Origin of the sequence: Rhizobium aethiopicum (assembly GCF_900094625.1) — a bacterium.
GTDB classification, from domain to species: Bacteria; Pseudomonadota; Alphaproteobacteria; order Rhizobiales; family Rhizobiaceae; genus Rhizobium; species Rhizobium aethiopicum.
The window spans coordinates 449,700-560,285 of the sequence record NZ_FMAJ01000002.1; the positions used below are offsets into that span (position 1 = coordinate 449,700).

Below are 110,586 nucleotides of genomic sequence, written 5' to 3' on the forward strand. Positions count from 1 at the left end.
CACAATGTCCACGTTATGCGTGAACGATCTTTTTTTGAAGTCCTAAAAATAATCTCTTTTAAATGGGATAGCAACGCGACGGCATCAATTGCAGGCTGTTGGGGTGTGCTGCAGCAAAACAAATCCGCTGCCATGCCGCATCGGCACGGCGACCTTCAAGGGCGATGAGAATTGCTGTTGTCGGCGCGGCGGGGCAGCAAATCTCGACCGCACGGTAATCCCATCAGCAACCGGTATCGGATCCATTTGCGAATCTCGTTGGCCATTGCCGGGCACTTGGCTTAAAAGCGGAGCCTCCGTTTCAGCGCCGATGGATATCAGACATGCCCGCCAAGCTCTCCGTGAACCTTAACGCCATCGCCATGCTGCGTAACCGGCGTGATCTGCCCTGGCCGAGCGTCGAAGCCCTCGGGCGCATAGCGCTTGCATCGGGAGCCAGCGGTCTGACGGTGCATCCGCGCCCCGACCAGCGCCATATCAGATTTTCCGACCTGCCCGTCATCCGCAACCTGATCGACGATGAATTCCCCAAGGCCGAGTTCAACATTGAGGGCTACCCGACTGAGGAGTTCCTCGATCTCTGTGCCGGCGCTGCACCCGAGCAGGTGACGCTGGTGCCCGACGACCCCTCTCAGGCGACCTCCGATCACGGCTGGGATTTCCGCAAACATCAGGCTTTCCTCACCGATGTCGTCGCACGGCTGAAGATGATGGGGTGCCGTGTCTCGCTCTTTGCCGATGGCGACGGCGACACAGAAGCGGTCGAGATCGCCAAGGGGGTGGGTGCTGACCGGATCGAGCTTTACACCGGCCCCTATGGCGGTTGCTACGACGCACCGGAGCGGGCAGCGCCGATCCTCGAGGCGCTAAGCCGCACGGCGGACGCGGCGCTGGCGATCGGCCTTGCCGTCAATGCCGGGCATGATCTGACGGTCGCAAACCTGCCCGACCTGGTGAAGCGCATTCCTGATCTCGCCGAAGTTTCCATCGGCCATGGATTGACTGCCGACGCGCTGGAATACGGCATGGCGGAAACGGTGCGGCGGTTCCGCAGGGCTTGCGGGCAGAAGGTCTGAGGAAGGCCGCTGCCCTTAGCGCTTCGAGTGGGATCGAGTCACGACGTTTCTGGCGGTGAGACGGACGGGGCATATCGCGTCTCCCTCGCCAAGGAGTTGGGCGCGCTGGATTCCTGTGCTTGTCACAGGAATCCAGCCACGGCGCGTCTGCGCCGTGAGTGACTCATTTGCGGTAATGAGATTTTCCCGTCAAAGTCTGGTCGCTTATCCCTACCTCAAGAGCAGGAATAAGCGACAGATTCAATGGCCTCCGGCGCTGCCAGCCGCCGTCAGCGCTGCCTTATGCGCCACAAAAAAATCCTTCAGCGGCTGCGGGTGCTTGCCGGTCAATTTGGTGAAGTCTTCGGTGACGATCGCGAATTTGCCGGCGCGGGTGTTGGCGTCGGCGGAGACCAGCATGTCGGCGATGAAGTCGGGGAGGCCGGCGCCGCGGATGCCTTGGCCGAGCTGTTCGTCATTGACGTCGACCACTTCGAGCGGTTTGCCGGCGGCCTCGGAGACGGTGGCGGCGACCTGCCGGTTGGTCAGCAGTTCAGCGCCCGTCAGCGTGTAGGTGGCGTTTTCGGAAGTCCCCGAGGCAAGGGCTGCGGCAATCGCGAGGGCGCAGTCGTCCCGCGAGATGGTCGAGATCTTGCCGTCGCCCGTGGCGCTGTACCATTTGCCGCCCTGCAGGTTGTGCGGCATGCCGTGCAGGTAATTGTCGTGATACCAGGCATTGCGGAAGATCGTATAGTCGACGCCGCTCGCCTTGACGGCGTTCTCGCTGCCGAGGTGATCGGGCGCGAAGACGACGAGCGAATCGTCGGGCGCCGGCATCGAGGTGTAGGCGATGTGCTTGACGCCCGCCTTGGCGGCGGCAGCGACGGCAGCCTTGTGCTGGGTGAGGCGCTTGCCGGGGGTGTCGAGCGCATCGGTGCTGATGATCAGCAGGCGGTCGATGCCGGCGAAAGCCTTTTCCAGCCCTGCCGCGTCATCGAAATCGGCCTTGCGCGTGACGACGCCCTTCGCTGCGAGAGCGGAAAGCTTCTCGGGGTTGCGTGTCGCCGCGACGATCTTGCCGGGGGCGACCTTGTAGGTTTCGATGAGGTGATGGATGACACGCTGGCCGAGCTGTCCGGCGGCGCCGGTGACCAGGATGGTTTCGCTCATACGTCATTTCCTTCTGCGTTTGATAGGTGGTCTCAAAAAGAGACTAGCACTAGAATAGGAATTGACTTCGCGGTGTAAAGGAGGCAGTTTTTCGGCTGTACGTTACCAAAAAGGAACCATCCAATGAGCGGCGAGGTCCTAAGTCTGAAGAACAGGATGCCGGGGATGCGGCGCGAGATCGATCTTGCCGGCCTCGATTTTTCCAATTGCCCGGTGCGGGACATGATGCAGCAGATCGGCGGCAAATGGTCGACACTGCTGCTCGAGGTGCTGGCGGCCGAGCCCCGCCGCTTCGGCGAGTTGCGGCGGATGCTGCCCGATATCTCGCAGCGCATGCTGACACAGACGCTGCGCGACCTGCAGAGGGACGGTTATGTCAATCGCGAGGTCTTCCCGACCAAGCCGCCGAGCGTTGAATATTCGATGACCGATCTCGGCCGTTCGCTCTACCAGCCGCTGTCGCAGCTTCTCAACTGGGCGGAAGCGAACCACGAGGCGGTTCGTGATGCTCGCTTGCGCTTCGATTCTGCCGAGAGCTAGGCTTTATTGCTGCGCCCTTCCGTCAGGAACAGCAGGAAGGCCAGTGCCGGGAAGGCGAAGCCGATCCAGGCCGTCATCGTCCAGCCGCCGGTCGCATAGGCCCAGCCGCCGAGCGCCGAGCCGAGCGCGCCGCCGGCAAAGAAGGTCGCCATGAAGAGGCCGTTCAGCCGGCTGCGATGTTCCGGATTCAAATCGTAAATGGCGCGCTGGCCGCAGACGAGATTGGTGGTGACGCCGAAATCGAGCGTGATCGCGGCCAAGGTCAGAAGAATCAGGGCGGTGAGCGAGCCGTCGCTTGCGAAATGGCTGATCAGGAAGGAAGCCATGCCGAGCAGCATGGCGATGGTTGAGGCGATCTTGGTCATGCCGCGATCGGCGAGCCGGCCGGCAATCGGCGAGGCAATGGCGCCGGCGGCACCGGCGAGCGCGAAGAGCGCGATGCCGTTCTGCGTCAGGCCGAAGGCCGGACTTGCGAGCAGCAGCGGCGTCGTCGTCCAGAACAGGCTGAAGGCGCCGAACATGCCGGCCTGATAGAGGGCGCGGCGTTGCAGCACGCGTGAGGTCAGCGCCAGATGGGCCATGGAGGCAAGCAGCTCGCCATAGCCGAGCTTGGTTTTCGGCACGCGGACCGGCAGGTTGGCGCGGAGCACGATGGCGAGCACGAGCATCAATGCGGCCGTGACGTAATAGACCATGTGCCAGGAGGAGGCCTCGGCGACGAAGCTCGCGAAAGGCCGCGCCAGCATGATGCCGCAGAGCAGGCCGCTCATGACATTGCCGACGACCTGGCCGCGCGTCGCATCTGGCGCCATGTTCGCGGCAAAGGGCACGAGCACCTGGACGGCGACCGAGGCGAGGCCGATGGAGAGCGAGGCGATGAGGAACATGGCAGGCGTCGTCGAGAGCGCGGCGCCGATCAGCGCCACGGCGGAGACGGCGATCAGCAGCAGGACCAGGCGGCGGTTTTCCGTAAGGTCGCCGAGCGGCACGATCAGCAGCAGGCCGAGACCGTAGCCGATCTGCGTCAGCGTGACGATCAGACCGGTCGCGGCAGGGGAAAAGCCGAGATCGGCGCTGATCGGCCCGGCAAGCGGCTGGCCGTAATAAAGATTGGCGGCCACCAGCCCGCAGGCGGCGGCGAAAAGAAAGGTGAGCCAGGGGGATAGCGCTCGTGGAATGGCTTTATCCGGCGTGGTGGCTGAAACGCTCATCAGAAACTCCGGTATTCAAGGATCGTGAGAATTGACTGCAAGAATGCTGGCTGCGGCCGCCCGATTTTGACCGGATGCCGCATTTCGATCGTTTATGCGCGTGGCCTGAAGCGCGTTTTTCAGGTCACGAGCTTCATCGCCGCTTCGGCTGCGGCGACCATCTCCTGCCTGCTGCGTCCTGTCTTGCCGATGACGCGCAAACCCTTGGTAAGGCAGAGAAAGGCGAGGGCGGCGGCATCAGGGTCCACCGTCTTCGGGATGGTCCGGTCGGCCTGGCCGATGCGGATCAGATCGGCCATCAGCTTCTCGTCGGCGGCAAAAGCAGTGGCGACATGAGCGGCCGTTTCATCGTCGAGCAGCGCGAAGTCATTGGCGCCGCCGACGACGAGGCAGCCTTTGCGGCCGGCCTCGCCATGGGAGAGCTCCGTATAATACATCACCATTTGAAAGACCTTTTCGCGGCCCGTTTCGGCCGACGCGATCATCGCTTCCAGGCGACGCCGCCCGAGCTGGCGATAACGGGCAAAGGCGGCGATGAAAACGCCGCGCTTGTCTTTGAACGCCTTATAGATGCTGCCTGAGGCAAGGCCCATCGCCTCGGTCAACTCGCTGATGGAGGTGGCGTGATAGCCGCGTTCGGAAAAGACCCGCAGGGCAGCATCCAGGGCCGCGTCCTTATCGAACTCGCGCGGGCGGCCGCGGCTGCGGGTTTTTTGATCTGATGTGAGGTCGGCAACGGTCATGTACCCTAATTAGGAAATGATCGTTTCCAAATCAAGTCGAATTTCTGCGATGCAGCAAATTCAGAGATCCAGCACCCAGGTCTGGCCGTTCGCCTCGGGGCCGAACATCCGATGTCTCTCCTCGGAGACAAGCCGGAAGCCTGATTTGACGTAAATGGCGCGGGCGGTGTCCAGCATGTCGTTGGTCCAGAGCGAAAGCTCGCGATAGCCCTTCTGCCTGGCAAAGCGGATGCATTCGTCGACCAGCAGCTTGCCGAGTCCGAGACCGCGGGCTGCTTTGTCGACATAGAGCAGGCGCAGCTTGGCGATGCCGTCGCCGCCATTGGTAACGAGGATCGAGCCGACATTGACGCCGCCGCGTTCGGCGATCCAGCAATATTCGCGCGCCGGATCGAAATTGGCGAGGAATTTTGCGGCGACGTCTGCGACGAGCGCCTCGAAGCGCAGGTCCCAGCCATATTCTTCGGTATAGAAGCGGCTCTGGCTCTGGACGATCCAGCCAATATCGCCGGCGCGATGGGCGCGGATGACCGAAGGCGCCGGTTTTGCCGTGGGGTCGAGCAGGGCGCGGATCGTGCCCATGGCACGCACCGCCGCTTCCCGTTCGCCGGCCGCAAGCATATCGAAACGGGCGGCGATCTGCGCATTGGCGCGCCGGCCGAGTTCTTCGAATTGTTCTCGTCCCCGGTCGGTGACAGTAATGATCTGGCTGCGGAGATCGGCCGGAGCGGCATTGGTTTCGATCAGACCCTCGATGCGGAAACGCTTGAGAATGCGGCTGAGATAGGCGGGGTCAAGATGCAGATCGCGAGCAAGTGCTGTGGCGCTGACGCCATCATGCGAGCCGATCTCGAAGAGGATGCGGGCATCCGTCAGCGTATAGGGCGAGTCGAGATAGGCCTTGTTCAGGAGGCCGAGGAAGTTCGTATAGAAGCGGTTGAAATCGCGGGCGGTTTCGATGAGGGCGATGTCGGACATGGTGATCTCCAAAGGGAGATCTCATCAGGTTGGTGACAAGGCCGACCACCCACGCCTCCGTCATGCTCGGGCTTGTGCCCCAAGCATCTGCCTCCGGTCGATAGGGCATTAGATCCTCGGCACAAGGCCGAGGATGACGTCGCGTAAGGGTGAGGCGTGTCAACAAACTGACAAAAGTCTCCGTGTGAAGACCTTTGTCATGTATTTAGTTGACTGAGTCAACTAAATTGTCAGCCCGCCTTAGGCGGCTTCCTCTTCCGCTTCTTCCTCGGCGCCTAGAGCGAATTCCACCGCTGCCCGGGCATGGATCGTCGTGGTGTCGAAGCCCGGCAGCGGCAGGCGGTTAGGATCGAGGATCAGGCAGATCTCGGTGCAGCCGAGGATGATGCTGTCGGCGCCATGTTCCTTGGCGCGATCGATGATATCGATCAGCTTTTCCCGCGAGCTGTCGTGCACCCTGCCGGCGCAGAGCTCGTTGAAGATGATATCGTGCACGGTGGTCCGGTCGGCGGCGTCGGGCACCATGATGTCGACGCCGAGGGCCTTCATGCGCTCGGCGTAGAAGCCGTGCTCCATCGTGTAGCGGGTGGCAAGCAGCAGCGGGCGCTTGCGGCCGGCCGCATGCAGCGATTTCGCGGTCTCGTCGATGATGTGGATCAGCGGCACGGAAATCTTCGCCGCAACTTCCTCGGCGATCAGGTGCATGGTGTTGGTGCAGATGAGAACACAGCCGGCGCCGGCGATCTGCAGGCGCAGGGCCACGTCAGCGAGGCGGCGGGCGGCGCCTGCCCAGTCTCCGGCCTTCTGAAGAGCGACGATCTCCTCGAAATTGACCGAATGCAGGATAAGCTCGGCCGAGGCGAGGCCGCCTTTGCGGGCGCGCACCATTTCGTTGACCAGGCGGTAATAGACCGCCGAACTTTCGAAACTCATGCCGCCGATCAGGCCGATCGTTTCCATCTCTTCATGCTCCCATGTTTCAACTTTCGAAAATGATGCCGCAATGCCGGCGCGCTGTGTTTGCGTTGTTTGTCTGTTGGATAGCATCTGTGCTACGATTTTGCGCAACTTGACGAAAGCGCGCAAATGTAGCGCGCATGATAGGCTCGACACGATGCTTGACGATCGCGACCGACGGATTCTCGACACACTGCAACGGGATGCTGGGATATCCGTGACAGATCTTGCCGAGCGCGTGGCGCTTTCGGTCTCGGCCTGCTCGCGGCGGATCCAGCGGCTGGAGGAGAGCGGTCATATAGCCCGGCGCATTGTCGTGCTCAACCGCGAGAGGATGGGTGTGCCGACGACGGTCTTCGCCCTCGTCAAGACGGCGCATCATTCCGACGAATGGACCGAGAGCTTCCGCAGGGTCATCGCCGACATTCCTGAAATCGTCGAGGCGCACCGGCTGACCGGCAATCACGATTACATCCTGAAGATCGTCCTGCCGCGCGTCGAGCATTATGACGTGATCTATAAGCAGATCGTGCGAAAGCTGGAGCTCTTCGACGTCTCGGCGTCGATTTCGATGGAGGAATTGAAAAATGGCATGGCGATACCCGTGGGTTACGCCGCAGGGCATGGGTAGCGATTAATCGGTCTCAATATGGAACGATTTCAGACATATTACGTTCACCTTTGGTTCAGGAGGAGGGGAGGATATTTCCTTCACTTGGAGGAGTAGAGGAGAACAATCATGAGAAAGCTAACCGTCGCCGCGTTATGCTTGATCATCGGTGCCTCCGGCATCACGCCGGCTCAGGCGTTTCCGGCAATCAACCCACCCAGAATCGAGGCGCAACAGCAGCAGCAAATAGAGCATGTGCGATGGCGTGGCCGAGGTGGACGTCACCGGGGAGCTGAGTGGGGCTGGGCCCTGGGTGGTCTAGCCGTCGGCACCATAATTGGCGGCGCGTTGGCGCAGCCCTATTATGGCTCCCCTTACCGCTACTACGGTTCGCCATACCGCTACTACGGTTCGCCCTACCGCTATTACGGGTCGCCTTACCGCTATTATGGCTCGCCCTACCGCTACTATGGTCCGCCCTACCGCGAGTATGGCAGGTATTATGCCCCGCCTTATCGGAACTACGCATCATCCGCCTATTATAGAGGCGGCCGCAGCCACGTGAGCTGGTGCTATGCCCGGTATCGTTCCTACAGGGCTTTCGATAATACCTTCCAGCCTTATTATGGACCCCGTCGCCAGTGCATCAGTCCCTACTGATTGACACTTGCGCATTGGCGCTGTGAACTGGTTCCAGGTCGACCGACGTTATGATCCGTTCGGTCGGCCTGTCTTTATCGAACGTCCACAGAGGCCCGGTCTTGGCAGCTATAGCTGTCACTCCGCCTGACTCCCGCTCTCAAGCTCTGCCGGGGCGGATCGCAGACGCACATATAATCTAACGTGCATCGCGATCGTCTGGCTGCGCTCTAACCGCCACATGTTGCGCTCACCAAAACGACTGTGCATCTGCACGGCATGCTGTGTCGACTGCGATCGCTGCACGGGAGCCATTCCGAAACGGCGGTTGCAACATTTGCTGCGAAAGCCACATTGGTTCCGAGCGAAATGGCGCAAAAAGGGTAGGTCATGAGCGAGCATCATGTCGTCGTTGTCGGCGGTGGTTTCGGCGGGCTGCAGCTCGTCAACGGGTTGAAGGGCGCAGGCGTGAAGATCACGCTCATCGACCGGCGCAACCATCATCTCTTCCAGCCGCTGCTCTATCAGGTGGCGACGACCATCCTCTCCACCTCCGAAATCGCCTGGCCAATCCGCCGCCTCTATGCCGACCGGCCTGACGTGACGGTGCTGCTGGGCGAGGTCACCGATGTCGACAGCGGCGCGAAGACCGTGTCGTTACGCAACGGCATGACTCTGGGTTACGACACGCTGGTGCTGGCGACCGGCGCGACGCATGCCTATTTCGGCCATGACGAATGGGAGCCGGTGGCGCCCGGCCTGAAGACGCTGGAGGATGCGACGACGATCCGCAGACGCGTGCTGCTCGCCTTCGAGAAGGCGGAGATGGAGGCCGATCCCGTCGTGCGCGACGCGCTGCTGACCTTCACCATCGTCGGCGCCGGGCCGACCGGCGTCGAGCTTGCCGGCATCATCGCCGAGCTCGCGCATTTCACGCTGCCGAAGGAATTCCGCAATATCGACACGCGCAAGACCCGTGTCGTGCTCGTCGAGGCCGGCCCGCGGGTGCTGCCGACATTTGCCGAAGAGCTTTCGGCCTATGCGCAGAAGGCGCTGGAGAAACTCGGCGTCGAGGTCCTCCTCGGCAAGCCGGTGACCGAATGCCGCGCCGATGGTGTACAGATCGGCGAAACCTTCGTCCCAAGCCGGACGATCGTCTGGGCGGCCGGCGTCACCGCTTCGCCGGCGGCCCGCTGGCTTGACGTGGCGGCCGACCGGGCAGGGCGCGTCGTCGTCGGGAAGGATCTGAGCGCGCCCGGCCTGTCCGATGTTTTCGTCATCGGCGACACCGCCTCGGTGATGCGCGAGGACGGCAAGCCGGTGCCGGGCATTGCGCCCGCCGCCAAGCAGCAGGGCGGCTATGTCGCCAAGGTCATCCGCGCGCGTCTCTCGGGCAAGCCGACCCCGGCGCCCTTCCGCTACCGACATCAGGGAAGTCTCGCGACGATCGGCCAGAGTGCGGCGATCATCGATTTTGGCCGGATCAAGCTGAAAGGCTGGATCGCCTGGTGGATCTGGGGTCTCGCCCACATCTACTTCCTGATCGGCACCCGCTCCCGCTTCTCCGTCGCCTGGAGCTGGCTGTGGATCTATCTCAGCGGCCAGCACAGCGCCCGGCTGATCACGCAGCGGGAGACGATGCGGGAGGAGGGGTAGGCTGCTGACGAATGGTGTCAAATTATAGGGGGGCCACACGGTACATCTCCTCCTCCGTCACTCCTGTGCTCGTTACAGGAATCCAGCGAGGGCGCGTCTGCGCCGTGGATGAGTTGCCGTTACGAACGGAGTCTCCTGCGCCCAGAGACTTGGGCGCGCTGGATCCCTGAAACGAGCACAGGGACGAGGGTGGGTGGATGCCTGCGCTGGATTCCTGCTGCACAGGATGGGGTACTTGATCTTGACACATCTCCCCACGCGCCCTTAGCATCCCGCCCGCGTCTTCCCACCACCGGGGCCGCATCCAGCCGTACCAACGGACAGAGGTTCCAAATGCGCCGAGTCACTTCTCACGAAAATCGCATCCGAATTTCTGAGAAGTTGGTGGTTCATGCGCACTTTGAATCTGGGCATCCTCGCCCATGTGGATGCAGGCAAGACTAGCCTTACCGAAAGACTGCTTTTCAACGCCGGCGTCATCGACAAGCTCGGAAGCGTCGATACCGGCGATACACAGACGGACAATCTCGAACTCGAGCGGCAACGCGGCATCACAATCCGGGCCGCGGTCGTGTCGTTTGCGATCGGCGACCGGACCGTCAATCTGATCGACACACCCGGCCACCCGGATTTTATTGCCGAGGTCGAGCGGGTGCTGGGATTGCTGGATGCCGCGGTCGTTGTCGTCTCGGCGGTCGAAGGCGTGCAGGCTCAGACGCGCGTGCTGGTGCGTGCGTTGCGCCGGATGGGCGTTCCCTTCGTCTTCTTCGTCAACAAGGTCGATCGGCTCGGCGCGCGCTATCAAGAGGTATTGGCAGCACTTGCCGCGCACCTTTCAGTCCGGCCGATCGCCATGTCCACGGTTATCGATGCCGGCAGTAAACTTGCGCGGGTGGAGGCGCTCGCTCCCAAAGACGAACCGCTCTTTTCCGCGCTCTGCGAGGCGCTCGGCGAAAACGACGAGGCGTTGCTCGATGACTATGTGCTCGCTCCCGACCGCCTGACCGGTGAAAGGCTCGGGCGTTCTCTGGCCGATCAGGTGGCGAGGGGCCAGGTGCATCCGGTCTTGGCGGGGGCCGCGATGACCGGCGCCGGCATATCAGCCCTGGCATCGGCCATTGGGACGATCCTGCCCGAGCGGCGCCCCGATCCGGATGGTCCGGTCGCCGGCAAGATCTTCAAGATCGAGCGCGGCTGGGGCGGGGAAAAACTGTGTTATCTCTCCCTGACTTCGGGCACTGTCCGGCTCCGGCAATTTCTGGACCTGCCCAAGGGGCCGGAACGGGTAACCGCGATCCAGGTGTTCGAGGAGGGCCGGGTCCATGGCGCCGATGGCCTCCGCGCCGGGCAGATCGCACGCGTCAGCGGTCTCGCCGGCGCGCGGATCGGCGATGCGGTGGGTGGCGATCCCGTTGGTCCGCAGGCTCACTTTGCGCCGCCGACGCTCGAAACCCGCGTTCTTGCCCGCCGCCCTTCCGACAAGGCGGCGCTCTGGCTGGCGCTGAACCGGATGGCCGAACAGGACCCGTTGATCAATCTGCGCCGGAACGAGGAGACGGACGAGGTCTTCGTATCGCTTTATGGCGAGGTGCAGAAGGAGGTTATCCAGTCGACCCTGCTGACGGATTTCGGCCTCGAAGCAAGCTTCGAGGAAAGCACGGTCATTCTGGCCGAGCGGCCTGTGGGGATCGGAGCCGGCCTGCAGATCCTCTTCAAGGAACCCAATCCGTTCCTGGCGACGGTCGGGCTGCGGGTCGAGCCGCGGCCTGCCGGAGCCGGCAACAGCTTCGCGCTCGAGGTGGATGTCGGCCAGATGCCAGTCGCCTTCTATCGGGCGGTCGAGGAAACAGTATTCGAAACGCTGAAGCAGGGGATTTCAGGCTGGCAGGTCATCGATTGCCACGTGGCGATGACGGCGGCCCGGCACAGTTCGCCGGCAAGCACCGCCGCCGATTTCCGGCAGCTGACGCCCTGGGTGCTGGCCACGGCGCTCTCGGCCGCACAAACCGTGCTCTGCGAGCCGGTCGATCGCTTTTATCTCGAGGCGCCGGCTGAGAGCTTGAGCGGTGTGCTCACTTTGCTTGCGAAATCCGGTGCCACGACGATGGATTCGGTGATCGTCGATGGCGTCGCCCGGCTGGACGGCACGATGGCCTCTCAGATGGTGCGGAACGTCCAGCAGCAATTGCCTGGGCTGACGAGCGGGGCAGGGACGATGGAGACCGCTTTCGATCATTATGCTCCGGCAGCGGGTCCGCCGCGCTTGCGCCGGCGTTCGGGGACAAATCCGTTCAACCCCGTCGAATATCTGCTGCGTTTGCGCGGGAGTGTTTAAAGTCGCGCTCGGTCGGGGAACATAGGCCTTCCCCGGCTGTTGTCATCTCAAAGTTTGGAAGCTTCCATGCCCGACATCGATACGTTTCTCACCTTTTATGTTGCCGTTCTGGCCATTCAGCTATCGCCGGGGCCGGACATGATGCTTGTCATCGGGCGAGGTGTCGGGCAGGGCCGGCGCACCGCTCTTCTGAATGCAATCGGCATCACTCTCCTTGCCGGGGTAATCCAGATCTCGTTGCTGATCCTGGGCGTTGCATCGCTGCTCCAAGCCTCGCCGGTCGCTTTCGACATTCTGCGCTGGGCGGGAGCCGCCTATCTGGTCTGGCTAGGCGCCAAGCTGATTTGCGGGGCAGGCCGGAATGGCTGCGGCGCACGGGCGGCGGCGCAGTCTGTTACGACTGCGAGAGCGCTTCGCGAGGGTGCGATCAACAATCTCACCAATCCGAAAGCGCTCGTCTTTCTCTTCGCCTTCCTTCCGCAATTCGTGAACCCCGAGAGCTCCTGGCCGGTCGCGGTGCAGCTTCTTCTTCTTGGGGCGGTGACGAAGCTTTCGAATTTCGTCATCCTCAGCTCCATCGCATTCGGCGCGGGCACGTTCGGCGGCTGGCTTTCACGCCGCCCGATGCTGATCGCATGGCAGGAGAGGTTCGCCGGTATCGTGATGATCCTCCTTGGCCTCCGGCTCGCCCTTTCGGGGGATGCTCGAGCTGCCCGATAGCCCTCATCTTCCTACGACACGAAGACAGCCGCCGAAGTCGAGCTTTCCACGACTTCGGCGGCTACTGGCATTTCACATCAGGGCGGCCGCCGAAGCGGCCGGCCTTCCATTTCCTCAGGCCGCCAGCGAGGCGATGTCGATGACGAAGCGGTAGCGGACGTCGCTCTTCAGGACGCGCTCATAGGCTTCGTTGACCTGCTGGATGTTGATCTTCTCGATCTCGGAGACGATGTTGTGCTCGCCGCAGAAATCGAGCATTTCCTGGGTTTCCTTGATCGAGCCGATCATCGAGCCGGAGATGCTCTTGCGGCCGGGAATGATCGAGAAGGCATGCACCGGGATCGGATTCTCCGGCGCGCCGACGACCACGAACGAGCCATCAACCTTCAGCAGGCCGAGGTACGCGTTCCAATCGATCTCGGCGCTGACGGTGCAGATGATCAGGTCGAACGTGCCGGCAAGCTTCTTGAAGGTTTCCGGGTCATTGGTGGCGTAATATTCCTTGGCGCCGAGCTTTAGCCCGTCTTCCTTCTTAGAAAGGCTCTGGGAGAGAACGGTGATATCGGCGCCCATGGCCGAACCCAGCTTGACGCCCATATGTCCGAGGCCGCCCATGCCGACGATCGCGACCTTCTTGCCGGGGCCGGCATTCCAGTGGCGCAGCGGCGAATAAAGCGTGATGCCGGCGCAAAGCAGCGGCGCGGAGGCGTCGAGCGGCAGATTGTCAGGAATGGACATGACATAGCCCTCCTTGACGACGATCGAGTCGGAATAGCCGCCCTGGGTGCGCGTCTTGCCGTCGGCTTCGAAATCATTGTAGGTGCCGCTGAAACCCGGCATATACTGTTCGCGGTCGAGGTCGCGCTCGGCGCAGCCGATGCAGGAATCGACGAAGCAGCCGACGCCGACGCGGTCGCCGACCTTGAACTTGGTCACGGCGGAGCCGACGGCCGAGACGATACCGGCGATCTCATGGCCGGGCACGATCGGATAAACGGCGTTCTTCCATTCGTTGCGGACGGTGTGGATGTCCGAATGGCAGATGCCGGCAAACTTGATGTCGATGACGACGTCATCCGGGTTGGGATTGCGGCGCTCGAAGGTGAAAGGGGTCAACGGCTTGGAAGCGTCGGTTGCGGCGTAGCCTCTTGCAATAGGCATGGGAACCTTCCTTTTCGTTTTGGGAGGGGGTTGAGCGGGATGGCGGACTATTGCCCGGAACGGCGGGAGAGGGTTAGAGCGATCCTCTCAGCTTTTTGCACGATCCTGCAAAAGTGAGGAGCCCGCCTGTTTGCGAAATGGCTGAAGCACTCTAGATAGAGGCGGTATCGACGGCGTCAGAGATTGACAGAAAGAGTTGCCGCATGACTTTGCCCTTCAGCCCCTATCAGGAAATCGTCGAGATCGCGATGCGCTTTGCGCCTAATGACGGTGAGTTCTCGACCGCTATTGGCAATCTTCATGTCAGCCGCCGGTCCAAGCCCAGCGATCCCTTGCACAGCAGCTACCGGCCCTGTTTCGCCTTCGTGCTGCAGGGGGCCAAGAGCCTGCAGCTCGGTACGGAGCAGATCAGCTACGGGACCGGCGATTATCTCCTGACCTCGCTCGACCTGCCGGTTGCCTGGCGGGTCACGGAGGCGAGCCCCGAGGTGCCGCATCTCTGTCTCGGGCTGGCGATCGATTCCGAGAAACTGCTGGAGCTGCTGAGCCGCATCGATGTTCCTCGCCCAGCCGCCCATACCGACGGACAGCGCGGCATGGTGGTGAACGTCGCGCCGCCGGAACTGATGGACGCCGCCGTCCGTCTGCTGCGCTTGCTCGATCGTCCATGCGATATTCCCGCCATGGCGCCGCTGATCGAGCAGGAAATCCTTTACAGGGTGCTGACCGGGCCGCACGGTGCGCGGCTGATCAACATCGCCACGGCAGACAGCCACAGCAACCGGATCGCGCGTGCCGTCGCCTGGCTGAAGGAGAATTTCGCGCGCCCGCTGCGCATCGAAGACCTTGCCGAGCGCGTCAATATGAGCGTGTCGTCCTTCCATCATCATTTCAAGTCGGTGACGGCGATGACGCCCGTCCAGTATCAGAAGCAGCTTCGCCTGCACGAGGCGCGCCGGCTGATGCTCATCGAGCGGCTGGACGCGGGCACTGCCGGCCACCGAGTCGGTTATCAGAGCCCGTCGCAATTCAGCCGCGAATATAGCCGCCTCTACGGCGCGTCGCCGGCCCGCGATGTCGACGGCGTGCGCGAGATGATGGCGGCGGAATAGCGCCGAGGGCGCCGGCGTCGGCGCGGCTGCCGGCCAGCCATTAAAGGATGTTTGACCTTTCCCGGCTAGGCTGGCGCCATCAAACAAGCAGGCACCGCCGTCCGCATGACGCAAGCACCGTTACTTTCGATCGTCGCGCCTTGTCATAACGAGGAAGAGGGCCTGCGCGAATTCTGCCGCCGAGCCGCCGCCGCCGCGCAGAGCGTCGTCGGCGACACCTTCGAGCTCATCCTCGTCGATGACGGCTCATCGGATGGCACTTGGGAGATCATTTCGGATCTGGCGGCAAAAGTGCCGCAGGTGCTCGGGGTCCGTCTCCTGCGCAATCACGGCCACCAGCTGGCATCGACGGCCGGTCTTTCGGCGTCGCGGGGCGAGTGCGTGCTCCTGATCGACGCCGATCTTCAGGACCCGCCCGAACTGCTGTTGATGATGATGCCGATCATGGAGCGCGGCGCCGATGTCGTTTACGGCCAGCGCACGCGCCGCGAGGGCGAAACCTGGTTCAAGCTCGCCTCCGCGTCGCTCTTCTATCGTACGCTCTCCAGGCTCGCTTCCGTGACCATTCCGCGTGACACCGGCGATTTCCGGCTGATGCGCCGGCGCGTCGTCGATATCCTGCTTGCGATGCCGGAGCGCGATCGTTTCATCCGCGGCATGGTCAGCTGGATCGGCGGCCGGCAGGTGGCTCTGCCTTACGAGCGGGACGCGCGTTTTGCCGGCGCGACGAAATATCCGCTGCGCAAGATGATCAATTTCGCGCTCGATGCGATCACCAGCTTTTCGACGACGCCGCTGCGGATCGCCACATGGCTCGGCATGATCAGCGCCGGTGTGGCGGTGACGATGCTGGTCTATACCTTCGTTCGCTGGCTGCAGGGCGAGACGGTCACCGGCTGGTCGTCCATCATGGCCGCCGTCAGCGCCTTCAGCGCCATCCAACTGATCTGCATCGGCATCATCGGGGAGTATCTTGGCCGTCTGGTCCAGGAGAGCAAAAGGCGGCCGATGTTCATGATCGAAACGATACTGCGGGGCAGCGAACACGCCGAGCTGCCAATCGCCTTTTCGGAGATGGGTGCCGGCGAAAAGCGCGCCGCGCTGGATTCGGCCTTCGGATTCGAAGAGTCGCAAAAGAGTAATCGGATCGGATAATGGACCAGATTTCCACGCCTGGTGTAGCCGCAGCCGGCTTTGATGAATTGGCAGCCCGGCAGGATTCCACCATTGCGATCGCCGTTTTCGTGGCATTTGTCGCCATCCTAGTAGTGTTATTCCGCTTTCCGCCAATTCTTGATTACGCTAATCACTATGCTCGTATCTGGCTTCTATCCGGAGGCATCGGCGAGCAGCCGTTTCCCCAGATCTATGGCGTGGATTGGAACCGCACCTTCACCAACGTCGGCATGGATCTCCTGGCGATCTGGATAGGGCCGCTTGTCGGCGCAGACAGGCTGGCGCGCGCCTTGCTTTTTCTGGCGATCGTGCTGCCGCCGCTTGGCGCGATCGCGCTGCACCGGACGCTTTTCGGCAGCCGGTCCTATTGGCAGATCGCCATGTTGTCGCTTGGTTGGTGCGCCACCATGATCGGCGGCTTCATCAATTTCCAGATCGGTCTCGGCATGGCCTTGTTCTTCGCCTGCGCCGATCTTCGGCTGCAGCGCCGCAACTTCGCCCTGCTGTTTGCCTGGCGGCTTGCCGCCGCGCTGCTGCTGACGGTGATGCACATCTTCTCGCTCGGCTTCTATATGGCGATCATCTACGGGCTCGAATTTTCCTGGCGTTTCGACATCTTGCGATCGAAGTCCTGCCTGGTGAGGCTCGCCAGTCGGTTAACGCTGGCGCTGGGTGCCTGCGTTCTGCCGCCGTTCGCACTCTATCTCCGTTCGCCAGCTTTGCCCGGCGCGGGTGATAATGGCCTTGCTCTTGCCTGGAATGACAGCGTCGTCCTGATTGTCATGAATTTGCTCTCCCCGATCACCACATACATTCCGCTGGTAGACGTGGTGATGGTTCTGCCGTTGATTCTCATCTGCACACGTGCTTCGCGCGCGGGCGATATCCGCGTCCATGCGGGGCTTGCCGTGACCGCCAGCGGACTGCTGCTGCTCTCTTGTGTTTCGCCTCGCCATATGCTCGGAACCGGATGGATCAGTTGGCGCTTTCCGATCATGACGGCGTTCGTCGCCATGGCGATGGTGTGTCCTTTCGCCAGTCTAACGCGCCGCCAGGCGCTGTTGCTGGGGCTTGTCGTCAATCTCGCGGTTTTCGGCCGGACGGGCTGGGTCGGTTGGAACTGGTGGCTTGCACAAAGGGACGTCGCTGCCGTTGAGACCGTACTAAAGAAGGTGCCGGCCGGCGCGGCCGTTCTGCCCCTGGGGCATGACCCCAGGATGGTGAGCGGCCTTGCGCACTCCAGCCGGTATTTTTTCTTCAGAGAGGAGACTTTCTGGCACCTGCCGACGCTTGCCACGCCTTTCGCGCATGCGTTTGTGCCGACGCTCTTCACCGCGAAAGGCAAGCAGCCGCTGTCGGTTCTGACACCATGGTCTGAGATCGCGGTCCCCGAAGGCAATCTGCTGTCGATCGGCGTGCTTTTGTGCCCGGAAATGATGCAGGTCTATGAACACTTTACACCCTATCTGTCGGACTGGCGCGGACGTTTCGATTTCATCCTCGTCGCGAACGCCGATATTCCCGACCGCTATGTCGGCACCCTGATGCCGGCTGGTTTGACGCTGATCGAGGATGCCGGTTTCGCCAAGCTCTACGCGATCGACAAGGCGGCGCCGGCGGAATCTCTTTCGGTTCCTGCCGGTTGCGCGGCGGCTCTATGAACCGCCGCCTGCCCTGAGATCGAGCGCAAGCTGTCGCGCTTGCCGTGCAGTGTCTTCATCGCAAATCAACACGTTGCCCAGGCCTGACAGCAGCACGGCTGCGATCGCCTGCGCCTTGTTCAGGCCGCCTGACGCGAAGACGACATTGGGAATGGCGCGCAGAGCTTTCAGCTCGGGAGCGATCGCGCACCTGTTTATCGCATGGTCGATCGGCTGCCCGATCTTATCGACGAACTGGCCGAGCACGTCACCACAGGCGCCGGCTGCGAGCAATTCCTCTATGTTGATGTTGCGCGGCAAGCCGTAGCGCATCAGCAGCGAACGCTCGGTCATGTCGCCGATGCTGAGCACGATGACGTCATTGGTCTCGATCTGTCGAAAGGCCGATTCAAAAACATCCTGTTGGACAATTGCCGTCCGCGATTCCGGGCTGCCGGCATAGATCGGCGCAGCAAGATAGGAGCATTCGGCATTGAGCTGGCGGGCAAGGTCGCTCGCAATGTCAAAGGTATTGATTTCAATGCCGTGCGTCAGCCCGCCCATGACAGAATTGACGCAGATATCAGGCCGTTTGAGGGAAGGCATATGCCGCACCATCTCGCGGAGTGTCGCTCCCCACCCGACGCCAACGCCGCGGATACCGCCGCCGTTCAGCAGCTGGACGAGATAATCGGCTGCCGCCTGGCCGAGCAGGACGGGGATCAGTTCCGCATCCTCCGGCGTCGGTACGATAATCGCCCGATTGAGGTTGAATTCTGCCGCCAGCTGCTGCTCCAGGGCGACACAAGAGGTCAGCCGGGAGTTGAGGGTGATCGTCACAAGGCCGGATCGGCGCGCCTCGGCGATGATCTTGTTGACGCGGAGCCTGTTGGTCGAAAGCGCGTCCGCGATTTCACCCTGGGTGCGTCCCTCCATGTAATAGAGCCATACGACGCGCACCTGCATCTGCTCGTCCGGCAGTGCTACGGGCGCGGAAGAAGCACTTCTGTTCTGTGACATGCAACTGCGCCTCCGTTTCGACGCCATGGATCTCAAATCCCCGGCGCTTGTCAATCGCAGGGGCCTGTCGTCAGCCGCTTCACCGCGGTCAGTCGGTTCGCCGGCCGGTCGACTTGTTGAAGGGATGCAAAGCTTCCATGCGCAGATGACACGAAATGCGGTCGTTTTCCCGCAGACGTCGATCGCTATGCACGCTCGCGACGATGCGCTTCCGGCTGTCATCGATGCGCAGATGCACGTTATTCTCATCGCCAACGGTTTCGATCAATTCGACATGGGCTTCGAACCGGAGATCATGCGCCGATCCGACGCCGAGGTTGATCGAACCGGGTCTGATGCCGACGAGATCCGTGTTTCTCGGAAGCGCGAGGTCGCTGGGGCCGAGTTCATCCAGATCGATCAGGTTCATCGGCGGAGAACCGATGAAGCCGGCAACGAAGACGGTTTCAGGACGGCGATACACCTCGATCGGTGTCCCGATCTGCTCAATTCGGCCGCCGTTCATGACGACAAGCCTGTCGGCCAGGGTCATCGCCTCGAGCTGGTCGTGGGTCACATAGAGGCTGGTCGTCTTGAGCTGCCGCTGCAACCTGCGGATTTCGACTCGCATTTGCACGCGAAGCTTCGCATCCAGATTGGACAACGGTTCGTCGAAGAGGAAGGCGGCCGGATCGCGGACGATGGCGCGGCCCATGGCAACGCGTTGGCGCTGTCCGCCCGAGAGCTGACGGGGGCGTCTCTCGAGGAATTCGCCGATTTCGAGAATGTCGGCGGCGTCAGCGATCCGCCGGTCGATCTCGTGGCGAGGAACGCGGCGGTTCTTGAGGCCATATTCGAGATTCTGCCGAACGGTCATATGAGGGTAGAGCGCGTAGTTCTGGAAGACCATCGCAATGTTGCGGTCGGCCGGATCGACATGGCCAACGTCCTTGCCTGATATCCTGAGGTGCCCGGAGCTTATGGCTTCGAGCCCCGCGATCATCCGCAGCAAGGTCGATTTTCCGCATCCTGATGGCCCGACCAATACGATCATTTCGCCGTCCGCGACGGTCAGATTGATCCCTTTCACCGCGGGAACCGGTCCGTAGTTCTTCTTCAAGTCGATCAGTTCGATAGCCGCCATGGCATCCTTCCTCCGGGGTCGTCATACATTTGTAACATGCTATTGACATTTGTAACAAGTAACCCCAACCTTGTTTTATCGCCACTCTGGGAGGGGTTGACCGGCGCTCGACGCGCCGGTCGGCGAACAAGGCAATGGAGAGGAAAACGAAATGACGGCAATGTCTTCGATAGGGTCCCTTATGAGGCGGACGATCCGGTCATTCGCGGCGGGCGCTGCACTGGTGACGCTCGGATTGGCAAATACGGGCGACGCCAGCGCAGCCGATCGCGTCAAGATCGAATGGTGGAATGCGGCAGGCGGCCGCCTGGCTGAAATCACCAACCAGCTGATTAAGGACTTCAACGCCTCGCAGGACAAATACGAGGTCGTCGGCATCGGCAAAGGCAATTATGAGGAGACGATGGCGGCAATGGTGGCCGCCTATCGCGTCCGCCAGCAGCCGGTGCTGATCCAGGCGGCCGAGCGTGGCTTCCTGACCATGTCTAATTCCGGCGCCATTATTCCGGTGCCAGAGCTGATGGAGAAGGAAGGCTACAAGATCGATTGGAACGATTTCGTCGCTCCTGTCGCCGGTTTCTATCTCGTCGATGGGAAGCCGGCGGCAATGCCCTTCAACAGCTCGACGCCGATCTTCTGGTACAATGCCGATCACTTCAAGGCAGCTGGGTTCGACAAGCCGGGCGAGACCTGGCAGGAGCTCGACAAGCAGCTGCGGGCTATCAGGGAGAAGGGCGTTTCGAAGTGCCAGATGGCGCTTGCGAACGACTTCTACTGGAGCCTGATCGAAAACTATGCGGCGATCCAGGATCAGCCTTACGGCACAAAGGCGAATGGCTTCGGCGGCCTCGATACCGAATTCATCTTCAACAAGAGCCCGCTGATCGTCGGTCAGGTAACGCGCCTCAAGACGTGGCTCGACGCCGGCATCCTGCAGATTGCCGGGCAGGGCCTCTCGCCCGACCAGCTGTTCACCTCGGGCACCTGCTCGACCTATGTGGCCTCCACCGCGGCGCATGCTGCTGTCGAGAGCGGTGCGAAATTCAAATGGAGTGCAACCTTCCTGCCGCATGAGGAAGGCATCGAGCCGAAGAACAGCACGATCGGCGGGGGTGCACTCTGGGTCTTGAAAGGCAAGTCGGAGGAAGAATACGCAGGCGCGGCCGCCTTCCTGGACTTCGTCGCTTCACCTAAGACGCAGGTCTGGTGGAGCAAGCAGACAGGCTATGTTCCAGTTACGAACGCTGCCTATCAACAAGCCAAGGCCGAGGGCTACTACAAGGAGCACCCGACCCGCGAGATCGCCATTCTCCAGCTCACGCGCGGCACGCCGACCGACAATTCACGCGGCTTCCGCTTCGGCAATCATAACCAGTCCATGGCGCTTTTGGTGGAAGAGATCCAGGGCGTGTGGACCGGCCAGAAGACACCGCAGCAGGCGCTGGATGCCGCAGTGGCTCGCGGAAACCAGATCCTTCGGCAGTACGAGCAGCTTCATGCAGCAAAGTAGGACCTTCGGAACGATCGGAGGCGCCGCTCGGCGCCTTCGCATCTCGGATATTCTTTCGACGGGTCGTTCGATCGCGCGGCCGTCGGAGGCCGGGTTGAAGTCGGCCCACTTCAACAAGCCATGGCTTGCGTTCGGCCTGGTTGCGCCGCAGCTGCTGATCCTCCTATTCTTCTTTTTCATACCGTCTTACAAGGCGCTGTCGCTGGCCTTCGTTCAGGTCGATCCGTTCGGCGGTACACAGATTTTCGTCGGCTTGGAGAATTTCTACAATCTCTTTTCAAGTCCGGAATATCGCGCCAGCGCGCTATTCACGCTGTGGTTCACCGTCGCGCAGAACGCTGCAACGCTGCTGATTGCCGGCCTCTTTGCCTTCGCGACCGATTTTGTGATCAGGGGCAGGGGAATTTATAAGAGCATCATCCTGCTGCCCTATGCAATTGCCCCGGTCATATCAGGCGTCATCTGGGCTTTCCTATTCAATCCGGCGGTGGGACCGATCGCACAGTTTCTGCATGGGCTCGGCTTCGAATGGGATCCGAACCGGCGTCCCTTCGACGCGCAGCTTCTGGTGACGATCGCCTCGGTCTGGAAGAATGTCTGCTACGACTACATCTTTCTCGTCGCCGCATTGCTGGCCGTGCCTGCTTCGCTTCTCGAGGCGGCAAAGCTGGATGGCGCAAGACCTGTCCGGCGCTTCTTCACGATTTCGCTTCCGCTGATCTCACCGACGATCTTCTTCCTCGTGGTGATGAACTTCGTCTACGGGCTGTTTGAAACCTTCGGCATCATCGACGCCGTCACCCGCGGCGGCCCGGCGGGAGCGACGAACAGCCTGGTCTACAAGGTCTATCAGGACGGCTTCGTGCAACTGGATCTCGGCTCGTCGGCCGCCCAGTCGGTGCTTTTGATGCTGATCGCCATCCTGTTCACCATCGTTCAATTCCGCGCTCTCGAGCGCAAGGTCAATTACCAGGTGTAGTCATGCCCGAACGTCATCTCGGTCTATCGATCTTCTGCCACGCGATCTTGCTCGCCGGTGCGGTTTTCGTCTGCCTGCCTCTCTATTTCGCCTTCGTCGCCGGCTCGCTCACCTTGCAGGAGGTTCAGCAGGCGCCTTTCCCGGTGGTGCCGGGCAGGCATTTCTTTGAAAACCTGGCGGCGGCCTGGCAGCAGGGTGAATTCTCCCGGCTGTTCCTGAATTCGATCATCGTCACCGCCGGCATCGTCATCGGCAAGCTGGCGATCTCGCTGATTGCTGCATTCGGCGTGACCTATTTCCGCTTCCCGTTTCGCATGACGGCGTTCTGGCTCATCTTCGTGTCGCTGATGCTTCCGGTCGAGGTCCGCATAATCCCGACCTATGAAGCGGTCGCCGATGCCGCCGGGCCGGTCCGCTGGCTAGCCGGGACGATTGGTCTTTCCGGGGTCGTCGAACAGCTGACGGGATACAGCATCGAGGCCTCGTTGAAATGGAACATGGTCAACAGCTATGGCGGGTTGATCCTGCCGCTGATTGCCTCTGCCTCGGCCACCTTCCTGTTCCGGCAGTTCTTCCTGACGGTTCCCGATGAGCTTTGCGAGGCAGCCAAGCTCGACGGCGCCGGTCCCTTGAAATTCTTCAAGGATATCCTTCTTCCGCTGTCGAGCGCCAACATCGCGGCCCTGTCGATCATCCTCTTCCTCTATGGCTGGAACCAGTATTTGTGGCCGCTGCTCTTCACCACCGGCAAGGAAATGGGAACGGCGGTGCTCGGGCTGAAGCAACTCGTTCCCGTCTCGGACTCCGCGCCCGCCTGGAACATTGCGATGAGCGCGGCGCTCCTCGTCATGCTTCCGCCTGCTGCTGTCATTCTTTTCATGCAACGCTGGTTCACCAAGGGGCTGGTGGACTCCGGAAAGTAACGCGAAATCCCAAGGATATTCAGACGATGGTGCATATCATCGGCCACCGCGGTGGCCGCAATCTATGGCCCGAGAACAGTCTCTCGGGCTTCCGCAAACTTGCGCAAATGCCGGTCGATGGCGTGGAATTCGACGTCCACCTGACACGAGCGGGAGAGATGCTCGTCATCCATGACCCGACGCTCGAGCGCACGACCGACGCGCAGGGCCCGGTCGCGGACCTCAACCCCGGAAAACGCCGAGAAGTCCGCCTCAAAGAGAGCGACGGGGAGACCATCCTGACGCTGGAAGAGGTGCTCACCGTCTTCAAGTATACCGCGCTCGAGCTTCATATCGAACTGAAGACCCAAGCCGACGGAACGCCTTATGAAGGGCTTGCCGCCAAAGCCTTTGCCGCCGTCAACCGGCTTGACCTGCGACAGCGCTCGATCCTGACGAGCTTTCATCCCGAGGTGCTTGCCGACATTCGCAAGGTCGCTCCTGGAATTCGAACCTTGTCGTCCTTCGACACCAAGTCGGTCGAACGCCTCGGCCTGGCGAGCGGCCTCAGCCTGATGTTGCAGCGCTCGGATATCATCGCCGTGGAAAAGTCGTTGCTTCAGGCGAAGTGGGACGAGATCACCCAGCTCGTGCCGCTCGACCGCCTCGGCGCCTGGGTTCCGAACGAAATCAGTGATCTCGAATATTGGCTTGCCAAACCGATCCGGCAGATCACCACGGACCGGCCGGATCTCGCCTTGCGGGCGCGGAGGTGAGGCATGCTTAATAATCGTTTCGATTATCCCGGAATTCCGGGGGGCATGGACAGCATCGATTTGGTGATCTTCGATTGCGACGGCGTGCTGATCGACAGCGAGCCGATCGCCAGCCGTACGCTCGCCGAAACGCTGCAAGGCGCCGGCATTGCCATCAGCGCGGCGGAGGCTCATGTCAAATTCACCGGCAATTCGGAAAGCATCATTGCAGAAATGTGCCGTCGCGAATACGGGATCGGCGACGTCGCCGCGCTGTTCGAGAGGTGGCATCTTCATCTGTTTGAGGAATTCGCGCGCTCGCTGATGCCGATTGCAGGCATTGCCGAGGTCGTCAACAGCCTCGACCGCCCGAAATGCGTCGCCTCGAACAGCACGATGCAGCGGCTGCGCAACAGCCTGGGCAAGCTCGATCTCTGGAGCGCCTTCGGCGAGGGCGTGTTCAGCGCGGAACTCGTCCCGCGGCCGAAGCCGGCGCCCGATCTGCTGCTGCATTGCGCCGATCGCTTCAAGGCCCGTCCAAGCAAATGCGTCATGATTGACGACAGCGTCCACGGCGTGGCGGCAGCAATTGACGCAGGCATGACGGCCATCGGCTTCGTCGACCCGGCCGATCCGAGGCCCGGCCGCCGCGCGGCCCTGGACGCTGCCGGAGCGGCCGCCGTCGCGACAGGGGCAGCGGAGCTCACCGCTATTCTCAAAACTGTTGGAGGGAGGCTGTGACGGCATCTGCCCAGCGTGTTGGCCTCCTTGCCAAGTGGCCGCGACTGCGTAATGTCAGCCTCCCTGGAAACGGCGATCACTCCAGAGACAGAGATTGAAATCAGGCCGCAGCTGCCAACCAACCCGATCCCAGGCGAATTGAAGCGAGAGACCATGAGCGACACATCCCACACCCCGGAAGCCAGCGCCAAATATGTCATCGGCGTCGATGTCGGCACCGGCAGCGCCCGGGCCGGCCTGTTCGATATGGCTGGTAGCATGCTTGCCTCCGCCAAGCGGAATATCAGCCTGTTTCATGAACCAGGTTCCATCGTCGAGCAATCGAGCACCGAGATCTGGGGTGCCGTTTGCGCGGCAGTACGAGAGGTGGTTGCAGCAGCCGGCGTCGATCCGGCTTGCTTGGTCGGACTCGGATTCGACGCCACTTGTTCGCTCGTCGTCCTCGGCGAAGGCGGCAAGCCGCTTCCCGTCGGGCCTTCGGAAGATCCGCACCGGGACATCATTGTATGGATGGACCACCGCGCCGTCCCGCAGGCGGAGCGCATCAATGCGTTCGGGCACGATGTGCTTCGCTACGTCGGCGGTCGCATCTCTCCCGAGATGGAAACGCCCAAGCTTCTGTGGCTGAAGGAAAACCGCCGTGACATCTTCGATGCCGCCTGGCAGTTCTTCGATCTTGCGGATTTCCTCACTTGGCGGGCGACCGGCGATCTGTCGCGCTCGACCTGCACGGTCACCTGCAAGTGGACCTATCTCGCACATGAAAAGCGGTGGGAGAGCGGCTATTTCCATCAGATCGGCCTCGGCGGACTGGCGGAGGAAGGTTTTGCACGCATCGGCAAGGTGATCGTCGAGCCCGGTTCTGCGCTCGGCCAGGGACTGACTGTGGCTGCCGCCGACGAGCTCGGCCTGACGCCGGGAACGGCCGTGGCAGCCGGGCTGATCGATGCCCATGCCGGCGGTGTCGGAACCGTCGGCGCCGATCCGCGAGCCAATCTTGCCTATGTTTTCGGTACATCTTCCTGCACGATGACATCCACGGCAGAACCGGCTTTCGTGCCCGGTGTCTGGGGGCCTTATTACTCGGCGATGGTGCCGGGCCTATGGCTGAACGAGGGCGGCCAGAGTGCCGCCGGCGCCGCGATCGACCATCTCCTCTCCTTCCATCCGGCGGCCGGCGAGGCGAGGGAGCTTTCCAAGAATGAGAGGGTTCCGTTGCCGGCCTTGCTCGCCGACATGGCGGCCCGCATGGCGGGCCGTCCTTCCGATGCCGTCAAGCTGGTGGCGGGGCTGCACGTCGTTCCCGAATTCCTCGGCAACCGTGCGCCCTTTGCCGATCCGCATGCCCGCGCGGTCATTGCCGGTCTCGGCATGGAGCGGGATGTCGACAGCTTAGTCTCGCTCTATATCGCGGGGCTTTGCGGCATCGGCTACGGCCTCAGGCAGATCATCGAAACGCAGGCCGAGGCGGGCGTGACCATCGAGAACATCGTCATCAGCGGCGGGGCCGGCCAGCACGATTTCGTCCGCCAGCTGCTCGCCGATGCGAGCGGCAAGCCGGTGGTGGCGACAAAGGCCGAGGAGCCGGTATTGCTGGGAGCGGCCATTCTCGGCGCTGTCGCCGGCCGGCAATTTGCGGATGTCCGAGCGGCGATGAGCGAGCTCACCAAGGTGGAAAAGCGTTTTCAGCCGTCAGAGGGCGAGATTTCAGATCTCCACCGCAAGCGTTACGAAGCGTTCAAGGAGCTTCAGACGTTGGCGCGCAAGCTTCGCAGCGATGGCTGACAGCGCTGCGCGACAAATGCCGCGGACTAATTGTTGATGGCGATGATCGCCCAGTGGCTTTCCTCGCAGGCATTGTCGTCGCAGACTGCACCCATCCAGACGGCGCCATTTGCGAGCATCACTCCTTCGCTGCTGACGAAGAGATCCTCATATTGCTGGCGGCCGGCAGCGCGGCGGGTCTCCGGCGTCACCAGATCGTCGAAATTCTCGATGAAGTCCTCGGCGTTTTCGACATCATAGGTTTCGCCATCTGCCTTTACGCTCAAGGGATATTCGGCAAGGTCTGCGATGGTTTCTGCATCGCCGGCGCGCATCGCCTGCACGAGTTGGCGCAGCGGCCTGTCGAAGCCGGCGGCATCGCCGTGCAATTCCTCGATCCGGTTATAGACCTCACTATCCGACTGCGCGGCGGCGCGGCGGGTGAAGGGCGTCGTTGCCAGGAGCATCGCTCCGGTCACCAGAAGGGCAGCTGATAGAGGCGACATGGAAGTCTCCGGTAAATGACATTTCGCGGCATTATGCAATCTGCATCCGGTGTCCGCCTATCCAATTCTGGTGCAGCACCGGCCTTTCCCGTATAAAATCTCCAGGGCCCGCTTGACGGTCCGATCGGATTGCCGCATAAAGCTCGCGAACCGTACCGTACGGTACGTAAATGGGAGCCATAATCGTGTCCGTCGATACTGCAGAGCCGAGCGAATTTTCGTCGCGCCAGAACGCCGTTCTGGAGCAGGCGCTGCGGCTGCTCGTTGATGGTGGCGAGAAGGCGCTGACGACCTCGGGTGTTGCGCGCGCCGCCAATTGCTCGAAGGAAAGTCTCTACAAGTGGTTCGGCGATCGCGACGGCCTCTTATCGGCGATGATCGCCTATCAGGCGAGCAAGGTGCGCACATTCGAGCGCAACGGCGAACGGCTGACGGCGACGAGCCTGCACGATCATGTCGTCATCTTCGCGCGGGACCTGCTTGAGGTGCTCGCAGGCGACGTCTCGCTGGCGCTGAACCGGCTCGCCATAGGCCAGTCACATCGCGACGGCTCGAAGCTCGGCAAGCTCCTGCTCGAGCGCGGCCGCCGCCAGATCGACCGGCGCGCGATGGCGCTGATCGATGCCGGAAAGAGGGCGGGGCTGCTGCGTTTTTCTGATGCCGACGAGGCTTACCACACGCTTTACGGCCTTGTTGTCTCCGACCTGCATGTGCGCATGCTGCTCGGAGAACCGGGCCTCAAGGATACTGCGCGCCAGGCGGAGAGGGCGGTGACCTCCTTCCTCCGGCTCTACGGCACGGAGAAGGTTCTGGCGGAGATGCCGGCTCTCGGCTGATTTCGCCTTAATGACAATCAACAGGACAAGCACAAGGGAAGGAACTTCAAATGCGCGTCTATTACGATCGTGATGCCGATCTCAACCTCATCAAGGCCAAGAAGGTCGCCGTCATCGGCTATGGTTCGCAGGGCCGAGCCCATGCGCTGAACCTGAAGGACAGCGGTGCCCAGAACCTCGCCATCGCGCTGAAGGCCGGTTCGCCGACGGTCAAGAAGGCCGAAGCCGACGGCTTCAAGGTCATGACGGTTGCCGAAGCCGCTGGCTGGGCCGACCTGATGATGATGGCGACGCCGGACGAGCTGCAGGCCGACATCTACAAGTCGGACATCGCTCCGAATATCCGCGACGGCGCTGCGATCGCTTTCGCCCACGGCCTCAACGTGCATTTCGGCCTGATCGAGCCGAAGGCTTCGGTCGACGTCGTCATGATCGCTCCGAAGGGCCCAGGCCATACGGTTCGCGGCGAATACCAGAAGGGCGGCGGCGTTCCCTGCCTCGTTGCCGTTCATCAGAACGCTTCCGGCAACGCGCTTGAACTCGCTCTCTCCTACGCCTGCGGCGTGGGCGGCGGTCGTTCGGGCATCATCGAAACCAACTTCCGCGAAGAGTGCGAAACCGACCTCTTCGGCGAACAAGTCGTTCTCTGCGGCGGCCTTGTCGAGCTCATCCGCGCCGGTTTCGAAACTTTGACCGAGGCCGGCTACGCTCCCGAAATGGCCTATTTCGAGTGCCTGCATGAAGTGAAGCTGATCGTCGACCTGATCTATGAAGGCGGCATCGCCAACATGAACTACTCGATTTCCAACACGGCCGAGTGGGGCGAATACGTCACCGGCCCGCGCATCATCACGGAAGAAACCAAGGCCGAGATGAAGCGCGTGCTCAAGGACATCCAGACCGGCAAGTTCACCTCCGAGTGGATGCAGGAATACCGGTCGGGCGCTGCCCGCTTCAAGGGCATCCGCCGCAACAACGACAGCCACCAGATCGAGGAAGTCGGCGCCAAGCTGCGCGGCATGATGCCCTGGATCGGCAAGAACAAGCTGGTCGACAAGAGCGTGAACTAAGCTGCTCTCAGCGCGCGCCGCATCGAACCCCGTTCATGCGGCGCGCTATTTGCATAAACGCCGCCGTCAAGGCCGCTGTCAGGCCTTGCCGATGGAGACGGCCTCCTCGACCGCAAGCTCGGCCATGGCAGGCGCCGCCTCGCGGGTCTTGACTGCTCGTTGCGCTGGAGCAGGGACCTGCGCGCCTTACGGAATTGTATAATTCGCGCGAAGTCCCGGTGAGTTTTCGGGCGCAGGCCTGGTGTCGTCATAGCTACCAAGTCGAGGCCAGCTCTCATGAACATGCGCGCCACAGCTGCCGCTATCGTTTCGGCAGTTCATCCGGTCAGCCTGCGGATCAACACCTACCTCATCAATCTTGACCGGGCAGAGCTCCGCAGGTTTCGCATGGAGCGCCTGCTTGCAGAGAGCGGCATCGCCTTCGAGCGGGTCCCCGCCGTCGATGGCGCCGGTATCGCCCTGCCGCGCCGCGATTTCGACGGGCAGTCCTATCTGCGCAGGCATGGGCGCAGACCCAATCCCTTCGAGATCAGCTGCTATCTCAGCCATGTCGAGTGTGCGAGGAGGTTCCTTGCCGGCAGCGGCGAGTTCGCTCTCATTCTCGAAGACGATCTCGACTTCGACGACGACTTCGCCGAGGTGCTCGCCGCAGCCATTGAGCACAACGGTTCCTGGGACATTTTGCGTCTTTCCACAGTGAATACCGGGCGCAAGCATAGGGTGGAGCCGCTCACCGCATCGCGCTCGCTGGCGATCGCGCTTACCCGTGAGAAAGGGTCTGGCGCCTATCTCATCAATCGCAAGGCCGCCGGCTGGATTGCCGATGCGCTCGTTCCCATGCGGCTGCCCTATGACCTCGCACTCGACCTCGAATTCGACGAGGGGCTGCAAGCCTGTTTCGTCGATCCGGTTCCGGTGAGCCAGCGGGCCGATCCCCATTCCCAGATACAGGCAGGGCTCTCGACCTACCGCCTTGGCCGCCGCCGGCCGTGGAGCGTCCTGCCGTATCGCGCGGCGGCTGAAGTGCGCCGCTTCGCGGCCCGCTTCATCAGGCTGGCGGCGTCGAGGATGCGAGGCTGGAAAGATGGGCCGGCAGCAGCGGAAAGCGTATCGAAACAGTGAGGCCGGGACGGTTGTCGCCCATAGCGATCTCCGCCGCGTGCAGGTCGGCAACCGCCTTGACCAGGCTGAGGCCAAGGCCGCTTCCGCTCGTCGTCCGGCTTTTGTCGAGGCGATAGAGACGCCGGAAGACCTTGTCCTGTTCTTCGGCAGGAATGCCCGGGCCGCTATCGGCAACCGACAATATGGCGCGATTGTCCCGGCGCTGAAGGGAGAGCGTAATGACCGTTCCGGCGGGACAGTGATTGATGGCGTTCTCCACCAGATTGGCGATCATCTGCGTCAGCAGATCGCGGTCGCCCCAGACGAGCGCGGAGCAGCGCTCCGCGATCGCCAGAGACTGGCCGGCATCTTCGGCGACATCGGAATAGACCTCGGAAATGACAGCAAGCACATCGTCGATGTCGGTCGCCTGGAAACGCTCCTTGCGGGCGCCGGCCTCGATTTGGGAAATGCGCAGAAGCGCTGCGAAGGTAGCGTTGATCCGGTCGCTCTCGCTTCTCGCTTCGTCGAGAAGAGCTGAGACGTCGAGTTGCTGGTCGTTTCTCGCCACGGCGGCATCGAGTGTCAGGCGCAGCCTGTTGAGTGGTGTCTTGAGATCGTGAGCGATGTCGGCACTTACCTGCCGCATGCTCTCGACCAATGTCTGGAGCCGCTCCAGAGCCGTGTTGATCTGGATTGCAACAGTATCGAGATCGTCGCCGTTTCCGCTGATTGGTATGCGGGCCTGGAGCGCGCCGTGGGCGACGTCGTTCATGACGTTGGCCACCCTGTCCAGCCTCGTCTGGGCACGAAATGCCAGAAAGACGCCGCCACCTATGGCGGTCGCGACGGCTATCGCGGCAGCCCATTCGAAGCTCACCAGAACGATCCTCAACATCTCGTCGACATCGTTGAAGTTTTCGGCGACCACAAGCGTATAGGGGCCGATCGTCGAGACCTGCATGCGGTAACGTTCATGCCCCTTCAACCCAACTTTCCGTGAGGTGACGGTATAGACGCCGTTCGGGATGCGGGGCGCGGCGAAGTTTCCGGCAAGCTTGCGCCCGCCCGCATCCATCAGCGAATAGAGCCCGTCGGAGGTCGATTGGAAGCTTGCATAATTGTTCAGTGTATTGATGAGATCCTCGGTGTCCTGCGGCTGATAGGCGGAGGCGATCAGCGAATTCATCTCGTGAAGCGATTGTTCCAGGTCGCGCTCGAGGCCGACGCGCAGCATGTGGTACATGATCGCGCCGCTGAAAATAAAGGTGACGACGAAGAGCACGCCGAAGGTTACGGCAAGCCGGAACGGTGTGCTCCTGCGTAGCTTAGCGAGGCGCATGCAGGCTGTATCCGGTATTGCGGACCGTGTGGAGAAGCGGTGTCCCGAACGGCTTGTCGATCTTCGCCCGCAGCCGGCTGACATGGGTCTCGACGACGCTGGTCTTCGGATCGAAGTGAAAGTCCCAGACCCGCTCCAGCAGCATGGTCTTGGTGATCACCCGCCCTTCGGCGCGCATCAGCACCTCGAGCAGGGTAAATTCGCGCGGCTGCAGCTCGATGATTTGTCCGGCGCGGCGGGCTTCCCGCCGGATGAGATCGAGTTCGAGATCTGCAACCTTCAGCACGGTCCTCTGTTCCTGTACCGGCGACCGGCGACCAAGCGCGTTGACGCGGGCCAGAAGCTCGGAGAAAGCGAAGGGTTTGGTGAGATAATCGTCTCCGCCCGCTTCCAGTCCCTCGACGCGGTCGTCCACCCCGCCGATCGACGTCAGAAACAGGGCCGGCGTGCCGATCCTGGCGGCACGAAGCGAGCGGACGATGGCAAGGCCATCGAGGCCCGGAAGCATGCGGTCGACGACGATGACATCATAGGCTTCCCGCTGTGCCTGAAACAGACTGTCGCGACCGTCGGCGAACACGTCGCAGACATGGCCTGCCTCAGAAAAACCCTTGGAGACATAGTCCGACGTCTTCGCGTCGTCTTCGATAAGCAGGATTTTCATCAGCCTGATCGTTCCCGCATGCGTGGAGGCGAAAACTAGCCGAGGGGATGCCCCTGCCACAACATACCGATTGGTAAGGTTGGGCCGTATCGGCGCACGGCTGCGAATGTCGATGGCCGTCCTTGGCGGGCCGGGCTGGTGCACTACCTCCCGGCAGGACAAGGAGGTAGACGATGAAAACGCGGAAATTTACAATCGCCGATGCAAGACGCAGACATTTCCGTGGGCAATCTGGTCGACGAGCGGGACGGAGGGCCAATCACCATCGGCTACGGACGCTATGCCCCTGGCCAGAGTCTCAGCGAGACAATTAAAGTCGATGACGTCATGATCGTTCTGGAAGGACGGCTTTCGGTCTCCACGGAGGCTGGCACTGTCACAGCAGGACCGGGTGAGATCGTCTACATGCCGAAGGGAGAGACGGTGACCATCCGCTCGCACGAGGAAGGCGCTTTGACCGCCTATGTCACCTATCCGCATTGGCGGCCGGCGCACGCTTAGGTGGACGGCTGGTCGTCATCTAAGCGTCTTATTTGAGCAAAGATGTTGTTGCAACCAAAACTTGTCCGACGTCATCGTGTCGGACGACCCGCCTTTCGCCGGAGGCATGACGAAGTGGTGCTCGCAGGAAAACATCTGATCGCGAACCAGGAGGCGAGCTTCGGTTTATTGGGAACGTAACTGGAGTTGCTCGGTTAGTGGAATATATTCGATCTGCTTCAGGGACCAAATGCCTAAGGCTGGAATTCTTACCTTTCACCGCTGCATAAATTACGGCTCCTATTGGCAGGCACGCTGTCTGGCCGAAGGCCTCGCATCCATGGGAGTGGAAGCGGTTCTTCTCGAACACATGTCGGATCGCGTGAACCGTGCGGAATGGCGATGCGCGCTGCAACCGCTGCTTCCTGCCGCAACGCCGAAGGAAGACTACCCACTTTACGAATGCAAGATCCGGAAATTTTTTCACTCGTTTGCGGGCTTGCCTCTTTCATCGCCTTTTCCCTTGGAGAATCCTGACGCAATGGACGAGTATCCGCTTATCGTCGTCGGCAGCGACGAGGTATGGAACCTCCGCCATCCCTGGTATGGCGGGTGTCCGGTGTTTTATGGAGAGGGCCTGCGATGCGAGCGTATTGTCTCCTATGCCGCGACGTTTGGAAGCCTGACATCGTCGGAGCGGCTGGAGGGTTGGGCCGAAAAGCTGCGAAGGTTTTCTCATATTTCGGTGCGGGACCTCCATTCGGAGCGGATCATCCGCGAGACATTGGGTATAGCGCCTGAACTCGTTCTCGACCCGTGCCTGCAATTTCCGCAGACGATGAACGCGAGCAGAGATGAAGGCGAGGCGGCATCCTATATAGCCGTCTACGGACACAGTTTTCCCACGTGGTTCCAGAATGCAGCGCGCCGATGGGCAGGTGAGATGGGCTATCCGCTTGTCAGCATCGGCTATCGGAACGATTGGGCCGACGAGCAATGGATCGATGCCGGGCCGGAGGAATTCGCCAGATTCATTTCCGACGCGACGGCTGTTGTTACGAACTTCTTTCATGGGTGTGTGTTCGCGCTCATCAACGAGAAGCCGTTTGCTTGTGTCCTCTCTGATTACCGTTCCAACAAGATTCGCGATCTAATGCAGCTCGTCCGAGCCGAACATCATGTGCTGAGCGAAGACACGATCCCGTCGCTGGACGTCATCCTTGGCAACCCGCTTCCCACGAGCATTTCGCAGCGCATATCGTCCCTGCGTGATACATCTAACGCCTATCTCAGCCATGCCTTGCAATAGCTCCCGTCAACAGAATCGGCTCGCGCCCGGCATTGCGCCCAAGGATATTGCGGGCGCCGGCCTCTGCATCGGCTGCGGTTCCTGTGTCGCAAGGTCATCGCGACCTGATGTGCGCATGGAACTCGACCGGTACGGGCAGATGAAGCCGGGAGGCCCGAGGACTTGGTTGCGCGGCCGCGATGAAGAGTTTGCCCGAATTTGCCCGTTTTCCCCGGTTGCCCGGGACGAGGACGAATTAGCGGCCGAATATTTCTCCCGCGCGAAAAAACAAGACCCTCTGCTGGGTCGATTCGAGGCTGCCTTCGTCGGCCACGTCGAGGAAGGGGAATACCGTTCCAACGGCAGCTCCGGAGGCATGGTCACCTGGGTGGCGGCGGAATTGCTGCGCCTGGGGCTTGTCGATTGTGTTGCCCACGTCAAGGAGAGCGATGACCCGCAATTGGAAGGGCGCCTGTTTCATTATTCGCTCTCACGTAATCTGCAGGAACTTCAGGCCGGCGCCAAATCTCGATACTATCCCGTCGAGCTTTCCGGAGTGCTTCAGTCCATCCGCGAGACGCCCGGCCGATATGCCGTGGTTGGTATTCCCTGTTTCATCAAGGCTGTGCGACTGGCCTGTGCCGATGACCCAATATTGAACGAGCGAATTGCCGTCACCCTTGGGCTGTTTTGCGGCCATATGAAGAGCGCGCGCATGGCCGAGAGCTTCGCGTGGCAGATGGGTCAGGACATCAGGCAGGTTAAACGGCTCGACTACAGGAAGAAGGCCCAGGATCGACCTGCAAATTGGTATCGGGCTCAACTGACCCTCACAAACGGAGAGACATGTGCGCAAGACTGGTGGCATCTGGTCGACGGCGACTGGGGTGCGGGCTTCTTTCAGAACCCCGCCTGCAATTTCTGTGACGACGTCGTCGCAGAAACCGCCGATATCGCTTTCGGGGATGCCTGGAAGGAGCCCTACTCCTCTGATGGAAGAGGAACGAACGTGGTGATCGTCCGCTCAAAAGCGCTGCTCGATGCGATCCAAGCGGGGATCGAGGAGAAGAGGATCGCACTGTCTTACGTCGATTCCGACTTTGTTGTAGCCACCCAAGCCGCTGGATTCCGCCAGCGTCGCGAAGGCCTCTCATTTCGATTGACTTGGCCCCATATGGGTATGCGCCCGCGCAAACGCGTCAGTGCTGGCAGCCATCGCTTGTCTCGGCAGCGCATGGCGGTCTATGTCATGCGCTATTGGATCAGCTTTTGGAGTCATCGCGTCTTTTCGCTCGCCGATATCCTGCATTGCCCCCAGCTTTACATACTGTGGGCTCGTGCTGCCTTGGCATGCTATCAAGGAGTGGCTTATTCCCGGGGGCCGATTGGCAGGATAGTCCAGAGCCTGGGTTTAGCCGGCTCCGAGGGACGTACGTGATTCAAGCCCAAGCGATTGGGCAGCTGACCTGGCGACGCGTGACACATATCCGCTATCCTGTCGGGGTGCATAACGCTCTACCATTTCCTCGCAGAATCCGGCGAATTCTTCGGGCACTAACGGCGGGCTGGTATGGTGGGGCGCGATACCGCGATGCTCCGGTGTGAAGCAGAATGTCACCGTTACGTCGAAGTCTTCGAGGGCCCGCATCTGTCGGTCGAACCAATCCAGGGCGTTGGGCCTGAACCGGTCCGCCCAGGAAAGCCCGGTGCGCACGGATTTTACGCCCAACCGTCTCATCCAGGCAGCGGCGTCATCCAGCCTCGGATCTTCGAAGTGGAACCATTGCACCAGCCCGAATTCCGGCGTGTGTTTAGCAAACTCCTCAAACGCTGGTTTGGGCGTTCCGTCTTCGCGTAGAATGCCCATATAGTAGTGCCGATAATAGGAGGAGCCTTCGGCTTCGCGATGACGCGTGGTCGCCTCCCATGACCGGGGGAGGTCGTAGAGGCTGTACCACTGGCAGCGCTCGACCTTCCCCTTGAGCAATTCCGCAGTTCGTTGCAGGCCCCACAACTGCACCTCCTCCGCGCCGAAGGTAGAGACACCCACTTCGCTGACCCAGATCGGCAAATCGGTGACAGCGCGAATTTCGTTGATTTTCTCCGGCCACTCATGAATCTGCCAGAGGTTCCAGTCGAGGGGGAAACCATGCAGCGCGACGGCGTCGAGGTGATCGAGCACGCCGTAGTTCTTCATTCGGCCGATGAAGAAGGGATCGATCGGCGATATTCCGCCGAGCACCTTTGTTAGGTCGGGATTCTTGGCTGCGATGGCATCGGCCGCGAGGATTGCCATTTGCGCAAACAGGCTCCATTCAGGATCGATTTCAGGATCCCAGTGCGATTTGTTGTTCGGCTCGTTCCAGATCATGGCAGCTTCGATCATTTGACTTCCCCGTGGCAGGATTAATCGGACGGGTTACAAGGTCGCTTCATTGAGCGTCATCACTTTTGCACCCCAGTCGCCGATCACGATCGTCGTGACGGAGGCGGGAGCAATATCAAATCTGGGCCAAGCGTCGATCGGCAGTCCCAGAACATGACTCACAGCCGCCTTGATGACATCGGCATGAGACACCAGAGCTATTCGCCTGTCGTTGCCGACGGTGGCCAAAGTCTCTATGAGGCCAAGAATCCGAGTTTGGACGTCCAGCATTGTCTCGCCTCCGGGCGTGCGGGTGAGGCTGCGTGTGGTGTTCCAGCGGCGCCACAGGGGATCGTCATTGAGAATGTCGAAGGTCTTTCCGGACCAGTTGCCGAAATTCACTTCGTCCAAAGCATCGTCTGTTTGCGGCAGAGACAGGCCACAGGCTGATGCTATGCCTACTGCCGTCTCGCGTGTTCGTTCGCGCGGGCTGGTGTAGATCTCATTGATGTCCTCGCGGCGCAGCCTCTGTCCGAGCCGCTGAACTTGCGAGCGGCCGGCTTCGCCCAGCGAAATTCCAGCTGCACGGCCCGCCAGGAAATTCCCGACATTGTCGTGCGCGGCGTGACGTATCAGGAAGAACGTTGCCGTCATTCCGCGGCTCCACGCAGAACATCCTCCTGGTCATCGATGAAGTTCTGCGTTTGGCGACGGGCCTCGTAGTCCGTGAATTGTTGCGGCGGCGATTTCATGAAATAGCTCGACGGCCCTGTCAGGGCTCCGCCTATGCCTCGGTCGAGGGCCAGTTTCGCGCAGCGGATTGCATCGATGACCACGCCGGCGGAATTGGGGGAGTCCCACACCTCGAGCTTGAGCTCTGCATTGAGTGGCACGCCTCCGAAAGTGGTGCCCTCGAGACGGATATAAGCCCATTTTCGATCGGTGAGCCACGGGACATGGTCGCTTGGTCCGACATGTACGTCGTCGGCAGGAAGCGGAATGTCCAATTGGCTGGTGACCGACTGGGTCTTGGAGATTTTCTTTGATTCCAGCCGCTCCCGCTCGAGCATATTGAGGAAATCGGTGTTTCCGCCGAAATTGAGCTGATAGGTGCGATCGACACGGACGCCCCGTTCGCGGAAGAGATTGACGAGCATTCTGTGGACGATCGTTGCGCCCACCTGGCTTTTGATGTCGTCGCCGATGATCGGCAGCTTTCGGGCGGCGAACTTCTGCTGCCATTCCGGTTTGGAGGCAATGAATACAGGGATGCAATTGATGAAGGCGCAACCTGCCGCGAGCGCCTGTTCAGCGTACCACTTCGTTGCTTCTTCCGAGCCAACGGGAAGATAGGAAACCAGTACGTCGGTGCGGGTTTGTCTGAGGATTTCCGCCACGTCCGCCGGCGGCTCCGTTGATTCCTCGATCCAATCCTTAAGGTACTTCCCTATCCCGTCCATCGTCCTGCCGCGTTTTACCTCGACCCCCATCGGGGCGACATCTGCGAAACGTTGCGTGTTGTTTGGCTCGGCGTAGATCGCTTCCGCGACATCACGCCCTACCTTTGAAGCTGCGACATCGAAGGCGGCGGATATTTCTATATCGCACACATGATATCCACCGAGATCAATGTGCATGAGGCCTGGAACCGGCTCGTTTTCCCGGGCGTTATCATAGTAGGTAAGTCCTTGAACCAATGACGAGGCGCAATTGCCAACTCCCACCAATCCAACGCGAATGGATTTCGAACGCATGGTTCCCTCCAAGGGCTGCTTGCCGAGGCATCTACAAAGCTAACAAGCGGGAGCTGTCACGGTTCCCGACCCTCCCGATTATTTCAATCGCGTCTAACGATCATCCAACGAGTTCGGGCAGGCATTGCTACAAAGGAGAGGACCGGATGCTGGTCTATGGCGATGTCGAGCGCATCGAGAGCGCAGCGGCAGTACGCGCATCGATTTCAACAATGATGTTGGCGTGCATCGGAATGCAGCCAAGCCGACAGCGCCACGAAACCCTGGTTCGAGCGTTCATCCTCACTGGAGAGCTGCTTCAGGGACTGGCTGATCAGGAATTCGGGAGAAGAGGCGCGGATGATCTGTCCGAACTTCAGGACGCAGGCGCGAAACTTCTGCACATGCAGGCACGGGCGATCATGCAGTCGTGGCGAAACGGGTTTGCCGGCAGTCTTTCCTTTCCGGAGGATTGGACAGCCGAACTGGATTTTCTTGCCAGTGCCGATCCGGTGCGGATGAAGCGCGCAGAGGGATACGCCTTTTACGCTTTGTATCCCGAGAGCTATATCGAGGCGGCTTCGATCTCGAATCTGACGCCCAAAACAGTCGTCATCGGCATACGAAGCATCGGGATCGGCCTCGCGGCTATGGTCTCGGCAGCCTTGGGTGCCGAGCCGGCCTATTCGCTGCGGCCAACTGGCCATCCCTTCGAGCGGCACGTGAGCGTCACACCGGCTTTGTCCAGGCGCATTCTTGCCGACCCCGAAGCCGATTTTGCCATCGTCGATGAAGGGCCGGGTCTATCCGGGAGTTCGTTCGGCTGCGTAGGTGACTGGTTGCAGGCCAACGGTGTGGCGCCTGATCGGCTTCATTTTTTCCCGAGCCATACAGGTGAACCGGGCCGGCATGCAAGCGAGACGCATCGCACCCGTTGGCGAGATCGGCCACGCCATGTCGTCAGCTTCGACGATCTTATCCTGAAGGCGCAAGATCCAAAACATCGTCTGCAGACATGGGCGGCCGATGTTGTCGGAGTTGCGCGTTCGTCGTGGCGGGACCTCTCCGGTGGCGCATGGCGGGCTGTTCGGTATCGCGATCCCTCGCATTGGCCGCCGAGCTATATGCAGATGGAAAAACGCAAATTCCTGATGGAAGCCGAAGGAGGTGCCTGGCATGTCAAGTTTGCCGGGCTTTGCGGGGGCGCAGTCGACAAGGCCAAGACAGGCTCTTTGCTGAGCGAAGCCGGCTTTATTCCTAGGATTGTCGGCACCTGTCACGGATTTATTATCGACGAATGGCTAGGAGGAACGCCCCTCGAAGAAAGCGGTGTAGGCAGGCGCCACATCGTGGATCACCTCGGACGTTATCTCGGTTTTCGTGCCCGTCACCTTTCGGCACGAAACAGCGGCGCCTCGATCCAGGAGCTTGGCGAAATGGCTATGTTCAACATTGCGGAAGCGGCAGGATCAGACATAGCAAAAAAATTGCCGCGTGTGATAGGCACGCCCGAGCGCCTATCCGGACGATTGCGACGGGTCGATACGGACAACCGGCTTCACCTATGGGAATGGCTGACCACCCCTACAGGGCGAATCATCAAGACGGATGCGCTCGATCATAATGCAGCCCATGATCTGATTGGATGCCAGGACATTGCCTGGGACGTCGCGGGTGCCGGCGTGGAATTCGAACTCTCGAGCAAGGAGCGCCATCGTGTTGTCGAGCTCGTCGGCCGGGAAGCGGACTGCGATTTGCGCGACGACGTACTCGAGTTTTTTGAGGGATGTTATCTCGGTTTTCAAATAGGGCTATGGTCGCAGGCTAGGGCGAGCGTCGATTGCGGCGAGACCGAGCGTATTGAGTGCACCATCAAACGTTACCTGGACCGCCTGCTGAAATTGATTGGATCCTGACCGCGGCGGTCTGGATCGGAGGTTTATCAGCAAAGTGACGGAGGGGGTTCCGCCATCGGATGGCGGGTTCCATGTTCCACCAGATAGACTTCCCGTTCCGGATTAGCACGAATGACAAAGCCAGCGCTTCTCAGCATTGCTTCGACAGCCGCCTTGTTCGGAATGAACCAATTGGTGGGGTCGCCGGCGTAGCGTTCCTCCACGAAATATAGTTTTGGAAAGCCGCGCTGCTCAAATATTGCCGCGTTGAAGAAGTCATAATTCTGGCTGAGTGCCGCGACTTCCTCTTCACCGCGCTGCATGCATTGAAACAGCATCTTTCCGCCGACGACATGCTCATGCAGAAGATCGAGTGCCAACAGCGGATGCCGCAGGTGATAAAGGACACCCATGAAAAGAACCAGGTCAAATCTCTCCCTGAGTTTTTCCACCTCGTACACCGACATCAGCTTGAACTCGATATCCGCACCTGTCTGTCTGGCGGCGAATTCGGCTTGCCTGAGATAATGCGGGTCGGAATCGATTCCGACGACCCGTCCTGCATTTCTTCTCTTCATCTCAAGCGAGTAGAACCCGGCGTTGCAGCCGATGTCGAGAACACTGCACCCGCGGAGATCTTCAGGCACAACCTGCTGAAAATGGGCCCATTTGAAGGACGGGTAGTCACCGAGGAAATGATCCGGTGCGGTCTGGACGCCGTTAATCCGCAGATTGTGAAACCATGGCCCCAGGGCTGCGATGTCGCTTTCCAGTCGAGCCTTCTCGTTCATTCCTCACTCCAATCATCAACGCCGATCATTCCTTCGAATGCGCCGCCGAGATGTGTGTTCGGTTACGTTTGAACTTTCTGATCGCCGAGCGTATGTGTTCGACGGACCGCGGGCCAATCCCATCGAGCTGAAGAAGTTCAGCGTTCTTCTTGTCTGCCAATTGGCTCATTCGGTGAATTCCACTTCTGGCGAGAGATCGGGCTATCCATCCAGGCAGACAGGTGGTCAATAAGAGATCTTCGGTATCTCCCCGTCCAATCTTCGTCCGCTTTCGAGATACCTGCGGCATGTTCAGCTTTAGCCGGGTTCGTCAGATTGTGGTCGAACCCTCTCGATGGTTTTCGGTTCCCGCTGAAAAAGAAAAATCCGGCAATATCGTGCGAAATTCTACAGGGCTCGGCCCACGCGAAGAGCCCGGGAGCCAACGGCGCCAAGACTGTCGCTGGACACGCGGCGAAGCTGCGACCTTTATCGTTGCGCACTCACGATGAGCCACCGGGTCGGCTTGCCGTCATATCCGCCGCCATCGCTTTCCTCGATCGCGAGGTTGCGCCAGCCGCCTGCCGTCAGAAGCTTCGATAGCCAACCGGCGGATGGATAGTTGTAATAGCGCCCTAAGTTGTCATGCCCTTCGGCTTCTCCCGACTTGAAGCTTGCGTGGAGGATGCCGCCGGTTCTGAGCGCGCGGTGAATACGGGTGAAAACATCAGGCAGGTTCGGCCTTGGGACATGAAGGAGGCTCGCCTCGGCCCAGACGCCGTCGAAAGCGGCCTCGGCGTTCAGATCCTCAAAGAGCATGATCTTAACCGTCCTGCCGATTCGTGCCTCGGCCTGTCTTGCGAGTTGAGGCGAGCCGTCAGTTGCGGTCACGTCGAAGCCTTGAGAGAGCATGTAGGCGCTGTCCTGGCCGCCGCCGCAGCCAAGTTCGAGGATCGCGGCCCCTGGCGCAAGTCGGGCAAGAAAAGCGTCGAGCTTCAGTTTCGGCAGGCTTCGCGCTCGGTTGGCGTATATCTCGGCGTTGTTGTCGTAGAAGGCGGAGGTGCGGTCATGGGGCATGGGGAGCGGCCGGTCCGGATCGTCGGTTGGATTGGAGATGTCTTTCGGCAAGCCGGTCGGCGCCGATGATGTCGATGACGAGGATGCCGTCCGGTATTTGCCGGTAGAACGCAACATGACGCATGTGGAGGAGGCGGCGCAGGCCAGCGCCGAGCTCGCCACATTCATCTCCCATGGAGGGCACGCGCGAAAGAAGGATGAAAATCCGGTCCCAGTCGAGAAGATAGGCATCGGCTTGGGCTTCGCCGAAATGCAGACTGGCATATTCGTCGATGCCTGCCAGCACGGCGTCCGCCATTCGGGTCAGCCTATAGGTAGGTGTCACGCAGCTTCGCCTTCGTGTCCAACAGGATATCGGGAATGCGCCGTTCGCCGACGCCGCTCTCCTCGGCCTTTCTCAGAATGTCGCGCAGTTCTTCGTCGTCGAGTTTTCGATCGTCCTGGTCCTTGACGATCAGCTCAGTCAGGAATGCGTCGGCACTGTCGTATCTGCCGCTTGCGACACGGCGCGCAACATAATCCGCCAGATCATCCGGTAGCGAGATCGTCATTTTCGCCATTGAATTCGCTGCCGTCCGTGCGTGCCGGTTCAGCTGTCCCTGATGCCAGTTGCCATTCCCACTGTGTGATAGAAGCGTTGCGGGCCGCCGTCGAGCTCTTGGGTCACATAATAGGCAGTCTTTTCTATCGATGTGAACGGCGTGCTCGATATCCCTGAATGGGCAGCGCACGTCAGGATATCGGCATCATGACACTCGGCCGTGGTGAAAATGTACGCATCGCGGTTGCGAGTTTGAGAACTGCCGCTAGCCCGACCGCTTTGCGGGCGAGGCCGAGAGCGGCGCCCACCGTGTCGGTGTTGACGCCGCCGTTCGCGTGGAACGTTTGGAAGTTCAGGCGGTGATGAGGCGTGTCCAGCCGTGCTCATCGTTCGTTACGCCCTTCTGCAGGCTGACGAGCTGCTGGCGCAGTTCGCTGGTCAGCTTGCCGGTCTGTCCGTCTCCGACCAGAAACTCGCCGCCGGCATGTCGAACCAGACCGATGCCCGCGAGGACCGCGGCGGTGCCGCAAGCGAAGGCTTCGACGAGCCGGCCGCTGGCGGCATCCTCCTGCCATTCCGCGAAGGAGTAGGGACGCTGCTCCACGCGCAAGCCCCTTTCCTCGGCGAGCACGATGACGGAAGCCCGAGTGATGCCCGGCAGGATGGTGCCGCCGAGGGGCGGGGTTACGATCGATCCATCTTTCATCACAAAGAAGACGTTCATTCCGCCGAGTTCTTCGACCCAGCGATGCTCCGCGGCATCGAGAAAGACGACCTGGTCACAACCCCTCTTCGACGCCTCGGCTTGCGCCACGAGGCTGGCTGCGTAGTTTCCGCCGCATTTTGCAGCGCCGGTGCCGCCGCTGGCTGCACGGGTGTATTCGGTCTCGACCCAAAGGGAGACGGCCTTCGCGCCGCCCTTGAAATAGGCGCCGACCGGAGAGGCGATGATGCAGAAGACATATTCCTGAGCCGGGCGAACGCCGAGAAACGCCTCGTTGGCGAACATGAAGGGGCGGAGGTAAAGGCTGGCGTCGCCGGACGGAATCCAGGCCTTGTCAACGCGAACCAGTGCTTCGACCGCCTTCAGGAAGAGTTCTTCGGGCACAGGAGGCATCGCCATGCGGGTCGCCGACTGCGCGAAGCGGCGCGCATTCTCTTCAGGCCGGAAGAGCAGAATCCGGCCATCATCTGCCTTGTAGGCTTTCATGCCCTCGAAGATTTCCTGAGCGTAGTGCAGCACGGCGCTTGCAGGATCGAGCTCCAAGGGCCGCCTGGGCGTAACCTTCGCGTCGTGCCAGCCCTTGTCGGCAGTCCATCGGGCCAGGACCATGTGATCCGTGAAGATCTTGCCGAAGCCGGGTGCCTCCAGTGCCTGGATGCGGTTGGCGTCCGAGACCGGGGACTTGTGGAGTTCGATTTTGATTTCAGGAGAGGCCGACGTCACGGTCATTGCTGGCACCTTGATAGTAAAATGAATAGTGGCGGCGACACTACCGCCGCCGAGCCGGTTTTGGAAAGGTCTGAAGCAGCCGGTTTCGGCTTGATCAGAGGAATAATCGCTTGATGTGGCTGACGTCGAGCAACAAATTCCGAATCGAGCGCCTTCGATCATGGATGGCGTCACCATCAAGTGAATCCGAGACATCAGCAGCATCCGAAAGGATTCGGTTGTCACCATGACAAGAAAATAGGTCAGTATTATTGACATAATTTCCCGCGCATGTTTTGTCGGAAGCATAGAAAATACGAGGAAACTCCATGCTGAACTGGGACACCATGTTTGCGTCGCGCTCGTCGCGCATGCGCGCATCCGAAATCCGCGAACTCCTGAAGCTTCTCGACCAGCCCGACATCATTTCCTTTGCCGGCGGCATACCGGATCCGGCGCTGTTTCCGGCCGAGGAATTCCAGCGGGCCTATGCAGATATTTTCTCGGGTGCTGCGGTCAACTCGGCGCTGCAATATTCGCTGAGCGAAGGTTACAAGCCTTTGCGCGAATGGCTGGCCAGGCAGATGGCGGCGCTCGGTATTCCCTGCGAACTCGACAATGTCTTCATCGTCTCCGGCTCGCAGCAGGGGCTCGATTATCTCGGCAAGCTCTTCCTGTCGCCCAATGATACCGCGCTCGTGACCTGGCCGACCTATCTTGGCGCCCTGCAGGCCTTCAACGCCTATGAACCGGCCTACGACCAGTTGACGCCGAACGGCAACCGGACACCCGAATCCTATCGCGTCGCCGCGGCCGCTGCTGGCGGCAAAGTGAAGTTTGCCTATCTCTCCGCCGATTTCTCCAATCCCACAGGCGAAACCGTCGATCTCGCCGGCCGCCAGCGGGTGCTAGCGCTTGCCGAAGAGCTCGATGTCGCCGTCATCGAGGATGGAGCCTATCAGTCGCTGCGTTACGACGGCGATCCGATCCCGCCGATCCTGGCGCTCGAAATCGCCGAGAAGGGCCATATCAACGATACGCGCACGATCTATTGCGGCAGCTTCTCCAAGACTCTCGCGCCCGGCCTGCGCGTCGGCTTCATCGTCGCCAATGCGCCTGTCATCCGCAAGCTGGTGCTGATGAAGCAGGCGGCCGACCTGCATTCCTCGACGATCAACCAGATCGCCATCACACAGGTCGCCGAGCGCGGTTTCGATGCGCAGGTCGCAAAGATCAAGGCCGCCTATATCGGGCGCCGCGACTGCATGCTGGCGGCGCTTCAGAAATATATGCCGAAGGGCATCAGTTGGACGAAGCCGGAGGGCGGCATGTTCATCTGGATCACGCTGCCGGAGAGCATGGACGGCGCCAAGCTGCTGGCGAAATCGCTCGAGAGCGCCAAGGTCGCCTTTGTGCCCGGCAAGGCCTTCTTCGCCGACGGCTCCGGCGCCAATACCTTCCGCGTCAGCTTCTCCTGCGCGAATGAGCAGATGATCGAGGACGGGATTGGTCGGTTGGGTCGGTTGATTGCTGAGGAGATGGGTGAGTGAGTGTTGGGAGTGGGTGCAACGATAACCGTTGTGCCGTGCAGCCCCCTCATCCGACCCTTCGGGCCACCTTCTCCCCGCTGGGGAGAAGAGGGGAGCAAGCCGCTTGCTTCTCTTTCCACCGCAGACGTTTCTAGGAAATGAGACGTTGCCACGATTCTGCTTCTCCCCAGCGGGGAGAAGATGCCGGCAGGCAGATGAGGGGGCTGCACGGCGCGCCCTCTCTTCCGTCATTCCTGTGCTCGTCACAGGAATCCAGCCACGGCGCGTTGCCACGCTTGGCAAACCAGCCAGCCGGAACGCCAATCAAAAAATCGTCGTCCAGCCCTCGTTGGCCGTTTCGCTCTTGCCGTAGCCGACGCGGTCGGCGACTGCTCCGTCGGTGTTGAGCAGGATGATGTCGCCGCCGCGGTTGGCGAGCTGCGGGCCGCCGGCTTCGGCGTCGAGCGCAAAGGTGCGGATCTCGCCTGCGGCAAGCCTTCCAGACAGCGTCTGCGTCCGGCCGTTTTCGTCCTTCAACTTCCAGCCGTCGAGCGATACAGATATATCGGAGCGGTTGATGATCGTCACCGTCTCATTCTCGATGCCGCCTTCGCCGTTCACCGGGTTGATCAGCGCGGCGATGATGCGCAGCGACGAGGCGACGATCGGCTGCGGCCGGCGCGTGCCTTCGCCGCGACCCTGGCCGCCGCGGTTTTCCGAAACCGGATGACCGGTCTCCGCATCGGTGTTCCAGTTCTGCGACTGGAAGCAGAGGAAGATCGCCGCCCATTCGTCGGTATCGGTAAAGTGGACGAGCAGCGCCCCGTCCTGGTTCGGGCCATTGGTGGCCTTGAAGCTGCCGCCGTCACCCTGGTTCATGTGGATGTCGTGGATACCGTTGCCCGGCTCGAAATCGAAATATTGGTCGGGCTTGTTGTGCTCCGGTCCCCAGGCTTCGCCGAAGGCGTAGAAATGGATATCGGGATTGGCAATGCCTTCCTCGACGATCGGCTCGATGAATTCGCGCAGGTCGTTCTTCGGGCCGGAGAGCTGGAAGGGCGCGACGTCCATATCCTCGCGCTCGATCATCCCGCCGCGGACATAATCGATCGCGAGCTCAGGCCGGTCTCTGCGGATGTCGGTCAGGCCCATCGGCAGGGCTTCGAGCGCCTCCGTCAGCGTCGCATGCGTGAAATCGACGATATTGGCGTAAAGCAGGTCGTGCGGCGACATTTTGGAGCGGACGTTCAGCGCGATGCGATAGCTGACGCCGTTCGCCTCGATGCGGATCTCGATATGGGGATCGTTGTCGTCGTCAAGGGCGAGCGCGCTTGCGGTGCCTTTCAAGACCTTGTAATTCTTCAGCATGGAGAGCCTCGCGGGAGTGGCGGGCCCGCAGACTAACACGGTGAAAGCGCATCTTTTGTGACGCTGTCTTTCACCGCGTCGTGCTTGATCTTCTATCCTATTGCTGGAGATGCGGGCCGAAAAGCTCGAGGTCGGCTTCGCCGAGCCTGTCGCTCGCCGTGTTCAACTGGTGCCAGTAGGGATAGATTACCGGCGGCAGGCTGACGGCGTCGAGGCGTTTGCGCTCTTCATCGGTGAGCTTCAGTTCGGCGGCGGCGATGTTGTCGCGGAACTGGGCTTCGGTGCGCCCGCCGATGATGACCGAGGTGACCGCCTTGCGGCCGATCAGCCAGGCAAGCGCCACTTGAGCGGCGGAAACGCCGCGCTCCTCGCCGATCGCCACCAGCGTCTCGACGATGTTCCAGAGGCGGTTCTCGTCGCGGATCGGAGGCTCGGTCCAGCCGGCGAACTGGCGCGTACCTTCGGGCGCGGCCTGGTTGCGGCGGTGTTTGCCGGAAAGCAGGCCGCCGGCGAGCGGGCTCCAGACCAGCACGCCGAGGCCCTGGTCGATCGAGATCGGCAGCAGCTCGTATTCGGCGTCGCGGGCTTCCAGCGTGTAATGGATCTGCTGGCTGACGAAGCGCTGGTAGCGGTGCTCGTTGGCAATGCCGAGCGCCTTCATGATGTGCCAGCCGGAATAGTTCGAGCAGCCGACATAACGCACCTTGCCCTGGCGGATCAGGGTATCAAGCGCCTCCATCGTCTCTTCGAGAGGCGTCTGGCCGTCCCATTCATGCACCTGGTAGAGGTCGATGACATCGGTCTTCAGGCGCTCCAGGCTCGCCTCGCATTCGCGGATCAGGTGGTAGCGCGACAGGCCGCGGTCGTTCGGGCCGTCGCCCATGCCGAAGCGGGCCTTGGTGGCGAGCAGCACGCCCTGCGGCCGCTTTCCCGCGAGCGCCTCGCCGATGATTTTTTCGCATTCGCCTGAGGAATAGACGTTGGCGGTGTCGATCAGGTTGACGCCGGCATCAATGCAGATGTCGATCATCTTCTTCGCCTCGCCGACGCCGAGATCGCCGACCATCTTCGCCCAGCCGACGCCGCCGAAAGTCATCGTGCCCATGGTCACAGTCGAAATCTTCAGGCCGGAACGGCCGAGCAGACGATATTCCATTGAAACTCCTCCTTCATCGAAACCGGATCGACGTACCTCAACGCGGTAGAATGACAATGGCGGCGTGTTCACGCCCGCGTGAGGGGTCGGCGAGATTGCGAGCGCCCTAGGCTAAATTCAATTTCGCGGGGCTGGGGCGCAGCAGATCGTACAATATGTGATCGGCTTGTCGACGGAAATCGTTCCGGCGTGGCGCGGCGGGTGGAGCCTCGCGTCAGCTCTCGTCCTTGTTCTTCTTGTGAATGTTGTCGCGGAGCGACGCTATCGTATCGCGGATCTTGCTCACGGTCTCGGCGTCGAGTCCGACGGCCTTGCCGATGCAGTCGAACACATGGCCGGCACGGCTCTTGAGCGCCTGTCCCTTCTTCGTCAGGCGCAGAAGCACCTGGCGCTCATCGGCAGGGTTTCGGTTGCGGGTGACGAGGCCGACATTTTCCAGCCGCTTCAAGAGCGGGGTGAGGGTACTGGAATCGAGGAAAAGCGTCTCGCCGAGATCCTTCACCGTGCGATCGTCACGCGCCCACAGAGCTGTCATGACGAGGAATTGCGGATAGGTGAGATCCAATTCGTCGAGCAGGGGACGGTAAAGCTGGTTGAAGGCGTGGCCGGCCGAATAGATTGAAAAGCAAAGCATTTCATCGATCTGTGGCACGGCGGCGAGATCATTCGATATGGTGTCTTTCATCACGCTCTCCTTTGGCTTCAATATAATTTGTGCGCGATCTGTTTGCAAGCTATTGACGCGTCGGAAGGGATGGCCTAGATAGATCGTGTACAAAGAAATTGCTTACAAATTAAATGACAAACTTGAGAGCCGAAAAGCACGTCAACCCCGCTTCGGCTCCTCTGACACTCAACCGACGAAAGGAAATGACCAATGTTCAAGTTTGCTGCTGCCGTCGCCCTGGCGGGCGCTCTGTTCTCCGGTGCTGCCGTTGCCCAGCCGGCCAAGCCGACCGTCGTCCTCGTCCATGGCGCCTTTGCCGATTCGTCCAGCTGGAACGGCGTCGTCGAAATCCTGCGCAAGGACGGCTTCCCGGTCGTGGCCGCCGCCAATCCGCTGCGCAGCGTTGCCAATGACGCTGCCTATGTCTCCGACGTCGTCGGCAGCATTGCCGGCCCCGTGGTCCTCGTCGGCCATTCCTATGGAGGCCAGGTGATCTCGACCGCCGCCAACGGCCATGACAATGTCAAGTCGCTCGTCTATGTCGCGGCCTTCGCGCCGGAGGCCGGGGAATCGGTTGCCGATCTCGCCGGCAAGTTTCCGGGCGGTACGCTGAGCGGAGCGCTGGCAGCCCCGGTAAAGCTTAGCACCGGCGGCGTTGATCTCTATATCGACCAGGCAAAGTTCCATGATCAGTTCGCCAGCGACGTGCCGGCCGAACAGGCGGCGCTGATGGCGGCCGGCCAGCGCCCGGTCACCGAGGCCGCGCTGACCGACAAATCCGGCGAGCCGGCCTGGAAGAAGCTGCCGTCGTGGTTCGTCTACGGCACCGGCGACAAGAACATCCCGGCCGCAGCTCTTGGCTTCATGGCCGAGCGGGCAGGGTCCAAGCGGACCGTCGTCGTCGATGGCGCCTCCCACGTCGTGATGGTGTCGCATCCTAACAAGGTCGCCGAACTGATCGAAGAGGCTGCGAAGTAACATTCGTTCCAGGGGCCACGGCGCGAGAGCGCCGTGGTCCGAATGCGCAAGCCCCATCATCGGCTTGAAAAAACCGCAGCCGTTCTCGCAGAATGCGCGGATGCTCAGAACCTCCGCCGATAAGCTCAAAGACCACATCCATGGCCGTCTTCTCTCACGAAGCGAGGGACCTGCCTGGAAGAACGTGTTCGTGCATCTCTTGTCGCATAGCGGACGGGAGGAGGGCCTGATCGTTCCGGCCGTCGCCGAGCCGCTGCTGGTCTCAATCCTTTCCGGCTCGGCCGTCATAGAAGAGCGCGAATTCTCCGGCGAATGGCAGGCCGCCCGCGCCGATGTCGGCGACTTCTACCTGACCAATTCGGCGACGCCCTACGAGATGCGCTGGACTTCCACCTCGGCCGAACCGTTCCGCGTGATGCATGTCTATCTTGGTCTGCCGCTGATCGAGGCGGCGGCCGGGGAAGTCTTGTCCGTCAGCCACGACCGGCTTTGCCTGCGCGACGTATCGGCCGGGCGCGACCCTTTGATCAACCATCTGCTTCAGCTGATCCTCAGCGAATTGACCGAGGCGAGCGAGCCGAGCGAGATTTTCGTGCAGGGGGTTGCCCAGGCGCTGGCTGTCCATCTCGTGCGCTCCTACGCGGATGCGGATCAGCCGCCGCGGCGCCGGGTTGCCCTTCCGGCGCTCAAGCTTCGCCGGGTGACGGATCTGATGGCAGGCGGGATTGCCCAGGCCTTCAGCCTGGGGGCGCTCGCGGCCGAAGCCGGACTCAGCCCATTCCATTTCAGCCGGGTCTTCAAACAGACGACCGGGTTTTCGCCGTCGGAATATTTCATCCGGATGCGAATGGCCGAGGCGCGCAGGCTGCTTCGCGAAACCAACCGGAGCATCATCGAGATCGGCCTCGACGTCGGCTACTCCAGCCCCAGTCATTTCGCCACCGTCTTCCGCAAGGCCGTTGGCGTCACGCCCTCGCAATATCGCGACGGCTGACGATTGCCGCAAGATCGCGACATCGGCCGCAAAGGCCCAAGCGCGAAGGTCGGTCGGCTCTCCTAGATTGTCTTCCGTCAACAGCGGACGGCTCCGCATTCGGGGCCGCCAGATGAAAGGAAGTAGACATGTCTATTGATGGTAAGGTTGCCCTCGTCACCGGTGCGTCGAGCGGTATCGGCGCTGCCACCGCGCTTAAACTTGCAAAGGCAGGCACCAAGATCGGGCTCGCCGCCCGCCGGCTCGACCGGCTCTCCGAGCTTCAGCAGCAGATCACTGCAAATGGCGGCCAGGCCGTCGCTCTCGAAATGGACGTTGTCGATCAGGCCTCCGTCACGGCGGGCGCTGAAAAGCTCGCCGAAGCCTTCGGCTCGATCGACATTCTCTTCAACAATGCCGGCCTGATGCCGATCTCGGATCTGGAGGCGCTGAAGACCGATGAGTGGCATCGCATGGTCGATGTCAACATCAAGGGGCTGTTGAACACGACTGCCGCGGTTCTCCCCTATATGATCAAGCAAAACTCTGGGCATATCGTCAACACCTCGTCGATCGCCGGAAGGAAGGTCTTCCCCGGTCTTGCAGTCTATTGCGCGACCAAACATGCGGTGACGGCGATCTCGGAAGGCATGCGTCTCGAGCTTTCCAAGAAGCATAATATCCGCGTGACCTGCATCCAGCCGGGCGCGGTGGAATCCGAGCTCTTTGAGCATATTTCCGACGGCAATTATCGGGGCCAGATGGAAGCGCTCAAGGAGCAGATGGAATTCCTGAAGGCCGACGACATCGCCGAGACGGTGCTCTTCGCACTGCAGGCCCCGGGCCGGATGGATATCGCCGAGCTCTTCGTGATGCCCACGCAGCAGCCCTGGTGACATAGGCCGCGGTGCCTGCTGCCGCCTGTCACATCTCTGTCAACGACCCCTAATAAGGGAGGGGTGACGCAATTCCCGAGGACCCCTCCCATGAAGACGATCGTTTCCGCCGCTGCCCTTCTCGCCGCGAGCCTCCTTGCCGTTCCGGCTTCGGCCGCAAACCTCGTTCTCTACACCAGCCAGCCGAACGAAGACGCGCAGGCGACGGTCGACGGCTTCATGGCCGCCAATCCCGATGTCAAGGTCGACTGGGTGCGTGACGGCACGCCAAAGATCATCGCCAAGCTGCAGGCCGAGATCCAGGCCGGCAACCCGGTCGCCGACATCCTCCTCATCGCCGACATGGTGACGCTGGAGCGCTTGAAGGAAGACGGCAAGCTGCTCGCCTACAAGTCGCCGGAGGCCGCAGGATACGATGCCAGCCTCTATGATGCCGACGGCTACTATTATTCGACCAAGCTGATCACGACCGGCATCATGTACAACACCTCGGCCGCGATGAAGCCTGCGAGCTGGAAAGACCTGACGAAGCCGGAGGCCAAGGGTCTCGTCACCATGCCGAGCCCGCTCGCTTCGGGTGCCGCGCTCATCCACGCCCAGACGCTTGCCGCCGTTCCCGGCCTCGGCTGGGACTTCTACAAGTCGCTTGCCGAAAACGGCGCGATCGCCGCCGGCGGCAACGGCGCCGTGCTGAAGTCGGTCGCCTCGGGCGAAAAGGCTTACGGCATGGTCGTCGACTACTTGCCGATACGCGAGAAGGCCAAGGGCGCGCCCGTCGAGTTCGTCTTCCCGAGTGAAGGCGTTTCGGCCGTCACCGAACCGGTAGGCATCCTCGCCAGCACCACGAATGCCGAGGCCGCCAAGAAGTTCGTCGATTACGTGCTCTCGGAAAAGGGCCAGGAAGGCTTCCTCAAGCTCGGCTATATCCCGGCTCGAAACGGCATGAAGCTGCCGGAAGGCTTCCCTGCGCGCGATGCCATCAAGGTCTTGCCGATCAAGGCGGCCGAGGCGCTCAAGAATACGGATCAAGATCTGAAGACCTTCTCGGGCATTTACGGCTCGAACTGATCCTTTCATGCATGGTTATGTGAGACCGGGAAACAGCCAGCCCGCCTGGCTGTTTCCTTTTATCATCATTGTTGTCCTGATCCTCAGCGTGCTGCCGCTCGCCCGTCTCGCTATGGTCGGGATCGCGGCCTTCGCCGGCGGCGGCGTCATCGATGTGCTGAGCGAACCGTCGCTCTGGCAGGCCACCTATTACACCATCGTCACCGCGGTTTTGGGCACCATCATCTCGCTTCTTGTCGGCTGCCTCTTCGCCTTCCTGCTGACGCTGACGGACATCCGCTGCAAGAGCCTACTGAGTTTCTTCTTCGTGCTGCCAATGATGATCCCGCCGCAGGTGACGGCGCTTGCCTGGGTGCAGATGTCGGGTCCATCAAGCCCGTTGTTGAAAGCGCTCTCGCTTGCGCCGCCGCTGGGCTCGCCGCAGCCGCTCTATTCCGTGGGCGGGATCGCGCTGCTTTATGGCGTCCAGCATGCGCCGCTCGTCTATCTCGCGCTACGCGCCGGGCTGATGACGCTGCCGCGCGACGGTGTCGAGGCCGCGCGGCTTTCCGGCGCCTCCAGTCTCAGGGCGTTCCGCGATATCATCCTGCCTCTGTCGCTGCCCGGCATCATCGCCGGGGCGGCGATCTCCTTCGTCTCCTGCACTGGCAATTTCGGCATCCCCGCCATTCTCGGCATCCCGGCCTCGATCTACACGCTGCCGACCTTGATCTTCACCAAATTCTCGGCCTTCACCAGCCGCACCTTCGGCGATGTCGCCGTGCTCTCATCAATCATCGCGGTGATTTCGGTCGCCGGGCTGATGATCCAGGACCGGGCGCTCAGAGGCCGCGACTATCGCGTCATCGGCCTGTCGGGCGCCAATGCGGCCTTCGGGCTCGGCGCCTGGCGGTTCCTTGCCACGCCGCTCCTTTGGGCGATCCTTTTCTTCATGCTGGTCGCCCCTTTCTTCGCGCTCGTCGCCGGCGCGCTAGTGCCGGCCTATGGCGTGCCGCTCACCTTCAAGACCATGTCGCTGCATGCTTTCGAGGAAATCCTGTTCCGGCAGGCGGTGACGCGCACCGCCTTCGTCAATTCGCTGTCGCTTGCCGGCGCCACCGCGCTCGGTCTCCTTGTCGTGACGGTGCTTGCGGCCTATGCGCTGACGCGGCGGAGAGATACCGTCTCCCGCATCGTCGCCAGCCTCATCGAGATTCCCTATTCTCTGCCCGGGATCGTCATGGCGGTTGCCTTCATCCTGGTCTTCGCAGCGCCGATCCCCGTCCTCAACATCTCGCTCTACGGCACGATCTGGATCATCCTGATCGCCTATTTCTCCTCCTTCTTCGCCGCGAGCCTGAAACCTGTCGTCAGCGCCTTCCATCAGCTCGATCCGGCGCTGGAGGAGGCAGCACGGCTTTCCGGCGCCGGCTTCTTCCGCCGGCTTTTCGATATCATCGTGCCGCTGATCGCGCCCGCCGCCGGAGCTTCCGTCATTCTCGTCTTCCTGATCGCCTGCAACGAGCTGACGATCTCGGCGCTGCTATGGTCGGCGGGCACCCAGACGCTCGGCGTCGCCATCTACAATCTGGACGACAGCGGCAGCTCGGACCTTGCCTCGGCGCTCTCGGTGCTCGTCGTCCTCATGGTCGTCATCATGATGCTGCTCTTGGAACTCCTGGCGAAACGCCTGCCGAAAGGGGTGGTCCCATGGCGAAGCTGATCCTCAACCGGATCGCCAAGGATTTCGGCACCGGGCGCGCTGCCGTCAGCGGCTTTTCGCTCGATGTGCGCGAGGGCGGTTTCCTGGCGCTGCTCGGGCCTTCCGGCTGCGGCAAGACGACGGTGCTGCGGATGATCGCCGGTTTCGAGACGCCCTCGGACGGCTCGATCCATCTCGGTGAGCGCCTGCTTGCCGATGCCGCGCAGTCGCTGCCGCCGGAGAAGCGCAACATGGCGATGGTCTTTCAGTCCTATGCGCTCTGGCCGCATATGAGTGTCGCCGACAATGTCGGCTATCCCCTCAAGGTGCGCGGTATCTCGGGCGAGGCCTACCGGCGGAAGGTCGGCGAGGCGCTCTCCACCGTCCGGCTCGCCGACTACGCAGGGCGGAGGCCGGCCGATCTCTCCGGCGGCCAGCGCCAGCGCGTGGCGCTCGCCCGTTGCCTGGTGACATCGCCCGATGTCGTGCTGCTCGACGAGCCGCTCGCCAACCTCGACCGGCACCTGAAACAGGAGATGGAGGAGACCTTCCGCGAGTTCCACCAGCGCTCGGGCGCGACGATGATCTACGTGACCCACGACCAGAGCGAGGCGATGGCGCTCGCGACCGACGTCGCCGTCATGTCCGAAGGACGCCTGCTACAGGTGGCGCCGCCGGCCGAAATCTATGCCCGGCCGGAAGGGCGCATTGTCGGCGGGCTGATCGGGCGCGGCGCGATCCTGACGCTGCCTGTCATGGGCGGCGAACGGCATCTGGAATGGGACGAACTGCAGGATGCGCTGCAGGCGGCCAATACCGATGGCGCTGATATCCTCGTGCGGCCGGAGGATGTGATCATCGGCGGCGAGGGGGCTCCCGCGACCGTCGAATCCGTGCTTTTCGAGGGCGAGCGTTACGCCGTCAAGCTGACACTCGGCAACGGCCAGACGCTGCGCGCCTACAGCCGCGTCGTTGTGGAAACCGGGGAAGCCGTGCGCGTCGTCATCCGCGTCGCGTGGCGGCTTTGAGGGAGGCGATTTGCGAACCCGATGGCGACGCGGCTTGTTTCGGGCTTGGAAGCCACGTTTGTCCGCAATTTTCTTGGCCCCGCCATCTTTTCCTGCGGTGATTGACGGATAAGGTACTGCCCGCAACCGGACTCCTGCCATGTCGCTTCGCCTCGCCACCTTCAACGTCGAAAATCTGCTCACCCGTTTCGATTTCACCGGCTTCCGCAACCAGCTGCGCCAGGACCGCGTCATCAAGCTTTTCGAGGTGAACAGCGAGGGCGTCTATCAGCACCTCGAGCAGGCGCGGGTGATCGCGGCGACCGACGACACCAGGCAGATGACGGCGCTGGCAATTGCCGATGCCGATGCCGATATCCTCTGCCTGCAGGAAATCGACAACATGGCCGCGCTTCAGGCGTTCGAATATGGCTATCTCTTCCGCATGGTTGGAAACGGCTATCGGCAGAAATTCCTGGTCGAGGGCAATGACAGCCGTGGCATCGATGTCGCCGTCCTGATGCGCGAGGAAACGCGTGATGGCCAGAAGATCGAGCTCAAGGATATCAGAAGCCACGCGATGACGACCTATCGCGATTTCGATCTGTTCGACGAGGAACTGGCGCTTACCAACCGCATCGACGACAAGATCTTCAAGCGCGACTGCCTGGAGCTCGACCTCCTGATCGGTGGCAGGCCGTTCTCGCTCTACGTCGTGCATTTCAAGTCAATGGGAAACCCTCGCGACGGGCTGGACGGACGGCAATCGACGCTGCCGATCCGCCGCGCTGAAGCGCGCGCCGTGCGCCGCATCATCGAGGACCGCTTCGGCGCCGGACATACAGCGTCGAAGAGCTTCGCCATCTGCGGCGACATGAACGATTACCAGGAACGGGTCGATGTCATCGGCCGCCGCGGCACCGACTACCGCTTCGAGCATCAAGACGAGACCGAAAGCGCGCTCGACGTTTTCAGTCATGACGGCTTTGCCGAAAATGTCGTCCGCCGTCGTCAGCCCCTCGACCGCTGGACGCTCTATCACGCGCGCGGGCCGCAGGAACAGCACCTTTGCCAGCTCGATTATATCTGGCTTTCGCCGCGACTTACCGCTCATAATGCCGGCCGCCTGCCCGAGATCATCCGCAGCGGCCAGCCCTACCGCACCATCTTCCCACCGGGGCAGGAGGTGGAGCGTTATCCCCGTACCGGTTGGGACCGGCCGAAAGCCTCCGACCATTGCCCCGTCGTCATGTCACTGGATCTCCCATGAAAACGAATTTGAGCAGAAATTTTCCCGCCACCGATTTTTCCGATGATTTCGCCGGCTGGCCGCCGGAAGCCACGGTCTTCCCGATCGCCGGTGTCGATCTCCGCGTCCTGCCCGGCACTCATCCTTTCGTCGCCGCCGAGGAAACGGCGATCCGCGAAAACTGGGTGAAGGAGACTGCCGCCAATCCGGCGCTCTTCGACGGGCGCCTGATCTTCCAGCAGCGGCTGTGGCTCGGCCAGGAGGGGATTTCGGGCGAGGGCTACGTCACGCCGTTTTCCGCCTTCATGTACTGGCGCCGCCAGCCCCACCGCGAGGGCGGGCTGCACATCTTCGCCTACCCCATGCTCGAAAGCGTCGATGGTGCGCTGGTGGCGATCCGCATGGGTGCGCACACCGCCAATCCCGGCCAGGTCTATTTCGCCGCCGGCTCGCTGGAGCCCGAGGATATTGTCGACGGGCGCTGCGACATCGAGGCCAACATGCGCCGCGAGGTGCATGAGGAGACCGGACTTGACCTCGCCCAATCGGCGGCCGGGCAGGGCCTCTACGCCAGCCACGCCAAGCGTACGGTGACGCTGTTCCGGCTCTTTCGCTTCGATCTGACGGCCGACGAGATGGTCGAGCGGATTGAGGCCCACATGCTGGTCGCCGAAGACAAGGAGATCGCGGGTGCGGTGGCGATCCGTTCGGCTGATCGTGACGCGCATCCGTATAACATCTTCATGCTGCCGGTGATTGACTGGTATTTCGGGAAGAGCGGCGCATAGGGCGCAGCAATCTGAGGCCCTCGTCCTTCGAGGCCCTGCGAGGTTCCTCAGGATGGGATCGGAGAGAGGTCGGGGCTTGGCCGCATACGCTTTACCGGTGTGCCGTGTGGTATCCCCTCTGCCGTGCCGGGCATCTCCCCCGGGGGCACCACCCGGCATGACCTCTCCTCCGTTCCTCTGACACGCTCGGCAAGCGCTATCGAGAAAAACGAATTTCATTAAGCATCGCGCGCAAATTGCCGAGTGTCGACGTCTCCGGCCGGCGATGGCTTGTTCTTACCCGAGTTAGCGCCTTGCACTCGGTCGCTTGGTCGGGCAGGTTGGCGGCGCGATGATCGATTCAGGGAGGCCGATGTGGCGCGAAGCTACAGCGTCTATGACGTGTTCACCGATCGAAAGCTTGCGGGCAATCCGCTGGCGGTGATCTTCGACGGCGACAATCTTAGCGACGAGGCAATGCAGGCGATCACCCGGGAGATCAATCTCTCCGAGACGGTTTTCGTGCAGCCTTCGACCAATCCCGCCTATGCGGCGAAGCTCCGAATTTTCACACCGGGCCGCGAGCTGCCTTTTGCCGGCCATCCCACAGTCGGCACCGCCGTGGCGCTGGCCGAGCGCGCCCATGGCGCAGCGGCTCTCGATCTCGTCACGGTGCTCGAGGAAAATGTCGGGCCGGTACGTTGTGCGGTGCGGCTGCGGGAGGGCGAGGCGAGCTTTGCCGAATTCGACCTGCCGCGCAAATCGCAGCAGGCGGTGATGCCGCTCGATAAGCTCGGCATCGCCGATGCGCTTTCGTTGAAGGTCACCGAAGTCGGCTTCGAGAATCACGTCCCCTCGGTCTGGAGCGCCGGCGTTCCGTTTCTGCTCATTCCGGTCCACGATGTCGGCACGGCGCAGCGGGTGGAATTCGATCCGCAGCTTTGGGAAAAGATCGTGCCTTTCGTCGATGGCGCCCTTGCCTCGGCCTATGTCTATTGCCGCGGCGGCGTCAACCACGTGGCGAAGTTCCATGCGCGCATGTTCGCCAGCGGCATGGGCATCGTCGAGGATCCGGCCACAGGCTCGGCGGCGGCCGCCCTCTCCGGCGCGATCCGCCATTTTGACCGGCTGACGGACGGGCACCACCCGATCATGATCGAGCAGGGTGTCGAGATGGGCCGTCCGTCTTTTATCCACCTCCATATCGATGTCGAGGGTGGGGCGATTTCCAACGCCCGGATCGGCGGCCAGGCGGTTCGGTTGGCGAGCGGCACGCTCGACCTGTGATTTCTGAGGGCGCCGCGCAGCCGGTAGGGCGCGCTATCGCTTTGAATCAGCGCATAATCCCTTCCGAAAACCGATTCCGATTTTCAGGATTATGTGCTGCATTTCAGCTGGGCGGAAAAATCTTTGAGATTAACCAAAGAATTTTCGCTGATGCGCTGGACAAGGCTGCCGATCCTGTTTATACGCCCCGTCACACCGCGCAGCCAAGCGCGAACGGGTGATTAGCTCAGTTGGTAGAGCAGCTGACTCTTAATCAGCGGGTCGTAGGTTCGAGCCCTACATCACCCACCAAATCTCTTGATAACATTGATTTAGTTGCATCCTTCCGGGCCTGCCGGTTTGTTTCGAGGCGGGCTGCATGCTTCCGCTCGGCCGCGGGAATAGCTGTTCGATCTGTGTGCCCGATCTCTCTCACAAATCAGAGGGCCTATGAAAACCGTCATTTTCGTCTTGGTTTTATCCTTGCCACTGCCGGTCTTCGCCGCAGGCGCAGTGGAGATCAGAGCGGGTGAGCACAGGTGCGGTGAGCTTGCTCAGATCATCCGGCAGAACAAGAAAGTCTTTGTCCGTGTCGGCCTCGGCGGCCACAGCTTCCGCTATCCGCCGGCGCAGTGCGGCATGGGAGATAAGCGCACCTCCACAAGCGTTCGCGATGCCGAGGGGAGGGCTTGCGTTCTGGACTATGCCTGTGTGTTCGACCCGGCGTCGCCCTATAATTTTCCCTGAAATCAGAACCCATTCGCAATCGCGCAGGATGTCATCCGAAAACCGCTTCCCATTCATCACGCTCTCACATTCAGGAGTTTCCATGAAAAGCGTCGCCTTGGCCTTCGCCCTGTTGTTTCCGTCCGCAGCCCTTGCCGCCGAGGCCGTCGAGGTCAATGCCAGGGATCACAGCTGCAAGGAGCTTGCGCAGATCATCCGCAAGGACAAGGCCGTTTTCGTGCGCATGGGTATCGGCGGTCGCAGCTTCCGTTATCCGCCGGCCCGATGCAATCTGGGGGACAAGTACGATACTGCAACGGTGAGGGATGCGGACGGGAAGATGTGCGTTCTCGACTACGAGTGCGTGTACGATCCTCAGTCCTTTTACAACCGGATTCCAAATTGATATCGCTGCAGCTGACGCTTTACGCGACGACCGTAAGGTCGCTCGGTCTTCCCCAACAGGCCAAGAAAAAAGGCCGGGCGAAACTCGCACCGACCTTCCTCGATCTGTCTCAATGACGGCTGCCAGTACATCCGTGGTCAGCCGTCAGAGACAAATTTTATAATCTCTAGATAAGTGCCGTTTGCGGTTATTCAAGGGTCTACCGCCGAAAAGCTGGTGGCGGTCGCGTGACGCTGAGATCGCCTGGTATGAGGATCATACGCCATCAATGCATAGATCCTCCTTGGCGTGTCCTGCCGGATACGCCAAGGAGGCATCTAGCGCGGCTTCTCAAGACCGGGTAGCGGTTACTGCTGGGCAGGAGCGGCCGGCGGAGTGGCCGGTGCAGGTGCCGGAGCAGGCGTTGCACTGTTATCGGTCGGAGCGATCGGCTTGGCCGGCGCCGGCTCGGATTGAGTCGTGGAGGCTGTCGTATCCGGCGAAGTGCCGGGAGGTGTGCTGCTCCACTGCGAATAGGCGAATGCAGCAACAGCGATCACGGCCAATGCAGCAACCCAAACAACCCACGTATTGCTGTTGCGCGCCGTCGGCGTGGTGCGCAGATCCAGGTTCGGGTTCAGCGGGCGGTTCGGATCGTTGGCATTATTGGGGTCGTACGTCATGGTACTTTCTCCTCTTTCGGTGACAGGGAAATGGACGAGTGGGGTTTTTGTTCCATTCTGGGGCCGAAGTGCCGGTGTTATCAGGCTTTTGGGCGGGAGCAGCGCCAGCGACGAGCGCCTTGAGCGGCAAGCAAAGGCAATTGCGGGGGATGGCACCTGAAGAGATCGTCGGCTGTCATATGGATAGCACAGCCGCCGTGTAAACGGGCATGACCGCAGCGGAAGCGTCGTCCTTGACAGGACGTGGTCTCTTTGCCAATGCTTTGGGTCTGGGGTCGCGATCACCCCACGAGGCGACATGCTGAAGAATCGCGTCCGGTAAAACCGATCAACGGAGGGACGCGTCATGCCGTCATTTCTCGAAATATCTCCCGAAAAGCTCAGCCGCCTCATTGGAACTCCCGGGGCGCCCTGCATCATCGACGTCCGCACCGACGAGGATTTTGCGCTCGATCCGCGCCTGGTGCCTGGCTCGATCCGGTACGGCCATGCCGACGTTGGTTCCTGGGCGGGTAGCATCGATGCCGATGCCGTCGTCTTGGTCTGCCAGAGGGGCGCCAAGCTCAGCCATGGTGTCGCCGCCCATCTCCGCCATGCCGGGATCGAGGCCGAAAGCCTCGAAGGCGGCTTCGAAGCCTGGGCCGCGGCTGGGCCTGTGGTACCCGAGGTGAAGCTGCCGCGCCGCGACGGGCAGGGGCGCACCGTCTGGGTGACGCGGGCGCGGCCGAAGATCGACCGCATCGCGTGTCCGTGGCTGATCCGGCGCTTCCTTGATCCCCACTCCGTTTTCCTGTTCGTGCCGGCGCCTGAAGTCATCGCCGTCGGCGAGCGCTTCGGCGCGGTGCCCTTCGATATCGAGGACGCGTTCTGGAGCCATCGCGGTGAGCTCTGCACCTTCGACGTGATGGTCGAGGAGTTCGGCCTGGCGTCAGAACCGCTGCTGCGCCTGGCGCGGATCGTCAGGGCGGCCGATACCGCAAGGCTCGATCTTGCGCCCGAGGCATCCGGCCTGCTTGCCGCCTCGCTCGGCCTCTCCAGGATGTATTCCGACGATCTCGAGCAGCTCGAGGCTGGAATGCTTCTCTACGACGCCTTCTTCCGCTGGTGCCGCGATGCGACCGAGGAAACCCACAATTGGCCCACGCCGAAGAAGAGAGCATGAGATGGTCGAGATGACAGAAAATGCGCCCCCCGGGCAAGCGGGGAAGAAGGATGCTGGCGAGCGGCATCAGCACGGCATCTCGTTCGGTGAGGCCTTCCGGGTATGGCTGCGCGTCGCGGCCTTGAGCTTCGGCGGCCCGGCCGGCCAGATCGCCGTCATGCACAGGATCATCGTCGACGAGAAGCGATGGATCGGCGAGCACCGCTTCCTGCATGCGCTGAATTATTGCATGCTGCTTCCCGGACCAGAGGCGCAGCAGCTCGCCGTCTATATCGGCTGGCTGATGCACCGCACATTGGGGGGGCTCGTCGCCGGTGTGCTCTTCGTGCTGCCGGGTTTCTTGTCGATCCTCGCCCTCAGCTATATCTACGCCGCCTATGGCAGTGTCGGCATAGTCGCCGGCCTGTTCTTCGGGCTGAAGGCGGCGGTGCTTGCCGTCGTCGTGCAGGCCGTCATCCGCATCGGCGGCCGAGCGCTGAGGAATCGCGTCATGCTGGCGATTGCGGCCGCGGCCTTTGTCGCCATCTTCTTCTTCCACGTGCCGTTCCCGCTGATCGTGCTTGCTGCCGCCATTGCCGGTTTCCTCGGCGGCCGCTTCGGGCTCGACGCCTTCAGCCCCGGCGGAGGCCACAAGGCCGCAAGCGGCGCGGTGCTGTCCGACGCCGAGTCGGCGCTCGGGGAGGGTATACCCGAGCATGCGCGCCCCAATCTCGCCTGGTCGCTGCGCATCTCGGGGGTGCTGCTCGCCCTCTGGCTCCTCCCCGTCGCAGCGCTTTACGCGTTCTTCGGGCCGGGCGACGTCTTCAGCCAGATCGGCCTGTTCTTCAGCAAGATGGCGGTCGTCACCTTCGGCGGAGCCTATGCCGCGCTTGCCTACGTCGCGCAGGAGGCCGTGCAGCATTTCGGCTGGCTGAAACCGGGCGAGATGCTCGATGGCCTCGGCATGGCCGAGACGACGCCGGGGCCGCTGATCATGGTGCTCCAGTTCGTCGGCTTCATGGGCGCCTTTCGCAATCCCGGCTCGCTCGATCCGATGCTGGCGGCCACGCTCGCGTCCATCCTGACGACATGGGTGACCTTCGTGCCCTGTTTCCTCTGGATCTTCCTCGGCGCGCCCTTCATCGAGAAGCTGCGCGGCAATCTGGCGCTCGCCGGCGCCATGCAGGCGATCACGGCAGCGGTGGTCGGCGTTATTCTCAACCTTGCCATCTGGTTCGGCCTGCATACGCTGTTTGCCGAGGTCGCCTCCGTCAGCTTCGGCAGCCTGCGGCTCGATGTTCCCGTGCTGCAATCGGCCGTGCCGGCGGCAATTGCGCTCTCGGCGGCGGCCGCCATCGCGATCTTCCGGTTCAAGACCTCCGTTATCACGACGCTTTTTGCCTGCGCGATCGCAGGCATGCTCTGGACGCTGGCGGTGAGCTAGCCCTCTACTCGGTCCGTTGGGACGCGCGTCGCCAGCATCTTGTCGATGCGCATGCCGTCCATGTCGATCACCTCGAAGCGCCAGTCTTCGAAGAGGAAGGTTTCGCCAGCTTCTGGGATATGCTGCAGCTGATGCAGCGCAAAGCCCGCAAGCGTATGGAAATCGGCGTCGGGACGATCCTTGAGGCCCAGCCGCTCGAAGGCGTCGAAGGCGGGCATCATCGCGTCGATCAGCAGCGAGCCGTCGTCGCGCACGACGATATCGGGCTCCTCGTCGGCGCCCGGCAGATCGCCGGCGATGGCTTCCAGGAGATCGGTCTGGGTGACGATGCCTTCGAGGCTGCCATATTCGTCGATGACGATCGCGAGGCGCACGGGCGAGGCCTTGAAGCTGTCGATCACCCGCACGACCTTGGTGCCCTCGTGCAGCACCAGCGGCTGCCTGATCACATCCATCGGTCGCACCTTGCCGCCATCGAGCACCTGATCGAGAAGATCCTTCTTCAACACCATGCCGATCGGCTCGTCGATCGAGCCGCGGGCGACCAGCAGCTGTTCATGACTGCATTCGCGGATCGTCTTCAGGATCTCGGCTTCGCTGTCGTCGGCGTCGAACCATTCGATATCCAGGCGCGGCGTCATGATGTCGGAGATCGGTCGTTCGCCGATGTTGAACACCCGCTCGACGAGCTGCTGCTGCACCGGGTTCAAGAGGCCGGCCTCCTGGCTTTCGGCGACGAGTAGCTTCAGCTCCTGCGGCGAGTGGAAAGAGGATTCTCCGGTTCCGGCTCGAAGGCCGACGGCCTTGAGCACGAGATTGCCCATGCCGTTCAAGGTGAAGATCGCCGGCTTGAACAGCACCAGGAAGAGGCCGAGCGGACGCACCACGGCAAGCGAGGTTGCTTCGCTGCGCTGGAGCGCCAGGCTCTTCGGCGCGAGTTCGCCAAGCACGATATGCAGCGCGGTGATGATGACGAAGGCGATGACGATGGCGACGGTATGGGCGCCCGTCGTCGCCCATTGCCCGGGCAGCCAGGAGAGCAGGGGTTCGATCAGATGGGCAAGCGCCGGCTCGCCGACCCAGCCGAGCGCCAGTGAGGAGATGGTGATGCCGAGCTGGGTCGCTGCGAGATTGGCGTCGAGATTGTCGATGGCGCGCTGAAGGGCCGTGGCATTCATCCGGCCCGCGGCGACGAGCTCGGCGACACGGCTGCGCCTGACGGACACGATCGCAAATTCGGCGGCGACGAAAAAGCCATTGGCGGCCACGAGAAAAAACACGGCGAATATCCCGACATAGTCGAGGAGCCCACCCGCGGATTCGGACATGTTTTCCTTACCTCTGAATTGACGCGAGTCAGAAACTACACGCTCGCACACAAGTGGCAAGGCGCCGCCGCCATTGTTACCCTGAGCAACCATGCCAGGTGATCATCATCGGGACCCAGAACGAGATAGATCTGCTACCAGGAAGGTGATGCCACCGCACTCACTTTTTCAGCGCTTCAAAGAGCTCTATCGGGTTTCCCGCCGGATCTTCGAGCAGGATCTGCTTGCCGCCCATGCCCTGCACGATCTCATTGCGAAACCGTGCGCCCGCCTGGCGCAGCCTGCCGACTTCCGCCTCCAGGTCCGCGACTTCGATCTGGATGCGATTCCATCCGCCGGGTTCCGGTTTCCGTCCATCGGGCATGGCCTGGGGCGCTCCGCCGGGTCCCGTCACGCCACTGACGAGCAGACGAAAACCATCCCTGGTCAGGATGGCGAAAGCCGGGGCAGGGCGAAACGCGACGGAGAAACCGAGATGCTGCGTATAGAAGTCCACGGCAGCGCCGACGTCGTCGACGATATAGCGCATGCTGATGCCAGGCATGGTTTCCTCCATTAATGCCATCGTTGTCTCGAACGGTCGCAAGGACGTGTGCACGACGCTCCGTTTTCGAGTCTGCGCTTAATCCAATCGATAATCGAACCCGTTTTCCGGGCACCGTCGATCGCGTCCGATGCCTCGACCACGATTTGACTGGCCGGCATCTCGGAGAGCGGCCACATGGAAGGCTTATGAGGTCAGTCTAAAATATTAAATCCTCGCTGCATGTCACTGTGTCCATTACGAAATCTTAATTTAGCCTTCAGTTTCGGTTCATCTTTTTGGTCCTAGGTTTGGCCAGCGCCACACACAAGGAAACCCCAGATGAAAAAAATCTTTGCAGCTCTTCTTTCCGCCTCCTTCCTTCTTTCGCCGATCGTCGCCTCGCAGGCAAGCGCGGATGATTTTCGCCGTCCGCCGGTCATCGAGAAAAAGGTGATCGTGAAGAAAACGGTCGTCCGGCCGCACTGGAAGAAGGGCTATCGCGTCAACGCCGGCGAGCCCCGCCGGTTTCACAACGTCAACGACTACCGCCGCTACCGGCTGGCGCCTCCGCCGCGCGGCTATCAGTGGGTCCGCGCCGACAACGACTTTCTACTGATCGGCATCACCAGCGGGGTGATCTCCAGCATTATTGCTGGGCGTTGATTGGCAGAATGGATGAGGGCGGCGGAGGGCGCCCTTCGTTCGTTGACGAGCTTCGCTCTTGGCTGGTCTCGACCGGTGTCTCACCGATTGTCATCCTCCGGTAAGCATCTCCTCCTCACCCCTGCCTGCGTGGGATCACCCGCTCCGCAATAATGCCGAGCAATCCCCTGGCTTTGCGCGCTGGCTCATCCACGGACTCATGTGTCAGCGGATGCAGGCCCTCGATCGGCGGCAGGGGATCGCATTCCTCGCAGATGCAGCGGTAGCGTTTGATCGCCGTCGCATTCATGCCGCCTGCCTGTTCCAGCTTGCGAAAGGATCGGGGAGGTTGCGCCAGCGTTCGGGCGTGAAGGCATTGCTTTCCACCAGACAGGCGTCGAGTTCCTTTCTGATCCAGGCCTCGTCCATCGGATCGGCGCCGATGAAGACGATTTCCTGGCGGCGGTCGCCCCAGACGGGATCGAGATACGGGCCGATAGCGCGGAGAAAACCGGGTCCCTCAGGCCATTGTTCGCGCGGCACGGAAGCCCACCACAGGCCCATCTTGCCGGTGCGGACGATCGCGCCGGCCTGGCTGAGCTCGCCGACATGGTGCGGCCGGGTCGCCAGCCAGAAGAAGCCCTTGGCGCGCACCACGCCCGGCCATGTCTTATCGAGAAAGGCCTGCAGTTTCGCCGGATGGAACGGGCGTTTCTCGCGGTAGACGAAGGAGCGGATGCCGTATTCCTCGGTCTCCGGCACGTGATCCTTGAAGCCGTGCAACTCCTTGTACCAGAGCGGGTGGGTCTCGGCCTTGTCGATATCGAAACGGCCGGTGCCGAGTACCTCCTTCAGCGCCACCTCGCCGAAATCTGCCTCGATCAGCTTCGCATCCGGATTGAGGCCGATGATGATCTTGCGCGCGGCGTCGCGCTGTTCTTCGCTTGCCGTGCCGATCTTGTTCAGCACCACAACGTCGGCGAACTCGATCTGCTCGACCAGCAAGTCGACAATGGTCCTGTTGTCGCCGTCGCCTGTGGTTTCGCCGCGGTCGGCGAGGAAATCGGCCGAGGCATAGTCGGCCAGCAGATTGGCGGCATCGACGACGGTCACCATCGTGTCGAGCCTTGCGACGTCGGAAAGGCTCTGGCCGTTCTCGTCGCGGAATTCGAAGGTGGTGGCGACGGGCAGGGGCTCGGCGATGCCTGTGGATTCAATCAGCAGGTATTCGAAGCGCCCCTGATCGGCGAGATCGCGCACCTCTTTCAGCAAGTCGTCGCGCAGCGTGCAGCAGATGCAGCCATTGGTCATCTCGACCAGCTGTTCCTCGGTGCGCGAAAGATTGGCGCCGCCATCTCGCACCAGACTGGCGTCGATGTTCACTTCGCTCATGTCGTTGACGATGACGGCAACGCGCAGGCCCTCGCGATTGGCGAGCACATGGTTGAGAAGGGTGGTCTTGCCGGCGCCGAGAAAGCCGGAGAGCACCGTGACCGGAAGTTTGTTGTCCATGGGAACCTCACTCATATTAATGTTATATCATTACATTTGCGGCGCCGAAAAAAGGCGGAACGGGTCATCCGCCTCTTTCCGCATCAGCTCTCCCCGGAGCGCCGGGGGCGAGGGCGCTCTACATGTCTGGAGTGGTGTGTAACCTTTCCGAAATCAAACCGATTTCGGGTCAAGCGCCGGAGAGGCAGGCCTTCATGCTGTCGGCGATGCTTCGCATGAGGGTGAAGTAGAGATCGGGGCCGGCCTTGAGCGTCGCGGCCTCCGGGTCGAGCACGCCTGACTTGGCGCTCGTGCCTTCGATGACGACCTTGACGAGGCGTGGCTCGAACTGCGGTTCGGCAAAGACGCAGGTTGCGCCGAGTTCGCCGACCTTGCGGTGGATTTCCGAAACGCGCTCGGCGCCGGGAATGGTTTCCGGACTGACGGTGATCGAGCCGGCGACGCGGATGCCATAGCGGTTCTCGAAATATTGGTAGGCATCGTGGAAGACGACGAAGGGCTTGTCCTTGACGGGCGCGACTGTGGCGGCAAGCTCCTTGTCCAGCGCCGTCAGCTTGTCATCCAGCGCCTTGGCATTGGCCTGATAGGTCAGCGCATTGGCGGGATCGGCGGCGACCAGTGTCGTGGTGATGACGGTCGCCATCGCCTTGGCATTCATCGGGTCGAGCCAGAGGTGCGTGTCGAAGGCGCCGTGGCCATGCTCATGCTCTTCATGATCACCATGATGCGCGTGGCCATTGTCATGTCCCGGCTCAGCCGCATGATCGTGGCCATGGTCATCTCCGGCATCCGCATGCTCGGGAGCGCTTTCATGGTCAGCGTCGTCATGCGCCTCGAAAGCGCCGCCTTCGCGGAAGGGCAGCTTGATCAGGCCTGGCGCATTGTCGAGCTCGACGACACTGGCGTTCGAGCCCAGCGCCTCGAGCGGCTTTTCGAGGAAAGCCTCCAGGTTCGGGCCGACCCAAAAGACGACCTTGGCCTCTTGCAGCGTCCGCGCATTCGAGGGCTTCATGCTGTAGGTGTGCGGGGAGGCGCTGCCATCGACGATCAATTCCGGCTCGCCCACGCCCTGCATGATCGCCGCAACCAGCGAATGGATCGGCTTGATCGAGGTCACGACGACGGGCGCATCGGCTGCCCGCATTGTGCCGGCAAAGAGCATGGCAGGGATCGCAAGGGCCGGGATGGCGAGGGCAGCCGGAATTTTGAGGGTCAGGCTGTTCAGGGCAGGCCCCAAGGCGCGTTTCATCATATGCTCCGCTTGAATTGCAAATGTTATGTTATTACATCAATTGCGTTATGCTATAACGTGTGCAATAGCAGGATGCAACAGCGCTGTCGGAAAATTTGATGCTCTCTCCCGCAAATACCAAGGGCGAACGGCTGGTTTCGCTTGAGAATGTCGGCGTCCTGCGCGGCGGCCGCTGGCTGGTGCGCGGCGTCGAATTTTCGGTCTCGCGCGGCGAGATTGTCACGCTGATCGGGCCGAACGGCTCGGGCAAATCGACGAGCGCCAAGGCCGCGATCGGCGTGTTGAAGCCCGACGAGGGCAGGGTCGAGCGTCTCTCCGGCCTCAAGGTCGGCTATGTCCCGCAAAAGCTTTCGATCGACTGGACGCTGCCGCTGACGGTGCGCCGGCTGATGACGCTGACCGGCCCGCTGCCGGAGCGCGACATGCAGGCAGCGCTCGAAGCCGCCGGCATCGCACATATGATCGGCGCCGAGGTGCAGCACCTTTCGGGCGGCGAGTTCCAGCGTGCGCTGATGGCCCGGGCGATTGCCCGCAAGCCCGACCTCTTGGTGCTTGACGAGCCGGTGCAGGGGGTGGATTTCTCCGGCGAGATTGCGCTCTACGACCTCATCAAATCGATCCGCAACGCCAGCGGCTGTGGCATCCTGCTGATCTCGCACGATCTGCACGTCGTCATGGCCGAGACCGATACGGTGATCTGCCTCAACGGCCATGTCTGCTGCCGCGGAACGCCCGAGGCCGTCAGTCGCAGCCCGGAATATGTGCGGCTATTCGGCAGCCGGGCGGCCCAGACGCTCGCCGTCTACAGCCATCACCACGATCATACGCACTTGCCGGATGGGCGCGTGCTGCATGAGGACGGCTCCGTCACCGATCATTGCCATCCCGAAGACGGGCATCACGCTCATGCCCCGCATGAGCACGCGCATGGCTCTCATGAGCATGATCATGGGCACGGGTATGCGCATGCGCACGCTCATGACGATGATCATGGACACGATCATGCTCATGAACACGCCCATTCCCGCAGCGGGGAGGGCCGCCATGCTTGACGATTTCTTCGTGCGCGCCATCCTTGCCGGCGTCGGACTGGCGCTGACGACAGGGCCGCTCGGCTGCTTCATCATCTGGCGGCGCATGGCCTATTTCGGCGATACGATTGCCCATTCGGCGCTGCTCGGCGTGGCGCTGTCGCTGCTCTTCGAACTCAATCTGACGCTGGCCGTCTTCGCCGTCGCCGCGCTCGTCTCGGTGCTGCTGCTCTTCCTGCAGAAGCGCCAGGCGCTGTCGGCCGATGCGCTGCTCGGCATCCTCTCGCATGCGACACTGGCGATCGGCCTCGTCATGGTCGCCTTCATGAGCTGGGTCCGGATCGATCTCATCGCCTTCCTATTCGGGGATATCCTTGCCGTTTCCACCACCGATATCGCCCTGATCTGGGGCGGCGGGCTCTTCGTGCTCGCGGCGATCGCCTGGCTCTGGCGGCCGCTCTTGGCCGCCACCGTCAATGCCGAACTGGCCGAGGCCGAGGGCCTGAGGCCGGAGCGGGCGCGACTGTTCTTCATGCTGCTGATGGCCGTCGTTATCGCCATTGCCATGAAGATCGTCGGCATCATGCTGATCACCTCGCTGCTGATCATACCGGCCGCCGCCGCACGGCGCTTCTCGGTCACGCCGGAGATCATGGCGGTGCTCGCCTCGCTGATCGGGGCGGCCGCCGTCGTCGGCGGGCTGTTCGGCTCGCTCACCTACGACACGCCGTCCGGCCCCTCGATCGTGGTCGCGGCGCTGATCCTCTTCATTCTCAGCCTGCTTCCCGTCAGGCGCCGCGCGCTCGCGCAAGGACAAGGCTCATGACAACACCGCAGCTCACCAAGAACCAGTCTCTGGTTTTCGAGGTGCTTGAGAAGGCCGAGGGGCCGCTCAGCGCCTATACCATCCTCGACAAGCTGCGCGACCATGGTTTTCGCGCGCCGCTGCAGGTTTACCGGGCACTGGAGAAGCTGCTCGAATACGGCGTCGTGCACCGGCTCGAAAGCATCAATTCCTTCGTCGCCTGCGCTCATCCCGGCGACAATTGCCACAGCCATGGCATCGTCGCATTCGCCATCTGCGAAAGCTGCGGCCAGGTGATGGAATTCCACGACCATGAGGTCGACCACCGCCTGATGGGCTGGGTGCGCGGGCAGAAGTTCAAACCGGAGAAGACGACGATCGAGATCCGCGGTCTGTGCGAGGCTTGCGCGGCGTGAGCGAGGGGCGCCCACCTCTCGGCGCTCATTTATGAGGCAGGCACAGGAATGAGGGTGAGGAGGCGTGACCGACAAAATTTCTGTTCACGCGCCGGGACTACTCTTCTCGCAGTACTAGACGATCGCGACGCGATCGCCGAAGGGCGTGTCATCGTCGAAATTGCGGGTGCCGATCCGCTCGCTTTCGCCTGACAAGGTCGGATGCTTCGCCTGTTCACCAGTCTCTGCCTGCCCGTCCGGCATCTCGCCTCCGTCCCGCTTTCGCTCGTGCTCTTCGTCCTCGACCGCCTGCTCGAGGTGCGGGATGAGAGCGTTGGTGTGCGGCGGCTGCGCGTCCCTTCTTAAAGCCAGTTGATCGCCGGTGATTTGTGACTGGCGGGCGGCGACCCAGGCATTGTCTGGTTCCGAACCGATCGATGTACTTGTTCCGACATTAGTCGGCTCGGAAGCCACGGTGGCGGATATGGGATTGATCGCCTCGACCATGAAAGCCTCCGATGACAGGGCCGGCCGCCCCAGAATAGGACGGGAGAGCGGCCTCTCAGACTCATATCGAGCGCAAGCGCCAGAACACAAGGCGAATCGGCAAACTGTGATCGGGTGCGCGCGCCAGGTCGCCCAGCCCGGCTCGCCGCTACACTGGCGTTCTCGGCAGTTCGAAGCAGCAGGGATTGTTGGTCTCTGCCGCTTGCCGGCACCGCGCAAGTGAGTTCTCTTGAACCGCATGTGGGCTCGATACAACGCCCGTCGAAGAGCGCTGCAGTTCAAGGTGGTGCGCTCGCGCTGGCAGGCACCGATTGCGGCGCTATCTTAACGAGCTGTTGCCAAGCCCGGACACGCTCATGACGAAGACCGACCTTGCAGACCTCTATCGAGGCTACATCGCCTGCCTCAACAGGCGGGACTGGCCGAATCTCGGGCAGTTCGTCGCGGCCGACGCAATCCACAACGGGCGACGGCTTGGGCTGTCGGGCTACATCGCCATGTTGGAGCGGGATTTCAATGAGATTCCAGATCTTTACTTCAATGTGCTGATGCTTGTGTCCGATCCGCCTTACGTAGCGAGCCGGCTCGGCTTTGAGTGCACACCAAAGGGTAGGTTTCTTGGCCTCGATGTGAACGGCAGGCGACTGTCGTTTGATGAGAACGTGATCTACGAATTCCGCGGCGGAAAGATCAGCGAAGTGTGGTCGGTGTTGGACAAGGTGGCAATCGAAGCGCAGCTTTCAGGCGGGCGCTGACCGCTGGCACCCGGATGATGGCAATGCACCAACCGAAGGGCGTGCCGTCGTCAATTTGCGGGTCCCGATACGATCGCCTACCTCCAGCAAAGGCGAAAGCGCGTGCAGTCTGCGGTAAATTCGACGAAGAATTGTGAGGCGGGCGAACTGCTTCTTGCATGCCTGATGTAAGAATCGGAAACACTTTGTGACTAAGTCCCTCCAAAAGCTGCATTTTTCAGCTTGCTGCGCAAGGGCACTTGAAGGATATTGCGCAGACGTTGAGGATGCCGTCATGATCAGAATGATAGAAGACCCTGCCGAACTGGCTGGCGAAGACATCACTGGCAAATATATTCTCCGTAAGCTGAACTATCATTGGTTCGCTTACGGCAAGGCGGCCATTGTGACCGCCTGCAAAGGAACGATCCTCCACCTCGATCGGGAGGAAACCGTCTATTCCGAGCGCTGGGGCCGTCGTGCCTACACCGGGACCGGTAAGCGTTACCCCGGCGGCATCTGCCCCATTTCGGCGGTCGCATGTGTTTGCGATACGCCCGATGACGTCAATGCCGTCATTCAACTGGATGTCGAAGCGCAGGACGAATTCTACCAACTGATCGCCAAGACGGAAGCCAAGGTTCGGGCGCTTGCCGCTTTGTCAGGAGAGAGCCAGTTTCTCGAGGCGGCCGAATAAGGCGGTTTTTCAACGATATTTGTCATTGTCGCAACGGCAGTCTACGGCAACGCAACTGAAGCTACGACCTTTGCCAGAGGCGGCTTTCATTTGCTGCATCGCCGCCACGGTTGTTGCGCGCGCTTCGCTTCCTAAATTCGTAGAGCTACTGAACTTTGGCCGTCGCTGCTGACAGCAGAGGGCGCTTGCCCCGGCGGAGTGGAAAACGCTCATGACGCAGGAACACTTTGCGGCAGCACCGTCGCTCAGATCGCTCGTTATAACCATCGCGGTGATGGTTGTCGCACTGTTCTGGCCTGCAGGCACGCTCGATTGGCCGCGCGGCTGGATTTTTCTCGTCCTGTTCCTCGTACTGACAGCAATCGCGCTCGTCTGGATCTGGCGGACGAATCCGGAGCTGTTTGCGGCGCGCAGCCGATATCAGAAGGGCACGAAGCGCTGGGATGCCGTGGTCGCGACGGTGACGATCATTCTCTTTGCTGCCATTCTTCCGGTCGGAGCATTCGACGACGGGCGTTTCCATTGGGCGCCGCAACCCGATTGGGTCGTCCTCCTCGGCTATCTCCTGCTGACCGTCGGATATCTCGGCCTGACATGGGCGCAATCGGTCAACCGGCATTTCGAGCCAACGGTGCGCATCCAGACCGACCGCGGCCACAAGGTGATCGACAGCGGCCCCTACGCCGTCATCCGCCACCCCGGATATGCATTCGCCATCGTGCTTGCTGCCGGTATGGCGCTGTCGCTCGGCTCGCTTTACGCGTTGATCCCGGTGGGGCTGCTGGTCGTCACCTTGTTCGGCCGGACGCTCGGAGAGGAGGCGGAATTGCGCAAGGGACTGCAAGGATATGCAGAATATATGGCGCGGGTGCGCTGGCGTTGGATTCCGAGCGTTTGGTGAGGGGCGGTGGCCGTAGTGCGTCCGATTTTTGCCCTTCGCTTGCGCTTCGTGCATTCGCTCCTGTCGCCGCCCATCCCCTGATCTGGCTGCCCGTCAGGGCAGACGAGGGGCGAGGAGCATTGGCGCACAAGCCTTGGGCGCAAGCGGAAGGTAAATGCGCGATATTATTCCTGGAAGAGCGCCCGCCAATCACCCGATCTGCTTCAGATCCCGCGCAGACCGCTGCCAATTCGCCACGTAATTTTCCGCCGAGCGGCGGATGCCCTCGATAGCCTTCTCATCCAGCACCCGCACCACGCGGGCGGGCGCACCGACGATCAGGGAGTTGTCGGGGAATTCCTTGCCCTCCGTCACCAGTGCATTGGCGCCGACGAGGCAGTTGTTGCCGATTTTCGCGCCGTTCAGGATGGTCGCGCCCATGCCGATCAGCACGTTGTCGCCGAGTGTGCAGCCGTGGAGGATGGCGTGGTGGCCGATGGTGCAGCCTTTGCCCGTCGTCAGCGGAAAGCCCATGTCGGTGTGGGCCATGACCCCTTCCTGGATATTGCTGCCGGCGCCGATGGTGATCCGCTCATTGTCGCCGCGCAGCACCGATCCGAACCAGATGCCGACATTTTCGCCGAGGTCGATATCGCCGATCACATGCGCATCCGGCGCGATCCAGTGGAGGCCGGCGGGCGGCAGTTTCGGCGTCATTCCGCCAAGGGCGTAGATCGGCATGATATCCTCCGCTCAGATGACCTCGACCGACAGCGTCGCGACGCCATCGATGCCGCAGGTGATGCGGTCGCCCCTGGCAACCGCGCCGACGCCGGCCGGCGTGCCGGTCATGATGACATCGCCGGGCGCCAGCACGAAGAGCTTCGACAGTTCGGCGATGATCTCCGGCACCTTCCAGATCATCTGGTTGAGGTCGCCATCCTGGACGCGCCTGCCGTTCTGCTCCAGCCAGATGCGGCCGTCGCCGGGATGACCGAGGCGGCTTGCCGGCACGATCGCCGAGACGGGGGCGGAATGTTCGAAGGCCTTGGCAAGCTCCCAGGGGCGGCCAAGCTTCTTGGCCTCGCCCTGCAGGTCACGGCGGGTGAAATCGATGCCGACGGCATAACCGTAGATGCAGTCGAACGCATCCGCGGCTGCAATGTTCGCGCCGCCCGATTTCAGCGCCAGCACGCATTCCACCTCGTAATGCACGTCTGATGACAGCGGCGGGTAGGGGAAGGCATGGCCGGGCGGCAGCAGATTGTCGGCGTTCTTCTGGAAGAAGAAGGGCGGTTCGCGGCTCGGATCATGGCCCATCTCGATCGCATGATCGGCATAATTGCGCCCGACGCAATAGACGCGGCGCACCGGAAAACGCTCGTCGCTGCCTTCGACAGGCAGCAGAACCGGTGCTGGACGCGGAATGACGGTGGCGGGATGGGGCATGGCGGGCCTTTCTGTTCATCGAGTCTTTGCGCTCATCTTAGAGCATGTCGCGCAAAAGTGTGCGGCGGTTTTGCGATAACGACATGCTTTAAAACAAAGACCTAAAGCGCAAGGAGCGAATCTGAAAGATCGCGACGCGTTAGACGGCAAACAGTGCGGCGGGGAAGCGTGCTTGGCGGATTGACGCTGTTGCCGGCGAGCGATAACTTACATTGATGAGCAGGATTTTCGCAGTTTCCACGATGTCTACGACCACCGTTTGGCGGTGGGTGGCAGACGCGTGAACTGAATTCCGTTCATTGCAGGAGACACCAACCCGCCGGAAACGAGCGGGTTTTTTGTTGCCGCTCGCCTCCCGCATTCGAGGACGAGAACATGGACGATATCGCGAAACAGATTCTTGCCGAGCGGGCGCTCGCCGCCGCCCGTCATTGCGTCGACCGCCTCTATGCCGGCGCAGCCTTCGCCTATGTTTCCGGCTCCATCATGCGCGGCGAGGGGACCGTGTTTTCGGATATCGATCTCGTTGTGGTGTTCCCGTCGCTCGACAGAGCCTGGCGGGAATCGTTCACCGAAGCCGGTTTTCCGGTCGAGGCCTTCGCCCACGATCCGCAGACGCTGGCGCATTATATCCATCAGGATGCCGAGAGCGGTTATCCCATCATGGGCAATATGGTTGCGACGGGCAGCATATTAGGGCCGGATTTCGAGAGCGCCCGCGCTATCCAGGAAAAGGCGGCAGGCATGCTGGCGGCGGGGCCGAAACCGCTGGCCGGCCCAGCCTATGACGCGTTGCGCTATCAGGTGAGTGACCTTGCCGACGATCTGCGCGGCGAGCGCCCGCCCGAAGAGGTCGCCGCCATCGCCGCGCATCTTTACCAGAAGCTCGCCGATCTCATTCTACTCGGGCATGGCCAATGGGCCGGCCGGGGAAAATGGGCGCCGCGCCTGCTCAGGAAATTCGACCCGCAATTGGCGAGCGAATTCGCCACGGCGTTCCGCCTGGCGGCGCAAGGCGACGGAGCCCGGCTTCTCGATCTAGCCGACCGGGCGTTCGCCTTACACGGCGGCCGTTATTTTGATGGATACAGGCAGGACGCTCCGCTGGAGGCGCGACGGCTGGAATAGAGGTGCTGTCAGAGACGGCAAGGCGCAAGAGGGCCTTATCCTGAGGTGCCCCGCAAAGGGCCTCGAAGGAGGCGGGTGGGCCGGCCAGCGATGAAACGCAAAGAGCGGCGTTGCGGCGGTCGTTCGAGGCTTCGGCCGAAATACAGCGCATCACCCCCGTGAGGTCATCCAGACCCCCACCATCGTCACCGCAAGGCCAATGAACATTATTGCCGTCAGTGGCTCGTTGAACAGCGCCCACGCCCATACCATGGTGACTGGAGGGCTGAGGTAGATGACGGCGCTGACTTGCGCCACCGGAAACAGCCGCAGACTAGTGTAGTAGAGCGAGTAGGCGGCGAAGGTCGCAAACAGCACGAGCCATGCCATGCCGATCGCGAATTCGGCCGTCATCGGCGGGGCAATGTTGCCCTGCAGTAAGGTGCAGAGGGAAAACAGGGCCGAGCCGGTCAGGGTCTGGATGCAGAGGCTCTGGTGCACGGGCATATGCTCCGTGCGCCGGCGTCTGTAGAGAACGGAGGCCAGTGCAAAAATCAGCATCGAGCCGACTGTCAGCGCATAGGCCCAGAACGGAGCCTCGCCGAAGCTCAGGCTTTCGAACGAAACGAGCAATACGCCCGCCACCGCAATCGCCGTCCCCAGCCATTGCCGCCGCGTTAGTCGCTCACCGAGGAACGGTTGCGAGAGGCAGGCGATCGCCAGCGGCAGGAGATCGGAAATCAGCGCGACCAGCCCGGTTGGCACGCGCTGCTCGATGGCGAGCGCGAAGCCGCCGAGATAGAGGAATACCGACATCACGCCGAAGAGGATCTCACCGAGCACGCTGCGCAGAGACATTCGCGGCCCGATGGTGAGCGCAAAGGGCAAAAGTATCAGACCCGAGAGAAGGGTGCGCCAGAACAGCACCAGCACGACGCTCGCCTCTTCACTGGCGTAGCGGACGCCGACGAAACCGGAACTCCAGCTGATCACCATAAGCGTGGCCAGCACCGGCCAGAGGAAACGGTGATGCGGTGCGGACCGGGCGATGGCTTGATTGGTCATGGGATGCTCTTTTTGATATCGTTCGTTTCAGCCATAAGCCAGGAAGAACAGCATCACACATGACAAATTTCGATCATGACATGACATATTGATCGATCTGTCGATGATCGCTTGCAAGCATCAAGGCTTCCATGCATAGCTTCCGCAATACAGTCAGCCGAGGGATTGTCTTGACCGAACTCAACAGCCGACGATTGGAAATAGACGCACTGCGGGTCCTGTGGTCCGTTCGCCGACACGGCGGGATCACCCGCGCCGCCGAGGCGCTCGGCCTGTCGCAATCGGCCGTCAGCCACAAGATCAAGCGGCTTGAAGTCAGCCTCGATTGCCACCTGCTGAGCCGCAAGCAGGGAGCGCCTGCCTTCACCGCTGCCGGCGAGGATTTGCTCGATTATGCCGAACGCATCCTCGGCCTGCATGACGAAGCGCTTCTCAGCCTGACGAAAACGCCGCTCGCCGGGCGCATCGCGCTGGGGCTGACCGAGGATACGACCTGCACCGATCTGGCCCGGATATTGGGTCGGTTTCGCCGGCTGCATCCCGATGTCGCCGTGCGCACCAAGGTCAGAATGAGCCTGGTGCTGAGGGCGATGCTGGAGCGGGGAGAGCTCGACGCTGCGATCGTGCAGATTTTTGCCCATGAGGTTCGCCCGAGCGATATCGTGCTCTTCCGTGAGCAGCTCTACTGGGTGAAGCATCCGGACCTCGTTCTGCCGCCGAGTGGTCCTATCCCGTTCCTGTCCTTCGATGACGAGTGCTTCTACCGCCAATGGGCGCTCGATATCGGCCAGGACGGCGACACGCTGCTCGAAACCGTCTTCGAATGCGCAAGCGCCGCCGGCATTGTCTCGGCGGTCACCTCTGCCCTCGGCGTGGCGCTTCTGAACGGGCGCCACCTGCGCCCGGAGATGGAGATCATCAGCAACCGCCTGCCGGCGCCTCCCGCCTTGGTCTATGTCGTGCGCCGCGCCCGAAAGGCGCGAAATCCGGCGCTCGATACGCTGGTCGCCGAGATCGAGAATGAAATCAGCCGGTATGGCGGGCTTACTTTGGCGAGTTGATTGCTGGTACTGGTCGGAAGCTTTGAGTGTACAGCTTCCATCACAATTCTGCTTCCCGGCTTGCAGTCAGGGGTCGTGCCATCTCTTTGATTCAGGGAGCAAGTGAACGGCTCGCGCCATTGCAATACGTTGCCAGTTGGATAAAGCTGAACGGTAATATTATTATAACCAGAGGATGAAAGAAGAATGCCGGGGTCGCGATTTTTCAGAGCAAACCATATCCTAGTGCCCATACTTTCCGTGACTTTAGGTCTTTCCGGTTGTGTCACCACCAAGGATGGCGTGCAGATTTCTGCGGACCATAGTCGCGCCGTGAGTGGCGAGCGGACAAAAATGGGCCAGTCTTACAATTTGAATGCAGACTGCACCGCTGCGACTATGGCGAAGATAAAGTTAGTGCAAGCTCCGGCGCACGGTTCGGTCGAATTTGTTAACGAAAAGATTTTTTCAAATTACCCGACAGGTGCTCCGCAGATCAGATGCAATTCCAGGAAATCTCCTGGCGTCTCCGAATATTATACTTCCAACAGCGGATACTCGGGAAAGGATATGTATAAGGTCAGAGTGTCCTACGGCGAAGGAACCGTCAAGGACGTAACCGTCAATATCAATGTGATAAAGAACTGACGCAAACCGCCGGTACTTTCCAAACCGGTCGTTCAAGCCAAGCGGTGGCGCACCTGCAGGTATGCTGCCGTTGAAGATATGCCTAGCCGAGAGCACTCTGCTCCGCGTAAATCCTGTCGATCAGAGCATCCAGTTCACCCCGCGGCGGACGGCTCTTCGCTAGGCGCTGCTTCAGGTGCACGATCGAGTCGGCGAGGATTTCATCAAGGCTCTCGGCGCAGGTGAAGTCGCCCGCCACGCGCTTGACCTTGGAATTGTCGAAGATAGCCGTCCATGCCTTGTCGCCGAGGAGCGGACCGATCCATTCCGGATTGTATCTGATCAGCGTGTCCGTCGGCACGTGGACGATCTTGGCTTCCACGCCTAACAACCTTGCGATGGTCTTCTGGATGTCGTCCCAGAGGTGGGCGCGGTCGGAGGTGATGTGGAAAATCTCTTTCAGCGCCGCCTGTTTGCCGAAAAGGCCGACGAAGGGCACGGCGAAATCGACCGCGCGGGTGAGCGTCCAGGGTGTGTGGCCGTCGCCCGCCACGATGATGGGCTCGCGGTCCAGCATGCGTCTCGCCATGATATCGCTGTCGCCCATCATGATCGGCAGGCCGGTGCGGACGGTGTGGCTGGGGCGGATGATGGTCCAGGCGAGATTGCCGGATTTCCGGAGCAGTTCCTCGCAGGCGATCTTGGCCTGGCTATAGGGCCAGTAGGGATTGATCGCCGGCGTCTCCTCGGTGATCACGTAGTGACGCGGCGGTTTTTCATAGACCGAGGCCGAGGAGATGAAGATGTACTGGCTGCAATTGCCCGAGAAGACCTCGATGTCGCGCGCCACCTGATCGGGCGTGAAGGCGATGAACTGGCAGACGACATCGTAATTGGCCTTGGCGACGTCGGCATAGGCGCTCGACCCCAGTTCGCCCACGATCGAGGTGACACCGGCGGGCAGGGCGGCTTCTCTCAAGCCGCGATTGTAGACGCTGACATAGTGGCCCGAGGCGACGGCGCGTTCGACACAGGGGTAGGAAATCTGGCCGGTGCCGCCAATGAAGAGAACTTTCAAAGCCATGGGAGTGACCTCGGGGTCAGGGGGCGGGGACTGTGATCACCCTTCATAGCGCGAAAGAAGGTGGGCGTCTCCCCGCAAATCTCCGGCGACGGCAATGACTTGAGCTTGCCGCCGCGTGACCGCCCAGCGCCTATGCATGCGCCTTGCGATGGGCGGCGACTGCAAGCCAGATCGAGGAGAGCAGGAAGTAGAATGCACCGAACCCTGCGTAAGGCACGATATCGAGGATCGTCGGGATGGCGGTGCCGAGCGATCGGCCGATCATGAAGCCGCCGGCAAGGGCGGACTGCGCGCCGCTCAGGATCATCACCCATTGGGCGCCCTCGGTGCGCCAGCGCCTCACACCGGTATAGAGCTGCAGCAGGCCCGAGAGGATCGCCCAGGCCCCGAACACGGCGAGGACGGCGTAGGTGCTGGTGCCGAATGCGATGACGACGGCGAGCGCCGTGACCGTGCTGACCGCGACGTTCAACGTCTGAGACGGGTTTGCCTGCAGGCCGCCATTGACCCGGGCATCGAGCAGATTGGCCAGTGCATCCCACAGGGGATAGATCACCAGCAAAAAGGCCACGGCGCGCGGCTGCCCTGCCAAGAGAATGGCGGCGGCAATCCAGCCCACCGAGAAGGCGGCGCGGGTGAAATAATAAGATCTCAGCCAGGTGGACTGGAGGGAAGAATGCGTTTGCATCGGCAAGTTCCTTGATGTTTACCTGCCTACTAGTAGGTAGATAAAAAACGGGCGTCAACGCGCCATCCGCGCACCTTCTTGTGATGACAGCAGGTCGGCGAGAGCCTTGACAATCTGCCTACCAGTAGGTAGGCGGCACTATGAAACCAACGGCTTCGACTTCCGACAAAATCCTCGACATCGCGCAGTCGCTCATCGTGGCGGGCGGCTATAACGGCTTCAGCTATGCCGATATTTCGGCTGCGATCGGCATCCGCAAGGCGAGCATCCACCATCATTTTCCCACCAAGGCCGAACTGGTCGCGGTGCTGGTGGATCGCTACAGCAGGCAGGCGGAGGCGGGTTTGCAGTCGCTCCGCGAGCAGGCTGCAAGCCCCGCCGATCAGCTGCAGTTCTACATCGACTATTGGAACAGCTGCATTCGCGACGCCTCGCAGCCCTTCTGCGTCTGCGCGATGCTGGCAAGCGAAATGCAGATGCTGCCGGAAGAAGTCGCCTCATACGTCCGCGCCCATTTCCAGGGTCTCGCGGCATGGCTGACCTCCGTGCTGCAGGCCGGGGTCGAGCAGGACCAGTTCCGGCTGGACAAGCGGCCGGAAGAGCAGGCGCAAATGCTGATGGCCTCGGTTCATGGGGCGATGCTCTCGGCAAGGGCACTCGGCGATCCCGGGCTGTTCATCGCAGTCGTTGCGCCTGAAATTGCGAGGCTGCGGACCACATAACGATCTGAGCAATGGCGCGCCGCAGGCCTCGAAAGGCGAGGCGGGTGCGCTGACGGTTGATGGATGCAGGCGCAGCGCTGCGGCGTGTCCCTCGAGGCTCCGGTCTCTGGCCTGCGCGCCTCAAAGGATAAGGCTCTCTTGGGCGCGAGACCGTTTCTTTTTCCTTTACCGACATGCCGTGTGGCACCCCCCTCTGTCCTGCCGGACATCTCCCCCACAAGGGTGGAGATTGGCAAGCGGTCTGACCGTCGCTCCCTCTCAGTCGGCAGCGACAATCACGTTGCTTTAGTTGTTTGGGAAAGCCGTTACGCCCAGCCGATCTCCCTCCTTGTGGGGGAGATGTCCGGCAGGACAGAGGGGGGTGCCACACGGCACGCCCATCCACTCTCATCCTGAAATACGCGTCCCCGTCGCACAACCCGCTATACAGCAGACGGTAAAGGATGAGGAGCGTCGAAGATGCCGCGCCGAAGCTCAAGTCGCTGCGCGATTACTCCCCGCCTTCCTTCAGCCCATCCCTGACGATCGCGTAATAGCCGGCAAGCTCGGGAATATCAGCAGCCAGGCTATCGAAAACCGGGTCTGACGGCGCAAGCGTGGCGGCATATTTCGCGTCGATGAGGGCCTGGTGGGCGATGAGCGCCTTGGCATCGGCCTTGTGCACGACGGTGAAGACGGGCGAGGGGACGGTGCGGCCTTTGACGATGATGCGGTCGAGTTCGACGATGATGTAGGTGTTCGCGACCAGTCTTGCGGTCTCTTCGCCGAGCAGCAGCGCGACGCCGTAATTTTTCGAGGCGCCTTCGAGGCGGGAGGCGAGGTTGACGCTGTCGCCGAGGCAGGAATAATCGAAGCGGCGGGTCGAGCCCATGTTGCCGACGATGCATTCGCCGGTGTTGATGCCGACGCCCATCTTCAGGACGTGCGGCTTGCGGCCGAGTGCCGCAGCCTCCCGCTCCAGCTGGCCGTTCAGCCTCGAAATCGCCGCCTGCATGGCAAGTGAGGCGCGCACGGCGTGGAGCGCATGGTCGGGATCGTCGAGCGGCGCGTTCCAGAAGGCCATGATGCAGTCGCCCATATATTTGTCGATCGTGCCGCCGTGATCCATCACCACGTCGGAGAGCGGCGTCAGCAGCCGGTTGATCAGGCCGGTCAGCTGCTCCGGATCGTCTTTCAGCGTTTCGGCGATGGTGGTAAAGCCGCGCACGTCGGAGAACAGCACCGAGAGCGTGCGCCGCTCGCCGCCGAGCTTCAGCTGCGAAGGGTCGTTCGACAGGCGCTTGACGAGATCGGGCGAGATATATTGGGCGAAGGCGCGGGTGATCTGGCGCTTGTTGCGGCGCTCCTCCGCGAAATCGAAGGCGGCCTGGCCGAAGACGACGGAGATATAGGCGACCGTCGGGCCGAGTGGCGACACGAAAATATGGCCCAGCCGAATGCCGGCAAAGCTGACGGCCGCAAAAGCGAGGAGGGCCGCCGCGCTGGTCACGATCGTCAGCCATCCCGTCGAGCGCCAGACGGTGGTGGCAGCCAGCAGAACCGATATCATGATGCAGGCGGCGACCGTCGGCAGCCGGGCCTCGGCGATCGACAAGCCGCTGCGGATATTGTCGTAGATCGTCGCCTGGATCTCGACGCCTGAGACGAGCTTGCCGGTGTGGACGGTATAGGGTGTCGCGAAGGCATCGACGCCGCCCTTGTCGATGGCGGGCGCATTCTGCAGACTGAGGCCGACCAGCACGACACGGTCCTTGAAATAATCCGGCGGCAGCAGGCTTTTCGGATCGAGAGCCTGGTAATAGGAAACCGTCGGGTAGCTGCGGGCCGGACCAAAGGATTGGACCAACTGACCGGCCGGCACGGAGGCGCGTGTCGTTCCCGATGTCTTCGCCAGCATCGCGGCGAAGCCGTCCTCGTAACCCGGAATGCGCCGGAAGATGCCGTCACCGCTGAGATCGATGGAGGCGATGCCGGTGACGGCGCCCGCTTCCGTCAGCTGCGGCAGCGGTGTCGCGCGGATCAGCTGCGAGGCCTGCGGCGTCTCGATCAGCGTCTCGTCGCCGGCCAGCACGGTATCGGGACCGACGGCTTTGATAATCGCCGCGTCATTGTCCGGGTTCGAGGGCTCGGCCATGATGATGTCGAGGCCGATGACGCGGGCGCCGGCGGCGCGCAGCTGGCTGATGAGCTCGGCATGCAGGCTGCGCGGCCAGGGCCATTGCGCATTGATATCGGCCAGCGAAGGCTCGTCGATCGCGACGATGACGGGTCCGCCGGGCGGCGGGCGGGGGTCGTCGACGGTCGAGAGATAGTCGAAGCTTCTGAGCTCCAGCAGCGACCAGGCGGGCAGGCGCGACAGAAGCGAAATGGCGACCAGCGTCGTCAGCGACAGCACCAGGAGCCTAAGATGGCGGCTCCTGATCTGCCTGGCCTGCCGAGGCTTGTCCCGCAGCTGCATCAGAAGCGGACTTTGAGCGTGCCCTTGAAGGCGCGGCCCCAGCCGGGGGTGTCCGGCAGAACCTCAAAATCTTCGTCGAGCAGATTGTAGGCGGCAGCCTCGAGCGCGATTCGCTTGTCGAAGGGCTCCCAGATGAGATGGGCGTCCAGACTCCAGTAATCGTCGAGTTTCGTGCCAACCAGATCGCCGGTGCGCTCGCCGATATAGTTTGCAGCAACAGTGGCTTTCACCTTGGCTTCGTTGACCCAGGTCAGCGCGATCTGGCCGGAGTTTTGCGGAATGAAAGGCAGATCGCCGTGGTAGTTGAAGGTCGTCGGATCCTCGTTCTCGGAATCCATATAGGCATAGGTCGCCGAGAGGCCGAAGCCGGACCCCAGAGCAAAGTTGGCCGTAACGGCGGCGCGGTCGATGGTGCCGCGCCCGTAAGTCTGGCTGTCGACGAGCGCGAGGCCGGTGACCGGCAGACCAATCGAGAAATCGTGCAGTTCCTGATGCTGATATTCGACCGACGTGAAGAAGCGGTCCGTCCATTCGGCATCCCATTGCAGGGCAACAGTATCCGCGTAACCCTCTGCTCCGACCGAGAACTGGTTGGCCTGCAGGCCCAGGATGCCGATCGGTGCCAGTGATGGTACGCCCGTGTCGAGGCCCTGGCGCATGAAGGCGGCGCGCAGCCACTGATTTTGCACAGGCTGCCAGGCAATGCCGAAACGGGGTTCAAGCCGGCTGACATCCGTGCCGTCGCCTTCCAGGCGCGTGGCGAACAGTGCATATTCACCCTTCAGAGCAGGCGTGATCTCATGAAGGAGGTCGAGATAGGCGCGGCCGATATTGACGCGGCTGCTCTCGTCGTCCGGGCCAAATGTCCGCTCCCCCACCAAACCCAAAATGTCATCGAGATGAATGGTCGTCTTGTTGCTGCTATCGGTCCATCCGCCTTCGATACCGTATCGCCAGGTCAGCGTGTCATCGCCGATGCTGTGGCTGATCGCAGCTATGTAGGTTTTGGAGGAACTCTCCAGGCTCATTTCCATGAAGGGAAAAAGATCTGGAGGGGGAGCGCCGGTCGCGCCGGAGGCATCAAAAGTCTGGTCGAAAACGCTTTTCGCTTTTCCTTCGGAATAGAGGAGGGCGGTATTGAGCACATTCCGATACCCGAAAGTGTGGCTCCAGCCGATGCCGCCAATCGTCGTCTCGCCCTCATCATATCTGTTTTGATAGAGAGGTAGATCCAATGTCGGTATTACAAAGCCGAGGCGCGGAAAAAAGAACTCTTCATTAAGGCGGTCGGTGAATGCCGTGCTTGTCGTCAGAGCATTCAGCGGCCCGTAGGCTTTGCCATGATTGATGAAACTGACGATACGGTCATCCGGCGTCAGCGTGGCGGTCAGATAAGCGTTGCCCGCGAGCAGTTTTTTGTCCAGCGCGTATCCGCCGAAGTCCCGGTAGTCACCGTCCAGCGCCAGCTCTTCCCAGGTCAGGTTGCCGTAGAAGCTGATCGGGATCGTCGCATTCGAATAACCCTGGATTTCCGCCTCGCCGATGCGTCTGGTATGGCCGTCGACGCTGTTGATCCCGCCGCCGAGCGCGCCTTCAATGAAGGGCACATCGAACAGTGTCGCCGAGCGCGAACGGCCCGACAGCATGTGCGGGGAGAGCAGCAGGCCCTGGATAAAGGATGAGTAGCTCGAGGCGTTGCCACGGTTCTGGATGATATTGTCGTCGCTGAAGCTGGTCGCGTTGGCGAAAGGAAAGATGCTGCCCTTGATCGACTGGTCGATGTAACCGGTGCCTTTGAAGGGATCGAACGCGGCATCGCCGTAATAGCGGCCCCAGGCATCCAGGCCCTGCAGGCGGAAAGCGTTGTTGAGCGTCGAACCGGCGGTGGCGTTGGCGCCGAGCGAGCTGTAATCGCCGCCGCGGGCGCGCGAGCGCCGCAGGTAATCCTGCGCGTTGCGGATGGCGCCGTCGGCATCGTAGTCGTCGATATCAACTGCGGTGCGGAAGGCGGAGATGGCCGGGTCGTCATCGTCGAGACTGTTGGCGTTGTCGAGCGCCTGCTGGGAAGGGATACGGTCGCCCTTTTCATAATGGGCGGCGGCGAGCATCAGCTGCGACTGCGAATGCGCGGGATTGGCGGTGCTGGCGGCGAGCAGATCTTGCAGCGCCTTATCGCGCTCGCCAATTTGCAGGTAGTAGCGGCCGCGGGCAAGCAAAGCGTGATCGAAGGACGGATCGAGGGCGATTGCCGTATCGATCTCCCGCTTGGCTTCCTTCATCCGCCCCTGGTCGAGATAGAGGATTGCCAGGTTCGCATGCAGCAGCGGATCCTGCGGATCGAGCTCGATCGCCCTTTTGAAGGCTTTTTCCGCTTCGCCATTGGCGTCGCGCGAGCTTTGCAGCAGCCCAAGCGAATTCAGCGTGCTCGAGGCGCCAGGCGCAAGCGCGATGGCTCGGTTCAGATCGGCAAGCGCGCCGTCGATATCGCTTTCATAGCTTGCCTTGTAGCCAGCACGGGCCGACAGCGCCATCGGATGATCGGGGTCGAGCGCCAGCGAGCGCTCTATGGCTTCCTTCATCTGCTCGCGGTCATCGGTGAGCTCGGCCAGCTGGGCGCGGACCGCCGGCAGGGTCGGATCGTCGGGATAACGCTGCTCGGCTTTCTTGATGATCTCGATTGCTGCGCGCGGGTTCTTCAGGAAGCCTGTCGTATAGGCCTGCATGATCGCGCCGTAGGGGCCGGCCGTGTTGGCCGGCGGCGGCTCGGCATGGGCCGGATCAGCAAGGGAACGGGCGAAATAGCCGCCATATTGCGCCATGTTCCGGCGTGTCGGGTCGAGATGCGGCAGGGCCTTCTGGAAGAGCCTGGCGGCATCGGAATAGCGCTTCTCCGAGCCGGCGATGGTGGCGTCGATCAGGTCGATACGCGCCTGCTGGGCCACCGTCAGCTTGCGGCCGCGGACATTCTGCAAGGTTGCGGCCGCGGCCTGGCGGCCGTCGAAGGCACTCTGCACTTCGGCGAGCTCCAGCCAGTCTTCGGTCGTGCGCCGCTCCGGCGGCAGCGCCAGCAGGCGGCGGCGCTCCGTCGCCATGCGGTCGGCCCGCAGCGGCGATGTCGGCATCAGGTCGAAGCCGTCGCGCAGGTCGAGATAGAACAGCATCTGTTCGCGGTCGTCGGGATTGACGCTGATGATCTTGGTCGGCGCCTGGCCGATGGTGGCGACCGCGCCTTCGCCCTCGTTCACCTCGACGCTGCCCTGCGGGTTGCTCAGCGCTACTCGGCCTTCGAGCACGATCATCGAGGTCTTGGCGCCCTCGACCGTCATCGTCCAGTCCGTGCCGCGGATGGCGGCTGCTGCTGCCGGTGTTTCCACGGTCAGGCCCTGGCCGCCCCGCTCGGCGCGCGCCCAAATGGTGCCGGATTGCAGATTGAGCACCGTATCGCCGCTCGCCGCCATCTTCTTGACCTGCAGCGAGGAATTGCGCCCGAGGCGGACCTGTGTGTGATCGGAAAAGACGATGGCGAGCTGGCCGTTGGCGTTGGTGCGCAGCACGTCGCCGGTCAAAAGATCCTGGTTGATATCGACGACACGCCAGTCCGATACGTCGATGAAACGGACTTCCTCGCCGGTCTTGCGGGCGATGACGGAGCCGGCAACCGGCGTTGCACGCTGCACGGGCTCGGCCATCGCCGGCGGCCCGAAAGCAGGCACGGCAAACGCCAACGCCATTCCGACGCGACAGATGTTACTGGAATAACCCCGCATGTCCTCGACCCCATACCCCATTCCCCCTTTGTCCGTGTACAGTGGAAAAGTCAAGCATGTTGCACACGTGTTCTTGCTTTCGTCGAGAAGTGTAATATCAGGGGAACACTTTGGGTGTGGAGTATTCAAGTGAGCGAGTTTGAAAATGCCACTGAGGTAATGCTGAGCAAGCCCTCGAGCGAGGACGTCAGCACCGAGTATTTCGATCATATCAAGAAAATCAACGACATATTCTACGATCAGATCAAGATATCCGATCAAAAGGCCGCCTATATCTTTACTTTCATGCTCGCCTTTCTGGTGAGCTCCAGCGAGGTGAGGGCCGTTTTCAGCCTGGCGCGCTACACCGGCGGCACCCCAGGCAGCATGCTCTCTTCCGGCCTGCTTGCCGCAGCCTCGGTCTTCTCCATTCTGTCGGCGATCCTCGTCGTCTTGCCGCGTCGTCTCGGCGCCTCCACCTCGCTGTTCTGGGGCGCCTGGCCCAAGCATCGCGACATGTTCTTCGAGGCAGCGCTTCGCCGCGACGAGCGCTACCTCTTCGACCAGTACTTCGAAAACGCCAACATCCTCTCCGCCATCGCCCGCAACAAGTACCGCTGCGTCACCTTTGCGTTTCGCGGGCTGATGGTCAGCGTGATCGCCTATGTGCTGCTCTTGGTGGCGGGGTGAGAAACCTCAAGAGGGCCTCACCGCGAGGTGCCTTGCGCCTCGAAGGGCGGGACGGGGACTCCTGATATCACCGAAAATTGAAGCCGCATGCGCGGCCGGGCGTCCTGCACGGGTCAAGCTGTGTTACAGTTCCCTGCTTAACGGCGCGGGGATTGGTCGATGCTGACGACACTTGCGGTGCTCATGGGTCTTTCCGGCGTCGTTCCGGCCGCAGGCGTCGGCGGAAACGAGGTCGACGTGACGCTGGTACTTGCCGTCGACACCTCACGGTCGATGGATTTCGAGGAAGTCGGCATTCAGCGCCAGGGTTATGTCGAGGCGCTCAAGCACAAGGAATTCATCGATGCGGTGAAAGGCGGGCTCACCGGCCGCATCGCCATCAGCTATTTCGAATGGGCGGGTTATGTCGTCCAGGATTCGATGATCGACTGGCAGGTAATCGAGACGGAAGCGGATGCGATCGCCTTCGCCGACAAGCTCGACGCCCGGCCGATTGCCACGCAGCGGCGAACCTCGATCTCGACCGCCATCGACCAAGGCGCCAGCATGATCACTGCCGGCCCCTATCGGGGCAGGCGCGAGGTCATCGACGTTTCCGGTGACGGTCCGAACAATTCCGGCAATCCCGTCACACCCTCCCGCGACAAGGCGGTGGCATCAGGCATGATCATCAACGGGCTGGCCATCATGCTGCGTCCTTCCGATGCGCCCGGTGGGCTCGACAAATATTACGCCGATTGCGTGATCGGCGGGCCCGGCGCCTTCGTGCTGCCGGTCCACAAGATCGAGGATTTCACCATCGCCGTGCGCCGCAAGCTGGTGCTGGAGATCAGCGGCCTTTCCCCGCCGGCGACGGTGGAGAGGGTCGCCGGCGACTCCCCGACGACGGATTGCCTGATCGGCGAGAAGCAGTGGCGGGATATATTCGATCGGTAAGCCGGTAGGAGAGGGTGTGTCGTTTGGCACGCACGCGCGCCGGCAGAGAGGCCTCACCCTGGTTGCCTCCAAGGGCAAGGCGGGTTTCTCGGCGTCTGTCGCCGTCACCTACAGCGGCAACTGCCTTCCGGCCTGTTCGCTGACCATGTATTCGGCGTACCAGTCCGGCCAGTTTTCGTCGTATTTGCCGCCATTTCGTTTCTCGTGTTCGCCGTGGGCGGTGGCGGCGCGGCGGAGTGCGGCGGCCAGGGCGCCAGGGGTGGAGAAGGCGGTCTCGTCGGCGTCGATGCGGCCGGGCAGGCGGGTGGTGACCTCCTGGAACAGCCAGCCGTTGCCGTCTGGATCCCTGAACGACGCAAAGGAGCGGTAGCTGCGGTGCTCCGGATCGCGGCCGGCGATGCGCAGGCGCCCGAAGAGATAGGGCTCGTCCTTGCCGGCATAGACGCCCGATGCGTCGTGGAAAACCTCGCTCACCTCGACGCCGCGGGCGATGAGATCTCGCCGCGCCTCCTCGATGTCGGAGACGATGAGGTAGAGCCCCTGCGCGGAGCCGGGGGCGGCGGCGGTGACATTGCTGCCGAAGATGATCGCGCAGCCGGAGCCCGGCGGGGTAAACTGGATTACCCGGAAATCGGCATCATTGGCGAAATCGGCGTCGAGCCTCCAGCCCAGGCTATCGTAGAAGCGTTTGGCGCGGTCGACGTCGGAAACGGGGATGACGACCACTTCGAGCTTGGTGTCGAGCGGTCGAGTCGTCGTGGATTCGGTTGGGGATTCACTGTGCATTGCATTGCTCATCTTCAGCTCCCTCAAGGTCTGGACGCATTAAGAATGGCGATACATGTCGGGGTCGAGTGGACCACAGCGCGGGTGGGGCGTCGAATCAATTCTTCTGTTGGGAGAAGACGGCGGGCCGATCCCGCCGCCTGTTGCGCGAGCTTTATGCAGCAAGAGCGGCGCGGGTCTTGCCGATCATGAGGGCGGCGCGCGCCGCCTCGCGGCCTTTCTCGACGAAATGGGCGCGGTAGATCTGCGTGTGATGCTCTGTTTCCTGATAATGATGCGGCGTCAGCGAGACCGACAGCACCGGCACGCCGGTATCCATGCCGGCGCGCATCAGGCCATCGACCACTGCCTGGGCGACGAATTCGTGGCGGTAGATCCCGCCATCGACGACGAAGGCGGCGGCGATGACGGCGGCATAACGGCCGGAGGCGGCAAGATCGCGCGACAGCAGCGGCATTTCGAAGGCGCCTGGAACATCGAACACGTCGATCTGCTCGGCGGGAACAAGCTGTTGGAAACCTTCGAGCGCACGGTCGACGATATCGGCGTGCCAGCCGGCTTTGACGAAGGCATAACGGGTGGGTGTCATAGTCATCTCCTTTGGCGTACAGACACGTCACCCAAGGCGATCACGAGCATCCGCCGCCAGCCCGGGAGGGCAGCGGCATCGCACGTTCTCTTTCATCCGGACTATGACCGTCGGCTCAGGCATCTCACCTGATCTGCTGACCCTTCCCTATAGAAGGCGCTCGCGGGCTCGCAATCAAAAAACTGCATACCGCCGGTAGGGACTTTCACCCCGCCCTGAGAACGGCGCGACAATAGGGGCAAGCCGGCGGGCTGGCAATAGGGTGTGATGTTTTCGTCGGTGGTGGCCATCTGCCTTTCGCTTTCGCTCAAGGCGTTCGTCGCTGGCGCTCCTCACCCCCTCATCTACCCTGACGGGCATCGACCGGAGTCGAGCCACGGGGTCTCGCCCCGTCCTTCAGACCCGCTGGAGAGAAGGGGGAGTAAGCTGCCTGCCTCGCTTCCACAAGAGACGCTTCTGGCAGGAGTAAGACGCTATTGCGACTCCTTCTCCCCAGCGGGGAGAAGATGCCGGCAGGCAGATGAGGGGGTGAGCGACGATAGGAGCGAATGCGCTGAGCGTAAGCGAAGGGCACATCTCCCCATTACCCTTGTTGAGCGCGGCCTTCCGCCTACATGCTCCTGTTGAGGATACCCACTTCGAAGCAGCATGACGCGCCCGCCTTCACTCAAGGTGGGCAGCAACCATGGAGAGAGCGATGCCAGAATCTTTCGTCGTCCATCGTGAGGCGCATATCGCGGCGCCGCCGGCGGCGGTGTTTGCGCTGATGACCGATCCGGAGAAGATCCTGCGCTGGATGGGGACGGAGGCTGAGGTCGAGCCGGAGCCGGGCGGGCTTTATCTCGTCAATGTCACCGGCGCCCGCTTTGCGCGCGGCTCGTTTCGCGAGGTGGTGCCGGTGCATCGGCTTGCCTACAGCTTCGGCTGGGATGGCAGCGAGGAGGTGCCGCCCGGATCGAGCCTGGTCGAGATCGATCTGATCGAGCAGGGAGGCGGGACGCTTTTGCGGCTCACCCATAGCGGCCTGCCGAGTGCGGATCAATGCGCCGGCCATGAGGAAGGCTGGACGCACTATCTCCAGCGGCTCACCGAGGTCGCCGGCGGGCGCGATCCCGGTCCGGATCCCTTTTACGGCAGGACATGAACGATATTCGGCGGGTAGGGGACGCTCCTCAAGTGCTTGACGGTACGGGAAGAGCGGCCGGCCGGCCGGCAAGAAGCGCTGTTTTTTCTCTCGCAAACATGAACGCGCAATTCATCTCCAGTTCAATTTGGCGGTCCTAAGGTGAGTGCGGCTGGATGAAATGGAGTTTTCGATGAAGGCACTTTCTATCGCGGCTGCCTTGCTCGCGGGCAGCCTCTCGATCGGCACAGCGCAGGCGATGCCGCTCGGGACAATCAAGGTTGAGAGCACTGTCACGAAGGTTGACTACGCCTGTGGTCGCGGCTGGCACCTGACGCGCTGGGGCGAATGCCGGCGCAACTGGCGACGCCCGCCGCCGGTGGCTTTCTACGGCGGTCCGCCGCGCTGGGGCTGGGAGCGGCGGCATCACCGCCATTGGGATGGCCCGCGCTGGCGCGAGGAGCGGCGCTGGGATCGCGAGCGCCGCTGGCGTGACGACTACTAAGCGCCTTGGGCGAAGGCAGACGAAAGAAGGCCGGTGCGACATAGCCCGGCCTTTTGTCTTGAAAATTACGACTGCGCTCAGCTCATGCTGACGAGCGAGTGCTTTCCGTCGATAAGCTCTTCGAGCTCGGCCGGATCTTTGACGCCGAATTCGAACCACTCGACGAGTTCCTTCGCCTTCCGTTTACTCTCTTCCGCGGTAAATTCGATTTCGTAGCGCGCGCACCACCGTCGAAGGATCGACGTCAGCAGCGTCATGTCGTTCCCGTCAAGCGGGTCTTTCGGCCAGTGTGTCGTGCCCATCGCAACCCCTCAATCGCAGATGACAAGCTGGCGTATAATGGAATCAAAGCCGCGCAAGTTTAAAGTGTTTTTTTTAATATTTTCCACCGTGGTGAATGGTTATCCACAGGGTTGTATGGCAGTGGGGTTGACAGGGGTTGTGGGGGTGTGGGCGCAAGCCGAGCGGGAGCCCTCCCGGACACCGAAGGTGTCCTGACGGCTGCGGAGCATCCGCTGGCGGATGCTCCGGGGTTGCCCGCACCCGGGGCTGATGCGATGCTAGAGCATGGATCTGCCTCCTTCCCTTACCTGGCTGGTTGACGAGGCCGCGGCTTCGCCTGCTCCCGAACGGTTTCTGGCCGAGCTCGGGCGCCGGCTGCTGGCCGATGGCCTGCCACTTTCCGGCGGTGCGCTGACGCTTTCGGTGCCGCATCCGATCATCGCCCGGCGCACCTGGCTGTGGCGGGCCGAGTCCGGGGCGGTCATCGAGGCGCTAGGCTTTGCCGCCGCCCCTCGCAGCGATGCCCGCCGCGAGTGGCTGGCCGGGCTCGGATCGGTGTGGGAGGAGAGGATCGGGACTTCGGAAGACAGCCCCATTCTCGGCTGGGCGGGCATGGGCAGGGGGACAGGGGCGGACGCCTTCGCTTCCGATGAAGCCGCCCGATTGAAGGAGGTTGCGCGTTTTGCCGCCGCGCCGCTTGCAGCCCTTGAAGCGCGGGAAGCGCGAGCAGCCCTGCTCGAAGCCTATCTCGGTCGGCGCAGTGCGGCCCGAGTGCAGTCGGGCGCGCTTGCCCGCGGCACCGGCGAAACCATTCGCGCGGCTCTTCTCTGCGCTGACCTGCGCGATTTCACTGCGCTTTCTCAAGTGACGGAGCCGCAGGCGATGATATCAGCGCTCGATGCTTATTTCGACCGGGTCGCGGGTGCCGTGCATGCCTTTGGCGGCGAGGTGCTGAAATTCATCGGTGACGGCGTGCTGGCGATTTTTCCCGTCACCGGCGCTTCCGGCGAGGAGGGCCGGGCCGATCGGGAGGCTTGCGAGGCGGCGTTGCGGGCCGTCGCCGCCAGCCGCGCCGGCATGATCCATCTCGACCAGATGCGCCAGGCACAGGGGCTGGCGCCGCTGCCCTTCGGCGCCGCGCTGCATTTCGGCGAGATCCTCTGGGGCAATATCGGCGCGGCCGACCGGCTGGATTTCACCGCCATCGGCCCAGCTGTCAATATGGTCAGCCGGCTGGAAGGGCTCTGCAAGCCGCTCGGCCATAGCGTGCTGATCTCGGGCGAGGTGGCGGCGAACACCGAGGCCGTGCTGACGCCACTTGGCGAGCACGTTTTGCGTGGGATCGCAGAACCTTGTGCAGTCTTCACCTTGGCTGAGGATTGAGCCAGCCAAGCGGCATTTTCCCGAAAGCGCGTCCGAAAATCATGATTGTTAAACTCCGCTTTTTTGGCTAAAGCCTCTGCGCATGAGAGGGGAGTTTTCAGATATGACTCGATATGTATATAAATTTTTCTCGGCCATCGGCCTATCCGCAATGCTGGTGGCGGGCGCCGCCCAGGCGGATGACGGCAAGAAGGTCTCGATCGTCGATGATCGGGGCATCACTGTCGAAGTCCCGGCGCAGCCGAAGCGCATTGCCTCGATTTCCTATTTCGCCGATGACGTCGCGCTGGCACTCGGCATCAAGCCGGTCGCCAGCACCTATATGACTTCAGGCCGCGACCCCGCTTTTCTGCTCGGCCTGACCGCCGGAATGAAGCAGATCGGCCAGCGCGCCAAGCCCAATCTCGAACTTCTCTCCGAAGCCAAGCCGGATCTGATCATCGCGATCCGCCGCTATACGGTGGGCAATGCGGCGCAGCTTCAGAACATCGCACCTTACGTCGCCTACAACATGGAATTGCTGGAAGAGAGCTACAAGGAGGTTGCTTCTCTTTCCAAGCTGCTCGGCAAGCCCGAGCGCGGCGAGCAGCTCAACGCCGATTTCCGCAAGCATCTGGCGGAGTTTGCCGCCAAGGCGCCGAAGAATGTTCACCCGCGCTTCCTGATCATGTGGGGCGGCGCAACGCCGTTCGCCTTCCACACGGAAAATACCTCGGCCTCGATCGTCGCTGCGATCGGCGGCGACAATGTTCCGGGGCCGAAGAGCCCGGGTGGCGAGTTCGGCATCGACCTCAGCCTGGAAAGCATGCTGGAAAAGGACCCGGAGGTCATCTTCGTCTATGATTCCGGTCCGGATCGCCCGCATGAGAGCAACCCGATCTGGTCACAGCTGTCGGCGGTCAAAAACAACCGCGTCTTCTATGTCGGCGACCAGTGGGTCGAGACCAACGGCCCGATCGCTCGCGAAATCGTCCTGCGCGAGGCCGCGCACTACCTCTACCCCGACACGTTCCCGGCCGTCGACGTGAAGGCCGAAGCCGCCAAGCTGATCCCGGCCGAACTGCAGAACTAAGCCGAGGAAAAAGGTCTGCGATGAGCCCCCGGCAATCATTCCTGGCCATAGGGCTCATCGTCGCCGCCGCCATGCTGGCGACGATGCTCGGCCTGCTGGTCGGTGCCAAGACGCTTTCGGTCGAGACAGCGCTGCGCGTGCTGCTGGCGCCCGACGGTAAGCTCGAATCTGTCCTCGTCTGGACGCTGCGCCTGCCGCGCAGCCTGGCGGCGGCCGCCGGTGGCGCCGGACTTGCCGTTTCCGGTTATGTGCTGCAGACGCTGACGCGCAATCCGCTGGCCGATCCCGGTATTACCGGCGTAACATCGGGGGCGGTCGCGCCGATCGTCTGCTGCTTCGTCTTCGTGCCTTGGCTTTCGCCTGCCTATTATCCCTTCATCGGCCTTGCCGGCGGGCTCCTTGCTGCCTCGGTGACATTCTGGGTTTCGCGCGGCGGGCAGGGGCGGCCACTGCAGCTTGCGCTCGGCGGCGTCAGCGTCTCGCTGTTTCTCGGCGCGATCACCACCTATGTTCTGCTCTTGACCGGGCCGCAATCGGCATCGCTGCTCTTCTGGCTCGCCGGTGGCTTCCAGGGGCGCACCTGGTCGCACCTCCTCTATATGCTGCCATGGACGATCGCCGGCGTCGTGGGCGCGCTCGTTCTGCGGCGCGTCATCGGCATGTTCATGCTGAGCGATCATGCGGCGGCCGGCATGGGCCTGCAGCTCGGTCTGTGGAAGCCGCTCATCCTCATTCTTGCCGTCATTCCGGTCGCCGGTGTCGCGCCGATTGCCGGGCCGGTGGCCTTCGTCGGTCTTGCCGCTCCCCACATCGCCCGGCTGCTGAAACCCCGCGGCACGGGGTGGGAGATCGGGTTGAGCGCCTCGCTCGGCGCGCTGATCGTGACGGTCGCTGATGTGTTGGCGCGCAGTGTCGCAATCCCGCGTGAGTTGCCGGTCGGCATCGTCACCGCATTGCTCGGCGGTCCGGTCTTCATCTATCTCGTCCAGCGCGGGCGGCTGAGCCTTGCCGGTGAGACGCCATGAGCGTGCGGGCTTCGATATCGGCCGGTCCGGCAAGCTTCGGCATGACAGCTGCGCTCGCCGTATTAACGGTCCTCTCGATTGCGGCGGCGATCTTTCTCGGCGTCGCCGATATTCCCATTGGCGACGTCGCGGCCGTGTTGACCGGCGGCGGTTCGGACGAAGCGCGGCTGATCATTCTCGATATCCGGCTGCCGCGCATCGCCACCGGCATTTTGGCCGGCATCCACTTTTCGCTGGCGGGATATCTCTTGCAGACCATCACCCGCAATCCGCTGGCCGACCCCTCGCTGATGGGCGTGTCGCAGGGAGCGACGCTGTCGGTGACGATCTTCCTGCTCTTTACCGTCTATATTTTCGAGCCGGGCTCGAACACCCTGGCCGAACTTCCGGTCGCATGGCTGCCGGCGGCAGGCCTTGCCGGCGGCCTGCTCGCCGGCGGCGTCATCTATCTGCTTGCCTTCCGCCTCGGCCTCAGCGCGCTGCGCATCACGCTCTGCGGCGTGGCTGTTGGCGCGGTGCTGCATGCGGTGGCGATCGGCCTCATCGCCGGATGGGGATCGGCCCGCATCGAGATCATTCTCGAATGGCTGTCCGGCAGCCTTTATGCCCGCAGCTGGGATCACGCGCTCTTCCTGTTGCCCTTCACGATCGCCGGGCTCGCCATGTTGCCGGTCGTCTATCGGCCGCTGATGCTGCTGCAGTTCGATGCGCCCGTCGCCCGGTCCTTCGGGCTCGGCTATCGCAGGCAGTTCTCGATCGTGCTGATCGTCGCCTGCGCGCTCGCGGCAAGCGCCGTCGGCGCGGTCGGACCTGTCGTCTTCGTCGGCCTCATCGTGCCGCATCTCGCCCGATTCCTGGGTGGGCGGAATCTCATGCTGTCATTGGCGCTGACGATCGTGCTCGGCGCCGTCGTCGTCACGCTCGGCGATCTCATTGGACGACTGCTTGGCCAGGCCGAGGAAATCCCGATCGGCGTGGTCACGGCTGTTTTCGGCGTACCGCTTCTGCTCGCGCTGCTGCGCAAAACCATGTGAGGCCGAAATGCCATTGTCCTGCTCCGACCTCTCGGTGATGTACAACAAGCGAAAGGCCCTCGAGAGCTTCAGCCTGTCGCTTGAAAAAGGCGAGATCCGGGCACTGATCGGCCCGAACGGCTCGGGCAAGAGCACCGCGCTGCATGCGCTGGCCGGCCTTATCCGCCCGGCGGAGGGCAGGGCGTCGCTCGACGGCGTTGCCGTCGCCTCCATCTCGCGCCGGATGCTGGCGAAGAAGCTTGCCTTCCTGCCGCAGCAGCCGAGCGCGCCCGACGAGATGACCGTCGCCCAGCTCGTGCGCCAGGGCCGCTATCCGCATGTCGGCCTGTTCCGCTCTTATGACAGCCGCGACGAGGAGGCGATCGAATGGGCGCTCGAAAGCACCGGCCTGTCTGATTTGGCCGACCGCAGCCTGCGCGAATTATCCGGCGGCGAACGTCAGAGGGCGTGGATCTCCGCCGCTCTCGCCCAGGAAGCGGAGATCCTGCTGCTCGACGAGCCGACCTCCTTCCTCGACATCGGCTATCAGGTCGAAGTACTCGATCTCGTGCATCGGCTGAGCCGCGAAAAGGGCGTGACGATCGTCATGGCGATCCACGACATCAACCAGGCGATCGCCGTCAGCGACCGCATTTCGCTGCTCGAAAGGGGGCGGCTCAGATTCGACGGCGCGCCACGCGAGCTTGCCGAGAGCAATCTCATCCAGGAAATCTTCCGTGTCAGGGGCCGCTTCGTCCAGGTCGATCCGAACAACTCGCCGCATTTTGATATAGAGCTGGTGCGGCTTCAGCCGGCGGTGTCTAAGGCTTCACCAGCCTGAAGACGATCTTCGTTTGGGTGTAGTAGTCCAGCGCATCGGCGAAATCAGGCGTCCAGCCGTCCGCGACGAAGGGGATGAAGCCGTCATATTCGAGCTTGCGGGCGGAAACATCGAAGCCCGCCTTTTCGAAGGCGCGGCCGTAATCGGTGATCGATCGATCCTGAACGATGGTGTTGGTGCGGTTGGCGACGAGCTCGCGCCATTTCGGCCAGAGCGGATTGTCCGTGTGGCAGCCGGTCACGGCATAATAGACGCCGCCTGACTTCAGTGCCTGGCGGATATCGGCGGCGTGCGCGTCGATATCGGGAACGAGGTAGATGACCTCATGGCTGACGGCGAGGTCGAATTCCTCGCTCCAGCCTTCCAGCCTGCCGCCGACTTGATGCTGGATCGGCAGATTGCCCTTCAGCGTCTCGGCCTTGGCAATGGAGGTTTCGGCGATATCGATACCCAACGCCTTCCGGAATGGGCGGATCGCATAGAGATGCCGCAGCAGGCCGCCCTGATTGCAGCCGAAATCGAGCACGCTCTTATCGGAGAGGTCGCGCTCGAGCATGAGATCGATCAGGTGGCGCCAGATCGGTGCATGCCCATCGGCCATCCTGTCTTCGGCATCGGGATCGATATACCAGGTACCGATATTTTTCTGCGCGTCCTCAGCCAACCCTTTGCCCCTCGTTTCATGCGGTTTACCGCCACGGTCATAGGGCGCGTGATCATGCTTGGCTATAGGCGGAGCTGGTTTTCAAATGCCTTTCGAAGTCGAATAATTTTTGCAAAGAAATCTTTGCAAAAATCTGTTTGCAATTGTAAAGTAGGATCATGAAAGAGCGGAACTCCGATCCAGCCGCAGATGCCGCCATCACCCGCACCGTCAGCCGGGTCGTGCCCGAACCGACGGCGCTGAAGGCGCTGGCGCATCCGGTTCGGCTGCGCATGCTCGGCATGCTGAGGATCGACGGCCCCGCCACGGCGACGCAGCTCGCCGTCCGGCTGGGCCTGAACAGCGGCGCGACCAGCTATCATCTGCGCCAGCTCGCCCAATACGGATTCATCGAGGAGGCGCCGCATGCCTCGCGGCGCGACCGCTGGTGGCGCGCCAGCCACGAGCTGACCTCGGTGCCGCCAAGCGAAGCGGCGGGGGAGGCGCTCGATCTCGACATTGCCTTCAACCAGGCAGCGCTCTCGCTGCAGCTCGGCCAGATGCAACAGGCGCTCGAGGAATATGCCGAGCTGCCGGCCGAGTGGCGCAAGGCGACGGCTGCCGACGACATCATCATCCCGATGACGGCTGATCAGGCCGAGGCTCTGACGAAACGGCTGAACGATGTCATCCTGGAAGCGATGCGGGCGGCCCCGCCACTGGGGGAGGCGACGTCTCAGGGTCCTGATATCGTCCCCTTCTATGTCATGCTGCACGCCTTCCCTTATCCGGGCCGCGTTCCGCACCGCAAGGAAAAGGGTGAGCCATGAGAACGGGCAAGCCATTTCTGGCGCTCGCCGTCGCTGAGACGCTTTCGCTTGCCGGCACCCGGCTCTCGACCGTCGCCATTCCTTGGATGGTGCTGACTGCCACCGGCAGCCCGGTGCTGACCGGCCTGACGGCGATGATGGAAATGCTGCCCTATGTATTGGCCAAGGCGCTCGGCGGCCCGCTCATCGACCGCGCCGGCGCCAAGCGCGTCGCCATCATCTGCGACACGGCTTCCGTTGTTGTGGTCGGGCTGGTGCCGTTTCTCGATTTTTTGGGCATGTTGACTGTGCCGGTGCTGCTGCCTCTTGTCTTTGCCATGGGCGTGTTGCGCGGACCTACCGACGCGGCCAAGCAGGCGATGGTTCCGGATATCGCCGCTCTCGCCGATGTGCCGCTCGAACGGGTGACCGGCGTGTCCAGCGCCATCGAACGGCTGGCATCGACAGTGGGCGCGGCAGGCGCCGGCGCGCTGATCGGGCTGATCGGCCCGGGACAGGCCCTTATCGTCAACGCCGCCACCTTTGCCGCGGCCGCGCTGGTCGTCGCAACCGGCATACCCGGCATGCGGCCTACTTCCGAGCTACCCGCCGCCCTCGACGCCCCGCCGGACGAGGTGCCCTCCTATCTCGACGATCTGCGCGAGGGGTGGCGCTTTCTTCGGGGCGATGCCGTGCTCGTCAGCATCGTCGCCATGGTGGCGATCACCAATCTGCTCGATCAGGCCTATCACGCCGTGCTGCTGCCCGTCTGGACCCAGCACGCTGGTCACGGGCCTGAGCTGCTCGGCGCGATGTTTGCCGCCTGCTCCGGCGCCTCGATCGCGGGGGCGGCGATTGCCGCTGTTGTCGGCGAGCGCATGCCGCGCCTGATCGTCTATACGGTGGCTTTTTTGCTGACCGGATTTCCGCGTTTTCTGGTGCTCGCGCTGGATGCGCCGCTCGGCTCCGTCTTTGCGACGCTGGCCATCGCAGGCTTTGCCTCCGGTTTCCTCAACCCGATCCTGTCGGCGGTGATCTTCGAGCGCATCCCCAGGCCGCTGACCGGCCGCGTCACGGCGATGAACACCGCCCTCTGCTTTGCCCTCATCCCCTTCGGCGGCCTCGTCGGCGGCGCGCTGATCAGCACGACCGGGCTTGGCGCAGCGATGTTGCTCTGCGGCCTCGCTTATCTCACCGCGACCCTCTCTCCGCTGGCGCTCAAGAGCTTCCGCGGTTTTGACAAGGCGGTGGCGTGAGCCTCGCGCACGCTTATTCCTAGCCTTGACGTCCGACTGCCTCGATCATCAGATCGATAAAGCAGCGCAGGCGCGGCTCCAGCAGGCCTTTATCGGAATAGAGCGCCACGATCTTCGTGTCGTCGGTTTCGAGGTCGGGCAGGACCTGCCGGAGACGACCGGCAGTCAAATCGGCGGCGATAAGGAAGTCCGGAAGGAGGGCGATGCCGAGGCCGGCCAGGGCGGCGTCGCGGACGGCGTCACTCCTGTCGAGCCTCAGGCGGCTGCGCCCCTGCGCCTTGATCCAGCCGCCGCCGTCGCCGCGAAAGCGCCAGCCCTGCCTTTGGCCACGGCTGGTGAAGAACAGGCAGTCATGGGCGGCGAGATCCCCGATCTCGCGGGGCATGCCGCGGTCGCCGAGATAGGAAGGCGAGGCGCAGAGCCGCGTCTTGTCATTGGCGATCACGCGGGCGATCAACCGGGTTTCGGCGGCCGACGGCGCCGCGCCAATCGTGATCGCCAGATCGAAGCCGTCCTCGACGATGTCGGCCGGGCGATCGGTAAAGGTCACTTCGACTTGCACGTCGGGCCAGGTCCGGAGATATTTTTCGAGCAAGGGCAGTACGACGAGCCGCCCGAAGGCATCGGGAACGGTGAGCCTGAGGACGCCTCGCGGCGTGCCGCCTTGACCTGCAATGCTGGCTTCCGCCTCGTCGACCGATGCCAGGATCTGCAGCCCGTGCTCGTAGAATACTCGTCCTTCATCGGTCAGACTCAGCGTCCTCGTCGTACGGTTGAGCAGGCGCGCGCCGAGCCGCTCCTCCAGGCGGGTAACGGCCTTTCCCGCTGCCGAACGGGAAAGGCCCATGGCTTGGCCGCCGGCGATAAAGCTTCCGGCATCGACGACGGCCATGAAAATCAGGATATCGTTCAGGTTCGTGCGCGGCATGAGGCAACTCGAGCGGTTCGGTACAGCCATAACTCGGTCAGCCATGTGATGGTTCAAGACTTGGGCCGTCGACGATCGTTGAGGCGGCCGAGCAGGAGAGCCGCCATCCTTTTTCCAGCGCCTGTGACGAGCAGAGGTGATGAGGAGAGGGAGTGCCACGGCCGCCCCGCCCAATGTCCCGCTCATCGTTCAAGTCGTCAACGCCAGCCGAGCGCCGGAGCGACGTGGGTCAGGATCGCTTCGATGACATGGGCGTTGTAGGCGACGCCGAGCTGGTTGGGCACGGTGAGCAGCAGCGTGTCGGCCTCGGCGATCGCCTCGTCTTCGGCAAGCTGCTTGATCAGCACGTCAGGCTCCGCGGCGTAACTGCGGCCGAAGATCGCCCGGGTCTTCTCGTCGATGAAACCGATCTTGTCGCCCTCGTCGTTGCCGTAGCCGAAATAGGCGCGATCCCGGTCGTCGACCAGCGCGAAGATGCTGCGGCTGACCGAGACGCGCGGTTGGCGCGTATGGCCGGCTGCCTTCCAGGCCTCACGATAGGCGCGGATCTGGTCGGCCTGCTGGACATGGAACGGTTCGCCGGTCTCGTCGTCCTTCAGCGTCGAACTCTGCAGGTTCATGCCGAGCTTGGCGGCCCAGACCGCGGTGGCGTTGGAACTTGCGCCCCACCAGATCCGCTCGCGGAGACCCTCGGAATGTGGCTCGAGGCGCAGCAGCCCCGGTGGGTTTGGAAACATCGGCCGCGGGTTCGGCTTGGCGAAACCTTCACCGCCCAGTACTTGGAGAAAGACTTCGGCGTGGCGCCTGGCCATATCGGCATCGCTCTGACCTTCCGGCGGGCCGTAGCCGAAATGGCGCCAGCCGTCGATCACCTGCTCGGGCGAGCCGCGGCTGATGCCGAGCTGCAGCCGGCCGCCGGTGATGAGGTCGGCAGCACCGGCATCCTCGGCCATATAAAACGGATTCTCATAGCGCATGTCGATTACAGCCGTGCCGATCTCGATCCGGCTGGTCCTGGCGCCGATGGCTGCCAGCAGCGGGAAGGGCGCGGCAAGCTGCCGGGCAAAATGATGCACGCGGAAATAGGCGCCGTCGGCGCCGAGTTCCTCGGCCGCAACGGCAAGGTCGATCGACTGCAGCAGCGCATCACCTGCCGAGCGCGTCTGCGATTGGGGCGAGGGCGTCCAATGCCCGAACGAGAGAAAACCGATCTTCTTCATGTCGATGCCGCACCTTGATCCGTTGCGTTTGTAATCACGGGTCATGGCACAGTTTCGGGTGGCAAGACAATCGGAACCGGAGGGGTGCGGTGCTTGTGGCCGGAGATGGTCGCTTCAGCGGGTGCGAAGCAAACCGGGCACGCAGCGGAAAATGAGTCGCTTTTGGCCGCGCCACCGCCCCCGGATATTCCCGCGCTGCCGCCATTCGGGAACTCCGGTTTCGCAGAGGTGTTTGACAGCTGCGCTGCTGTGGAGCCCGGCGCTTTCCCAGGACAGAAAGGCGGAACAATGTCTATCAACCTCGAAAATGCAGTGGTCGTCATCACGGGAGCATCGAGCGGTATCGGCCAGGCTGCCGCCGAGGCCTTTGCGCGGCGCGGAAGCAGGCTGGTGCTGGCGGCTCGCAACGGCGAGGCTTTGGGAAAAGTCGCCGAGACGTGCAGAGGTCTCGGTGCGGAGGCGATTTCCGTCGTCACCGACGTCACCGAGCCCGCTGCAGTCAGGGTGCTTGCCGACAAGGCGAAGGCACTTGGCGACATCGACGTCTGGGTGAGCAATGTCGGCGTCGGCGCGGTCGGGCGGTTCGAGGAGACGCCGATCGAGGCGCATGAGCAGGTCATCCGCACCAATCTGATCGGTCACATGAACGATGCTCATGCCGTGCTGCCCATCTTCCTGAAGCAGGGCAGGGGCGTGTTCATCAACATGATCTCGCTCGGCGGCTTTGCGGCGGCGCCGTTCGCGGCGGCCTATAGCGCCAGCAAGTTCGGCCTGCGCGGCTTTTCCGAGGCGCTGCGGGCGGAGGTCGCCGACAAGCCGCGCATCCATATCTGCGACGTCTACCCTGCCTTTGTCGATACGCCGGGACTCAGGCACGGTGCCAATTATGTCGGCCGCCAGGTCTCCGCGCCGCCGCCGGTGCTCGATGCGCGCCGCGTCGCCGAGGCAATCGTCGGCGTCGCCAGGGCACCGCGCGCCACCACCACGGTCGGCGTGGTCACCACTGCAACACGGCTCGCCCATCTGCTGGCGCCCAATCTCGCCGCCAGGGCGCTCAGCCGCTTGATGGCCGCCTATTTCAAGCGGGCGCCGCGCGCCGTCGAAAGCGACGGCAATCTCTTTCGGCCCTCCACCGACGCGGCCCGGATCGACGGCGGGCTCCGATCGCCGCACCGATATTCGGCGCCGCTCCTTATCGGTCTGGTCGCGGTTGCTGTGCTGGTGCTTGGCGCTGCCGGGCAGAGGACATACCCGCGCCGGCGGCTGGCTTGGGGCAATCGGCACCGGCTTTGGTAGCGGATTGGATGGTCGGTGAGCCGTGCTGCACTCTTGTACGGCGTGCCGTTGAGCACCCCCTCTGGCCTGCCGGCCATCTCCCCACAGGTGGAGAGATTGGCTGCTCGCGATGGCTTCCCCAAACAATCAGCCGCATCAGTGCTGCGACACGATAGAGGGGGAGCGAAGGTCCAGCTTCTTGCCGATCTCCCTCCTCGTGGGGGAGATGGCCGGCAGGCCAGAGGGGGTGCCACACGGCATAAAAGGACTTGGGAGGCGGCAAACTATCATCTGCGGCCGAGCCTCTGCCTGGCGGCGAGCCGCAGCCACGGAGCCAGATGAAAGCCGGTCATCAGCAGGTACATCGGCAGCATTCCAGTCAGCGGGAAGGCATCTGATGTGGTGGTGCAGATCATGTCGGCGCTGCCGGTTGCAGCCGTCAGCAGCGCCATGACGGCGAATGTCGGGGCGGCCGCGAGAGACAGAAAATCAGCGGCGGCGAGAGCGGGTTTGGCCGGCTCGCCGGCGGGTCCGACAGCGGCGGCGGCAAGCGACAGCCAGTTGGCCGTGTCGAGGGAGGGGCTGGCGTCGTCAGCCCGTTTCGAGACGTGAGCGAAGAGCGCCATTGTTGTCACTCCTTGCCGTAGCGGTCGTGATGGCGCCACCAGACGCCGGTTTCGTTGCGGCCCTTCGGGGCGCGGTCGAGCCATTGATACATGCCCCAGAGCCCGTCGAGCCCGCGCGCATAGCTGGAATAGCTGTGGTAGACGGCGCCGTCGATGAGTTCGAAGGCACTGACGCCGGGGCGGTCGCGGGTGTAGGTGGGGACGTCGGTGCCGGTCATCGAAGCGATCTGGACGATGGGTTCGGCGCTGCCGCGCGGCTGCCATTCCGGCACTGTCTTGCCGACAAGAGGTTGAGGGACGGGCGCTTCGGGGGCGGGCGGCTCGCGGCGATAGTTGTACTCGATCTCGCCGAGACGCTGCTGCTCGGGGCTGAACCAGACACTGAAATCGCCGTTGAAATCGCTGCCGGCGGAGGAGGCCCACGGAAAGCTCCAGTCCATGCGCCGCTTGAATGACTCCAGTTTTTCGAGCGGAGCGCGCGAGACCGCCCAGAAGGCGACGTCGTGGTTTTCCAGATGGATGAAGAAGCCGTTGAAACCGTCGGCGATCGAGGAGCAAGAGGGGCATCCGGCGCTGTAATCCGGCCCGAACATGAAGTGATAGACCAGAAGCTGCGAACGCCCGCCGAAAAGATCCTTCAGCGAGGCGTTGCCGCCTGCCGTATCGAAGCGGTAGTTCTTGTCGATCCTGACGCGCGGCAACTGCTGGCGTTTGGCCGCCAGTGCATCGCTTCGCCGCGTCAGTTCCTTTTCCTCCTCGAGCAGATCGAGTCTCGCCGCCAGCCATTCGTCGCGTGTTGCGTTCAGCAGTGCCGTCATGGGTCTTCTCCTTTGCCTGTCTCTCGTCGTAGCATCCGGCGCGGTTGCCTGCCGGTGAACGAAGATTACGGCCGGACCGGCAAATGCGGGGAGTGACAAGTGTGACGGGATTTGAATGGACTCGTTGATTACGGCCGCGGCGAGGGCGCTGGCATCGGGTGATGCGCTCGGCGCGCTGAAACGGGTGGCGCTGCGCGATGACGCGCCGGCGCTGGCGTTGCGCGGCATTGCCATGGCGCAGCTTGGCGATCTCATCCGTGCCAAAGCGCTGCTGAAGAGTGCGGCGCGCGCGTTCGGACCGCGGGAGGCGGTGGCGCGGGCCCGCTGCATCGTCGCCGAGGCTGAGATAGCGCTGGTCTCGCGCGATCTCGGCTGGCCGCCGAAGGCGCTGGAGGCGGCGCGCAAGGTTTTGGAAGCGCATGGCGACCGGGTCAATGCCGCCCATGCCGGCAATATCGCCATTCGCCGGCTGGTGCTGATCGGCCGGCTGGACGAAGCCGAGCAGGCGCTGGCCGCGCTCGACCCGACGCCGCTGCCGCCGGCATTGCGGGCCGCCCATGAGCTGGTGGCATCGGGCATAGAAATCCGCCGTCTGCGCACGCAGGCGGCGCGCGCAGCCCTCGATCGGGCAAAGCTTGCGGCGCAGCGGGCCGATATGCCGGTGCTGACGGCGGAAGTCGAAACTGCCGCGCGCGTGCTCGATCTGCCGGCGGCGCGGCTCGTCTCACGCGGGGACGAGCGGCCGCTGCTGCTTGCCGACGTGGAGGCGCTCTTTTCCAACGGTACGGTCGTCGTCGACGCCTGCCGCCATGTCGTGCGTGCGGCCGGCGCGGTGGTGCCGCTGGCGAGCCGGCCGGTGCTGTTTGCGCTCGCCCGTGCGCTAGCTGAAGCCTGGCCGGGGGATGTGGCGCGGGGGGCGCTGATCGCACGGGCCTTCCGCGGCAAACATGCCGACGAATCGCATCGCGCCCGGCTGCGCGTCGAGATCGGCCGGCTGCGCGCCGAACTTGCGGGAATGGCGGAAGTCTCCGCGACCAAGCGCGGCTTCGCACTTTCGCCGCGCGATGCGGGCGAAATCGCGGTGTTAGCTCCGCTCGTCGAAGGGCCGCATGCGGCGGTGCTCGCCTTCCTCGCCGATGGCGAGGCGTGGTCGAGTTCGGCGCTTGCAATCGCGCTCGGCGCCAGCCCCCGCACGGTGCAGCGGGCACTGGATTCGCTCGCTGGCGAGGAGAAAGTGCAGGCAATCGGGCGCGGACGGGCGCGCCGCTGGATGAGCCCGCCGCTCTCCTCTTTCCCGACGATCTTGTTACTCCCCGGGCCACTGCCGAGCGACTAATATGGTCAAATCCACAAGGAGGAAGAGATGAAGAAATCTGCCGCGACCATCTTGCGTGAATATGGACCCTTTCCGGATGCCGAGCGCGTCAACGGCGTCACTTTCGACGGCCGCCACGTCTGGTTCGCCTCCGGCGACAGGCTGAACGCGCTCGATCCGGACAGCGGGGAGGTGGTGCGCTCGATCGAGGTCGCCTCCCACGCCGGCACGGCCTTCGACGGCGAGTTCCTTTATCAGATCGCCGAGGACGTCATTCACAAGATCGACCCGAAGAGCGGGCAAATCCTTTCCACAATCCCGGCCCCCGGCAATGGCGGCGATTCCGGTCTCGCCTGGGCCGAGGGTACGCTCTGGGTCGGCCAGCACCGCGGCCGCAGGATCCACCAGATCGATTCCGAAACCGGCCAGATTCTGCGCACCATCGAATCCAACCGCGTCGTCACAGGCGTCACCTGGGTCGACGGCCAGCTCTGGCACGGCACCTGGGAAGGCGACGATAGCGACGTCAGGCGCATCGACCCGGAGACGGGCGAGGTGCTGGAACGGCTTGATATGCCCGAAGGCACCGGCGTCTCCGGCCTGGAATCCGACGGCGCCGGCTGCTTCTTCTGCGGCGGAGGCGGCAGCGGCAAGATCCGCGCCGTGCGCCGGCCGGGGTAAGACCCGTTGCGCGAAGCGGAAGCAATCGATCCAGGGAGTCGATGCCAGGATGGAACGCCCCTGAGCCATTTGAGGGTCGGGAGAGGGGGGAAGTAGGAGGTGCGGCGCCGGGAGGTCGGCGCCGGCTGTCTCTCCCCAGCGATAGCCAGCCTCGAAGGGCCCGGTGCCAAGTCCGAAGTCGATCTCAAGGGTCAAGTTGCTAGAGCTTCGGTGCGCGATTGATTTCCTCACGTGGCGATCTACTTTCGCGGCAGTGTCAAGGCTTCGGTCGGTCGAGGTTGCACGCTTGGCCGGCATGGCCGCGAGGAGAGACTTTGAAACAGCTGCGCACGACGCTCGGGCTTAAGAGCAAATCCGAACTTGGGATGATCCTCCCGCACGAGCACATTTTCGTCGACCTCAGAACGCCCGACCAGCCCGGTTATGCCGAAGCAGATGTCGAAGACGTCGTTCGGCTGATGGGCCCCGAAATCGAGCGCATCAAGAAGCTCGGGGTGACGGCATTGGTTGAATGCTCGACGGGTGGGGTCGGGCGCCGTGCGGATATCGATCTTGCTGTGTCGCTTGCAACGGATTTTCCGATCGTCGTTCCCACTGGAGTTTACCGCGAGCCTTGGATTCCTGAATGGGTTCGCGAAGCTTCCGAGGAAAAGTTGGAGGCTTGGATGCTTCGTGAGCTGACGGAGCAGATCGATGACACCGGGTTCCAGGCGGGCTGGATCAAGCTCAGCGCCGGCGATGACGGCATGACTGCGCTCGAGACGAAAATTCTGAGGGCAGCCGCGCGCGCCGCGGCGCAGACGAACGCCGTTATCGGCAGTCATACGATCAGAGGACGGGTCGTCATGGATCAGCTCGGTGTCATCGAGGCGGAAGGCTACAGGGCCGACAGATTCATCTCGATCCACACGCAGGAGGAGAAGGACTTCGCCTATCACATCGCTGTCGCCGAGCGAGGCGCCTGGATCGAGTATGATCATGTCGGCCGGGCAGGGGATGACGAGGTGGCGGAGCTGGTGATCAGGGCGCTGGAGGCGGGCTGCGGCAACCGCATGTTGTTGAGCCATGACCGCGGCTGGTTCGATCCGGCGTTGCCGAAGGGCGGGATACCTAAGCCATACACCCACCTTTCCACCGTCTTGCTACCTGAGCTGAAACGGCGGGGCGTAGACGAAGGCATCCTGATGCGCCTGACACACGACAATCCGTTTGAGGCTTTCGCCCGATAGCGCGTGGTCGGGTGACGGGAACCCGCATTATACCAATTAGGAGAGTGAGCGGAGCCGATGCCTGACACAGGTTCCGATCTCCTGCAAGAGCGATATACATGCCATCTCCACAACGTTCCTGCGATAGCGGATATTACTTGTTCGTCGGATGGAGTCGGCGTCGAGATAGGCGCGGGTGAATTCCTCAAGACCCGATTCACCCGCTCACAGTCGCTCTACTTCGCAAGGGCGGAGGTTTCCCGGAATGCTATGGGGGCCGTTTAGCGGTCCCGATCGAGCGGTGTGGGATCGTCCAAGAGGCGCTGACAAGACGACTATTTATCCCGACTGATTCTCGTCGAATAGAAGCGCCATGCCGATCGCATCGATGAAGCGGCCATCGATGCGCGCCGCGCGCCGAATTATGCCTTCCCGCGTGAATCCCAGTTTTTCATAGAGTGCGATCGCGCGGGTATTGTCCTTGTATACGTCGAGTTCGATCCTCATAAAGCCAGCTCCCTGCGCGGCTAGCAATGTCGTCTCGATGAGCTTTCGCCCTAGACCCTGGCCACGATAGGCGGGAAGAATTCCCATTCCGAGGCGTCCGCGATGGGCGTTCGCGGGAAAGAAGTGTCGGCTGATATCACACCAGCCGACGACCTCTTCCTCGATTAGGGCAACGAATTGCGGATTGCCTTTTGCAATCATCCCCATCACGAACTCACGCGTTTGCGGCAAGGGCGTTGCTTCCAGCAGGGACAGGTATTTTTTCTCCCGCGCGACCACGTCGAGGGCGCGGTGAAAGCTGTCGATGTGCGCGGCTGCGATCGGTTCGATGCTGATGCCCAATGGATTGGGGGACGTTGCGGCGGCCATGCGTTCTCCTTCAAAGGTAGCGAGATGAAACAGACATGCCGCAGAACCGCACGGAAGCGCATAATTCACCGTCCGTCAACTTTTGCGTGTCAATTTCGATGGGACGGGCGCCATCAAAAGGTTGCGAGTATTGAAGGTCAGGCTGACATCGCACATCACGCTCGTCCTGGTGACGCTCACCTGCGCGGCGGCCGTTTTTCTTTGCGGCTTTGCCTGGCTCGCCGCCGTGAAGGTCGACGATTTCTATCTGCGTCGACAGGCCGACTTCGTGCGCCAAGGACTGGAAGAGCAGATCCACGCGCTCCCCCGGGAGCAGGAAAGCGTAACCAAATGGGACGACGCCTTCCTTTATGCCAAGCAGCGGAACCATGAATGGCTGCTTGACAATGTTGGCCGCTGGATGAGTCGATATTTCGAACACGACAGAACCTACATCTTCGACGATAGCAACCGCCTGATGTTTGCTTTCCGCGACGGGACGGATGCCATGCCGCCGCGGCTTGCCAGTGACGACGGTCAGGAAATGACGGCGCTGGCCGGCGAGACGCGCGCAGCTCTCCTCGAGGGCAAGAAGCCTGGCGCCGAGCTGCTTGGCCAGCTGGCCAGGGTTCGCACGATCATGGTCGGCAACAGGCCGGCGATCGCAAGCGCGCGCCCCATGCTGCCGAGTTCGACGCGGATGCAGATCCAGGCAGGCCAGGAATTCATCGCGGTCTCCGTCAAATTCATCGACGGAAAAGTCGCCGAAAACATCGGCCATTATGCCAGGCTCGAAGGTCTGCGCTTTACGGCGTCGAAGGGCCCGGACGAGCGGGCGCAGGTGCCTGTATCTGTGCATGACGGCGGCATGATCGGCTATCTCGTGTGGCAGCCGATCCGGCCGGGCTTCATGCTGCTTCAGCAGATCGCGCCGGCGGGGCTCGGCTGCCTGGTCCTGCTGATCGCGGCGGTGTTCTGGCTCGGACGAGGACTGCATCGCACCTCACTGACCTTGCTGGACAGCCAGGCCGAACTCACCCACCACCGCAACCATCTGGAAGAGATGGTGGCGGATCGAACAGCCGAAATCGAAAGACAGAGGGAAGAGCTTGACCGGCTGCTGGTGCACGAACGCCAGGTGAATGCGCTGCAGCGCCAGTTCGTCGCCATGGCGTCGCACGAGTTTCGAACGCCGCTTGCCATCATCGACGCAGCCGCGCAGCGGCTCTGCCGCTCGACGACCAATGTCAGTGGCGAATATGTTCACGAAAAGGCTGGTGTGATCCGCAGCGCGGTGGTGCGCATGGTCGATCTCATGGAGAGCATCCTTGCCAGCGGCCGGCTCGAAACCGGACAGATCATCCTGAAGCGGAGCGAAGGTGACCTGAAAGCCTTGCTCGTCACCTGCTGCGATAGGCAGCGCGAGCTCAGCCCTTCGCATGTTTTCCATCTCCATCTCCAGCCCATCCCTGACCGATTGACGTTCGATCGAGGCGCGATGGAACAGGTCTTCACCAATCTGATTTCGAACGCCGTCAAATATTCGCCCAATGCGCCTGACATTTACATTCGCGCTCGGGTTGACGAAAAGATGGTGCAAATCGCCATTGCCGATAGCGGCATCGGCATGGATGCGGATGATCTGCCGAAATTGTTTCAACCTTATTACCGCGCCCGCAGCGCCACGGGTATCGCCGGAACCGGCATTGGTCTGAATGTCGTCAAGCAGGTCGTGGAGCTGCACGGTGGCACCGTTGAGGTGGCGAGCGAGCTTGGCAAGGGCACAACATTTACCATTTCTCTGCCAATAGAATGTCTATTGTCGGATCAA

General features: G+C 62.0%; 109 protein-coding genes, 1 tRNA gene and 1 riboswitch (1 of these 111 cut by a window edge). Of the genes, 65 read left to right on the forward strand and 45 right to left on the reverse strand.

What is annotated here, in order from left to right:
- Positions 1-323 precede the first annotated feature (323 nt).
- A complete protein-coding gene (locus tag GA0061105_RS06475) occupies positions 324-1,076 on the forward strand; it encodes a pyridoxine 5'-phosphate synthase (protein ID WP_092748849.1) in 753 nt (250 codons plus the stop codon).
- Positions 1,077-1,316: 240 nt separating this feature from the next.
- Here the strand turns inward: GA0061105_RS06475 and GA0061105_RS06480 are convergent, their stop codons facing one another.
- Complete coding sequence (locus GA0061105_RS06480; protein WP_092748851.1) at positions 1,317-2,225, reverse strand: SDR family oxidoreductase; 909 nt, start codon at positions 2,223-2,225, stop codon at positions 1,317-1,319.
- 123 nt (positions 2,226-2,348) lie between these two features.
- Between GA0061105_RS06480 and GA0061105_RS06485 the strand changes: the two genes are divergently transcribed.
- Positions 2,349-2,765 carry a winged helix-turn-helix transcriptional regulator gene (locus GA0061105_RS06485; protein WP_064694623.1) on the forward strand — a complete coding sequence of 139 codons (417 nt, stop codon included), beginning with the start codon at positions 2,349-2,351 and terminating at the stop codon, positions 2,763-2,765.
- On the opposite strand, the gene GA0061105_RS06490 is transcribed toward GA0061105_RS06485, so the two are convergent.
- The 4 genes from GA0061105_RS06490 to GA0061105_RS06505 all read right to left on the reverse strand — a co-directional run bounded on the left by GA0061105_RS06490 (position 2,762) and on the right by GA0061105_RS06505 (position 6,657).
- Positions 2,762-3,976 (reverse strand): MFS transporter, encoded by a 1,215-nt coding sequence (locus GA0061105_RS06490; protein WP_092748853.1) that lies wholly within the window; start codon positions 3,974-3,976, stop codon positions 2,762-2,764. The genes GA0061105_RS06485 and GA0061105_RS06490 overlap by 4 nt on opposite strands.
- 119 nt (positions 3,977-4,095) lie before the next feature.
- Positions 4,096-4,719: a TetR/AcrR family transcriptional regulator gene (locus GA0061105_RS06495; protein WP_092748855.1), complete on the reverse strand. Its 624-nt coding sequence runs from the start codon at positions 4,717-4,719 to the stop codon at positions 4,096-4,098.
- A 60-nt stretch (positions 4,720-4,779) separates the two neighbouring features.
- A complete protein-coding gene (locus GA0061105_RS06500) occupies positions 4,780-5,697 on the reverse strand; it encodes a bifunctional helix-turn-helix transcriptional regulator/GNAT family N-acetyltransferase (protein ID WP_092748857.1) in 918 nt (305 codons plus the stop codon).
- Between the two features lie 240 nt (positions 5,698-5,937).
- Positions 5,938-6,657: an aspartate/glutamate racemase family protein gene (locus tag GA0061105_RS06505; RefSeq protein ID WP_092748859.1), complete on the reverse strand. Its 720-nt coding sequence runs from the start codon at positions 6,655-6,657 to the stop codon at positions 5,938-5,940.
- Between the two features lie 154 nt (positions 6,658-6,811).
- On the opposite strand from GA0061105_RS06505, the gene GA0061105_RS06510 reads away from it, so the two are divergent.
- The 5 genes from GA0061105_RS06510 (at position 6,812) to GA0061105_RS06530 (ending at position 12,614) form a co-directional block, all read left to right on the forward strand.
- A complete protein-coding gene (locus GA0061105_RS06510; RefSeq protein WP_092748861.1) occupies positions 6,812-7,285 on the forward strand; it encodes an Lrp/AsnC family transcriptional regulator in 474 nt (157 codons plus the stop codon).
- Positions 7,286-7,393: 108 nt separating this feature from the next.
- Positions 7,394-7,924 (forward strand): BA14K family protein, encoded by a 531-nt coding sequence (locus GA0061105_RS06515; RefSeq protein WP_092748863.1) that lies wholly within the window; start codon positions 7,394-7,396, stop codon positions 7,922-7,924.
- Between the two features lie 369 nt (positions 7,925-8,293).
- Positions 8,294-9,559, forward strand: a complete 1,266-nt coding sequence (locus GA0061105_RS06520; RefSeq protein ID WP_092748865.1) for an NAD(P)/FAD-dependent oxidoreductase — start codon at positions 8,294-8,296, stop codon at positions 9,557-9,559.
- Between the two features lie 391 nt (positions 9,560-9,950).
- Positions 9,951-11,894, forward strand: coding sequence for an elongation factor G (locus GA0061105_RS06525; RefSeq protein ID WP_092748867.1), 1,944 nt, complete (start codon positions 9,951-9,953; stop codon positions 11,892-11,894).
- A 66-nt stretch (positions 11,895-11,960) separates the two neighbouring features.
- Entirely contained in the window at positions 11,961-12,614 is a 654-nt protein-coding gene (locus GA0061105_RS06530) for a LysE family translocator (RefSeq protein ID WP_092748870.1), read from the forward strand.
- Positions 12,615-12,728: 114 nt separating this feature from the next.
- Here GA0061105_RS06530 and GA0061105_RS06535 read toward each other — a convergent pair whose 3' ends face one another.
- Complete coding sequence (locus tag GA0061105_RS06535) at positions 12,729-13,775, reverse strand: NAD(P)-dependent alcohol dehydrogenase (RefSeq protein WP_064694615.1); 1,047 nt, start codon at positions 13,773-13,775, stop codon at positions 12,729-12,731.
- 203 nt (positions 13,776-13,978) lie between these two features.
- Here GA0061105_RS06535 and GA0061105_RS06540 point away from each other — a divergent pair, with 203 nt between their 5' ends.
- From GA0061105_RS06540 to GA0061105_RS06550, 3 genes are all read left to right on the forward strand, one after another.
- Positions 13,979-14,887 (forward strand): AraC family transcriptional regulator, encoded by a 909-nt coding sequence (locus GA0061105_RS06540; RefSeq protein ID WP_092748872.1) that lies wholly within the window; start codon positions 13,979-13,981, stop codon positions 14,885-14,887.
- 105 nt (positions 14,888-14,992) lie between these two features.
- Positions 14,993-16,042 (forward strand): glycosyltransferase family 2 protein, encoded by a 1,050-nt coding sequence (locus GA0061105_RS06545; protein ID WP_092748874.1) that lies wholly within the window; start codon positions 14,993-14,995, stop codon positions 16,040-16,042.
- A complete protein-coding gene (locus GA0061105_RS06550; protein ID WP_092748876.1) occupies positions 16,042-17,724 on the forward strand; it encodes a hypothetical protein in 1,683 nt (560 codons plus the stop codon). Before GA0061105_RS06545 ends, GA0061105_RS06550 begins: the two co-directional genes overlap by 1 nt.
- Here the strand turns inward: GA0061105_RS06550 and GA0061105_RS06555 are convergent.
- A complete protein-coding gene (locus tag GA0061105_RS06555; RefSeq protein WP_092748878.1) occupies positions 17,719-18,723 on the reverse strand; it encodes a sugar-binding transcriptional regulator in 1,005 nt (334 codons plus the stop codon). The genes GA0061105_RS06550 and GA0061105_RS06555 overlap by 6 nt on opposite strands.
- Positions 18,724-18,811: 88 nt before the next feature.
- Positions 18,812-19,846 carry a sn-glycerol-3-phosphate import ATP-binding protein UgpC gene (locus tag GA0061105_RS06560; RefSeq protein WP_092748880.1) on the reverse strand — a complete coding sequence of 345 codons (1,035 nt, stop codon included), beginning with the start codon at positions 19,844-19,846 and terminating at the stop codon, positions 18,812-18,814.
- A 151-nt stretch (positions 19,847-19,997) separates the two neighbouring features.
- On the opposite strand from GA0061105_RS06560, the gene GA0061105_RS06565 reads away from it, so the two are divergent.
- The 6 genes from GA0061105_RS06565 to GA0061105_RS06590 all read left to right on the forward strand — a co-directional run bounded on the left by GA0061105_RS06565 (position 19,998) and on the right by GA0061105_RS06590 (position 26,518).
- Entirely contained in the window at positions 19,998-21,356 is a 1,359-nt protein-coding gene (locus tag GA0061105_RS06565; protein WP_092748882.1) for an extracellular solute-binding protein, read from the forward strand.
- On the forward strand, positions 21,343-22,335 hold the full coding sequence (locus tag GA0061105_RS06570) for an ABC transporter permease subunit (RefSeq protein ID WP_064694608.1): 993 nt from the start codon (positions 21,343-21,345) through the stop codon (positions 22,333-22,335). The genes GA0061105_RS06565 and GA0061105_RS06570 overlap by 14 nt, the downstream gene beginning before the upstream one ends.
- 2 nt (positions 22,336-22,337) lie before the next feature.
- The gene (locus GA0061105_RS06575; protein ID WP_092748884.1) at positions 22,338-23,258 is read left to right on the forward strand and encodes an ABC transporter permease subunit; all 921 of its coding nucleotides are present in this window, start codon (positions 22,338-22,340) and stop codon (positions 23,256-23,258) included.
- Positions 23,259-23,284: 26 nt separating this feature from the next.
- Positions 23,285-24,013, forward strand: a complete 729-nt coding sequence (locus GA0061105_RS06580; protein ID WP_092748886.1) for a glycerophosphodiester phosphodiesterase family protein — start codon at positions 23,285-23,287, stop codon at positions 24,011-24,013.
- Positions 24,014-24,016: 3 nt separating this feature from the next.
- A complete protein-coding gene (locus GA0061105_RS06585; protein ID WP_092748888.1) occupies positions 24,017-24,733 on the forward strand; it encodes an HAD family hydrolase in 717 nt (238 codons plus the stop codon).
- 153 nt (positions 24,734-24,886) lie between these two features.
- Positions 24,887-26,518, forward strand: a complete 1,632-nt coding sequence (locus tag GA0061105_RS06590; RefSeq protein ID WP_092749067.1) for an FGGY-family carbohydrate kinase — start codon at positions 24,887-24,889, stop codon at positions 26,516-26,518.
- 26 nt (positions 26,519-26,544) lie between these two features.
- Here the strand turns inward: GA0061105_RS06590 and GA0061105_RS06595 are convergent, their stop codons facing one another.
- A complete protein-coding gene (locus GA0061105_RS06595) occupies positions 26,545-27,003 on the reverse strand; it encodes a hypothetical protein (RefSeq protein WP_092748890.1) in 459 nt (152 codons plus the stop codon).
- A gap of 170 nt (positions 27,004-27,173) precedes the next feature.
- On the opposite strand from GA0061105_RS06595, the gene GA0061105_RS06600 reads away from it, so the two are divergent.
- From GA0061105_RS06600 to GA0061105_RS06610, 3 genes are all read left to right on the forward strand, one after another.
- On the forward strand, positions 27,174-27,839 hold the full coding sequence (locus GA0061105_RS06600; protein ID WP_208601628.1) for a TetR/AcrR family transcriptional regulator: 666 nt from the start codon (positions 27,174-27,176) through the stop codon (positions 27,837-27,839).
- Positions 27,840-27,889: 50 nt separating this feature from the next.
- A complete protein-coding gene (gene ilvC, locus GA0061105_RS06605; protein ID WP_092748892.1) occupies positions 27,890-28,909 on the forward strand; it encodes a ketol-acid reductoisomerase in 1,020 nt (339 codons plus the stop codon).
- 276 nt (positions 28,910-29,185) lie between these two features.
- On the forward strand, positions 29,186-30,031 hold the full coding sequence (locus tag GA0061105_RS06610; protein ID WP_092748894.1) for a glycosyltransferase family 25 protein: 846 nt from the start codon (positions 29,186-29,188) through the stop codon (positions 30,029-30,031).
- Here the strand turns inward: GA0061105_RS06610 and GA0061105_RS06615 are convergent.
- Together GA0061105_RS06615 and GA0061105_RS06620 are read right to left on the reverse strand one after the other, a co-directional pair.
- Positions 29,958-31,352, reverse strand: coding sequence for a sensor histidine kinase (locus GA0061105_RS06615; RefSeq protein ID WP_092748896.1), 1,395 nt, complete (start codon positions 31,350-31,352; stop codon positions 29,958-29,960). The genes GA0061105_RS06610 and GA0061105_RS06615 overlap by 74 nt on opposite strands.
- A complete protein-coding gene (locus GA0061105_RS06620) occupies positions 31,339-32,016 on the reverse strand; it encodes a winged helix-turn-helix domain-containing protein (RefSeq protein WP_092748898.1) in 678 nt (225 codons plus the stop codon). The genes GA0061105_RS06615 and GA0061105_RS06620 overlap by 14 nt, the downstream gene beginning before the upstream one ends.
- Positions 32,017-32,217: 201 nt before the next feature.
- Between GA0061105_RS06620 and GA0061105_RS06625 the strand changes: the two genes are divergently transcribed.
- The 3 genes from GA0061105_RS06625 (at position 32,218) to GA0061105_RS06635 (ending at position 35,222) form a co-directional block, all read left to right on the forward strand.
- A complete protein-coding gene (locus GA0061105_RS06625; RefSeq protein WP_092748900.1) occupies positions 32,218-32,517 on the forward strand; it encodes an AraC family ligand binding domain-containing protein in 300 nt (99 codons plus the stop codon).
- 229 nt (positions 32,518-32,746) lie between these two features.
- The gene (locus GA0061105_RS06630; RefSeq protein WP_092748902.1) at positions 32,747-33,805 is read left to right on the forward strand and encodes a polysaccharide pyruvyl transferase family protein; all 1,059 of its coding nucleotides are present in this window, start codon (positions 32,747-32,749) and stop codon (positions 33,803-33,805) included.
- A gap of 115 nt (positions 33,806-33,920) precedes the next feature.
- The gene (locus GA0061105_RS06635; protein ID WP_092748904.1) at positions 33,921-35,222 is read left to right on the forward strand and encodes a Coenzyme F420 hydrogenase/dehydrogenase, beta subunit C-terminal domain; all 1,302 of its coding nucleotides are present in this window, start codon (positions 33,921-33,923) and stop codon (positions 35,220-35,222) included.
- On the opposite strand, the gene GA0061105_RS06640 is transcribed toward GA0061105_RS06635, so the two are convergent.
- Genes GA0061105_RS06640 through GA0061105_RS06650 form a run of 3 tightly spaced genes read right to left on the reverse strand, consistent with a single transcriptional unit; the run spans position 35,196 to position 37,903 of the window.
- On the reverse strand, positions 35,196-36,170 hold the full coding sequence (locus tag GA0061105_RS06640; protein ID WP_092748906.1) for a beta-xylosidase: 975 nt from the start codon (positions 36,168-36,170) through the stop codon (positions 35,196-35,198). The two genes, GA0061105_RS06635 and GA0061105_RS06640, sit on opposite strands and share 27 nt — an antisense overlap.
- A gap of 33 nt (positions 36,171-36,203) precedes the next feature.
- The gene (locus tag GA0061105_RS06645; RefSeq protein ID WP_092748908.1) at positions 36,204-36,803 is read right to left on the reverse strand and encodes a histidine phosphatase family protein; all 600 of its coding nucleotides are present in this window, start codon (positions 36,801-36,803) and stop codon (positions 36,204-36,206) included.
- On the reverse strand, positions 36,800-37,903 hold the full coding sequence (locus GA0061105_RS06650) for an inositol-3-phosphate synthase (protein ID WP_064694594.1): 1,104 nt from the start codon (positions 37,901-37,903) through the stop codon (positions 36,800-36,802). The genes GA0061105_RS06645 and GA0061105_RS06650 overlap by 4 nt, the downstream gene beginning before the upstream one ends.
- Positions 37,904-38,049: 146 nt before the next feature.
- Here GA0061105_RS06650 and GA0061105_RS06655 point away from each other — a divergent pair, with 146 nt between their 5' ends.
- On the forward strand, positions 38,050-39,798 hold the full coding sequence (locus GA0061105_RS06655; protein WP_092748910.1) for a hypothetical protein: 1,749 nt from the start codon (positions 38,050-38,052) through the stop codon (positions 39,796-39,798).
- A gap of 26 nt (positions 39,799-39,824) precedes the next feature.
- On the opposite strand, the gene GA0061105_RS06660 is transcribed toward GA0061105_RS06655, so the two are convergent.
- The 5 genes from GA0061105_RS06660 to GA0061105_RS06680 form a co-directional block, all read right to left on the reverse strand.
- Entirely contained in the window at positions 39,825-40,568 is a 744-nt protein-coding gene (locus GA0061105_RS06660; RefSeq protein ID WP_064694592.1) for a TIGR04290 family methyltransferase, read from the reverse strand.
- Between the two features lie 468 nt (positions 40,569-41,036).
- Positions 41,037-41,624, reverse strand: coding sequence for a class I SAM-dependent methyltransferase (locus GA0061105_RS06665; RefSeq protein WP_092748912.1), 588 nt, complete (start codon positions 41,622-41,624; stop codon positions 41,037-41,039).
- A complete protein-coding gene (locus GA0061105_RS06670; RefSeq protein WP_092748914.1) occupies positions 41,614-41,949 on the reverse strand; it encodes a type II toxin-antitoxin system RelE/ParE family toxin in 336 nt (111 codons plus the stop codon). Before GA0061105_RS06670 ends, GA0061105_RS06665 begins: the two co-directional genes overlap by 11 nt.
- A complete protein-coding gene (locus GA0061105_RS06675; protein ID WP_092748916.1) occupies positions 41,933-42,184 on the reverse strand; it encodes a ribbon-helix-helix domain-containing protein in 252 nt (83 codons plus the stop codon). The genes GA0061105_RS06670 and GA0061105_RS06675 overlap by 17 nt, the downstream gene beginning before the upstream one ends.
- Before the next feature lie 333 nt (positions 42,185-42,517).
- A complete protein-coding gene (locus GA0061105_RS06680; protein WP_092749069.1) occupies positions 42,518-43,618 on the reverse strand; it encodes a branched-chain amino acid aminotransferase in 1,101 nt (366 codons plus the stop codon).
- 308 nt (positions 43,619-43,926) lie between these two features.
- On the opposite strand from GA0061105_RS06680, the gene GA0061105_RS06685 reads away from it, so the two are divergent.
- On the forward strand, positions 43,927-45,147 hold the full coding sequence (locus GA0061105_RS06685; RefSeq protein WP_092748918.1) for an aminotransferase-like domain-containing protein: 1,221 nt from the start codon (positions 43,927-43,929) through the stop codon (positions 45,145-45,147).
- A gap of 303 nt (positions 45,148-45,450) precedes the next feature.
- Here the strand turns inward: GA0061105_RS06685 and GA0061105_RS06690 are convergent, their stop codons facing one another.
- From GA0061105_RS06690 to GA0061105_RS06700, 3 genes are all read right to left on the reverse strand, one after another.
- The gene (locus tag GA0061105_RS06690) at positions 45,451-46,494 is read right to left on the reverse strand and encodes a DUF2278 family protein (protein ID WP_092748920.1); all 1,044 of its coding nucleotides are present in this window, start codon (positions 46,492-46,494) and stop codon (positions 45,451-45,453) included.
- Between the two features lie 97 nt (positions 46,495-46,591).
- Positions 46,592-47,650: an aldo/keto reductase gene (locus GA0061105_RS06695; protein ID WP_092748922.1), complete on the reverse strand. Its 1,059-nt coding sequence runs from the start codon at positions 47,648-47,650 to the stop codon at positions 46,592-46,594.
- Positions 47,651-47,864: 214 nt separating this feature from the next.
- Positions 47,865-48,335 carry a MarR family winged helix-turn-helix transcriptional regulator gene (locus GA0061105_RS06700; protein WP_092748924.1) on the reverse strand — a complete coding sequence of 157 codons (471 nt, stop codon included), beginning with the start codon at positions 48,333-48,335 and terminating at the stop codon, positions 47,865-47,867.
- A gap of 192 nt (positions 48,336-48,527) precedes the next feature.
- Here GA0061105_RS06700 and GA0061105_RS06705 point away from each other — a divergent pair, with 192 nt between their 5' ends.
- The 12 genes from GA0061105_RS06705 (at position 48,528) to GA0061105_RS06760 (ending at position 59,334) form a co-directional block, all read left to right on the forward strand.
- A complete protein-coding gene (locus tag GA0061105_RS06705; protein WP_092748926.1) occupies positions 48,528-49,295 on the forward strand; it encodes an alpha/beta fold hydrolase in 768 nt (255 codons plus the stop codon).
- A 100-nt stretch (positions 49,296-49,395) separates the two neighbouring features.
- The gene (locus GA0061105_RS06710; RefSeq protein ID WP_092748928.1) at positions 49,396-50,289 is read left to right on the forward strand and encodes a helix-turn-helix domain-containing protein; all 894 of its coding nucleotides are present in this window, start codon (positions 49,396-49,398) and stop codon (positions 50,287-50,289) included.
- Between the two features lie 128 nt (positions 50,290-50,417).
- Positions 50,418-51,164 (forward strand): SDR family oxidoreductase, encoded by a 747-nt coding sequence (locus GA0061105_RS06715; protein ID WP_092748930.1) that lies wholly within the window; start codon positions 50,418-50,420, stop codon positions 51,162-51,164.
- Positions 51,165-51,254: 90 nt separating this feature from the next.
- Positions 51,255-52,232 carry an ABC transporter substrate-binding protein gene (locus tag GA0061105_RS06720; protein ID WP_092748932.1) on the forward strand — a complete coding sequence of 326 codons (978 nt, stop codon included), beginning with the start codon at positions 51,255-51,257 and terminating at the stop codon, positions 52,230-52,232.
- A 7-nt stretch (positions 52,233-52,239) separates the two neighbouring features.
- Positions 52,240-53,934: an ABC transporter permease gene (locus GA0061105_RS06725; protein ID WP_092748934.1), complete on the forward strand. Its 1,695-nt coding sequence runs from the start codon at positions 52,240-52,242 to the stop codon at positions 53,932-53,934.
- Positions 53,922-54,941 (forward strand): ABC transporter ATP-binding protein, encoded by a 1,020-nt coding sequence (locus GA0061105_RS06730; protein ID WP_092748936.1) that lies wholly within the window; start codon positions 53,922-53,924, stop codon positions 54,939-54,941. The genes GA0061105_RS06725 and GA0061105_RS06730 overlap by 13 nt, the downstream gene beginning before the upstream one ends.
- 139 nt (positions 54,942-55,080) lie before the next feature.
- Positions 55,081-56,190 carry an endonuclease/exonuclease/phosphatase family protein gene (locus tag GA0061105_RS06735; protein ID WP_092748937.1) on the forward strand — a complete coding sequence of 370 codons (1,110 nt, stop codon included), beginning with the start codon at positions 55,081-55,083 and terminating at the stop codon, positions 56,188-56,190.
- Positions 56,187-56,957: an NUDIX hydrolase gene (locus tag GA0061105_RS06740; protein ID WP_092748939.1), complete on the forward strand. Its 771-nt coding sequence runs from the start codon at positions 56,187-56,189 to the stop codon at positions 56,955-56,957. The genes GA0061105_RS06735 and GA0061105_RS06740 overlap by 4 nt, the downstream gene beginning before the upstream one ends.
- Before the next feature lie 354 nt (positions 56,958-57,311).
- Positions 57,312-58,223 (forward strand): PhzF family phenazine biosynthesis protein, encoded by a 912-nt coding sequence (locus GA0061105_RS06745; RefSeq protein WP_092748941.1) that lies wholly within the window; start codon positions 57,312-57,314, stop codon positions 58,221-58,223.
- A gap of 215 nt (positions 58,224-58,438) precedes the next feature.
- Positions 58,439-58,514: transfer RNA gene (locus GA0061105_RS06750), tRNA-Lys, on the forward strand.
- Between the two features lie 138 nt (positions 58,515-58,652).
- Complete coding sequence (locus tag GA0061105_RS06755) at positions 58,653-58,949, forward strand: hypothetical protein (RefSeq protein WP_092748943.1); 297 nt, start codon at positions 58,653-58,655, stop codon at positions 58,947-58,949.
- An 82-nt stretch (positions 58,950-59,031) separates the two neighbouring features.
- Positions 59,032-59,334 carry a hypothetical protein gene (locus GA0061105_RS06760; RefSeq protein ID WP_092748945.1) on the forward strand — a complete coding sequence of 101 codons (303 nt, stop codon included), beginning with the start codon at positions 59,032-59,034 and terminating at the stop codon, positions 59,332-59,334.
- A 347-nt stretch (positions 59,335-59,681) separates the two neighbouring features.
- Here GA0061105_RS06760 and GA0061105_RS06765 read toward each other — a convergent pair whose 3' ends face one another.
- The gene (locus GA0061105_RS06765; RefSeq protein ID WP_064694575.1) at positions 59,682-59,996 is read right to left on the reverse strand and encodes a hypothetical protein; all 315 of its coding nucleotides are present in this window, start codon (positions 59,994-59,996) and stop codon (positions 59,682-59,684) included.
- A gap of 346 nt (positions 59,997-60,342) precedes the next feature.
- Between GA0061105_RS06765 and GA0061105_RS06770 the strand changes: the two genes are divergently transcribed.
- A complete protein-coding gene (locus tag GA0061105_RS06770) occupies positions 60,343-61,158 on the forward strand; it encodes a chromate resistance protein ChrB domain-containing protein (protein WP_092748947.1) in 816 nt (271 codons plus the stop codon).
- Position 61,159: 1 nt separating this feature from the next.
- Entirely contained in the window at positions 61,160-62,581 is a 1,422-nt protein-coding gene (gene chrA, locus GA0061105_RS06775; RefSeq protein WP_092748949.1) for a chromate efflux transporter, read from the forward strand.
- On the opposite strand, the gene GA0061105_RS06780 is transcribed toward chrA, so the two are convergent.
- Together GA0061105_RS06780 and GA0061105_RS06785 are read right to left on the reverse strand one after the other, a co-directional pair.
- Positions 62,578-63,909, reverse strand: coding sequence for a hemolysin family protein (locus GA0061105_RS06780; protein WP_092748951.1), 1,332 nt, complete (start codon positions 63,907-63,909; stop codon positions 62,578-62,580). The two genes, chrA and GA0061105_RS06780, sit on opposite strands and share 4 nt — an antisense overlap.
- A 160-nt stretch (positions 63,910-64,069) precedes the next feature.
- A complete protein-coding gene (locus GA0061105_RS06785; protein WP_064694571.1) occupies positions 64,070-64,453 on the reverse strand; it encodes a VOC family protein in 384 nt (127 codons plus the stop codon).
- A gap of 321 nt (positions 64,454-64,774) precedes the next feature.
- Here GA0061105_RS06785 and GA0061105_RS06790 point away from each other — a divergent pair, with 321 nt between their 5' ends.
- The gene (locus GA0061105_RS06790) at positions 64,775-65,098 is read left to right on the forward strand and encodes an RcnB family protein (protein ID WP_092748953.1); all 324 of its coding nucleotides are present in this window, start codon (positions 64,775-64,777) and stop codon (positions 65,096-65,098) included.
- Positions 65,099-65,213: 115 nt separating this feature from the next.
- On the opposite strand, the gene GA0061105_RS32800 is transcribed toward GA0061105_RS06790, so the two are convergent.
- The 3 genes from GA0061105_RS32800 to znuA form a co-directional block, all read right to left on the reverse strand.
- On the reverse strand, positions 65,214-65,387 hold the full coding sequence (locus GA0061105_RS32800) for a hypothetical protein (protein ID WP_167358528.1): 174 nt from the start codon (positions 65,385-65,387) through the stop codon (positions 65,214-65,216).
- A complete protein-coding gene (zigA, locus tag GA0061105_RS06795) occupies positions 65,384-66,589 on the reverse strand; it encodes a zinc metallochaperone GTPase ZigA (RefSeq protein ID WP_092748955.1) in 1,206 nt (401 codons plus the stop codon). Before zigA ends, GA0061105_RS32800 begins: the two co-directional genes overlap by 4 nt.
- A 169-nt stretch (positions 66,590-66,758) precedes the next feature.
- Entirely contained in the window at positions 66,759-67,838 is a 1,080-nt protein-coding gene (gene znuA, locus GA0061105_RS06800) for a zinc ABC transporter substrate-binding protein ZnuA (protein WP_092748957.1), read from the reverse strand.
- A 101-nt stretch (positions 67,839-67,939) separates the two neighbouring features.
- On the opposite strand from znuA, the gene GA0061105_RS06805 reads away from it, so the two are divergent.
- Genes GA0061105_RS06805 through GA0061105_RS06815 form a run of 3 tightly spaced genes read left to right on the forward strand, consistent with a single transcriptional unit; the run spans position 67,940 to position 70,093 of the window.
- Positions 67,940-68,893, forward strand: a complete 954-nt coding sequence (locus tag GA0061105_RS06805; RefSeq protein ID WP_092748959.1) for an ATP-binding cassette domain-containing protein — start codon at positions 67,940-67,942, stop codon at positions 68,891-68,893.
- Complete coding sequence (znuB, locus tag GA0061105_RS06810; RefSeq protein WP_020921701.1) at positions 68,886-69,698, forward strand: zinc ABC transporter permease subunit ZnuB; 813 nt, start codon at positions 68,886-68,888, stop codon at positions 69,696-69,698. The genes GA0061105_RS06805 and znuB overlap by 8 nt, the downstream gene beginning before the upstream one ends.
- Positions 69,695-70,093, forward strand: a complete 399-nt coding sequence (locus GA0061105_RS06815; protein ID WP_064694566.1) for a Fur family transcriptional regulator — start codon at positions 69,695-69,697, stop codon at positions 70,091-70,093. Before znuB ends, GA0061105_RS06815 begins: the two co-directional genes overlap by 4 nt.
- 114 nt (positions 70,094-70,207) lie before the next feature.
- Here the strand turns inward: GA0061105_RS06815 and GA0061105_RS06820 are convergent, their stop codons facing one another.
- Positions 70,208-70,579: a hypothetical protein gene (locus GA0061105_RS06820; protein WP_092748961.1), complete on the reverse strand. Its 372-nt coding sequence runs from the start codon at positions 70,577-70,579 to the stop codon at positions 70,208-70,210.
- A 356-nt stretch (positions 70,580-70,935) separates the two neighbouring features.
- On the opposite strand from GA0061105_RS06820, the gene GA0061105_RS06825 reads away from it, so the two are divergent.
- From GA0061105_RS06825 to GA0061105_RS06835, 3 genes are all read left to right on the forward strand, one after another.
- Positions 70,936-71,334: an ester cyclase gene (locus GA0061105_RS06825; RefSeq protein WP_092749071.1), complete on the forward strand. Its 399-nt coding sequence runs from the start codon at positions 70,936-70,938 to the stop codon at positions 71,332-71,334.
- Between the two features lie 274 nt (positions 71,335-71,608).
- Positions 71,609-72,010, forward strand: coding sequence for a hypothetical protein (locus GA0061105_RS06830; RefSeq protein ID WP_064694564.1), 402 nt, complete (start codon positions 71,609-71,611; stop codon positions 72,008-72,010).
- 211 nt (positions 72,011-72,221) lie between these two features.
- Complete coding sequence (locus tag GA0061105_RS06835) at positions 72,222-72,911, forward strand: methyltransferase family protein (RefSeq protein WP_092748963.1); 690 nt, start codon at positions 72,222-72,224, stop codon at positions 72,909-72,911.
- Between the two features lie 189 nt (positions 72,912-73,100).
- Here GA0061105_RS06835 and GA0061105_RS06840 read toward each other — a convergent pair whose 3' ends face one another.
- Positions 73,101-73,631 (reverse strand): gamma carbonic anhydrase family protein, encoded by a 531-nt coding sequence (locus GA0061105_RS06840; protein WP_092748965.1) that lies wholly within the window; start codon positions 73,629-73,631, stop codon positions 73,101-73,103.
- A gap of 12 nt (positions 73,632-73,643) precedes the next feature.
- Positions 73,644-74,339: a fumarylacetoacetate hydrolase family protein gene (locus GA0061105_RS06845; RefSeq protein ID WP_092748967.1), complete on the reverse strand. Its 696-nt coding sequence runs from the start codon at positions 74,337-74,339 to the stop codon at positions 73,644-73,646.
- A 375-nt stretch (positions 74,340-74,714) separates the two neighbouring features.
- Between GA0061105_RS06845 and GA0061105_RS06850 the strand changes: the two genes are divergently transcribed.
- Positions 74,715-75,467, forward strand: a complete 753-nt coding sequence (locus tag GA0061105_RS06850) for a nucleotidyltransferase domain-containing protein (protein ID WP_092748969.1) — start codon at positions 74,715-74,717, stop codon at positions 75,465-75,467.
- 150 nt (positions 75,468-75,617) lie between these two features.
- On the opposite strand, the gene GA0061105_RS06855 is transcribed toward GA0061105_RS06850, so the two are convergent.
- Entirely contained in the window at positions 75,618-76,511 is an 894-nt protein-coding gene (locus tag GA0061105_RS06855; RefSeq protein WP_092748971.1) for a DMT family transporter, read from the reverse strand.
- 170 nt (positions 76,512-76,681) lie between these two features.
- Between GA0061105_RS06855 and GA0061105_RS06860 the strand changes: the two genes are divergently transcribed.
- Positions 76,682-77,572, forward strand: coding sequence for a LysR family transcriptional regulator (locus tag GA0061105_RS06860; RefSeq protein ID WP_092748973.1), 891 nt, complete (start codon positions 76,682-76,684; stop codon positions 77,570-77,572).
- Between the two features lie 186 nt (positions 77,573-77,758).
- Entirely contained in the window at positions 77,759-78,199 is a 441-nt protein-coding gene (locus tag GA0061105_RS06865) for a hypothetical protein (protein WP_425348753.1), read from the forward strand.
- A gap of 82 nt (positions 78,200-78,281) precedes the next feature.
- Here the strand turns inward: GA0061105_RS06865 and GA0061105_RS06870 are convergent, their stop codons facing one another.
- Together GA0061105_RS06870 and GA0061105_RS06875 are read right to left on the reverse strand one after the other, a co-directional pair.
- Positions 78,282-79,262 carry an SDR family oxidoreductase gene (locus tag GA0061105_RS06870; protein WP_092748975.1) on the reverse strand — a complete coding sequence of 327 codons (981 nt, stop codon included), beginning with the start codon at positions 79,260-79,262 and terminating at the stop codon, positions 78,282-78,284.
- 130 nt (positions 79,263-79,392) lie between these two features.
- The gene (locus tag GA0061105_RS06875) at positions 79,393-79,950 is read right to left on the reverse strand and encodes a DUF308 domain-containing protein (RefSeq protein ID WP_092748977.1); all 558 of its coding nucleotides are present in this window, start codon (positions 79,948-79,950) and stop codon (positions 79,393-79,395) included.
- Between the two features lie 140 nt (positions 79,951-80,090).
- On the opposite strand from GA0061105_RS06875, the gene GA0061105_RS06880 reads away from it, so the two are divergent.
- Positions 80,091-80,672, forward strand: coding sequence for a TetR/AcrR family transcriptional regulator (locus GA0061105_RS06880; RefSeq protein WP_092748979.1), 582 nt, complete (start codon positions 80,091-80,093; stop codon positions 80,670-80,672).
- Between the two features lie 490 nt (positions 80,673-81,162).
- On the opposite strand, the gene GA0061105_RS06890 is transcribed toward GA0061105_RS06880, so the two are convergent.
- Both GA0061105_RS06890 and GA0061105_RS06895 read right to left on the reverse strand, forming a co-directional pair.
- Positions 81,163-83,130, reverse strand: a complete 1,968-nt coding sequence (locus GA0061105_RS06890; protein WP_092748981.1) for an adenylate/guanylate cyclase domain-containing protein — start codon at positions 83,128-83,130, stop codon at positions 81,163-81,165.
- Positions 83,130-86,897: a FecR domain-containing protein gene (locus tag GA0061105_RS06895; RefSeq protein WP_092748983.1), complete on the reverse strand. Its 3,768-nt coding sequence runs from the start codon at positions 86,895-86,897 to the stop codon at positions 83,130-83,132. Before GA0061105_RS06895 ends, GA0061105_RS06890 begins: the two co-directional genes overlap by 1 nt.
- Positions 86,898-87,026: 129 nt before the next feature.
- On the opposite strand from GA0061105_RS06895, the gene GA0061105_RS06900 reads away from it, so the two are divergent.
- Both GA0061105_RS06900 and GA0061105_RS06905 read left to right on the forward strand, forming a co-directional pair.
- On the forward strand, positions 87,027-87,566 hold the full coding sequence (locus GA0061105_RS06900) for a Pycsar system effector family protein (RefSeq protein ID WP_064694552.1): 540 nt from the start codon (positions 87,027-87,029) through the stop codon (positions 87,564-87,566).
- Positions 87,567-87,725: 159 nt separating this feature from the next.
- Complete coding sequence (locus tag GA0061105_RS06905) at positions 87,726-88,502, forward strand: DUF1194 domain-containing protein (protein WP_064694551.1); 777 nt, start codon at positions 87,726-87,728, stop codon at positions 88,500-88,502.
- 108 nt (positions 88,503-88,610) lie between these two features.
- Here GA0061105_RS06905 and GA0061105_RS06910 read toward each other — a convergent pair whose 3' ends face one another.
- A complete protein-coding gene (locus GA0061105_RS06910) occupies positions 88,611-89,300 on the reverse strand; it encodes a VOC family protein (protein ID WP_092748985.1) in 690 nt (229 codons plus the stop codon).
- A 142-nt stretch (positions 89,301-89,442) separates the two neighbouring features.
- Positions 89,443-89,877, reverse strand: a complete 435-nt coding sequence (locus tag GA0061105_RS06915) for a 6,7-dimethyl-8-ribityllumazine synthase (protein WP_064694549.1) — start codon at positions 89,875-89,877, stop codon at positions 89,443-89,445.
- 80 nt (positions 89,878-89,957) lie between these two features.
- Positions 89,958-90,104: riboswitch (FMN riboswitch) on the reverse strand.
- A 470-nt stretch (positions 90,105-90,574) separates the two neighbouring features.
- On the opposite strand from GA0061105_RS06915, the gene GA0061105_RS06920 reads away from it, so the two are divergent.
- Both GA0061105_RS06920 and GA0061105_RS06925 read left to right on the forward strand, forming a co-directional pair.
- Complete coding sequence (locus GA0061105_RS06920) at positions 90,575-91,021, forward strand: SRPBCC family protein (RefSeq protein WP_064694548.1); 447 nt, start codon at positions 90,575-90,577, stop codon at positions 91,019-91,021.
- A 172-nt stretch (positions 91,022-91,193) separates the two neighbouring features.
- A complete protein-coding gene (locus GA0061105_RS06925) occupies positions 91,194-91,505 on the forward strand; it encodes a GCG_CRPN prefix-to-repeats domain-containing protein (protein WP_064694790.1) in 312 nt (103 codons plus the stop codon).
- A 77-nt stretch (positions 91,506-91,582) separates the two neighbouring features.
- Here the strand turns inward: GA0061105_RS06925 and GA0061105_RS06930 are convergent, their stop codons facing one another.
- Positions 91,583-91,807: a hypothetical protein gene (locus GA0061105_RS06930; protein ID WP_092748987.1), complete on the reverse strand. Its 225-nt coding sequence runs from the start codon at positions 91,805-91,807 to the stop codon at positions 91,583-91,585.
- A gap of 265 nt (positions 91,808-92,072) precedes the next feature.
- On the opposite strand from GA0061105_RS06930, the gene GA0061105_RS06935 reads away from it, so the two are divergent.
- The 5 genes from GA0061105_RS06935 to GA0061105_RS06955 all read left to right on the forward strand — a co-directional run bounded on the left by GA0061105_RS06935 (position 92,073) and on the right by GA0061105_RS06955 (position 97,121).
- On the forward strand, positions 92,073-93,170 hold the full coding sequence (locus GA0061105_RS06935; RefSeq protein WP_092748989.1) for an adenylate/guanylate cyclase domain-containing protein: 1,098 nt from the start codon (positions 92,073-92,075) through the stop codon (positions 93,168-93,170).
- Between the two features lie 103 nt (positions 93,171-93,273).
- Positions 93,274-94,242 (forward strand): ABC transporter substrate-binding protein, encoded by a 969-nt coding sequence (locus tag GA0061105_RS06940; RefSeq protein ID WP_092748991.1) that lies wholly within the window; start codon positions 93,274-93,276, stop codon positions 94,240-94,242.
- Between the two features lie 20 nt (positions 94,243-94,262).
- Entirely contained in the window at positions 94,263-95,267 is a 1,005-nt protein-coding gene (locus tag GA0061105_RS06945) for a FecCD family ABC transporter permease (protein WP_064694544.1), read from the forward strand.
- Positions 95,264-96,301 carry a FecCD family ABC transporter permease gene (locus GA0061105_RS06950; RefSeq protein ID WP_167358529.1) on the forward strand — a complete coding sequence of 346 codons (1,038 nt, stop codon included), beginning with the start codon at positions 95,264-95,266 and terminating at the stop codon, positions 96,299-96,301. Before GA0061105_RS06945 ends, GA0061105_RS06950 begins: the two co-directional genes overlap by 4 nt.
- A gap of 7 nt (positions 96,302-96,308) precedes the next feature.
- Positions 96,309-97,121 (forward strand): ABC transporter ATP-binding protein, encoded by an 813-nt coding sequence (locus GA0061105_RS06955; RefSeq protein WP_092748993.1) that lies wholly within the window; start codon positions 96,309-96,311, stop codon positions 97,119-97,121.
- On the opposite strand, the gene GA0061105_RS06960 is transcribed toward GA0061105_RS06955, so the two are convergent.
- Positions 97,102-97,785: a class I SAM-dependent methyltransferase gene (locus tag GA0061105_RS06960; protein WP_092748995.1), complete on the reverse strand. Its 684-nt coding sequence runs from the start codon at positions 97,783-97,785 to the stop codon at positions 97,102-97,104. The genes GA0061105_RS06955 and GA0061105_RS06960 overlap by 20 nt on opposite strands.
- Positions 97,786-97,943: 158 nt before the next feature.
- Here GA0061105_RS06960 and GA0061105_RS06965 point away from each other — a divergent pair, with 158 nt between their 5' ends.
- Positions 97,944-98,594: an ArsR/SmtB family transcription factor gene (locus GA0061105_RS06965; RefSeq protein WP_092748997.1), complete on the forward strand. Its 651-nt coding sequence runs from the start codon at positions 97,944-97,946 to the stop codon at positions 98,592-98,594.
- Positions 98,591-99,829: an MFS transporter gene (locus GA0061105_RS06970; protein ID WP_092748999.1), complete on the forward strand. Its 1,239-nt coding sequence runs from the start codon at positions 98,591-98,593 to the stop codon at positions 99,827-99,829. Before GA0061105_RS06965 ends, GA0061105_RS06970 begins: the two co-directional genes overlap by 4 nt.
- A gap of 19 nt (positions 99,830-99,848) precedes the next feature.
- Here the strand turns inward: GA0061105_RS06970 and GA0061105_RS06975 are convergent, their stop codons facing one another.
- Positions 99,849-100,757, reverse strand: coding sequence for a LysR family transcriptional regulator (locus tag GA0061105_RS06975; protein ID WP_092749001.1), 909 nt, complete (start codon positions 100,755-100,757; stop codon positions 99,849-99,851).
- 197 nt (positions 100,758-100,954) lie between these two features.
- Positions 100,955-101,977, reverse strand: a complete 1,023-nt coding sequence (locus GA0061105_RS06980) for an LLM class flavin-dependent oxidoreductase (protein ID WP_092749077.1) — start codon at positions 101,975-101,977, stop codon at positions 100,955-100,957.
- Positions 101,978-102,265: 288 nt separating this feature from the next.
- On the opposite strand from GA0061105_RS06980, the gene GA0061105_RS06985 reads away from it, so the two are divergent.
- Complete coding sequence (locus GA0061105_RS06985; RefSeq protein ID WP_092749003.1) at positions 102,266-103,273, forward strand: SDR family oxidoreductase; 1,008 nt, start codon at positions 102,266-102,268, stop codon at positions 103,271-103,273.
- A 266-nt stretch (positions 103,274-103,539) separates the two neighbouring features.
- On the opposite strand, the gene GA0061105_RS06990 is transcribed toward GA0061105_RS06985, so the two are convergent.
- Both GA0061105_RS06990 and GA0061105_RS06995 read right to left on the reverse strand, forming a co-directional pair.
- Positions 103,540-103,878 carry a hypothetical protein gene (locus GA0061105_RS06990; RefSeq protein ID WP_092749005.1) on the reverse strand — a complete coding sequence of 113 codons (339 nt, stop codon included), beginning with the start codon at positions 103,876-103,878 and terminating at the stop codon, positions 103,540-103,542.
- A gap of 5 nt (positions 103,879-103,883) precedes the next feature.
- Positions 103,884-104,696 (reverse strand): DUF899 domain-containing protein, encoded by an 813-nt coding sequence (locus tag GA0061105_RS06995; protein WP_092749007.1) that lies wholly within the window; start codon positions 104,694-104,696, stop codon positions 103,884-103,886.
- A 115-nt stretch (positions 104,697-104,811) separates the two neighbouring features.
- Between GA0061105_RS06995 and GA0061105_RS07000 the strand changes: the two genes are divergently transcribed.
- From GA0061105_RS07000 to GA0061105_RS07010, 3 genes are all read left to right on the forward strand, one after another.
- A complete protein-coding gene (locus tag GA0061105_RS07000) occupies positions 104,812-106,032 on the forward strand; it encodes a helix-turn-helix domain-containing protein (protein WP_092749009.1) in 1,221 nt (406 codons plus the stop codon).
- Between the two features lie 27 nt (positions 106,033-106,059).
- On the forward strand, positions 106,060-106,692 hold the full coding sequence (locus tag GA0061105_RS07005; protein WP_092749011.1) for an outer membrane protein assembly factor BamB family protein: 633 nt from the start codon (positions 106,060-106,062) through the stop codon (positions 106,690-106,692).
- A 314-nt stretch (positions 106,693-107,006) separates the two neighbouring features.
- Positions 107,007-107,921, forward strand: coding sequence for a phosphotriesterase family protein (locus GA0061105_RS07010; RefSeq protein WP_092749013.1), 915 nt, complete (start codon positions 107,007-107,009; stop codon positions 107,919-107,921).
- A 318-nt stretch (positions 107,922-108,239) separates the two neighbouring features.
- On the opposite strand, the gene GA0061105_RS07015 is transcribed toward GA0061105_RS07010, so the two are convergent.
- Complete coding sequence (locus GA0061105_RS07015; protein ID WP_092749015.1) at positions 108,240-108,776, reverse strand: GNAT family N-acetyltransferase; 537 nt, start codon at positions 108,774-108,776, stop codon at positions 108,240-108,242.
- A gap of 82 nt (positions 108,777-108,858) precedes the next feature.
- On the opposite strand from GA0061105_RS07015, the gene GA0061105_RS07020 reads away from it, so the two are divergent.
- A protein-coding gene (locus tag GA0061105_RS07020; protein WP_208601629.1) for a sensor histidine kinase crosses the window boundary here: on the forward strand, positions 108,859-110,586 show its 5' portion. 15 nt of this gene lie beyond the right edge of the window; the window shows 1,728 of its 1,743 coding nt (coding positions 1-1,728); its start codon is at positions 108,859-108,861; the stop codon falls past the right edge of the window.

Coding starts and splice junctions, on each gene's coding strand:
- GA0061105_RS06475 (WP_092748849.1), top strand. CDS start 324: ATGCCCGCCAAGCTCTCCGTGAACCTTAACGCCATCGCCATGCTGCGT.
- GA0061105_RS06480 (WP_092748851.1), bottom strand. CDS start 2,225: ATGAGCGAAACCATCCTGGTCACCGGCGCCGCCGGACAGCTCGGCCAG.
- GA0061105_RS06485 (WP_064694623.1), top strand. CDS start 2,349: ATGAGCGGCGAGGTCCTAAGTCTGAAGAACAGGATGCCGGGGATGCGG.
- GA0061105_RS06490 (WP_092748853.1), bottom strand. CDS start 3,976: ATGAGCGTTTCAGCCACCACGCCGGATAAAGCCATTCCACGAGCGCTA.
- GA0061105_RS06495 (WP_092748855.1), bottom strand. CDS start 4,719: ATGACCGTTGCCGACCTCACATCAGATCAAAAAACCCGCAGCCGCGGC.
- GA0061105_RS06500 (WP_092748857.1), bottom strand. CDS start 5,697: ATGTCCGACATCGCCCTCATCGAAACCGCCCGCGATTTCAACCGCTTC.
- GA0061105_RS06505 (WP_092748859.1), bottom strand. CDS start 6,657: ATGGAAACGATCGGCCTGATCGGCGGCATGAGTTTCGAAAGTTCGGCG.
- GA0061105_RS06510 (WP_092748861.1), top strand. CDS start 6,812: ATGCTTGACGATCGCGACCGACGGATTCTCGACACACTGCAACGGGAT.
- GA0061105_RS06515 (WP_092748863.1), top strand. CDS start 7,394: ATGAGAAAGCTAACCGTCGCCGCGTTATGCTTGATCATCGGTGCCTCC.
- GA0061105_RS06520 (WP_092748865.1), top strand. CDS start 8,294: ATGAGCGAGCATCATGTCGTCGTTGTCGGCGGTGGTTTCGGCGGGCTG.
- GA0061105_RS06525 (WP_092748867.1), top strand. CDS start 9,951: ATGCGCACTTTGAATCTGGGCATCCTCGCCCATGTGGATGCAGGCAAG.
- GA0061105_RS06530 (WP_092748870.1), top strand. CDS start 11,961: ATGCCCGACATCGATACGTTTCTCACCTTTTATGTTGCCGTTCTGGCC.
- GA0061105_RS06535 (WP_064694615.1), bottom strand. CDS start 13,775: ATGCCTATTGCAAGAGGCTACGCCGCAACCGACGCTTCCAAGCCGTTG.
- GA0061105_RS06540 (WP_092748872.1), top strand. CDS start 13,979: ATGACTTTGCCCTTCAGCCCCTATCAGGAAATCGTCGAGATCGCGATG.
- GA0061105_RS06545 (WP_092748874.1), top strand. CDS start 14,993: ATGACGCAAGCACCGTTACTTTCGATCGTCGCGCCTTGTCATAACGAG.
- GA0061105_RS06550 (WP_092748876.1), top strand. CDS start 16,042: ATGGACCAGATTTCCACGCCTGGTGTAGCCGCAGCCGGCTTTGATGAA.
- GA0061105_RS06555 (WP_092748878.1), bottom strand. CDS start 18,723: ATGTCACAGAACAGAAGTGCTTCTTCCGCGCCCGTAGCACTGCCGGAC.
- GA0061105_RS06560 (WP_092748880.1), bottom strand. CDS start 19,846: ATGGCGGCTATCGAACTGATCGACTTGAAGAAGAACTACGGACCGGTT.
- GA0061105_RS06565 (WP_092748882.1), top strand. CDS start 19,998: ATGACGGCAATGTCTTCGATAGGGTCCCTTATGAGGCGGACGATCCGG.
- GA0061105_RS06570 (WP_064694608.1), top strand. CDS start 21,343: ATGCAGCAAAGTAGGACCTTCGGAACGATCGGAGGCGCCGCTCGGCGC.
- GA0061105_RS06575 (WP_092748884.1), top strand. CDS start 22,338: ATGCCCGAACGTCATCTCGGTCTATCGATCTTCTGCCACGCGATCTTG.
- GA0061105_RS06580 (WP_092748886.1), top strand. CDS start 23,285: ATGGTGCATATCATCGGCCACCGCGGTGGCCGCAATCTATGGCCCGAG.
- GA0061105_RS06585 (WP_092748888.1), top strand. CDS start 24,017: ATGCTTAATAATCGTTTCGATTATCCCGGAATTCCGGGGGGCATGGAC.
- GA0061105_RS06590 (WP_092749067.1), top strand. CDS start 24,887: ATGAGCGACACATCCCACACCCCGGAAGCCAGCGCCAAATATGTCATC.
- GA0061105_RS06595 (WP_092748890.1), bottom strand. CDS start 27,003: ATGTCGCCTCTATCAGCTGCCCTTCTGGTGACCGGAGCGATGCTCCTG.
- GA0061105_RS06600 (WP_208601628.1), top strand. CDS start 27,174: ATGGGAGCCATAATCGTGTCCGTCGATACTGCAGAGCCGAGCGAATTT.
- ilvC (WP_092748892.1), top strand. CDS start 27,890: ATGCGCGTCTATTACGATCGTGATGCCGATCTCAACCTCATCAAGGCC.
- GA0061105_RS06610 (WP_092748894.1), top strand. CDS start 29,186: ATGAACATGCGCGCCACAGCTGCCGCTATCGTTTCGGCAGTTCATCCG.
- GA0061105_RS06615 (WP_092748896.1), bottom strand. CDS start 31,352: ATGCGCCTCGCTAAGCTACGCAGGAGCACACCGTTCCGGCTTGCCGTA.
- GA0061105_RS06620 (WP_092748898.1), bottom strand. CDS start 32,016: ATGAAAATCCTGCTTATCGAAGACGACGCGAAGACGTCGGACTATGTC.
- GA0061105_RS06625 (WP_092748900.1), top strand. CDS start 32,218: ATGCAAGACGCAGACATTTCCGTGGGCAATCTGGTCGACGAGCGGGAC.
- GA0061105_RS06630 (WP_092748902.1), top strand. CDS start 32,747: ATGCCTAAGGCTGGAATTCTTACCTTTCACCGCTGCATAAATTACGGC.
- GA0061105_RS06635 (WP_092748904.1), top strand. CDS start 33,921: ATGGAACTCGACCGGTACGGGCAGATGAAGCCGGGAGGCCCGAGGACT.
- GA0061105_RS06640 (WP_092748906.1), bottom strand. CDS start 36,170: ATGATCGAAGCTGCCATGATCTGGAACGAGCCGAACAACAAATCGCAC.
- GA0061105_RS06645 (WP_092748908.1), bottom strand. CDS start 36,803: ATGACGGCAACGTTCTTCCTGATACGTCACGCCGCGCACGACAATGTC.
- GA0061105_RS06650 (WP_064694594.1), bottom strand. CDS start 37,903: ATGCGTTCGAAATCCATTCGCGTTGGATTGGTGGGAGTTGGCAATTGC.
- GA0061105_RS06655 (WP_092748910.1), top strand. CDS start 38,050: ATGCTGGTCTATGGCGATGTCGAGCGCATCGAGAGCGCAGCGGCAGTA.
- GA0061105_RS06660 (WP_064694592.1), bottom strand. CDS start 40,568: ATGAACGAGAAGGCTCGACTGGAAAGCGACATCGCAGCCCTGGGGCCA.
- GA0061105_RS06665 (WP_092748912.1), bottom strand. CDS start 41,624: ATGCCCCATGACCGCACCTCCGCCTTCTACGACAACAACGCCGAGATA.
- GA0061105_RS06675 (WP_092748916.1), bottom strand. CDS start 42,184: ATGGCGAAAATGACGATCTCGCTACCGGATGATCTGGCGGATTATGTT.
- GA0061105_RS06680 (WP_092749069.1), bottom strand. CDS start 43,618: ATGACCGTGACGTCGGCCTCTCCTGAAATCAAAATCGAACTCCACAAG.
- GA0061105_RS06685 (WP_092748918.1), top strand. CDS start 43,927: ATGCTGAACTGGGACACCATGTTTGCGTCGCGCTCGTCGCGCATGCGC.
- GA0061105_RS06690 (WP_092748920.1), bottom strand. CDS start 46,494: ATGCTGAAGAATTACAAGGTCTTGAAAGGCACCGCAAGCGCGCTCGCC.
- GA0061105_RS06695 (WP_092748922.1), bottom strand. CDS start 47,650: ATGGAATATCGTCTGCTCGGCCGTTCCGGCCTGAAGATTTCGACTGTG.
- GA0061105_RS06700 (WP_092748924.1), bottom strand. CDS start 48,335: ATGAAAGACACCATATCGAATGATCTCGCCGCCGTGCCACAGATCGAT.
- GA0061105_RS06705 (WP_092748926.1), top strand. CDS start 48,528: ATGTTCAAGTTTGCTGCTGCCGTCGCCCTGGCGGGCGCTCTGTTCTCC.
- GA0061105_RS06710 (WP_092748928.1), top strand. CDS start 49,396: ATGCTCAGAACCTCCGCCGATAAGCTCAAAGACCACATCCATGGCCGT.
- GA0061105_RS06715 (WP_092748930.1), top strand. CDS start 50,418: ATGTCTATTGATGGTAAGGTTGCCCTCGTCACCGGTGCGTCGAGCGGT.
- GA0061105_RS06720 (WP_092748932.1), top strand. CDS start 51,255: ATGAAGACGATCGTTTCCGCCGCTGCCCTTCTCGCCGCGAGCCTCCTT.
- GA0061105_RS06725 (WP_092748934.1), top strand. CDS start 52,240: ATGCATGGTTATGTGAGACCGGGAAACAGCCAGCCCGCCTGGCTGTTT.
- GA0061105_RS06730 (WP_092748936.1), top strand. CDS start 53,922: ATGGCGAAGCTGATCCTCAACCGGATCGCCAAGGATTTCGGCACCGGG.
- GA0061105_RS06735 (WP_092748937.1), top strand. CDS start 55,081: ATGTCGCTTCGCCTCGCCACCTTCAACGTCGAAAATCTGCTCACCCGT.
- GA0061105_RS06740 (WP_092748939.1), top strand. CDS start 56,187: ATGAAAACGAATTTGAGCAGAAATTTTCCCGCCACCGATTTTTCCGAT.
- GA0061105_RS06755 (WP_092748943.1), top strand. CDS start 58,653: ATGAAAACCGTCATTTTCGTCTTGGTTTTATCCTTGCCACTGCCGGTC.
- GA0061105_RS06760 (WP_092748945.1), top strand. CDS start 59,032: ATGAAAAGCGTCGCCTTGGCCTTCGCCCTGTTGTTTCCGTCCGCAGCC.
- GA0061105_RS06765 (WP_064694575.1), bottom strand. CDS start 59,996: ATGACGTACGACCCCAATAATGCCAACGATCCGAACCGCCCGCTGAAC.
- GA0061105_RS06770 (WP_092748947.1), top strand. CDS start 60,343: ATGCCGTCATTTCTCGAAATATCTCCCGAAAAGCTCAGCCGCCTCATT.
- chrA (WP_092748949.1), top strand. CDS start 61,160: ATGGTCGAGATGACAGAAAATGCGCCCCCCGGGCAAGCGGGGAAGAAG.
- GA0061105_RS06780 (WP_092748951.1), bottom strand. CDS start 63,909: ATGTCCGAATCCGCGGGTGGGCTCCTCGACTATGTCGGGATATTCGCC.
- GA0061105_RS06785 (WP_064694571.1), bottom strand. CDS start 64,453: ATGCCTGGCATCAGCATGCGCTATATCGTCGACGACGTCGGCGCTGCC.
- GA0061105_RS06790 (WP_092748953.1), top strand. CDS start 64,775: ATGAAAAAAATCTTTGCAGCTCTTCTTTCCGCCTCCTTCCTTCTTTCG.
- GA0061105_RS32800 (WP_167358528.1), bottom strand. CDS start 65,387: ATGAATGCGACGGCGATCAAACGCTACCGCTGCATCTGCGAGGAATGC.
- zigA (WP_092748955.1), bottom strand. CDS start 66,589: ATGGACAACAAACTTCCGGTCACGGTGCTCTCCGGCTTTCTCGGCGCC.
- znuA (WP_092748957.1), bottom strand. CDS start 67,838: ATGAAACGCGCCTTGGGGCCTGCCCTGAACAGCCTGACCCTCAAAATT.
- GA0061105_RS06805 (WP_092748959.1), top strand. CDS start 67,940: ATGCTCTCTCCCGCAAATACCAAGGGCGAACGGCTGGTTTCGCTTGAG.
- znuB (WP_020921701.1), top strand. CDS start 68,886: ATGCTTGACGATTTCTTCGTGCGCGCCATCCTTGCCGGCGTCGGACTG.
- GA0061105_RS06815 (WP_064694566.1), top strand. CDS start 69,695: ATGACAACACCGCAGCTCACCAAGAACCAGTCTCTGGTTTTCGAGGTG.
- GA0061105_RS06820 (WP_092748961.1), bottom strand. CDS start 70,579: ATGGTCGAGGCGATCAATCCCATATCCGCCACCGTGGCTTCCGAGCCG.
- GA0061105_RS06825 (WP_092749071.1), top strand. CDS start 70,936: ATGACGAAGACCGACCTTGCAGACCTCTATCGAGGCTACATCGCCTGC.
- GA0061105_RS06830 (WP_064694564.1), top strand. CDS start 71,609: ATGATCAGAATGATAGAAGACCCTGCCGAACTGGCTGGCGAAGACATC.
- GA0061105_RS06835 (WP_092748963.1), top strand. CDS start 72,222: ATGACGCAGGAACACTTTGCGGCAGCACCGTCGCTCAGATCGCTCGTT.
- GA0061105_RS06840 (WP_092748965.1), bottom strand. CDS start 73,631: ATGCCGATCTACGCCCTTGGCGGAATGACGCCGAAACTGCCGCCCGCC.
- GA0061105_RS06845 (WP_092748967.1), bottom strand. CDS start 74,339: ATGCCCCATCCCGCCACCGTCATTCCGCGTCCAGCACCGGTTCTGCTG.
- GA0061105_RS06850 (WP_092748969.1), top strand. CDS start 74,715: ATGGACGATATCGCGAAACAGATTCTTGCCGAGCGGGCGCTCGCCGCC.
- GA0061105_RS06855 (WP_092748971.1), bottom strand. CDS start 76,511: ATGACCAATCAAGCCATCGCCCGGTCCGCACCGCATCACCGTTTCCTC.
- GA0061105_RS06865 (WP_425348753.1), top strand. CDS start 77,759: ATGCCGGGGTCGCGATTTTTCAGAGCAAACCATATCCTAGTGCCCATA.
- GA0061105_RS06870 (WP_092748975.1), bottom strand. CDS start 79,262: ATGGCTTTGAAAGTTCTCTTCATTGGCGGCACCGGCCAGATTTCCTAC.
- GA0061105_RS06875 (WP_092748977.1), bottom strand. CDS start 79,950: ATGCAAACGCATTCTTCCCTCCAGTCCACCTGGCTGAGATCTTATTAT.
- GA0061105_RS06880 (WP_092748979.1), top strand. CDS start 80,091: ATGAAACCAACGGCTTCGACTTCCGACAAAATCCTCGACATCGCGCAG.
- GA0061105_RS06890 (WP_092748981.1), bottom strand. CDS start 83,130: ATGCAGCTGCGGGACAAGCCTCGGCAGGCCAGGCAGATCAGGAGCCGC.
- GA0061105_RS06895 (WP_092748983.1), bottom strand. CDS start 86,897: ATGCGGGGTTATTCCAGTAACATCTGTCGCGTCGGAATGGCGTTGGCG.
- GA0061105_RS06905 (WP_064694551.1), top strand. CDS start 87,726: ATGCTGACGACACTTGCGGTGCTCATGGGTCTTTCCGGCGTCGTTCCG.
- GA0061105_RS06910 (WP_092748985.1), bottom strand. CDS start 89,300: ATGAGCAATGCAATGCACAGTGAATCCCCAACCGAATCCACGACGACT.
- GA0061105_RS06915 (WP_064694549.1), bottom strand. CDS start 89,877: ATGACACCCACCCGTTATGCCTTCGTCAAAGCCGGCTGGCACGCCGAT.
- GA0061105_RS06920 (WP_064694548.1), top strand. CDS start 90,575: ATGCCAGAATCTTTCGTCGTCCATCGTGAGGCGCATATCGCGGCGCCG.
- GA0061105_RS06925 (WP_064694790.1), top strand. CDS start 91,194: ATGAAGGCACTTTCTATCGCGGCTGCCTTGCTCGCGGGCAGCCTCTCG.
- GA0061105_RS06930 (WP_092748987.1), bottom strand. CDS start 91,807: ATGGGCACGACACACTGGCCGAAAGACCCGCTTGACGGGAACGACATG.
- GA0061105_RS06935 (WP_092748989.1), top strand. CDS start 92,073: ATGGATCTGCCTCCTTCCCTTACCTGGCTGGTTGACGAGGCCGCGGCT.
- GA0061105_RS06940 (WP_092748991.1), top strand. CDS start 93,274: ATGACTCGATATGTATATAAATTTTTCTCGGCCATCGGCCTATCCGCA.
- GA0061105_RS06945 (WP_064694544.1), top strand. CDS start 94,263: ATGAGCCCCCGGCAATCATTCCTGGCCATAGGGCTCATCGTCGCCGCC.
- GA0061105_RS06950 (WP_167358529.1), top strand. CDS start 95,264: ATGAGCGTGCGGGCTTCGATATCGGCCGGTCCGGCAAGCTTCGGCATG.
- GA0061105_RS06955 (WP_092748993.1), top strand. CDS start 96,309: ATGCCATTGTCCTGCTCCGACCTCTCGGTGATGTACAACAAGCGAAAG.
- GA0061105_RS06965 (WP_092748997.1), top strand. CDS start 97,944: ATGAAAGAGCGGAACTCCGATCCAGCCGCAGATGCCGCCATCACCCGC.
- GA0061105_RS06970 (WP_092748999.1), top strand. CDS start 98,591: ATGAGAACGGGCAAGCCATTTCTGGCGCTCGCCGTCGCTGAGACGCTT.
- GA0061105_RS06975 (WP_092749001.1), bottom strand. CDS start 100,757: ATGCCGCGCACGAACCTGAACGATATCCTGATTTTCATGGCCGTCGTC.
- GA0061105_RS06980 (WP_092749077.1), bottom strand. CDS start 101,977: ATGAAGAAGATCGGTTTTCTCTCGTTCGGGCATTGGACGCCCTCGCCC.
- GA0061105_RS06985 (WP_092749003.1), top strand. CDS start 102,266: ATGTCTATCAACCTCGAAAATGCAGTGGTCGTCATCACGGGAGCATCG.
- GA0061105_RS06990 (WP_092749005.1), bottom strand. CDS start 103,878: ATGGCGCTCTTCGCTCACGTCTCGAAACGGGCTGACGACGCCAGCCCC.
- GA0061105_RS06995 (WP_092749007.1), bottom strand. CDS start 104,696: ATGACGGCACTGCTGAACGCAACACGCGACGAATGGCTGGCGGCGAGA.
- GA0061105_RS07000 (WP_092749009.1), top strand. CDS start 104,812: ATGGACTCGTTGATTACGGCCGCGGCGAGGGCGCTGGCATCGGGTGAT.
- GA0061105_RS07005 (WP_092749011.1), top strand. CDS start 106,060: ATGAAGAAATCTGCCGCGACCATCTTGCGTGAATATGGACCCTTTCCG.
- GA0061105_RS07015 (WP_092749015.1), bottom strand. CDS start 108,776: ATGGCCGCCGCAACGTCCCCCAATCCATTGGGCATCAGCATCGAACCG.